This is a genomic window from Halomonas sp. CH40 (genome assembly GCA_041875495.1).
GTDB lineage: Bacteria > Pseudomonadota > Gammaproteobacteria > Pseudomonadales > Halomonadaceae > Vreelandella.
In genome coordinates, this window is the sequence record CP112982.1 from 3,053,490 (window position 1) to 3,168,832 (window position 115,343).

The 115,343-nt window shown below is 56.3% G+C and carries 80 protein-coding genes and 1 tRNA gene (2 of these 81 cut by a window edge); 20 read left to right on the forward strand and 61 right to left on the reverse strand.

Features of this window, described 5'->3' with window-relative positions; genetic code table 11:
- The 3 genes from OR573_13995 to trxB all read right to left on the reverse strand — a co-directional run.
- Nucleotides 1-1,905, reverse strand: the 5' portion of a protein-coding gene (locus OR573_13995) for an ATP-binding protein (GenBank protein ID XGA79587.1). The gene continues 885 nt to the left of window position 1, outside the view; the window shows 1,905 of its 2,790 coding nt (coding positions 1-1,905); the start codon lies at nucleotides 1,903-1,905; the stop codon falls past the left edge of the window.
- Nucleotides 1,902-2,696, reverse strand: a complete 795-nt coding sequence (locus tag OR573_14000) for a DNA-binding response regulator (protein ID XGA79588.1) — start codon at nucleotides 2,694-2,696, stop codon at nucleotides 1,902-1,904. The genes OR573_13995 and OR573_14000 overlap by 4 nt, the downstream gene beginning before the upstream one ends.
- A 301-nt stretch (nucleotides 2,697-2,997) precedes the next feature.
- Entirely contained in the window at nucleotides 2,998-3,948 is a 951-nt protein-coding gene (gene trxB, locus OR573_14005; GenBank protein XGA79589.1) for a thioredoxin-disulfide reductase, read from the reverse strand.
- Between the two features lie 322 nt (nucleotides 3,949-4,270).
- On the opposite strand from trxB, the gene acnA reads away from it, so the two are divergent.
- Nucleotides 4,271-7,006, forward strand: a complete 2,736-nt coding sequence (acnA, locus tag OR573_14010) for an aconitate hydratase AcnA (protein ID XGA79590.1) — start codon at nucleotides 4,271-4,273, stop codon at nucleotides 7,004-7,006.
- Nucleotides 7,007-7,078: 72 nt separating this feature from the next.
- On the opposite strand, the gene OR573_14015 is transcribed toward acnA, so the two are convergent.
- The 6 genes from OR573_14015 to OR573_14040 form a co-directional block, all read right to left on the reverse strand.
- Complete coding sequence (locus OR573_14015) at nucleotides 7,079-8,758, reverse strand: NAD-dependent malic enzyme (GenBank protein XGA79591.1); 1,680 nt, start codon at nucleotides 8,756-8,758, stop codon at nucleotides 7,079-7,081.
- A gap of 317 nt (nucleotides 8,759-9,075) precedes the next feature.
- Nucleotides 9,076-18,603 carry a retention module-containing protein gene (locus OR573_14020; protein XGA79592.1) on the reverse strand — a complete coding sequence of 3,176 codons (9,528 nt, stop codon included), beginning with the start codon at nucleotides 18,601-18,603 and terminating at the stop codon, nucleotides 9,076-9,078.
- Between the two features lie 278 nt (nucleotides 18,604-18,881).
- Nucleotides 18,882-19,532: a response regulator transcription factor gene (locus tag OR573_14025; GenBank protein ID XGA79593.1), complete on the reverse strand. Its 651-nt coding sequence runs from the start codon at nucleotides 19,530-19,532 to the stop codon at nucleotides 18,882-18,884.
- Nucleotides 19,532-21,001, reverse strand: a complete 1,470-nt coding sequence (locus tag OR573_14030) for an HlyD family type I secretion periplasmic adaptor subunit (protein ID XGA79594.1) — start codon at nucleotides 20,999-21,001, stop codon at nucleotides 19,532-19,534. The genes OR573_14025 and OR573_14030 overlap by 1 nt, the downstream gene beginning before the upstream one ends.
- Nucleotides 21,001-23,148, reverse strand: coding sequence for a type I secretion system permease/ATPase (locus tag OR573_14035; protein ID XGA79595.1), 2,148 nt, complete (start codon nucleotides 23,146-23,148; stop codon nucleotides 21,001-21,003). The genes OR573_14030 and OR573_14035 overlap by 1 nt, the downstream gene beginning before the upstream one ends.
- Before the next feature lie 124 nt (nucleotides 23,149-23,272).
- The gene (locus OR573_14040) at nucleotides 23,273-25,414 is read right to left on the reverse strand and encodes a TolC family outer membrane protein (GenBank protein ID XGA79596.1); all 2,142 of its coding nucleotides are present in this window, start codon (nucleotides 25,412-25,414) and stop codon (nucleotides 23,273-23,275) included.
- A 518-nt stretch (nucleotides 25,415-25,932) separates the two neighbouring features.
- Between OR573_14040 and OR573_14045 the strand changes: the two genes are divergently transcribed.
- Nucleotides 25,933-26,646, forward strand: coding sequence for a transglutaminase-like cysteine peptidase (locus tag OR573_14045; protein XGA79597.1), 714 nt, complete (start codon nucleotides 25,933-25,935; stop codon nucleotides 26,644-26,646).
- A 103-nt stretch (nucleotides 26,647-26,749) separates the two neighbouring features.
- A complete protein-coding gene (locus OR573_14050) occupies nucleotides 26,750-28,645 on the forward strand; it encodes an EAL domain-containing protein (GenBank protein ID XGA79598.1) in 1,896 nt (631 codons plus the stop codon).
- Between the two features lie 67 nt (nucleotides 28,646-28,712).
- Here OR573_14050 and OR573_14055 read toward each other — a convergent pair whose 3' ends face one another.
- From OR573_14055 to OR573_14155, 21 genes are all read right to left on the reverse strand, one after another.
- Nucleotides 28,713-29,036, reverse strand: coding sequence for a tryptophan synthase subunit beta like protein (locus OR573_14055; protein XGA79599.1), 324 nt, complete (start codon nucleotides 29,034-29,036; stop codon nucleotides 28,713-28,715).
- A gap of 131 nt (nucleotides 29,037-29,167) precedes the next feature.
- A complete protein-coding gene (locus tag OR573_14060) occupies nucleotides 29,168-48,178 on the reverse strand; it encodes a DUF5801 domain-containing protein (GenBank protein ID XGA79600.1) in 19,011 nt (6,336 codons plus the stop codon).
- Nucleotides 48,179-48,485: 307 nt separating this feature from the next.
- Complete coding sequence (locus OR573_14065; GenBank protein XGA79601.1) at nucleotides 48,486-49,121, reverse strand: response regulator transcription factor; 636 nt, start codon at nucleotides 49,119-49,121, stop codon at nucleotides 48,486-48,488.
- Nucleotides 49,121-50,590: an HlyD family type I secretion periplasmic adaptor subunit gene (locus tag OR573_14070; GenBank protein XGA79602.1), complete on the reverse strand. Its 1,470-nt coding sequence runs from the start codon at nucleotides 50,588-50,590 to the stop codon at nucleotides 49,121-49,123. The genes OR573_14065 and OR573_14070 overlap by 1 nt, the downstream gene beginning before the upstream one ends.
- Entirely contained in the window at nucleotides 50,590-52,737 is a 2,148-nt protein-coding gene (locus OR573_14075; protein ID XGA79603.1) for a type I secretion system permease/ATPase, read from the reverse strand. The genes OR573_14070 and OR573_14075 overlap by 1 nt, the downstream gene beginning before the upstream one ends.
- Nucleotides 52,738-52,864: 127 nt before the next feature.
- Complete coding sequence (locus OR573_14080) at nucleotides 52,865-55,090, reverse strand: TolC family outer membrane protein (protein ID XGA79604.1); 2,226 nt, start codon at nucleotides 55,088-55,090, stop codon at nucleotides 52,865-52,867.
- A gap of 689 nt (nucleotides 55,091-55,779) precedes the next feature.
- On the reverse strand, nucleotides 55,780-57,009 hold the full coding sequence (locus OR573_14085; protein XGA79605.1) for a YeeE/YedE family protein: 1,230 nt from the start codon (nucleotides 57,007-57,009) through the stop codon (nucleotides 55,780-55,782).
- Nucleotides 57,010-57,151: 142 nt separating this feature from the next.
- The gene (locus OR573_14090) at nucleotides 57,152-58,174 is read right to left on the reverse strand and encodes a tryptophan--tRNA ligase (protein ID XGA79606.1); all 1,023 of its coding nucleotides are present in this window, start codon (nucleotides 58,172-58,174) and stop codon (nucleotides 57,152-57,154) included.
- A gap of 110 nt (nucleotides 58,175-58,284) precedes the next feature.
- The gene (locus OR573_14095) at nucleotides 58,285-58,788 is read right to left on the reverse strand and encodes a hypothetical protein (protein ID XGA79607.1); all 504 of its coding nucleotides are present in this window, start codon (nucleotides 58,786-58,788) and stop codon (nucleotides 58,285-58,287) included.
- Nucleotides 58,788-59,345: a prepilin-type N-terminal cleavage/methylation domain-containing protein gene (locus OR573_14100; protein ID XGA79608.1), complete on the reverse strand. Its 558-nt coding sequence runs from the start codon at nucleotides 59,343-59,345 to the stop codon at nucleotides 58,788-58,790. The genes OR573_14095 and OR573_14100 overlap by 1 nt, the downstream gene beginning before the upstream one ends.
- A gap of 2 nt (nucleotides 59,346-59,347) precedes the next feature.
- Entirely contained in the window at nucleotides 59,348-59,761 is a 414-nt protein-coding gene (pilV, locus tag OR573_14105) for a type IV pilus modification protein PilV (protein XGA79609.1), read from the reverse strand.
- A gap of 36 nt (nucleotides 59,762-59,797) precedes the next feature.
- Nucleotides 59,798-60,175, reverse strand: coding sequence for a prepilin-type N-terminal cleavage/methylation domain-containing protein (locus tag OR573_14110; protein ID XGA81757.1), 378 nt, complete (start codon nucleotides 60,173-60,175; stop codon nucleotides 59,798-59,800).
- A 105-nt stretch (nucleotides 60,176-60,280) separates the two neighbouring features.
- Nucleotides 60,281-61,294, reverse strand: a complete 1,014-nt coding sequence (ispH, locus tag OR573_14115; protein XGA79610.1) for a 4-hydroxy-3-methylbut-2-enyl diphosphate reductase — start codon at nucleotides 61,292-61,294, stop codon at nucleotides 60,281-60,283.
- 41 nt (nucleotides 61,295-61,335) lie between these two features.
- Nucleotides 61,336-61,782 carry an FKBP-type peptidyl-prolyl cis-trans isomerase gene (gene fkpB, locus OR573_14120; GenBank protein XGA79611.1) on the reverse strand — a complete coding sequence of 149 codons (447 nt, stop codon included), beginning with the start codon at nucleotides 61,780-61,782 and terminating at the stop codon, nucleotides 61,336-61,338.
- 35 nt (nucleotides 61,783-61,817) lie between these two features.
- The gene (gene lspA, locus OR573_14125; protein XGA79612.1) at nucleotides 61,818-62,345 is read right to left on the reverse strand and encodes a signal peptidase II; all 528 of its coding nucleotides are present in this window, start codon (nucleotides 62,343-62,345) and stop codon (nucleotides 61,818-61,820) included.
- On the reverse strand, nucleotides 62,338-65,169 hold the full coding sequence (ileS, locus tag OR573_14130; GenBank protein ID XGA79613.1) for an isoleucine--tRNA ligase: 2,832 nt from the start codon (nucleotides 65,167-65,169) through the stop codon (nucleotides 62,338-62,340). Before ileS ends, lspA begins: the two co-directional genes overlap by 8 nt.
- A gap of 7 nt (nucleotides 65,170-65,176) precedes the next feature.
- A complete protein-coding gene (ribF, locus tag OR573_14135) occupies nucleotides 65,177-66,244 on the reverse strand; it encodes a bifunctional riboflavin kinase/FAD synthetase (GenBank protein XGA79614.1) in 1,068 nt (355 codons plus the stop codon).
- Between the two features lie 87 nt (nucleotides 66,245-66,331).
- A complete protein-coding gene (murJ, locus tag OR573_14140; GenBank protein XGA79615.1) occupies nucleotides 66,332-67,909 on the reverse strand; it encodes a murein biosynthesis integral membrane protein MurJ in 1,578 nt (525 codons plus the stop codon).
- A gap of 131 nt (nucleotides 67,910-68,040) precedes the next feature.
- The gene (gene rpsT, locus OR573_14145) at nucleotides 68,041-68,307 is read right to left on the reverse strand and encodes a 30S ribosomal protein S20 (GenBank protein XGA79616.1); all 267 of its coding nucleotides are present in this window, start codon (nucleotides 68,305-68,307) and stop codon (nucleotides 68,041-68,043) included.
- Between the two features lie 373 nt (nucleotides 68,308-68,680).
- On the reverse strand, nucleotides 68,681-69,352 hold the full coding sequence (locus tag OR573_14150) for a glutathione S-transferase (GenBank protein XGA79617.1): 672 nt from the start codon (nucleotides 69,350-69,352) through the stop codon (nucleotides 68,681-68,683).
- Nucleotides 69,353-69,490: 138 nt separating this feature from the next.
- Complete coding sequence (locus OR573_14155) at nucleotides 69,491-69,721, reverse strand: DUF2835 domain-containing protein (protein XGA79618.1); 231 nt, start codon at nucleotides 69,719-69,721, stop codon at nucleotides 69,491-69,493.
- Nucleotides 69,722-69,760: 39 nt separating this feature from the next.
- On the opposite strand from OR573_14155, the gene OR573_14160 reads away from it, so the two are divergent.
- Nucleotides 69,761-70,735: a putative metalloprotease CJM1_0395 family protein gene (locus OR573_14160; protein ID XGA81758.1), complete on the forward strand. Its 975-nt coding sequence runs from the start codon at nucleotides 69,761-69,763 to the stop codon at nucleotides 70,733-70,735.
- Between the two features lie 8 nt (nucleotides 70,736-70,743).
- On the opposite strand, the gene OR573_14165 is transcribed toward OR573_14160, so the two are convergent.
- From OR573_14165 to OR573_14190, 6 genes are all read right to left on the reverse strand, one after another.
- Nucleotides 70,744-71,529 (reverse strand): PAS domain S-box protein, encoded by a 786-nt coding sequence (locus OR573_14165; protein ID XGA79619.1) that lies wholly within the window; start codon nucleotides 71,527-71,529, stop codon nucleotides 70,744-70,746.
- 116 nt (nucleotides 71,530-71,645) lie between these two features.
- On the reverse strand, nucleotides 71,646-73,589 hold the full coding sequence (locus tag OR573_14170; GenBank protein XGA79620.1) for a nitrate- and nitrite sensing domain-containing protein: 1,944 nt from the start codon (nucleotides 73,587-73,589) through the stop codon (nucleotides 71,646-71,648).
- A gap of 244 nt (nucleotides 73,590-73,833) precedes the next feature.
- Nucleotides 73,834-75,828: an alkaline phosphatase D family protein gene (locus tag OR573_14175; protein ID XGA79621.1), complete on the reverse strand. Its 1,995-nt coding sequence runs from the start codon at nucleotides 75,826-75,828 to the stop codon at nucleotides 73,834-73,836.
- Nucleotides 75,829-75,836: 8 nt separating this feature from the next.
- A complete protein-coding gene (locus tag OR573_14180; GenBank protein ID XGA79622.1) occupies nucleotides 75,837-77,204 on the reverse strand; it encodes a HAMP domain-containing sensor histidine kinase in 1,368 nt (455 codons plus the stop codon).
- Nucleotides 77,201-77,875: a response regulator transcription factor gene (locus tag OR573_14185; protein XGA79623.1), complete on the reverse strand. Its 675-nt coding sequence runs from the start codon at nucleotides 77,873-77,875 to the stop codon at nucleotides 77,201-77,203. The genes OR573_14180 and OR573_14185 overlap by 4 nt, the downstream gene beginning before the upstream one ends.
- A gap of 24 nt (nucleotides 77,876-77,899) precedes the next feature.
- A complete protein-coding gene (locus OR573_14190; protein XGA79624.1) occupies nucleotides 77,900-78,250 on the reverse strand; it encodes a hypothetical protein in 351 nt (116 codons plus the stop codon).
- A gap of 147 nt (nucleotides 78,251-78,397) precedes the next feature.
- Between OR573_14190 and OR573_14195 the strand changes: the two genes are divergently transcribed.
- Together OR573_14195 and OR573_14200 are read left to right on the forward strand one after the other, a co-directional pair.
- Complete coding sequence (locus OR573_14195; GenBank protein XGA79625.1) at nucleotides 78,398-78,871, forward strand: PepSY domain-containing protein; 474 nt, start codon at nucleotides 78,398-78,400, stop codon at nucleotides 78,869-78,871.
- Nucleotides 78,872-78,960: 89 nt separating this feature from the next.
- A complete protein-coding gene (locus tag OR573_14200; GenBank protein ID XGA79626.1) occupies nucleotides 78,961-80,013 on the forward strand; it encodes a DUF1853 family protein in 1,053 nt (350 codons plus the stop codon).
- Nucleotides 80,014-80,037: 24 nt separating this feature from the next.
- On the opposite strand, the gene proB is transcribed toward OR573_14200, so the two are convergent.
- The 4 genes from proB to rplU all read right to left on the reverse strand — a co-directional run bounded on the left by proB (nucleotide 80,038) and on the right by rplU (nucleotide 83,175).
- Nucleotides 80,038-81,171 carry a glutamate 5-kinase gene (gene proB / locus OR573_14205; GenBank protein XGA79627.1) on the reverse strand — a complete coding sequence of 378 codons (1,134 nt, stop codon included), beginning with the start codon at nucleotides 81,169-81,171 and terminating at the stop codon, nucleotides 80,038-80,040.
- Nucleotides 81,172-81,217: 46 nt separating this feature from the next.
- Nucleotides 81,218-82,405: a GTPase ObgE gene (gene obgE / locus OR573_14210; GenBank protein ID XGA79628.1), complete on the reverse strand. Its 1,188-nt coding sequence runs from the start codon at nucleotides 82,403-82,405 to the stop codon at nucleotides 81,218-81,220.
- A 157-nt stretch (nucleotides 82,406-82,562) separates the two neighbouring features.
- A complete protein-coding gene (rpmA, locus tag OR573_14215; protein XGA79629.1) occupies nucleotides 82,563-82,820 on the reverse strand; it encodes a 50S ribosomal protein L27 in 258 nt (85 codons plus the stop codon).
- A 43-nt stretch (nucleotides 82,821-82,863) separates the two neighbouring features.
- The gene (gene rplU, locus OR573_14220; GenBank protein ID XGA79630.1) at nucleotides 82,864-83,175 is read right to left on the reverse strand and encodes a 50S ribosomal protein L21; all 312 of its coding nucleotides are present in this window, start codon (nucleotides 83,173-83,175) and stop codon (nucleotides 82,864-82,866) included.
- Nucleotides 83,176-83,465: 290 nt separating this feature from the next.
- Here rplU and ispB point away from each other — a divergent pair, with 290 nt between their 5' ends.
- Nucleotides 83,466-84,470: an octaprenyl diphosphate synthase gene (gene ispB / locus OR573_14225; protein ID XGA79631.1), complete on the forward strand. Its 1,005-nt coding sequence runs from the start codon at nucleotides 83,466-83,468 to the stop codon at nucleotides 84,468-84,470.
- A 125-nt stretch (nucleotides 84,471-84,595) separates the two neighbouring features.
- Nucleotides 84,596-84,672, forward strand: a tRNA-Pro gene (locus tag OR573_14230).
- A gap of 84 nt (nucleotides 84,673-84,756) precedes the next feature.
- On the opposite strand, the gene OR573_14235 is transcribed toward OR573_14230, so the two are convergent.
- Together OR573_14235 and OR573_14240 are read right to left on the reverse strand one after the other, a co-directional pair.
- Entirely contained in the window at nucleotides 84,757-85,134 is a 378-nt protein-coding gene (locus OR573_14235) for a hypothetical protein (protein ID XGA79632.1), read from the reverse strand.
- Nucleotides 85,135-85,159: 25 nt separating this feature from the next.
- Nucleotides 85,160-85,618: a hypothetical protein gene (locus tag OR573_14240; protein XGA79633.1), complete on the reverse strand. Its 459-nt coding sequence runs from the start codon at nucleotides 85,616-85,618 to the stop codon at nucleotides 85,160-85,162.
- Between the two features lie 242 nt (nucleotides 85,619-85,860).
- Here OR573_14240 and OR573_14245 point away from each other — a divergent pair, with 242 nt between their 5' ends.
- Entirely contained in the window at nucleotides 85,861-86,610 is a 750-nt protein-coding gene (locus OR573_14245) for a hypothetical protein (GenBank protein ID XGA79634.1), read from the forward strand.
- A 98-nt stretch (nucleotides 86,611-86,708) separates the two neighbouring features.
- Nucleotides 86,709-87,287 carry an antibiotic biosynthesis monooxygenase gene (locus OR573_14250; protein ID XGA79635.1) on the forward strand — a complete coding sequence of 193 codons (579 nt, stop codon included), beginning with the start codon at nucleotides 86,709-86,711 and terminating at the stop codon, nucleotides 87,285-87,287.
- Nucleotides 87,288-87,320: 33 nt separating this feature from the next.
- On the opposite strand, the gene OR573_14255 is transcribed toward OR573_14250, so the two are convergent.
- Together OR573_14255 and OR573_14260 are read right to left on the reverse strand one after the other, a co-directional pair.
- Nucleotides 87,321-87,782 (reverse strand): nucleoside deaminase, encoded by a 462-nt coding sequence (locus OR573_14255; protein ID XGA79636.1) that lies wholly within the window; start codon nucleotides 87,780-87,782, stop codon nucleotides 87,321-87,323.
- 201 nt (nucleotides 87,783-87,983) lie between these two features.
- On the reverse strand, nucleotides 87,984-88,982 hold the full coding sequence (locus OR573_14260) for an Rpn family recombination-promoting nuclease/putative transposase (protein ID XGA79637.1): 999 nt from the start codon (nucleotides 88,980-88,982) through the stop codon (nucleotides 87,984-87,986).
- A 250-nt stretch (nucleotides 88,983-89,232) separates the two neighbouring features.
- Between OR573_14260 and OR573_14265 the strand changes: the two genes are divergently transcribed.
- The 4 genes from OR573_14265 to OR573_14280 all read left to right on the forward strand — a co-directional run bounded on the left by OR573_14265 (nucleotide 89,233) and on the right by OR573_14280 (nucleotide 94,994).
- Nucleotides 89,233-89,574, forward strand: coding sequence for a hypothetical protein (locus tag OR573_14265; protein ID XGA79638.1), 342 nt, complete (start codon nucleotides 89,233-89,235; stop codon nucleotides 89,572-89,574).
- Nucleotides 89,575-89,734: 160 nt separating this feature from the next.
- Nucleotides 89,735-93,256, forward strand: a complete 3,522-nt coding sequence (gene hsdR / locus OR573_14270; GenBank protein ID XGA79639.1) for a type I restriction-modification system endonuclease — start codon at nucleotides 89,735-89,737, stop codon at nucleotides 93,254-93,256.
- Nucleotides 93,257-93,321: 65 nt separating this feature from the next.
- Nucleotides 93,322-94,506, forward strand: a complete 1,185-nt coding sequence (locus OR573_14275) for an AAA family ATPase (protein ID XGA79640.1) — start codon at nucleotides 93,322-93,324, stop codon at nucleotides 94,504-94,506.
- A gap of 5 nt (nucleotides 94,507-94,511) precedes the next feature.
- Complete coding sequence (locus OR573_14280) at nucleotides 94,512-94,994, forward strand: hypothetical protein (protein ID XGA79641.1); 483 nt, start codon at nucleotides 94,512-94,514, stop codon at nucleotides 94,992-94,994.
- A 219-nt stretch (nucleotides 94,995-95,213) separates the two neighbouring features.
- Here OR573_14280 and OR573_14285 read toward each other — a convergent pair whose 3' ends face one another.
- On the reverse strand, nucleotides 95,214-96,257 hold the full coding sequence (locus OR573_14285) for an IS110 family transposase (protein ID XGA79642.1): 1,044 nt from the start codon (nucleotides 96,255-96,257) through the stop codon (nucleotides 95,214-95,216).
- Nucleotides 96,258-96,692: 435 nt separating this feature from the next.
- Here OR573_14285 and OR573_14290 point away from each other — a divergent pair, with 435 nt between their 5' ends.
- Both OR573_14290 and OR573_14295 read left to right on the forward strand, forming a co-directional pair.
- Nucleotides 96,693-98,321 carry an N-6 DNA methylase gene (locus OR573_14290; protein XGA79643.1) on the forward strand — a complete coding sequence of 543 codons (1,629 nt, stop codon included), beginning with the start codon at nucleotides 96,693-96,695 and terminating at the stop codon, nucleotides 98,319-98,321.
- Nucleotides 98,321-99,829, forward strand: coding sequence for a restriction endonuclease subunit S (locus OR573_14295; GenBank protein ID XGA79644.1), 1,509 nt, complete (start codon nucleotides 98,321-98,323; stop codon nucleotides 99,827-99,829). The genes OR573_14290 and OR573_14295 overlap by 1 nt, the downstream gene beginning before the upstream one ends.
- A gap of 94 nt (nucleotides 99,830-99,923) precedes the next feature.
- Here the strand turns inward: OR573_14295 and OR573_14300 are convergent, their stop codons facing one another.
- The 15 genes from OR573_14300 to OR573_14370 all read right to left on the reverse strand — a co-directional run bounded on the left by OR573_14300 (nucleotide 99,924) and on the right by OR573_14370 (nucleotide 109,734).
- Complete coding sequence (locus OR573_14300; protein ID XGA79645.1) at nucleotides 99,924-100,220, reverse strand: hypothetical protein; 297 nt, start codon at nucleotides 100,218-100,220, stop codon at nucleotides 99,924-99,926.
- A gap of 417 nt (nucleotides 100,221-100,637) precedes the next feature.
- Nucleotides 100,638-101,072: a hypothetical protein gene (locus OR573_14305; protein XGA79646.1), complete on the reverse strand. Its 435-nt coding sequence runs from the start codon at nucleotides 101,070-101,072 to the stop codon at nucleotides 100,638-100,640.
- Between the two features lie 10 nt (nucleotides 101,073-101,082).
- The gene (locus OR573_14310; GenBank protein XGA79647.1) at nucleotides 101,083-102,474 is read right to left on the reverse strand and encodes a hypothetical protein; all 1,392 of its coding nucleotides are present in this window, start codon (nucleotides 102,472-102,474) and stop codon (nucleotides 101,083-101,085) included.
- Nucleotides 102,475-102,489: 15 nt separating this feature from the next.
- Nucleotides 102,490-102,843 carry a hypothetical protein gene (locus OR573_14315; protein ID XGA79648.1) on the reverse strand — a complete coding sequence of 118 codons (354 nt, stop codon included), beginning with the start codon at nucleotides 102,841-102,843 and terminating at the stop codon, nucleotides 102,490-102,492.
- Between the two features lie 278 nt (nucleotides 102,844-103,121).
- Nucleotides 103,122-103,769 (reverse strand): pentapeptide repeat-containing protein, encoded by a 648-nt coding sequence (locus tag OR573_14320; protein XGA79649.1) that lies wholly within the window; start codon nucleotides 103,767-103,769, stop codon nucleotides 103,122-103,124.
- A 201-nt stretch (nucleotides 103,770-103,970) separates the two neighbouring features.
- On the reverse strand, nucleotides 103,971-104,264 hold the full coding sequence (locus tag OR573_14325; protein ID XGA79650.1) for a HigA family addiction module antitoxin: 294 nt from the start codon (nucleotides 104,262-104,264) through the stop codon (nucleotides 103,971-103,973).
- A 726-nt stretch (nucleotides 104,265-104,990) separates the two neighbouring features.
- Nucleotides 104,991-105,290 (reverse strand): CcdB family protein, encoded by a 300-nt coding sequence (locus tag OR573_14330; protein ID XGA79651.1) that lies wholly within the window; start codon nucleotides 105,288-105,290, stop codon nucleotides 104,991-104,993.
- On the reverse strand, nucleotides 105,290-105,535 hold the full coding sequence (locus OR573_14335) for a type II toxin-antitoxin system CcdA family antitoxin (GenBank protein XGA79652.1): 246 nt from the start codon (nucleotides 105,533-105,535) through the stop codon (nucleotides 105,290-105,292). The genes OR573_14330 and OR573_14335 overlap by 1 nt, the downstream gene beginning before the upstream one ends.
- 531 nt (nucleotides 105,536-106,066) lie before the next feature.
- Nucleotides 106,067-106,276, reverse strand: coding sequence for a BrnA antitoxin family protein (locus tag OR573_14340; protein ID XGA79653.1), 210 nt, complete (start codon nucleotides 106,274-106,276; stop codon nucleotides 106,067-106,069).
- Entirely contained in the window at nucleotides 106,269-106,520 is a 252-nt protein-coding gene (locus OR573_14345) for a BrnT family toxin (GenBank protein XGA79654.1), read from the reverse strand. Before OR573_14345 ends, OR573_14340 begins: the two co-directional genes overlap by 8 nt.
- Nucleotides 106,521-106,566: 46 nt before the next feature.
- Complete coding sequence (locus OR573_14350; protein ID XGA81759.1) at nucleotides 106,567-106,854, reverse strand: HigA family addiction module antitoxin; 288 nt, start codon at nucleotides 106,852-106,854, stop codon at nucleotides 106,567-106,569.
- Between the two features lie 10 nt (nucleotides 106,855-106,864).
- Entirely contained in the window at nucleotides 106,865-107,143 is a 279-nt protein-coding gene (locus OR573_14355; GenBank protein ID XGA79655.1) for a type II toxin-antitoxin system RelE/ParE family toxin, read from the reverse strand.
- Nucleotides 107,144-107,497: 354 nt separating this feature from the next.
- Nucleotides 107,498-107,680: a HigA family addiction module antitoxin gene (locus OR573_14360; GenBank protein ID XGA79656.1), complete on the reverse strand. Its 183-nt coding sequence runs from the start codon at nucleotides 107,678-107,680 to the stop codon at nucleotides 107,498-107,500.
- A gap of 86 nt (nucleotides 107,681-107,766) precedes the next feature.
- On the reverse strand, nucleotides 107,767-108,153 hold the full coding sequence (locus OR573_14365) for a GNAT family N-acetyltransferase (GenBank protein XGA81760.1): 387 nt from the start codon (nucleotides 108,151-108,153) through the stop codon (nucleotides 107,767-107,769).
- A gap of 129 nt (nucleotides 108,154-108,282) precedes the next feature.
- Nucleotides 108,283-109,734: an NAD-dependent succinate-semialdehyde dehydrogenase gene (locus tag OR573_14370; protein XGA79657.1), complete on the reverse strand. Its 1,452-nt coding sequence runs from the start codon at nucleotides 109,732-109,734 to the stop codon at nucleotides 108,283-108,285.
- Nucleotides 109,735-109,971: 237 nt separating this feature from the next.
- Between OR573_14370 and OR573_14375 the strand changes: the two genes are divergently transcribed.
- The 4 genes from OR573_14375 (at nucleotide 109,972) to OR573_14390 (ending at nucleotide 114,735) form a co-directional block, all read left to right on the forward strand.
- On the forward strand, nucleotides 109,972-111,405 hold the full coding sequence (locus tag OR573_14375; protein XGA79658.1) for a PLP-dependent aminotransferase family protein: 1,434 nt from the start codon (nucleotides 109,972-109,974) through the stop codon (nucleotides 111,403-111,405).
- A 384-nt stretch (nucleotides 111,406-111,789) separates the two neighbouring features.
- A complete protein-coding gene (gene dctP / locus OR573_14380) occupies nucleotides 111,790-112,809 on the forward strand; it encodes a TRAP transporter substrate-binding protein DctP (GenBank protein ID XGA79659.1) in 1,020 nt (339 codons plus the stop codon).
- Entirely contained in the window at nucleotides 112,802-113,344 is a 543-nt protein-coding gene (locus OR573_14385; protein XGA79660.1) for a TRAP transporter small permease subunit, read from the forward strand. Before dctP ends, OR573_14385 begins: the two co-directional genes overlap by 8 nt.
- Before the next feature lie 71 nt (nucleotides 113,345-113,415).
- Nucleotides 113,416-114,735: a TRAP transporter large permease subunit gene (locus OR573_14390; protein ID XGA79661.1), complete on the forward strand. Its 1,320-nt coding sequence runs from the start codon at nucleotides 113,416-113,418 to the stop codon at nucleotides 114,733-114,735.
- Between the two features lie 120 nt (nucleotides 114,736-114,855).
- On the opposite strand, the gene OR573_14395 is transcribed toward OR573_14390, so the two are convergent.
- Nucleotides 114,856-115,343, reverse strand: partial view of an electron transfer flavoprotein-ubiquinone oxidoreductase gene (locus OR573_14395; protein XGA81761.1) — the 3' portion only. 1,153 nt of this gene lie beyond the right edge of the window; 488 of the gene's 1,641 nt are visible here — the last part of the coding sequence; the start codon falls outside the window, past its right edge — the gene reads right to left on this strand; the stop codon is at nucleotides 114,856-114,858.

The following is a 115,343-nucleotide window of genomic DNA, read 5'->3' on the forward strand; positions in this document are numbered from 1 at the left end:
ACCATTATCCACCAGAACCAAAGACAGTCTTGCCGATTGCTGTTTTTCTTCAGGTTGCCCACTTACGGAAAGGTGAACGTTACCTCGCTGCGTATACTTCAGCGCATTTTCAATCAGATTGATGAGCACTTCGTGTAAAAAGGTCTCATCGCATACGATAACCGGTGGTACAGAGTTACTGACTTCCATGGTAAAGGTATTGTCATTGAGCTTTGCCAGTATTCGGGACTCATGATCTATACCCGCAAGGAATGAATACAGGTAGACATCCGTGGCCCTTTCCTTGTCATCCGTGACACCGCGAGCATAATCAATCAAGCGATCAATCAGCCTGTGCATGTGGCTGGCGCTTTTATAGATCACCTGGCTCATTTCCCCGGCCTTGCCTGATTCTGCGCTAAGCAACTGCGCATATCCAAGAATCGAGGTCAGCGGTGATTTCAGATCATGTGTCACACGGCCCAGAAAGCGGGTTTTGGCCTCATTGGCCCTGTGCGCTTCATTCATGGCTTGATGCAGCTCATAGGTGCGCTCATTAACGGCACGTTCTAGTTTCTCTCTCTGCTCTTTTTCCTGGTACCTTAACTTGGCTGCCAGTGCCTGAGCACGGTCACGGCGTTGAAAGGTGTAAATCAACATGATGGCCAGAACGACCACAAACTTGGTCAATAATACCCAGGGTGGGGTTGGCGCCGCATAGGTGGAGTTAATCAGGTAATCCAGGGTTGTGAAAACAAAAATAACCCACCAGAAAAACAGCAAGGAGAGTAAATGTTTTTGCCATGTTCGTTTGACACTTAACGCCTTGAAAAAAATCACCAGCCAGATAACTGAACACATCAGGCTAAACGCAATGCCGGTATACTGAAAATAATAACTTTCGACAACATGTGGAAGAAAAGAAAGAAATAACACACTCCCCCAGAGCCACTCCAGGGTTGTCATCACTTTATCCTTTTTCCAGACCCCCAGCAGCAAGACAGAAACAGTAATAAATATCACATCATTAAGCATCCAGGCAACATACCCTTTATGCTCAAAATGAACTGAAGCATATGGCAAACCCACATCCAGATAATCTGAAAACTGAGGCGCAATATGACTTAAAAAATCATATGTTTTTAACAAAACATAAAAGCTGAAAAAACCAGCCTTCTCTGCATCCAGAAACAGCGTCACCACCATCCATAGCCCAAGCACAAAAGAACGTAGATCCAGCTGTATTATCATGATGAGAAAAAGTGTCAACACTGAAGAGAAAAGCACTATATGATAATAGTGACCACTCGTTTCCTGAGCTATAAAGCGTTCAGGCTTCCAACTATGCATGGTAAAAATTGAGCGATTAGTTCCCTCAACCCTTAACAGCAGGAGGGTTTTTTCACCACCTTTCAGTTCAAGTGGTATGGTAGTTCTATAGCTTTCAAAGCTACGGTTTGACAATGGAACATTCAAACCTGTTTCAGTCTTCTCATTGATAGTCAGTGTTTCAGGATCAAGTTGCCACACCGTTACGTTTTGCAGGTACCACGGAGATATCTCTAACCAGCGGATTAAATGCTCATTTTGGGAGTTTTTCACTGGCAGCTTGAACCAGCGAGTGGTTGATTTACGCGGCCCCAGAAGAATATCTGTCACCTGAGTGGCAGGCCGCCAATCAGCGGTATGTAGGACTTTCTGTAAATCTTCTGCGCTTTCTTCCGGTAGACTCGCCGCCTGCATCAGCAAAAACAGATCTGATTTTTCATCAAAGTAAGAAAGATCAACATAATCGTATTCTTTACCTTGGGCATGACCACTCCGTGCATACAACAGCAACACAAAGATGCTCACCAATAAAGCTACATATATTGGCAGGTAATTTTTATGGCGGACAGCATGCTCAGAAGGGCAAGCAATCATCATTCACCATTGGACAACAGTTGCCTGGTTCTGAATTTTGAAGGTGGCATACCAAAGCGCTCCTTAAAAGCAGTCGAGAAATTAGCATTGCTGCTGAAACCGACTTTTTCGGCCACATCGCTAATGGTCAGGCGAGTATTGAAAAGCAGTTTTCGGGCCTCGACCATACGCTCCTCACGCAGATACTCGTATACGGTGATGCCCGCACATTTCTTAAATGCTAAGTTCAACCGCTTTGAATTAGTGCCTACCAGTTTAGCCAACTCTTTCAGGCTAGGAGGGTTCTCAAGAGAACGCACCAGATAAACCCGCGCACTGTTGAACAAAATACTGTCTACATGATTACTTGGCTTATCCGCATATTCCGCAGCATCAAAACCGGCCTCTTCAGCCAGCTTTTCATCGTTACGCACTTCCTGCCTTAAATGCACAGTGATACGTAATTTGACTTCATCAAAGTTATAAGGCTTACCAATAAAGTCTACACCACCCGCTAGAAAACCTTGGATACGCTGCTCAGTTTCTGAGTATGCCGACAGGAAAATGACCGGTATCGACGAGGTTTCAGGGTCATCCGCAAGAATTCTGCAGGCTGAGTAGCCATTACACTGAGGCATATCCAGATCCATCAGTATCAGATCCGGGATCAATAAACGCGCCTTGTGGACACCGTCTAACCCGTCGATCGCATGGTAGATGCGGCTACCGCGTTGCTGCAGGTAAGAGGAGATCAGCATTCGATCTGCTTCCGCGTCATCAATGACGAGGATTTTTTTATCGTGCAAGGCGTCCATACCCGAAGCTCCATAGAAGGAGAAAACAATTTTCAAGATAGTATATTTACTGTTTCTTTACAAAAAAGCCATATCATTATCTGGTAGGAGTATAAATATTACCCTACAGCAAAGCTATTTCCCTTGTAACAAAACCACAACCTCACCACTGAAACATTTATTATTAACACAGTTAAAATAAATAAACTCCTTTCACTTTAAGCACTTAATCGTTTTATATTTATGAATTGCTGTAAAAACACGATGGATTACATCACCCAGCGGGCTTGCGTAACCAGCCGCCGGATGATGTATAGCAATGTTAGCTCAGGCCATCCAGATAGCGCTCAGCATCCAAGGCTGCCATGCAGCCAGTGCCTGCCGAGGTAATCGCCTGACGGTAGACATGATCCATGACGTCACCACTGGCAAACACACCCGGTACGCTGGTCGCCGTGGCATTACCGTCAAGGCCGGAATTGACCTTGATATAACCGCCATTCATGACCAACTGGCCTTCAAAAATACCGGTATTCGGGCTATGACCAATAGCAACGAACAGGCCCGGCGCATGGATTTCCTTGGTTGAGCCATCCTGAGTGGATTTAACCCGTACTCCAGTGACACCGGTGTTATCACCTAACACCTCGTCCACTTCATAAAACCACTCTACGACCATATTGCCTGATGCTACCTTCTCGAACAGCTTGTCCTGCAGGATTTTTTCGGCACGCAGGCTATCACGGCGGTGAACCAGAGTGACCTTGGAAGCAATATTGGAAAGGTACAAGGCTTCTTCTACTGCTGTATTCCCCCCACCGACAACGACAACTTCCTGATTGCGGTAGAAAAAGCCATCGCAGGTTGCGCACGCAGAAACCCCTTGCCCCATGAATTTCTGCTCCGACTCAAGGCCCAGATAACGGGCGCTGGCGCCTGTGGCGATAATCAGCGCATCACAGGTATATACACCATTGTCGCCCTTGAGCGTAAACGGCTTTTCACCTAGTGTGACCTCATGAATATGGTCAAACAATACCTCGGTATTAAAACGCTCGGCGTGCTGTTTCATACGTTCCATCAGCTCAGGCCCCTGCACACCTTCAGCATCCCCCGGCCAGTTATCAACATCTGTGGTCGTCGTCAGCTGACCACCTGCCTGAATCCCGGTGATCAACAGTGGCTTGAGGTTAGCACGCGCCGCATAAACGGCGGCCGTGTATCCTGCTGGGCCGGAGCCAAGAATAATCAAGCGTTCATGACGCGTTTGCATACAGTTACCTTTTAGTTTCAACAGTTATCTTGCTAGGAACGAGATGGGCAGTCTGCCTGAGACATAACTGATCGCCAACGATTGTGAGGCAAAATCCACATGAAATAACCAGGCGTCTCTTGAAAGCGCTGGATGACATCCTCACAACCCACTTGTATCTATGCTATTAATGTAAGGACAAGATGCCTTGATAACGAAATGCCACCCGCAGCACATTCATTACATTCTATTATAAAACCCTGTTGAGGTACCGACGAAAGGCACAGATCACCGCACTGCAAAACAGTCCAGAGCCGAATCATTGAATGAAAAGGAGCGCATAATGAGCAAGATTCCCGAGACGCTACAATCGCTTGACGTAGATTCCCATACGTATCATTACCATAGCCTTCCACTCGCCGCCGATGCGCTTGGCAATATCGACCGCTTGCCTAAAACACTCAAGATTCTACTCGAAAACCAACTACGCAACGCGGACGATGAAAGCGTTTCCTCGGAAGATATGCAGGCCCTGGTAGACTGGCAGCAGGAAGGTAAATCAAGCCGAGAAATCGGTTATCGCCCGGCCCGTGTGTTGATGCAGGATTTTACCGGCGTGCCTGGCGTGGTCGATCTAGCCTCCATGCGTGCAGCGGTTGAGAAACTGGGTGAAGATCCTGCCTGTATCAACCCGTTATCGCCGGTTGATCTGGTCATTGACCACTCGGTCATGGTCGACAAGTTTGGTAACCCTGCCGCCTTTCAGGACAACGTGGATATCGAGATGCAGCGCAACCGGGAGCGTTACGAATTCCTGCGCTGGGGACAGAAAGCTTTCGATAACTTCAGTGTTGTGCCACCGGGCACAGGCATCTGTCATCAGGTCAACCTGGAATACCTGGGGAAAACCGTCTGGACCAAAGAAGTAAACGGCGCCACTCTGGCCTACCCTGACACCCTCGTCGGCACTGACTCCCACACAACCATGATCAACGGTTTGGGCGTTCTGGGCTGGGGTGTTGGCGGTATTGAAGCCGAAGCGGCCATGCTCGGCCAGCCGGTATCGATGCTGATTCCCGAAGTCATTGGCTTCAAACTGACCGGTAAGCTACGTGAAGGTATCACCGCCACTGATCTGGTGCTGACAGTCACCGAGATGCTGCGTAAAAAAGGCGTGGTGGGCAAGTTTGTTGAGTTCTACGGTGACGGCCTCAAGGATCTGCCGCTGGCCGACCGCGCAACCATCGCCAATATGGCACCGGAATATGGCGCTACCTGCGGCTTTTTCCCGGTGGATGACGAAACACTCAACTATCTGCGTCTGACCGGCCGTGAAGATGCCCAGGTGGCACTGGTGGAAGCCTATAGCAAGGCTCAGGGGTTATGGCGCGAACCCGGTGACGAGCCCATTTTCACCGACACCCTGCATCTGGACATGACCGAGGTTGAAGCCAGCCTGGCTGGACCAAAACGCCCGCAGGACAGGGTCGAACTGAAAAACATGCCGGCCGCCTTTGCCAAGGTGATGGAAGATGATGGCAAAGCAGAAGAGACTCAGCCTGCGGGCAAACTGGCGTCCGAAGGCGGCCAGACAGCCGTCGGAGTTAACCGCAGCTATGAACACTCAGACAGCCAGGCCGTTTCCTTCCAGGGTCAGGATTTCAAACTTGACCCAGGCGCTGTGGTGATCGCTGCCATCACTTCTTGTACCAATACTTCCAACCCCAGCGTGATGATGGCGGCGGGCCTTTTGGCGCGCAAGGCGCTCGAGAAGGGCCTAGTCACCCAGCCCTGGGTAAAAACTTCATTGGCGCCTGGCTCCAAGGTCGTTACCGACTACCTGGAAGCCGCCAACCTCAGCGATGACCTGAATGCCCTTGGCTTTAACCTGGTCGGTTATGGTTGCACAACCTGCATCGGTAACTCCGGGCCACTGCCTGAGGAAATTGAAAAAGCGGTCTCCGATGGCGACCTGACCGTTGCCTCAGTGCTATCAGGTAACCGTAACTTTGAAGGCCGGGTTCACCCGCTGGTCAAAACCAACTGGCTGGCATCACCGCCCCTGGTCGTCGCCTACGCTCTGGCGGGTAACGTTCAGTGTGACCTGACCCAAGACCCCCTCGGCACGGATAAGCAAGGCAATCCGGTTTACCTGAAGGATATCTGGCCGAGCCAGGCCGAAATTGCCACCGCCGTCGAGAAGGTCAATACCGCTATGTTCCGCAAGGAATACGGCGCCGTCTTTGAAGGCGACGACACCTGGAAAGCCATCAAGGTATCGGAAAGCAAAGTTTACCAGTGGCCCGCCTCCACCTATATTCAGCATCCGCCTTTCTTTGAGGGTATGGGCCGCGAACCAGATGCCATTGAGGATGTTAAGGACGCTCGTGTGTTGGCCATGCTGGGTGACTCTGTTACCACAGACCATATTTCCCCGGCAGGGGCCATCAAGCCGGATAGCCCGGCAGGACGCTACCTGCAGGAACACGGCGTTGAACCGGTGGATTTCAACTCCTATGGTTCACGGCGCGGTAACCACGAAGTCATGATGCGCGGCACCTTTGCCAACGTACGAATCAAGAATGAAATGCTCGATGGCGTTGTGGGTGGCGAAACCCGCCATGTGCCCAGCGGTGAACAGATGGCCATTTATGATGCTGCCATGAAGTATCAGGAAGCCGGCACACCGCTGGTGGTCATTGCTGGTAAGGAGTACGGCACCGGTTCCTCGCGCGACTGGGCCGCCAAAGGCACACGCTTGCTCGGCGTGCGCGCGGTTATCGCTGAATCCTTTGAACGCATTCACCGTTCCAACCTGATCGGCATGGGCGTGGTGCCGCTGCAGTTCCCTGAGGGTGAAAGCCGGGAAACGCTAGGTTTGACCGGGGATGAGGAAGTTTCCATCGCAGGCCTGAGTGACCTCAGCCCGGGCGGCAGCGTTAAGGTAATCATTAAAAACGCCGAAGGCGAGCGTAGCGTTGACGCCAAGTGTCGTATTGATACCCTGAATGAGCTGGCGTACTACCGCCATGGTGGTATCCTTCATTACGTGCTGCGCAAGATGATTGGCGCAGCCTGATAGGGAAACCTACCAATGCTCGCCTCGCCCCCACCTAGGTGGGGGCTTTTTTTTGAATAACTACCCAACAAATCAGTAAGCACGACGCCGATAGGCACGATATTTGGGCAGCCAACAGCTGCGCTCAATCGCCTCACGCAGCTCGGTACCACCGGTTTTCAACGCAACGCCATTCTGCTGGGCCTGAGCGGCCACTTCAAACGCTATTGATTTGCTGATGTCACTGATCCGTGACAGCGGCGGCAGCAAGGCACCTTTACCGTCTTTCACCAGCGGGGCTTCACGGGCCAGGGCACGGGAAGCACTCATCAGCATATCATCAGTGATGCGACTGGCTTTGGCGGCCACCACTCCCAGACCAATCCCCGGGAAAATATAGGCATTGTTACACTGGGCAATCGGGTAACTGCGGCCATTGTGAACCACAGGCGCAAAGGGGCTGCCTGTCGCTACCAGCGCCTGACCGTCGGTCCAGCGGATGATATCTTCCGGCACCGCTTCGGCCTGCGAGGTCGGATTGGATAACGGCATGATCACCGGATTTTCACAGTGGGCATGCATGGTGCGCACTACCTGTTCAGTAAAGATCCCCTGCTGACCACACACGCCAACCAACACAGTGGGCTTTACCCGCGCTGCGGTTTCTTCAAGCCCCTGCCCGGTCCATTCCGCTACCAGAGCAGCATCATGTGCCAGACGACGCTGGAAATCGCGCTGCCATTCCTGATCGTTGGTCATCAGACCTTCGCGATCAATCATGAAGATACGCCCGCGGGCTTCGGATTCACTCAAGCCTTCCGCCATCATTGAGACCACCACCTGCTCGGCAATCCCACAGCCTGCTGAGCCACCGCCTACAAAAACCACCCGCTGCTTCGCAATGGTTTCCTGGCGCGCCTGACAGGCTGCCATCAGGGTGCCAACGACAACAGAGGCCGTTCCTTGAACATCGTCATTAAAGCAGCAAAGCTCGTCTCTGTAACGCTCCAGCAGAGGGACGGCATTTGCCTGGGCAAAATCCTCAAACTGCAGCAGCACGTTCGGCCAACGGCGTTTTACCGCACTAATAAACTCTGCCATAAAGGCATCGTATTCTTCCTGGCTGACCCGTGGATGACGCCACCCCATGTACATGGGGTTCTCCAGCAACGACTGATTATTGGTGCCTACATCCAGCATGATTGGCAACGTATAGGCTGGGCTGATGCCCCCACAGGCGGTATACAGTGCCAGCTTGCCAATAGGAATCCCCATCCCCCCAATGCCCTGATCCCCCAGGCCAAGAATCCGCTCGCCGTCTGTCACTACTATGACCTTGACGTTATCCTTGGTGGCGCTACGCAGAATATCATCCATGTGCTCGCGGTCTGGATAGCTGATAAACAACCCGCGATGATTACGATAGATATTCGAGAACTCCTGACACGCCTTACCCACCGTTGGGGTATAAATAATCGGCAGCATTTCCTCCAGATGCTCGGACACCAGCCGGAAGTACAGGGTTTCGTTATCATCCTGTATCGCGCGAAGATGAATATGCCGCTCCAGATCACTGTTGCACTGCTGGTACTGACGATAAGCACGAGCCAACTGCTCATCAATCGTCTCGACTTTCTGCGGCAACAGACCAATCAGGTTGAACGACAGGCGTTCCTCCCGACTGAAAGCGCTGCCTTTGTTAAGCAAGGGCATTTCCAGCAAGGACGGGCCAGCATAAGGAATATACAGGGGGCGTTTGTTAGACGTCGTCATAGGCTTTCTCGCTATCTTCACATGGCAAGCTTGTTTTTTTAGCTCTGTCGTTATGGCTTTAATGACACAGTATGAAAACCACAAAAGTTTGTGCAATGCAGTAAAATCCGTCACTTACTGCGATTTAAAGCTAATGTAACATGCTTAGGTGACAAAAGTAGGGTAAGTGACCACGTTAGCAAGATACACAGTGACACAACCGAGTTTTGAACCAAGCTGACTCGTTGAGCTGGAGGGAAGTGGCCTGTTGGCGCCAATAGCAAGTTCCCGCCTGACACAGCCAGGCGGTAAGGGCAAAAATGATCAGTGGTACAGCGCTATTGATCGATAGAATTATTAGAGGTGTCTAAATCTTCATGTGCATTGGCAGCATAAGCTGGTGTAGCCAGCGAACTTTCGGGCTCCTTGGTCGGCTGTTGGCTTGCTGTTTCATCCGCGTCTTCAGTGAACAATGTTTCCTCATCGTCGCTTAATAGTTCATTAGCCCCCAAGGTATTTGTATCAGAAGGCTCTGCTGGTTCCTCCGCGCTATTTTCAGTAGCTAGACTTTCTTCTACTTCTAACGGTTCCTCACTAAGGGCAAGCAAAGGCTCGTCATCAGAAAGCATGTTGACAGACAGGTTTTCCGGATTGAGGCTGGGGCTAATACCTTCTTCAAAAACAAGGTTAGCCCCAATGCCTAACGTGCCCGTCAGGCTATCTTCATCACCATCTTCAGCCGTTGCATTCAGTTCTATCGATCGAGCCAACAAGGTGAGATTATCCGTTAGGCTTTCTTCACTGGTTTGAGTCACGCTACGATATTGCTCAAGCGTCACCTCTCCGAGATTATTCACGCTCACCTCAAAGACCAGGGAACTGTCGCCCTCTGTACGGCCTTCCACCCGGCCATCGACCAAACTCAATAGCACTGACTGACCACTCGCGGCATCCGTCAGGTTAGCCTCAGCACCAATCGACAATGCATAGCTGATACCACCTTCACCATCAGCGCCAAATTGAGTGACAAAAGCACCCGAAAAGTCTGCGCTTCCCGCTGCCGATAAGCTGGCTTCTGCGGACGGCAGGTCACGGCTATCGATGGTAATCAAGGGGCCATCATCACGTACTTTGAGAAACTGCCCCAGATTAATACCTTGTGTCGTGCTATCGCCATCACTGTCTATTGCTGTTGCGTTAAGCTTGATTGAGCCTGGTAAAACCAATTCGTCATTCGATCCTCCTCCAATGGGATGCCTAAGGGCCAGATACTGCGTAAGAGTGATATTTGCTGCACTGTCTACCTCAACGGCAAAGACAAGCTCATTACTATCTACAGTACGCCCTTCTATATTGCCATCTTGGTTAACGAGCTTGACGGTTTCTCCGCTAAGGGTAGATATAAGCGTTGTCGCACCATCGCCTTCAATTTCCAGGCTATAGTCAGTGCTCCCTTCACCATCAGCACCGTAGTCCACGCTAAAGATACTCGCAAAACTCTGAGATTCAGGTTTCTCTAAGTACCTTTCATCAACCTTGATAGTGGGGTCGTTGTCCACGTTAAAATTCAGATCAGTATCAATAACCGGCACATCATCAACTACCTTCAGCGTGGCGCTCAGGTCGGTACTGAGCGTCTCGGTGACGGTATCGCCGTCGCTGTCGGTCACGGTGACATCAGCACTGATACCGACCAGCCCGGTGGGCAGGCTGAGGGTATCGGCGCCTGGCGCCGGGTGATCCAGGGGAGCAGACTGAACCACGGTGATATCGCCGCTGGCGGGGTCGATATTAATCCGTAGCACGTCGCTACCGTCTGCCCTGCCGATGATCTCGCCGTTCTCCAGGCTGAAGAGCACTGGCTCACCGCCGCTGGCGATGGAGGCGGTATCGACATTGCCGTCCAGGGTCAGGCGATAGCCGTTGATGGCGGTACTGCCTGCACCATCGGCGCCATAGGCGGCGGTGACGGCCGACTCAAAGGGAGACGCAGCATTGTCACTGGCCTGCGAGGTACCGTTGACGGTTTCGCTGTCCAGGGTTGTCAGCTCGACCGCGTCCAGATCCACCGCCGCCAGTGTTGCGCTTGGCACATCATCAACTACCTTCAGCGTGGCGCTTAGGTCGGTACTGAGCGTTTCGGTGGCGGTATCGCCGTCACTGTCGGTCACGGTGACATCAGCACTGATACCGACCAGCCCGGTGGGCAGGCTGAGGGTATCGGCGCCTGGCGCCGGGTGATCCAGGGGAGCAGACTGAACCACGGTGATATCGCCGCTGGCGGGGTCGATATTAATCCGTAGCACGTCGCTACCGTCTGCCCTGCCGATGATCTCGCCATTCTCCAGGCTGAAGAGCACTGGCTCACCGCCGCTGGCGATGGAGGCGGTATCGACATTGCCGTCCAGGGTCAGGCGATAGCCGTTGATGGCGGTACTGCCTGCACCATCGGCGCCATAGGCGGCGGTGACGGCCGACTCAAAGGAAGATGCAGCCGTATCACTGGCCTGCGAGGTACCGTTGACGGTTTCGCTGTCCAGGGTTGTCAGCTCGACCGCGTCCAGATCCACTGACGCCAGTGTTGCGCTTGGCACATCATCAACTACCTTCAGCGTGGCGCTCAGGTCGGTACTGAGCGTCTCGGTGACGGTATCGCCGTCGCTGTCGGTCACGGTGACATCAGCGCTGATACCGACCAGCCCGGCGGGCAGGCTGAGCGTATCGGCGCCTGGCGCCGGGTGATCCAGCGGTGCAGACTGAATCACGGTGATATCGCCGCTGGCGGGGTCGATGTTAATCCGTAGCACGTCGCTACCGTCTGCCCTGCCGATGATCTCGCCATTCTCCAGGCTGAAGAGCACTGGCTCACCGCCGCTGGCGATGGAGGCGGTATCGACATTGCCGTCCAGGGTCAGGCGATAGCCGTTGATGGCGGTACTGCCTGCACCATCGGCGCCATAGGCGGCGGTGACGGCCGACTCAAAGGAAGATGCAGCCGTATCACTGGCCTGCGAGGTACCGTTGACGGTTTCGCTGTCCAGGGTTGTCAGCTCGACCGCGTCCAGATCCACTGACGCCAGTGTTGCGCTTGGCACATCATCAACTACCTTCAGCGTGGCGCTCAGGTCGGTACTGAGCGTCTCGGTGACGGTATCGCCGTCGCTGTCGGTCACGGTGACATCAGCACTGATACCGACCAGCCCGGTGGGCAGGCTGAGGGTATCGGCGCCTGGCGCCGGGTGATCCAGGGGAGCAGACTGAACCACGGTGATATCGCCGCTGGCGGGGTCGATATTAATCCGTAGCACGTCGCTACCGTCTGCCCTGCCGATGATCTCGCCGTTCTCCAGGCTGAAGAGCACTGGCTCACCGCCGCTGGCGATGGAGGCGGTATCGACATTGCCGTCCAGGGTCAGGCGATAGCCGTTGATGGCGGTACTGCCTGCACCATCGGCGCCATAGGCGGCGGTGACGGCCGACTCAAAGGGAGACGCAGCATTGTCACTGGCCTGCGAGGTACCGTTGACGGTTTCGCTGTCCAGGGTTGTCAGCTCGACCGCGTCCAGATCCACCGCCGCCAGTGTTGCGCTTGGCACATCATCAACTACCTTCAGCGTGGCGCTTAGGTCGGTACTGAGCGTTTCGGTGGCGGTATCGCCGTCACTGTCGGTCACGGTGACATCAGCACTGATACCGACCAGCCCGGTGGGCAGGCTGAGGGTATCGGCGCCTGGCGCCGGGTGATCCAGGGGAGCAGACTGAACCACGGTGATATCGCCGCTGGCGGGGTCGATATTAATCCGTAGCACGTCGCTACCGTCTGCCCTGCCGATGATCTCGCCATTCTCCAGGCTGAAGAGCACTGGCTCACCGCCGCTGGCGATGGAGGCGGTATCGACATTGCCGTCCAGGGTCAGGCGATAGCCGTTGATGGCGGTACTGCCTGCACCATCGGCGCCATAGGCGGCGGTGACGGCCGACTCAAAGGGAGACGCAGCATTGTCACTGGCCTGCGAGGTACCGTTGACGGTTTCGCTGTCCAGGGTTGTCAGCTCGACCGCGTCCAGATCCACCGCCGCCAGTGTTGCGCTTGGCACATCATCAACTACCTTCAGCGTGGCGCTTAGGTCGGTACTGAGCGTTTCGGTGGCGGTATCGCCGTCACTGTCGGTCACGGTGACATCAGCACTGATACCGACCAGCCCGGTGGGCAGGCTGAGGGTATCGGCGCCTGGCGCCGGGTGATCCAGGGGAGCAGACTGAACCACGGTGATATCGCCGCTGGCGGGGTCGATATTAATCCGTAGCACGTCGCTACCGTCTGCCCTGCCGATGATCTCGCCATTCTCCAGGCTGAAGAGCACTGGCTCACCGCCGCTGGCGATGGAGGCGGTATCGACATTGCCGTCCAGGGTCAGGCGATAGCCGTTGATGGCGGTACTGCCTGCACCATCGGCGCCATAGGCGGCGGTGACGGCCGACTCAAAGGGAGACGCAGCATTGTCACTGACCTGCGAAGTACCGTTGACGGTTTCGCTGTCCAGGGTTGTCAGCTCGACCGCGTCCAGATCCACCGCCACCAGTGTGGTGCTTGGCACATCATCAACCACTTGCAGCGTGGCGCTCAGGTCGGTACTGAGCGTTTCGGTGGCGGTATCGCCGTCGCTGTCGGTCACGGTGACATCAGCACTGATACCGACCAGCCTGGTGGGCAGGCTGAGGGTATCGGCGCCTGGCGCCGGGTGATCCAGGGGAGCAGACTGAACTACGGTGATATCGCCGCTGGCGGGGTCGATATTAATCCGTAGCACGTCGCTACCGTCTGCCCTGCCGATGATCTCGCCATTCTCCAGGCTGAAGAGCACTGGCTCACCGCCGCTGGCGATGGAGGCGGTATCGACATTGCCGTCCAGGGTCAGGCGATAGCCGTTGATGGCGGTACTGCCTGCACCATCGGCGCCATAGGCGGCGGTGACGGCCGACTCAAAGGGAGACGCAGCATTGTCACTGGCCTGCGAGGTACCGTTGACGGTTTCGCTGTCCAGGGTTGTCAGAGAAAACTCTAGCTCTACGTCTGACACAATCACCGCTGGAATATCGTCATTGAAGGCAATCACCCCACCCAGATCAATACTCTCACTGGCACTGACAACATAACCATTGCCATATTCAGCTGTCACTGCACCACTGAGATTGATAACACTACTTTCAAGTAGCAACTGATCAACATCAACACCATTTGTATTTTCGGTAACATGATCAATTGCCCTACTTTGAGTTAGCTTTACTATCGCATTACCGCCTTCATCCTCACTTAAGCCAACTCGAAACACTTCATTATTATTAGCTGTGGCTATGATGTCGCCATTATTGGCATCCACTGCCAGACTTATGCTACTGCCTCCACTAGTCAAACTTGTGTTGGCATTCTCTACCAATTCTAGAGAGTAGCTCCATGAAGCGATGGCCTGTACGCCATCTTCTCCATAATTTGTCTCTCTATAGCTGAAAATATCGTCCAGGCGAACACTGTCCTGATCGACAAGCTCAGCATCACTGGTAATTAACGACAGGTCGCTCGTCGTTGTTATGACTTCAATAATCGGATTTTCATCCACAATCGTAGCGTTGCCGGTGTCGGTGATGCCTTCTGGCAATACGGTGCCATTTTCAGTCTCACCAGTGAGAGTGGCGGTCAGGGTAAAATCTTCCGGCCCTTCAAACACATCGTCATCGATGGTTGGCACGCTGATCACGATGCCGTCGGTGGTACCCGCGGGTACGTCCAGGCTGAAGGTGCCGTTACCGTTGTCGGTCACCGCGACCTCCACACCACCAATACTAGCGGTAGGTATGCCTAAGTCTTCAGCATCGGCCTCGCCATCCAGCTCAAAGGTCAGGGTGGTGGCGTTATCCACCGGGTTGCTCAGACTGACATCAAACGTGGCAGTGTCACCTTCATTGATGGTGCCGGCATCCGCGACGCTGAGTACTGGAGTATCGTTATCCGGCTCTTCTTCGGGGTCATCCGGCGTGCCGCTGCCGTCATCCACGATGGTGGCGTTGCCGGTGTCGGTGATGCCTTCTGGCAATACGGTGCCACTTTCAGTCTCGCCAGTGAGAGTGGCGGTCAGGGTGAAGTCTTCCGGCCCTTCAAACACATCGTCATCGATGGTTGGCACGCTGATCACGATGCCATCGGTGGTACCCGCTGGCACGTCCAGGCTGAAGGTGCCGTTACCGTTATCGGTGACCGTAACCTCCGTGCCGTCAATACTGGCCGTGGGGGTGCCAATATCGTCGCTGTCAATCTCGCCGTCCAGTTCAAAGGTCAGGGTGGTGGCGTTGTCCACCGGGTTGCTCAGGCTGACATCAAACGTGGCAGTGTCACCTTCATTAATGGTGCCGGCATCCGCGACGCTGAGTACTGGAGTATCGTTATCCGGATCTTCCTCGGGGTCATCTGGCGTGCCGCTGCCGTCATCCACAATGGTGGCATTGCCGGTGTCGGTGATGCCTTCTGGCAATACGGTGCCACTTTCAGTCTCGCCAGTGAGAGTGGCGGTCAGGGTGAAGTCTTCCGGCCCTTCAAACACATCGTCATCGATGGTTGGCACGCTGATCACAATGCCGTCGGTGGTACCCGCGGGCACGTCCAGGCTGAAGGTGCCGTTACCGTTATCAGTGACCGTGACGTCCGTGCCGCCAATACTGGCGGTGGGGGTGCCAATATCGTCGCTGTCAATCTCGCCGTCCAGCTCAAAGGTCAGGGTGGTGGCGTTATCCACCGGGTTGCTCAGGCTGACATCAAACGTGGCAGTGTCACCTTCATTAATGGTGCCCGCATCGGCGACGCTGAGTACTGGAGTATCGTTATCCGGCTCTTCTTCGGGGTCATCCGGCGTGCCGCTGCCGTCATCCACAATCGTGGCGTTGCCGGTGTCGGTGATGCCTTCTGGCAAGGTGTTACCCGCTGTCGTCTCGCCAGTGAGAGTGGCGGTCAGGGTGAAGTCTTCCGGCCCTTCAAACACATCGTCATCGATGGTTGGCACGCTGATCACGATGCCATCGGTGGTACCCGCTGGCACGTCCAGGCTGAAGGTGCCGTTACCGTTATCGGTGACCGTAACCTCCGTGCCGTCAATACTGGCCGTGGGGGTGCCAATATCGTCGCTGTCAATCTCGCCGTCCAGTTCAAAGGTCAGGGTGGTGGCGTTGTCCACCGGGTTGCTCAGGCTGACATCAAACGTGGCAGTGTCACCTTCATTAATGGTGCCGGCATCCGCGACGCTGAGTACTGGAGTATCGTTATCCGGATCTTCCTCGGGGTCATCCGGCGTGCCGCTGCCGTCATCCACAATCGTGGCGTTGCCGGTGTCGGTGATGCCTTCTGGCAAGGTGTTACCCGCTGTCGTCTCGCCAGTGAGAGTGGCGGTCAGGGTGAAGTCTTCCGGCCCTTCAAACACATCGTCATCGATGGTTGGCACGTTGATCACGATGCCATCGGTGGTACCCGCTGGCACGTCCAGGCTGAAGGTGCCGTTACCGTTATCGGTGACCGTAACCTCCGTGCCGTCAATACTGGCCGTGGGGGTGCCAATATCGTCGCTGTCAATCTCGCCGTCCAGTTCAAAGGTCAGGGTGGTGGCGTTGTCCACCGGGTTGCTCAGGCTGACATCAAACGTGGCAGTGTCACCTTCATTAATGGTGCCGGCATCCGCGACGCTAAGTACTGGAGTATCGTTATCCGGCTCTTCTTCGGGGTCATCCGGCGTGCCGCTGCCGTCATCCACGATGGTGGCGTTGCCGGTGTCGGTGATACCTTCTGGCAATACGGTGCCACTTTCAGTCTCACCAGTGAGAGTGGCCGTTAGGGTGAAGTCTTCCGGCCCTTCAAACACATCGTCATCGATGGTTGGCACGTTGATCACGATGCCATCGGTGGTACCCGCTGGCACGTCCAGGCTGAAGGTGCCGTTACCGTTATCGGTGACCGTAACCTCCGTGCCGTCAATACTGGCCGTGGGGGTGCCAATATCGTCGCTGTCAATCTCGCCGTCCAGCTCAAAGGTCAGGGTGGTGGCGTTGTCCACCGGGTTGCTCAGGCTGACATCGAAAGTGGCGGTGTCACCTTCATTAATGGAGCCCGCATCGGCGACGCTGAGTACTGGAATATCGTTATCCGGATCTTCCTCGGGGTCATCTGGCGTGCCGCTGCCGTCATCCACAATGGTGGCATTGCCGGTGTCGGTGATGCCTTCTGGCAATACGGTGCCACTTTCAGTCTCGCCAGTGAGAGTGGCGGTCAGGGTGAAGTCTTCCGGCCCTTCAAACACATCGTCATCGATGGTTGGCACGTTGATCACGATGCCGTCGGTGGTACCCGCTGGCACGTCCAGGCTGAAGGTGCCGTTACCGTTATCGGTGACCGTAACCTCCGTGCCGTCAATACTGGCCGTGGGGGTGCCAATATCGTCGCTGTCAATCTCGCCGTCCAGCTCAAAGGTCAGGGTGGTGGCGTTGTCCACCGGGTTGCTCAGGCTGACATCGAAAGTGGCGGTGTCACCTTCATTAATGGAGCCCGCATCGGCGACGCTGAGTACTGGAATATCGTTATCCGGATCTTCCTCGGGGTCATCTGGCGTGCCGCTGCCGTCATCCACAATGGTGGCATTGCCGGTGTCGGTGATGCCTTCTGGCAATACGGTGCCACTTTCAGTCTCGCCAGTGAGAGTGGCGGTCAGGGTGAAGTCTTCCGGCCCTTCAAACACATCGTCATCGATGGTTGGCACGTTGATCACGATGCCGTCGGTGGTACCCGCTGGCACGTCCAGGCTGAAGGTGCCGTTACCGTTATCGGTGACCGTAACCTCCGTGCCGTCAATACTGGCCGTGGGGGTGCCAATATCGTCGCTGTCAATCTCGCCGTCCAGCTCAAAGGTCAGGGTGGTGGCGTTGTCCACCGGGTTGCTCAGGCTGACATCGAAAGTGGCGGTGTCACCTTCATTAATGGAGCCCGCATCGGCGACGCTGAGGGTTGGCTCGTCTGGCCCCACAACGACGGGTGACTCTGCATCTATTACGCCATCATCACGGTCAGTGGCGCTATTTCCTTCTGGATCAGCAACTGTGGCAATAACACTCACTGTGTTGTCGTTATTATTCAGGTCTGTCACAGTCACTATCAGACCGTCATCCAGCATCTCTTGGGTGACAGGACCGTCAAACAAAATATTGTCTTTACCATCAACAACGAATAAAGCGTCGCCGACTTTGACATCACCGCCCAAATTAACCGTTGCTTTGATACCGTCAACAATTTCATCTTCGTTGTAGGCATTGTTACCTGGAGGCTCTAATACAACATCAATCAGTTTGACAATTTTATCTGGCGTCAAAAAGGCTGAAAACTCAGGTGTTGTCAGCTCATTATCTCTACCTGTATCAAATGCATATTCCACACCCTCAACAGTCTCGGTGATGCGTACAAGCCTGACAAAGGAGACTCCACCTTTACCACCACCATTAACCTCAGGAGTTCCTTCAAGCAGACGTTCAACATCGGCTTCAAGATTATTCTCCAATAAAGCTAACACTCCATTCAGATGGTAAGTGTCTAGTGCACTCTCATCTTCGCTGGGCGGCTTTTCTTCATCTGTTTCACTATTAATCGTTACAACTTCACTAGCACCGAAAACAGCGGGAGGAAGTCCGTCATTAAAATCAACCTCGACCACACTCATCGGTGCAGTAATCAGGACATCACCTTCTTGTAACTTGTCGCCTACGCTGAGTTCGCGCAGGTTCCCGTTTTCATCACGCGTAAAAACTCGACCCACAATGTTAACTATAGTAACTGAAGCCATGATGAAGCCCTTTATTTATGACATTAATAGAACCACTATTTACAAATAGTAACCTAAAATGCCTCAATAAATATTGGACCGTAGTACAGCCAAGGAGGTCTAATAAAGATTAGCACCCGATAGTTTTCAAGTGCTTATAGAAAAATGACGGATTTATTGATTGTTAACATATTGGCGTGCGCGTCGGCATGGCTTTATGCACCAAGAAAAGAAACTTTATGTAACAATAGGAGGTGTTAGAGGGTTAGGAAGCGAGCATGGCCGTTACGTACCAGGCTCTAACGTGTGGTTGAAAGCGTTTCAGGAAGATCGGCCGATCTACCTACAAGCTTAAGGATAAGCTGCATTCGATCCGTAATCGCCAGCTTATGAAAGATTGAAGTCAGGTGCGCCTTGACCGTGCGCTCGGTAATATTGAGGGTGCGTGCCACCTGTTTGTTGCTCGCTCCCTGTACCACCGCCAGCGCCACCTCGCGTTCGCGTTCGGTGAGCTTGTCCAGCAGGGCATGCCGGAGGCGCTGCTCGCCGTTGAGCGCTTGCCAGGTGTGCCCCATCACCTGGGCCATCAGGTCGGCGGGTACCCAGATCCCGGCATTCGTCACCACGGTGGCAATCTGTTGCAGCGTGGCCACCGGGCTGAGCGCATGGGCATAGCCCCGCGCCCCGGCTTGCAGGGCCTGCAGGGCATCGGCCTGCTGGGGGGCGTTGGCCAGCACGACCACGGCGCTCTCAGTGGAAAGACGGGTCACTGTCTCCAGCAAGGGCGCTGATAGGGGTTGCTGTTCGCCTTCGCAGACGACCCAGACGATATCCGGCGGTGGTGTCAGGCGGGCTGCTTCGGGGGCGATCGCGGCAACCTCGGCCTGTGGAAACGCTGCCTGCCAGCGGGGCTGTAAACGCGCGGCGGGGGTGATAAAGAGGTGGTTCATCAGCGTTCTCCCAATGAGTTGTTCCAGGCCCGTAACACCGGCTTGAGCAGAAATTCCATCACCGTGCGCTTGCCGGTCATGATGTCGACCTGGGCGGTCATGCCGGGGATGACGTCTATTTCGTCGGTGTCGACCTGGCCTTCCTGGGTGCGCACCCGCACCTGGTAAAAGGTGTTGCCTTCTTCGTCGGTAATGGTGTCGGCGCTGATGTGCTCAAGTTCGGCGTCCAGCCCGCCGTAGACGGCGTAGTCGTAGGCGGTCAGCTTGACGGTGGCCGGCTGGCCGGGGCGCAAAAAGGCGATGTCCTGGGGAGCAATCCGCGCTTCGACCAGCAGTTGTTCGTCGCTGGGGACGATATCGACCACTTCCTGGCCGGGCTGAACCACCCCGCCGCGGGTGTTGATATACAGCTGCTGGACGACGCCGTTGACCGGGGAGCGGATTTCTGACAGTTGGACGCGGTCTTCCAGGCCGGTACTGGCTTCTTCAAGCGATTGGATATCCCCAATGGTGTTGGCCAGGTCATCCCGCCATTCGCTGCGCCGTTCGGCGCCGAGTTCACGCAGTTGGGATTGACTTTCTTCCACCGCGGCCTGCAAGCGGTCAATCGCGGCATTCGCTTGGTCGCGCTCGCCGCGGTTACGCGAGACTTCCCGCTCCAGGCGCAGCACTTCCACCTCGGAGACGGCGCCGGATTGCAGCAGCGGCCGGGTGAGCTGGAGTTCCTGGCTGGCCATGTTGAGCTCGCGGGAGGCGGTATCGCGGCGCAGCCGGGCTTCCAGCAGCTCGGCCTCACGCTGGCGGATGCGATCACGCAGCACGGTTTCCTGTTCGCGCAGTTCTTCCCGGTGGCTGTCGTAGGCTTCGCGCTCCTGGGCCACCACGGAGGGGGCGTCGCGAAGCAGGTCTTCATCAGGGGCAAAGGGGGTATCGGTGACCAGGGCGCGCAGCCGTTCGGCGCGGGCGCGCAGGGCCTGCACCTGGGACTGGTTTTCGCGGAAGTCCGAGACAAAGCGGGTTGGGTCGATTTCCATCAGCACTTGCCCGGTCTCGACCAACTGGCCTTCGCGTACCTTGATGGCCTGCACCACGCCGCCGTCAAAGGATTGCACCTGTTGCAGCTGCTGGGCGGGGATCACCCGGCCCTGGCCGCGGGTGACTTCGTCGATCTCGGCAAAGTACGACCAGGTGATCAGGGCGACCACCGCGAGCACTACCGTGTACAGAAACAGCCGGGCGCGCAGCGGGTTCTGCTGCATCCGCGCCCAGTCGGCGTCGCTGGCCCAGTCGCGGTTGAGGTGAGCCGAGGTCACCCGCTTGGAGAACAGCCGGTCCATAAAGGGGCGGAAAACCTTGCCGCCTTTGGCAGTAAAGCGGCCGAGGTTATCAAAGCTCTTTTCTTCGGCGGTTGGCTGCTTCCGAGTCGCTTGTGTCTCGTTTGACGTAGAGGGTAACGTTTGCTTGGCCATTAGCTGGCCCTCCCGATTTGCCCTTTGCGCAGCGCTTCCACCACCTGTTCGCGGGGGCCGTCGGCCATCACCTTGCCGCCGTCCATAACGATAATCCGGTCGACCAGGGAAAGCAGTGAGGTGCGGTGAGTCACCACGATCAGGGTTTTGTCGGCGGCGTAGCGGGTCAGCTGTTTCTTGAGCCGGTCTTCGCTGGCGTGATCCATGGCGCTGGAGGGCTCATCGAGCAGCAGCACCTGGGGCGCATGCACCACGGCACGGGCGATCGCAATCGCCTGGCGTTGGCCGCCAGAGAGCAGACTGCCGCCTTCCCCCACGGGTAAATCCACGCCTTGCGGGTGGGAACGCACCAGATCGGCCAGGCCGCTGAAGTTAATGGCGTCGAGCAGTTTGTCGTCATCCACGCCGTCGATACCGCCGCCGGCCACAATGTTGTCGCGCAGGGTGCCGTAGAACAGGGTAATGTCCTGGGGCACATAGCCGATATGGCGGCGCAGTTGCAGGGGGTCGTACTGGCGAATGTCCACGTCGTCGAGCAGCACGGCACCGCTGGTCGGCTGGTAAAACCCCAGCAGCAGCTTGTTGAGGGTGGATTTGCCGGAGCCAATCCGCCCGATCAGGGCGACTTTTTCGCCCGGTTTAAGGCGGAAGCTGACCTCGCGCAGGGCATCGCGTTCTTCATCCGGGTAGCGCAGTGAGACGCTGTCGAAGCGAAGGTCGCCCTGCACCACGGGACGGTCAATGTAGCGTTTGCTGTCGGTGCGTTCCTGGGGTTTGTCCATCACGCCGTTGAGCGCTTCCAGGGCGGTGGCCGACTGGTGGTATTGGGCCATCAGGCCGGCGGCCTGGCTGATCGGCGCCATGGCCCGGGAGGACAGCAGGTAGGCGGCAATCAGGCCGCCCTGGGTCAGGTCGCCTTCAATGATCAGGTAGACGCCGGTGATAATGATCACCACCGAGACGGTGTGCTGGGCCCAGAGCGCCACACTGGTCACCGAGGTGCTGACCAGGCGCAGCTGGGCGGCGGTACGGGACAGAAAGGCCGAGGCCCGTTCCCAGCTGCCCTGCAGGCGGCTTTCGCCGCGCAGGGCCTTAACGGTTTCCAGATTGCCCACCGCTTCCACCAGAGTGGAATTACGCTGGGCGCTGATCCGCCAGGTGGTCTCGGAGAGTTCGTGCAGCTTGCTTTGGGCGGCCATGGCGTACAGCAGGACAAACACCGCGCCCACCACAATCGGGATCACCAGGGGCACGCCGATCAGGGCAATGATGGTCATGAACAGCAGCACAAAGGGCAGGTCCACCAGGGCAACGATGGTCGCCGAGCCGATAAAGGCCCTGACCGCTTCAAACGACTGCAGGGTGGAGGTAAAGGAGCCGGTAGAGGCCGGCTTGGCTTCCATGCGCATGCCCAGTACCCGCTGCATGATCGACGAGGTCAGCTTGACGTCCGCCCGGCTGGCGGCGAGATCGACAAAGAAGTTGCGCATCAGGCGCAGGGCCAGATCAAAGCACAGCACGATCAGAATGCCCGCCGCCAGCACCCAGAGCGTCTCGGTAGCCGCGTTGGGCACCACCCGATCGTAGACGTTCATCACAAACAACGGCATGGCCACGGCAAACAGGTTGATCAGCACCGAGCCCAGAATCACATCCCGATAGAGCTTGCGGTTTTCGCGGATCACGCCCCAGAACCAGTGGCGCTCGCGGGACTGTTTGACTTCCGGCCCGCGGGCGTCAAAGCGGAACTTGGGGCGCACATAGATGGCCTGGCCGCTGTAGGCCTCTGCCAGGCCGTGCAGGCTGATATCGGTGGTGGCGTCGCTAAGTTCCGGAAAGCTGACCGTCGCCTGCCCGCTACTCAGGTCCACCGCTTGCAGCAAGCAGGCACGGCCTGATTCCAGCAGCAGGATGACCGGGAACAGCGCCGGGTTCAGCTCGCCCAGCGGGCTTTTGATAATCCGCGCGGTCAGGTCAGCGCGGGCAGCGGCACGACCCACAACGCCCGGGGTCAGCTTGCCCTCTTCCAGCGGCAACCCCGCCCGCAGGGCTTCCCGGGTGGTCTCGTGATGGTGCTGGTGGGCAATACTCAGCAGGCATTCCAGCAGTTCATCCGCCTCCGCCAAGGTCGCTGGCTCGTCTGGCATTGAGTGGCTTTCGTTAGGCACACAGACCTCAACATAATTCGACTTAAAGTAAGCTACAGAAATATTGCCACACACCAAGAATTTGGTGCATGGCAATAAACTATAAGTGAGGTGTATTGATTACTTACCTGCTGACAGGAAAGGTCTCAGTGTAACCCAAGGCATCCAGCTCACGTTTCAGCTCCGCAATACTGTTATTGGTACCTGCCTGAACACGGTATAAACCACCACCTTCGAGGACGCGAACAGGACCACCAAGATTATTCTGCAAACGTTTTTGCAATTCAGTGGCGGATGCCTGCTTGCTTAAAGCAGCCACCTGCAGATAAACACTCGCAGCAGGCTGTGAACTGTCACTCACATGAGTATTTCTTGGAGCGGAAGTGGGCGATGCAGCGACAGCCTGACCGCCCTGTAAAGCAGTTACTTCTTGAATGGTTTCCAGGGTTATTTCAACACGCCTGTTTAAACGACGTCCCTCAACGGTTTCATTAGTAGCGGTAGGTTTACGAGAACCAAATCCTTCAGTTTGGATCAGCGCACGGCTAACCCCTTCACTAGACAGGAAGTTTGCTACGCTTGCAGCACGGCGGCGTGAAAGTGGTTCGTTAATCGCATCATTACCTGTTATATCCGCATGACCAGCAATATATATACGAGCTAGATCGGACCGTTCACGGATACTGTCAGCCAAGCGCATCAACTCCTTACGAGCCTCTGCGCTGAGTTTAGCGCTGTTTATCTCAAACAATGTATCGGCGGATAAAATAATATCAGGCGCTCTTGTCGGTGCTCCTCGCTCACCAATCAAGTCACTTAAGGAAAGACTTGCAGGTGATTCAGTAGGGCATACTGACTCAGGATCAATCTTGACGCCTTGACTGTTCAATTCAGCGAGGCTTGGGATATCAGTATTGGCCACTTCGAGCGTTTGTAACAACTGCCCCATGGATGCCAGGGTTCTTACATTGGCAATCACCACATCGTACTTAGCATTGACATAAGCACGGCTCGCTTCAAAGTATTCATTTTCACTATCAAGTACATCCAACAATGTACGCATGCCGATATCAAACTGCTGCTGATAGGCGCCACGGACACGCTCAATGGACTGACGATGCTGTTCGATATATTCCATCTGCTCGCGCAGGCGCTGAGTATCGTTGTAGGCAATCTGGGTCGTTTGGCGCACGTTGCGGCAGATCAGCTCGCGGTCATACACCGCCTCGCCGACCCGCTCACTGGCTGCGCGGAAAGAAGCCAGATCAGAGCCACCGCGGAACAAATTAACGCTGGCAACCAACTCAACACTTTGCTCATCGCGACGACCTGAAAGGCCCGTATCACTGCTGTTATTTGTTCCGGCACGGCCAACCAGATCGACCCGTGGTTGGAACCCAGAACGAGTACCGTCACGTTGGGCTCGAACAGATTGAATATTCTGAATAGCGGCATGAAACTCAGGGTTACCTTCAAATGCCATGTTAACGGCTTCAACAACCGATGCAGGCAGATCGCGGTCAAGTTCAGGAAACGGCGCAAGGCTTTGTGCGGGCAAGGTTCCGACTATACGTTTGTAACGCGCAGAAACATCATGAAGGTTTGAGGCTTCTGTCAACAGATTGGATTCCGCCAGTGACAGTCTGCCGGAGATCTGTTCAAGATCTACGCCACGCCCAGTCCCCGAAGCGGCTCTTTCTTCCATTTTGTTGTAAATTTGCTGATGCTCTGCATAGTTTGCACGAGCAAGACTCACAAGCTCACGATAGCGCTGGACATCAGCGTAGGCTCTGGCCGCTTCAAGAGATACCTGCTCGCTGGCATTGAGCAACTCGTAATAACGCACTAGCCGAGCACTGTTCAGGCGCTCAACCTCGTTAGCGGTCGCAAAACCATCAAATACCATCTGGTTAAGCTCAATCTGTGCGAAGTCCGTATCAAAACTGCCGCGGCCATCGTCTTCAAGGCTTTCACGACCAACACCCGCTGTCGCATCGATTGATGGCAAATAGTTACCGCGCGCTTCATCAGTATCATACCCTGCCGCTGCAAACGCCTGGAAGGCTGCTTTGACTTCAGGGTTTTGCATAATCGTCTGTTGTATCACTGACGGAAGAGTGGTGGGTAAAGGGGATGCCACATCAGCCGAAGACGACTGCGCAAAAACCTCTGCTACCGATAGAGGCATCAATGCGGCTCCGAATGAACACAGTAAAATTCTGCGCATCGATGCCTTACCTGCCGTAAATTTTGAGCTTGCCTTCATTATTAATCCCTTGTATGTCAGCCGTCCGAACCACTGCAGCAAAGCCTTCACGTAAAATTCAATAACATGTTGATTTATAACATATTAATTGATTTTATTAGATTTTTCGTTTCAAGACACAACGAGCTATCAAGCCGCATCAAGCGCCCAGTGAAAACACCTTAAGCTACTTAAAGCATTTTTAAATAAATCATATGAAATATTTAGAAAACAAAATACACACTGTTACTTTTTCAATGTAGCCAACTTTTTCCCTGCGTGCAAAAAAATACTCAAAAAATCTTTATTTAACATTATTTTACCAAAAAGATAACTATGCCCCTTTAGCGCACTTCCGCACACAAACCTTCTGTCGCCAGTAAGGCCCTGTGTATCTCAAAATTAGGCGCACTTTCTCCCCGTGTCTGACGCTTTCAAAATTGTTATGAGGTTGGGCATCGAGACTCGCTCGAACTAAGGAAGTCGTTGGCTTTCATTATCTGCTAAACTAAATGTAAATTATTATTTCGGTGAAATTTATGGCGCAACGGGCTCCTGTTCGCCCTCCACAGCCCTTTTCTATTTCCCGGCGCCAATTTCTGACGGCGATCGGCGTAGTAGTGGCCGCTGGTGCACTAAGCTACTTCCCTTCTTCAGCGAATGCCTTCAATCCTCAACGTCTGCGCAACAGCATGAACCGCCTTTATGGCGCTCGTGGTTTACAAACGCTGGAAGAATGGTTTGCCCTGCTTGACCGTTTGCGGGGAGCCAACGTGGCCACGCAGCTGCGCGATGTGAATGGCTTTTTCAACCGCCGCGTCTTGTGGCGTGATGATATCCAGATATGGGGGCAGGAAGATTACTGGGCCACTCCCCTGGAAACCATGGGCAAGGGTGAGGGGGACTGCGAAGATTACTCGATTGCCAAGTACATCACCCTTAAAGAACTGGGCGTGCCCGGCGACAAATTGCGCATGATCTATGTACGTGCGCGGATTGGTCGTTCACAGATCACCCAGGCGCACATGGTGCTCGGGTTTTATCAGACGCCCGCCTCGGAGCCGCTAGTGCTTGATAATCTGGTTGCCTCCATTCAGCCCGCTTCGCGACGTGATGACCTTGACCCTGTGTTCAGTTTTAACAGCAGTGGCCTATGGGCCGGTAACAGCAATAGCTCGCGCGCTGACCCCATGGCGCGTCTATCCCGTTGGCGTAGTGTAGTCTCACGCATGCAGGAGCAGGGCTTTGTATAAAACAGCTTTCGGACGGAGCCTTACATCTCCATCACGTTCAGACAGTACACCATCTATCCGCCACCAACGTTTATAGGCCAGATGTCATGAAGAGGATGTGCCCATGTCGTTAATCAAACAACTCTGGCTCACTGTGATTGCCATACTTCTACTGGCGTTTATAGGCAGCCTGACGATCAGCATTACCAGCAGCCGTCACTACATCGAACAGGAAGTGCAAATCAAGAACGCGGACAACGCCAACGCACTGGCACTTTCAATGACCCAGCTGGAAAAGGACGACGTCAGCATGGAACTGCTGGTAGCCGCACAGTTTGATACCGGCCACTACCGCCGGATTGAATTGCGCTCACCCCAAGGGGAAATCCTCCATCTGCGTGAGGCCGAAGAACATATCGACGATGTACCCCAGTGGTTTATCAATCTGGCCAGCTTTGAGGTTTCGCCCGGCCAAGCCGTGGTGCAGGATGGCTGGAGCCAGTACGGCACCCTGACGCTGGAAAGCCAGCACAGCTTTGCTTACCGTACCCTATGGCGCAGCAGCCTGGAAATGACCGGCTGGTTCGCGCTGGCCGGTGTGGTCAGCTTCTTGTTGGCCTGGTGGATTGTTCGTACCATCCGCAAACCGCTGGTCGACGTCATTCAGCAGGCTAAAAGTATCAGCGCCCGGCGCTTTACCACCACGGAAGAGCCCTACACTCTGGAACTTCGCGAGGTAGTCCGCGCGATGAATACCCTCTCTGGCGCGGTGCATGAGATGCTCAGCGAGGAAACCAGCAAGCTGGATGTTCTGCGCCGCCGCTTGCAGGAAGACCCCACCACCAAGGCGTTGACCCGAGAATCCTTACTTGAACGCCTTAAGCGTAACCTGGAAAGCAACTCCCATCGTGCCAGTGGCGCTTTGGCTCTGGTACGCGTTGAGCAGCTTGCAGAGCTTAACGAAACACTCGGGCGGCGCGGTGCGGATTCGCTGCTAACCTCTCTCGTTCAACATCTGCGTGAGGTAGGCGAACACTACGGTGATGCCGATGTTGGGCGCCTGAATGGCAGTGATTTCATGTTGATCATTCCGTCAGCGACTGATCTGGAAAGTGTCGCTCAGGCGCTGAGTACTCACCTAAACAGCCTGAAAGCGAGCATTAACGACGATATTGTGCTGGCCTCTGTGCTGGTGGACTACCAGGAAGGCGATACGCTATCGCAGCGCCTTGCTGCCTTGGATAGCACTCTGGCTGCCGCTGAAGCCAGAACAGACTGCCTGACCATGATCAACCAGGGTGAACAGCGTCATGCTCTCTGCACTACTCAAGAAGAATGGCGTGAAGCCATTGATCAAGCGATGGCAAAAGGTGTTCAGCTAGCCTCTTACCCAGTGCGTGACCGTAAAGGGGGCCTGATTCATTATGAGGCACCTTCACGCTTATATATGCAGGGCAGTTGGCGCAATGCAGGTGTCTTTATGCCTTGGGTACATCGCTTGCAGCGCGATGATGCTCTGGATATGGCCGTCCTTGAAGCCGCGCTGACGCATATCAGCAAGCATCACCAGCCCGTGGGCATCAATGTATCAGCGCGTTCCCTACGCGATGTTCACTTCATCAAACACCTCACCCAACGGTTACGCCAGGCAGGGAGGGCCACTCAGTGGTTGTGGATGGAACTACCTGAGCACGTGGCCATTCATGACCTGGCCAGTTTCCGCCTGCTATGTCGTGAGCTTCAGCCGCTGGGGGTCAAGGTCGGCCTGGAACATGTGGGCAGCGAGTTCAACAAGCTCGCCGACCTGCACGATCTAGGCCTGAGCTTCCTCAAATTTGATGCTTCCTTGGTTAGCGGCATAGAAAACTCGACCGACCAGCAAACTATCTTGCGCGGCATGGCCACCCTCGCCCACTCGCTTGGCATTCTGGCAATTGCTGAAGGTGTGAAACATGAATCTGAAGCCGAAGCGCTGTTTGACCTCGGCCTGGACGGCATTACCGGCCCAGGGGTGAAGTAAGCCGTAACACCTGTTATGAAACCGTCCTGACGCCCGCCTTCTTGGCGGGCGTTGATATTAAGTATGCCTAGATCACATCACCGTCATCATCATCCATCAGGCCAACATCGTTCACCCGCTTACGCAATGTCTGGCGATCCAGCAGCTTTTCCTGAGCTTTTTCCGGCAGATCAGTAAAACGCAAAATCCCCTTGTCCATCAGCAAGGTAATCACGTCTTCGAGTACCCGCACAAATTCCATATCAGATTCACGCAGCCTTGCCGCTTCGTCCTCAGCCGCAAAAAATGCCACCAGCTCCGCCGAGCCGGGCGTCAGGTACTCCTTGCAGTCAGGCGATGGCTCCTTGCACACCTGAACAATGCTGCCCTCTTTATTACGTTTTACGTACATCCCAAGGCTCCTTGACACATTTATTCATTATCTTAAAGGCTTTGATGGCACAACGCTGCCTGTTCTTTGGGTGAAGAACAAAAACCCCGCCGGGCAAGCCAAGCGGGGCGGGGTTAGCTTATAACGTCAGTTTAATCGATATCCAACTGACCTTTATCTATCAGCTTGGTGATCAAGTCCTGAGTATCTCCAGCAGTGACACCAAAATCATTGAACGACTTGCCTTCAAGCGTCACTTTCTGGTCAGCGCCTACGCCATCACTACCATTCAACTGTCCAGTTGAACTGATATGCAATACCAAGTCGCTTCCGTCCTGTTCGGCAAAGATATGGCTGTCAATATTGCCTTGATCCTCTCCATCAAGAAGTTCAGCGAGATCCAGTCGGTCAGCATCAGCATCCGTGCCAAACTCTCCTTGCTGGAAGTCCTTAACGATATCGTTGGCCGGGTTGGCGTCGGTACCTTCATCTCCCAAATTCCAGATAAAGGTATCTGCTCCCGCACCGCCAAAGAGGATGTCGTCTCCTGCACCGCCAGTTATATCATCGTCACTAGCACCACCGACCAGAATGTCATTACCTTCCCATCCACCTAAGGTGTTATTACCACCTTCTGAGCGGTTGGAGTCAACTAGATCTTCCAGATTATTACGAACATAATCTTTGATTTGTGATTCGCTCGGAGTATCACCGTTATTGACTGCCCAGGTGAGATATTCAATCAGACCAAGATACCCAAGGCCATCATGATCACCAGCATTAAAGACCTCATTATTGCCATTCGTCCATTCCAGATGATCACTGTTGACCGTATCCCCAAAGAGAATATCGTCGCCATCACCGCCGATCAGAGTGTCATCACCCAAAGCGGCAAGCTCTTCACTTCGAGAGCCACCTTCTAGCGCCGCAGCCAGATCAGTTGCCGTGTTAACGATATTGACTTCACCGACAGGTCCAGAAACGATGAGGTTTCCGAAGGACTCAGTACCTGTGCCATCGCTATCAGTGTTATCAAAGAACCTTAGGTAGTCTTCCGTTACTCCGGCGCCAACCCCAATAGCATTTACTCCACTCAGTGCTGACAGTGATGTAAAGCTATTAACAGAAGCATCAAATACATCATAATTAGTTGAGCTGCCAGGCCCTTGGACTGAACCAGACGAATCGAAGTAATAAGTTGGATCACCGTCCGTCAAGAAATAAGACACGTTCTTGAAGCCAGAAGCGTTAGGTTCGTCATTCTGTTGATTAAACCACTCAGACGCTTCCTTAAAGCCTGCCATATAGTTGGTACCGCCATTTGCATCAAGCCCATCAATTGCATCAATAAGATTCTGTACATTGTCAGCGTTGAGATTGTTGATTATGATCTCATTCTCTGTATCTACAACTCTGGCAAAGGGCACCAACTGCACATTGATATTTCCGTCATGATCTTTCAATTGGTTAGCCAAGTTCTCCAATGCTTGTTTGGCAAGAGCAATACGGCTTAAATTATCTGTACCCGACGCATTATCCATACTACCCGAAGTATCTACAATAATAGAGATATTGTAATTCTGCCCCGGCTCAATAATCGTGACCTTGCCACCCAGGTCGCCAATGATAACGTCGTTACCTGCATCCCCAGTCAACTGGTTATTCGAGTTATTACCCACCAACAAGGCCGAAGGCTCTGGTGTATCCACATCCAGACTTCCAGACGCTGTATCACCATCGTCGTCAACACCTACCAAATCCAACTCGACGCCATTAGCAACAGCAAAGTCAATGCCGCCGTAGCTGTAGTTATCCAAGTTAAAGGTACCGGTTCCTGACGCACCCTCCACCTCAACCGCTTGGAAAGGCGTTGCCGAATCAATCTCAAACGTCCACCCATCTTGCATACCGTCAATACTGATTTCACCTGATGAATTCGCATTGACGGATAATCCATTCGTACCAGGAGTGACAACATCACCACTACTATTCGAAACGATGATATTGGCACTAGTCAATCCTACCAGGTTACCGGCTCCAATTAGATTACCCTCTCCACCGTCCGAGAAAGCAGTAACGTCTTTATAGGCTCGTATAGTCAGATTGGCAGTATTGCTGCCCCCGGTTGAAGTACTGACCTGCTGTGAGAACTGGGTCGCCGAGACATTACGAATCCAAGCGGCATCGTCGACATTCAATGTTAACTCATCTACAAAATTGAAACGTGCCAACTCACCTTGCTTGAAGCTTTGTGCATCGGATATACCCAAGCCCCGGCTTGAACTGGTGTTCAAAGTATCGCCATTTTCCGTTGAAATCAGCGTACCTTCTGACGCACCTACATTCGTTGAATCCAGAGCGTACAAGGGTTCATTGCCTCCACTGAAGCCAACCAAATTAAACCCAAATGTATCTTGAGTGTAGATATCACCCACATTAGAAACGGAATAGGTGTCATTAGCCGGATCCAAGGTGATTTTGAAGCCAACCTTACCGCTGCTATTTTCAGCGACCAGCACATCAGAGCGACCGTCACTTGTCGAATCTTCAAGACGATAGGTTAACTTCTCTCCATTGAGGTAAAGCTGGTTATTGCTTTTATCAGTAACATTAGATCCATCTGTAACGGTAAAAGCCACGGCACCAACACCATCAGCCCCTGCCACTGCTGAAAAGTTGATATGGCCGGTAAAACCATTCTCAAGACGAGCTGCATCGGGGGTGAAATCGAGGGGGGTGTCATCAATGACTTCCAGGTTCACCATCCCGGTCGCCCCGCGTCCGTCCACATCAGTGGCTACCACGTTGATGGATCCCAGATTGAGCTCAGTCGCCAGATCGTCACCGAACTCATGCGGCACCGTATCCGACAGCACCATCTCGACGGTGACCGTGCCTGCTGACGCGTCGACATTCGTCAGATTCAGTGTCACAGCCACTGTACCGTCAACACTACCGGTAATCTGAGTATCGCTGGCGCGGGACCAGGTGATCTCCTCGTCTGCATTCACCGTATCGCTATCACTTACCAGGGTATTCAGATTGGTGCCAAACACGATGCTGGTGAAGGCATCCGAACCAGCTGTGAAAGCCAGGTTCTGACTGCTGGTCAACGCACTCGCCTCGGGCGATGAGCCCTGCGGCAAATTGGCCTCACTCACCGAGAGTTCAACCGAATCAATATCCTGTGGCGCATCGCCCGCTGTAACAGTAACCGTATGACTGTCGCTACGCTCGTCACCGTCAGCATCCGTGACTGTGGCATCAAAGGTGAAACTTGGATCTCCACCACTGTTGTCCACTGCGTTAGGAGCGAAGGACCAGCTCACATCACCGTTGGCTGCTACGTCAAACGTCAGAGCACCCAGATCTTCACCGTCTACCGTCACCGTGGCACTCTGGCTCGCTGCAGTGCCATCCAGGGTGAAGTTCAAGGTATCGTTCAGTGAGCCTTCTGATAAGGTGATTGCCAACGTGGCATCCTGATCCGCGCCTTCGGTGATCGTGATATCACCACTAATTGGGTTGCTGGCATCTTCCGCCACGCTATTTGGTTGATCGCCAATTTCTACCGCCGGCACGTCGTCTAAGAACTTGAATTTACTACCAACAGAGGTAAGAGAACTTATTCTGTCACCATCGCCATCTTCAACGGTGATTCGGAAGTCAATTGCATTGCTGTCAATTGTCACCGACTCGTCATTATCGCTATCTTTTTCATGCCAAATCGCGCGCAACTGCTCAAGTTTTACTTTACCTGTCGCTGAATTTATTGTGATCTTAAAGTAATCGTTATTATCAGCACTACCCGTTATTTCAGTAACACCATCGTTATCGTTTGTAGTTCTGTTAAGTAAAATCTCACTTCCTTTACCATCGGGACTATTGCTATCTAAAGCATGTAGCCCTGAGGGTGAATTAGCAGAATCTATGCGTAAATCATATGTAATACTACCCGCCCCATCAGCACCAAAAGTCTCAGATCCAATAGTTAAAGATTTAGAGAAGTCGGCGGTACTTGCATGCTCAGAGTCTCCAATATTAGATTCATCAACTATAAGATCATTAAGATCAGTATTAGCATCAATACTAGGACCCTCGTCATTGATGGCAAAGGTCGCTGCCCCGCCCAGATCAATCGCCCCCTCGACGGTATCGCCGTCACCGTCGGTGCCGGTGAAGGCCAGTGTCAGCACGTTATCTGTCAGGCTCAGCGTTTCCTGGGCGTCCTCGTGCCAGACCGCTTGCGCCTGGGTGAATACCAGCGCATCACCGTCCAGCTCAAGGGTGAAGTAGACACCACCGTCAGCGGTGTAGCCTTCGATCGCGCCGTTAGTGTTCGTGCGCAGCAGGATGGCATCGCCTGCCTCAGTGCTGTCAGCGTCCAGCGCAGACAGTCCTGAATTAACATCTTCTGTACTCAGGCTCAGACTCAGCGTCAGGCTGTCATCCTGCTTGTCATCGGCCCCGTAGTTGATCAGCCCCGCCGTGTTGATCGCCGCGCGCACGTCAACGTTATCGCTGACCGTGTCGTTCTCCACCAGCCCCGCTTCATCCACGCTGAAGGCCAGCTCAAAGTCACCCAGGGCATCACCGTCCAGCGTCGGCACGTCGTCATTGATGGCGAAGGTCGCTGCCCCACCCAGATCAATCGCCCCCTCGACGGTATCGCCGTCACCGTCGGTGCCGGTGAAGGCCAGGGTCAGCACGTCATCCGCCAGGCTCAGCGTTTCCTGGGCGTCCTCGTGCCAGATCGCTTGCGCCTGGGTGAATACCAGCGCATCACCGTCCAGCTCAAGGGTGAAGTAGACACCTCCCTCAGCGGTGTAGCCTTCGATCGCGCCGTCAGTGTTCGTGCGCAGCAGGATGGCATCGCCTGCCTCAGTGCTGTCAGCGTCCAGCGCAAACAGCCCTGAGGCCGCGCCGTCCTCGCTCAGGTTCAGGCGCAGCGTCAGGCTGTCATCCTGCTTCTCATCGGCCCCGTAGTTGATCAGCCCCGCCGTGTTGATCGCTGCGCGCACGTCAACGCTATCGCTGACCGTGTCGTTCTCCACCAGCCCCGCTTCATCCACGCTGAAGGCCAGCTCAACGCCCTCCAGGGCAGCATCGTCCAGCGTCGGACCGTCGTCATTGATGGCGAAGGTCGCTGCCCCACCCAGATCAATCGCCCCCTCGACGGTATCGCCGTCACCGTCAGTGCCGGTGAAGGCCAGGGTCAGCACGTCATCTGCCAGGCTCAGCGTTTCCTGGGCGTCCTCGTGCCAGATCGCTTGCGCCTGGGTGAATACCAGCGCGTCACCGTCCAGCTCAAGGGTGAAGTAGACACCTCCGTCAGCGGTGTAGCCTTCGATCGCGCCGTCAGTGTTCGTGCGCAGCAGGATGGCATCGCCTGCCTCAGTGCTGTCAGCATCCAGCGCAGACAGTCCTGAATTAACATCTTCTGTACTCAGGCTCAGACTCAGCGTCAGGCTGTCATCCTGCTTCTCATCGGCGCCGTAGTTGATCAGCCCCGCCGTGTTGATCGCCGCGCGCACGTCAACGCTATCGCTGACCGTGTCGTTCTCCACCAGCCCCGCTTCATCCACGCTGAAGGCCAGCTCAACGCCCTCCAGGGCATCACCGTCCAGCGTCGGCACGTCGTCATTGATGGCAAAGGTCGCTGCCCCACCCAGATCAATCGCCCCCTCGACGGTATCGCCGTCACCGTCAGTGCCGGTGAAGGCCAGGGTCAGCACGTCATCTGCCAGGCTCAGCGTTTCCTGGGCGTCCTCGTGCCAGATCGCTTGCGCCTGGGTGAATACCAGCGCATCACCGTCCAGCTCAAGGGTGAAGTAGACACCACCGTCAGCGGTGTAGCCTTCGATCGCACCGTCAGTGTTCGTGCGCAGCAGGATGGCATCGCCTGCCTCAGTGCTGTCAGCGTCCAGCGCAAACAGCCCTGAGGCCGCGCCGTCCTCGCTCAGGTTCAGGCGCAGCGTCAGGCTGTCATCCTGCTTCTCATCGGCCCCGTAGTTGATCAGCCCCGCCGTGTTGATCGCTGCGCGCACGTCAACGCTATCGCTGACCGTGTCGTTCTCCACCAGCCCCGCTTCATCCACGCTGAAGGCCAGCTCAACGCCCTCCAGGGCAGCATCGTCCAGCGTCGGACCGTCGTCATTGATGGCGAAGGTCGCGGCGGCGCCCAGATCAATCGCCCCCTCGACGGTATCGCCGTCACCGTCGGTGCCGGTGAAGGCCAGGGTCAGCACGTCATCTGCCAGGCTCAGCGTTTCCTGGGCGTCCTCGTGCCAGATCGCTTGCGCCTGGGTGAATACCAGCGCATCACCGTCCAGCTCAAGGGTGAAGTAGACACCACCGTCAGCGGTGTAGCCTTCGATCGCGCCGTCAGTGTTCGTGCGCAGCAGGATGGCGTCGCCTGCCTCAGTGCTGTCAGCGTCCAGCGCAAACAGCCCTGAGGCCGCGCCGTCCTCGCTCAGGTTCAGGCGCAGCGTCAGGCTGTCATCCTGCTTCTCATCGGCCCCGTAGTTGATCAGCCCCGCCTTGTTGATCGCTGCGCGCACGTCCGCCCGGTCACTCACACTACCATTGGTAGTCAGCCCTGCTTCATCAACACTGAAGCTCAGGCTGAAGGCGTCTAGGGCATCCTGAGCCAGGGACGGGGTGTCATCCACCACCGTGATCACACCGCTCAGGTCGGCGCTCAGACTATCGGTAACGGTGTCGCCATCGCTGTCGGTCACCGCTACATCGGCACTGACGCCCACCAGACCCGCAGGCAGGTTGAGGCTGTCTGCGCCCTGGTCCGGATGATCCAGTGGGGCTGACTGGGTTACGGTCACGGTACCGCTGGCCGCGTCAACCTCAATGCGCAGTACGTCCGTACTGCCACCATCAATCGTGCCGGTAATGACCCCGCTGTCAGCGTCAAGGTCGAAGGCCACCGGGGTGCCGCCGCTGGTGATACCGCTGGTGTCAATACTGTCGTTCAGCGTCAGGGCATAGCCGTCAATCACGGTGCTGCCAGCACCGTCGGCGCCATACGCAGCGGTTACCGCGCCTTCAAAGAGGCTCGCTACGCTACCAGTGGCCACGGATGTGCCATCGCTACGCGTATCAGTATCGTCAGTACTCAACTCGAGACTGCTCAGGTCGATCGTGCCAACGCTGGCGCTCGGCACATCATCATTGAAAGCAACAACACTACCTAGATCAATGTCTCCACTTTCACTTGTGGTGTAACCGTTGTCGTACTCAACAGTGACTGTGCCTGTGAGATTTACCAACCCACTTTCAAGCAGCAACTGTTCAACATCAGCGCCACTTTCATTTTCTGTAACGTGATCAATCGCACTGCTTTGAGTCAGCTGGACTATATCGTTCCCTTCACTATCTTCGCTCAGGCTGATGCGGAACACTTCGTCATCACCCGCGATACCGACGATATCTCCGTTACTTGCATCCACGTCCAAGCTAATAGTGTTGCCACCACTAGTAAGATTTGTAGTGGCATTTTCTACCAAGCTCAGAGAATAGCTCCAAGAAGAGGTGCTCTCTACTCCATCATCTTCGTAATTCGTTTCGTCGTAACTGAAGATATTACCTAGCCGAACACTATCGCTATCGACGAGCTCCGCATCGCTAGTCGTTAGTGACAATCCCTCAACTGACGTAGTCACTTCAACAATTGGGTTTTCATCGACCAGGGTGGCATTGCCGGTGTCAGTGATGCCGCCTGGCAGGGTATTACCCGCAGCAGTCTCGCCGCTGAGAGTCGCAGTCAGGGTGAGATCTTCCCGCCCTTCAAACACATCGTCATCGCTGGTCGGTATGCTGATCGCGATGCCGTCGGTGGTACCGGCGGGCACGTCGAAACTGAAGGTGCCGTCACCGTTGTCGGTGACCGTGACACCCGTACCGCCAATGCTGGCCGTGGGCGTCTCCACGTCGTCGCCATCGATATCGCCGCCCAGCTCAAAGGTCAGCGTGGTAGCGTTATCCACCGGGTTGCTCAGGCTGACATCAAAGGTGGCGGTGTCGCCTTCATTGATGGTGCCCGCATCCGCGACCGTCAGGGCCGGGGTGTCGTCGTCCGGCTCTTCATTGGGGTCATCCGGGGTGCCGGTGCCGTCATCGACCAGGGTGGCATTGCCGGTGTCGGTCAGGTCGGCCGGGAGGGCGCTACCTGCCGCAGTCTCGCCGCTGAGAGTCGCAGTCAGGGTGAGAGCTTCCGGCCCTTCAAACACATCGTCATCGCTGGTCGGTACGCTGATCGCGATGCCGTCGGTGGTACCGGCGGGCACGTCGAAACTGAAGGTGCCGTCACCGTTGTCGGTGACCGTGACACCCGTACCGCCAATGCTGGCCGTGGGCGTCTCCACGTCGTCGCCATCGATATCGCCGCCCAGCTCAAAGGTCAGCGTGGTAGCGTTATCCACCGGGTTGCTCAGGCTGACATCAAAGGTGGCGGTGTCGCCTTCATTGATGGTGCCCGCATCCGCGACCGTCAGGGCCGGGGTGTCGTCGTCCGGCTCTTCATTGGGGTCATCCGGGGTGCCGGTGCCGTCATCGACCAGGGTGGCATTGCCGGTGTCGGTCAGGTCGGCCGGGAGGGCGCTACCTGCCGCAGTCTCGCCGCTGAGAGTCGCAGTCAGGGTGAGAGCTTCCGGCCCTTCAAACACATCGTCATCGCTGGTCGGTACGCTGATCGCGATGCCGTCGGTGGTACCGGCGGGCACGTCGAAACTGAAGGTGCCGTCACCGTTGTCGGTGACCGTGACACCCGTACCGCCAATGCTGGCCGTGGGCGTCTCCACGTCGTCGCCATCGATATCGCCGCCCAGCTCAAAGGTCAGCGTGGTAGCGTTATCCACCGGGTTGCTCAGGCTGACATCAAAGGTGGCGGTGTCGCCTTCATTGATGGTGCCCGCATCCGCGACCGTCAGGGCCGGGGTGTCGTCGTCCGGCTCTTCATTGGGGTCATCCGGGGTGCCGGTGCCGTCATCGACCAGGGTGGCATTGCCGGTGTCGGTCAGGTCGGCCGGGAGGGCGCTACCTGCCGCAGTCTCGCCGCTGAGAGTCGCAGTCAGGGTGAGAGCTTCCGGCCCTTCAAACACATCGTCATCGCTGGTCGGTACGCTGATCGCGATGCCGTCGGTGGTACCGGCGGGCACGTCGAAACTGAAGGTGCCGCCACCGTTGTCAGTGACCGCGACACCCGTACCGCCAATGCTGGCAGTGGGCGTTTCCACGTCGTCGCCATCGATATCGCCGCCCAACTCAAAGGTCAGGGTAGTGGCGTTGTCCACCGGGTTGCTCAGGCTGACATCAAAGGTGGCGGTATCGCCTTCATTGATGGTGCCTGCATCGGCGACCGTCAGGGCCGGGGTATCGTCGTCCGGCTCTTCATTGGGGTCATCCGGGGTGCCGGTGCCGTCATCCACCAGGGTGGCATCCCCACTATCAGTGATGCCGTCTGGCAGGACATTACCGGCAGCAGTCTCACCACTCAAGGTGGCAGTCAGAGTGAGAGCTTCCGGCCCTTCAAACACATCGTCATCGCTGGTCGGTACGCTGATCGCGATGCCGTCGGTGGTACCGGCGGGCACGTCGAAACTGAAGGTGCCGTCAGCGTTGTCGGTGACCGTGACACCCGTACCGCCAATGCTGGCCGTGGGCGTCTCCACGTCGTCGCCATCGATATCGCCGCCCAGCTCAAAGGTCAGCGTGGTAGCGTTATCCACCGGGTTGCTCAGGCTGACATCAAAGGTGGCGGTATCGCCTTCATTGATGGTGCCCGCATCCGCGACCGTCAGGGCCGGGGTGTCGTCGTCCGGCTCTTCATTGGGGTCATCCGGGGTGCCGGTGCCGTCATCGACCAGGGTGGCATTGCCGGTGTCGGTCAGGTCGGCCGGGAGGGCGCTACCTGCCGCAGTCTCGCCGCTGAGAGTCGCAGTCAGGGTGAGAGCTTCCGGCCCTTCAAACACATCGTCATCGCTGGTCGGTACGCTGATCGCGATGCCGTCGGTGGTACCGGCGGGCACGTCGAAACTGAAGGTGCCGTCACCGTTGTCGGTGACCGTGACACCCGTACCGCCAATGCTGGCCGTGGGCGTCTCCACGTCGTCGCCATCGATATCGCCGCCCAGCTCAAAGGTCAGCGTGGTAGCGTTATCCACCGGGTTGCTCAGGCTGACATCAAAGGTGGCGGTGTCGCCTTCATTGATGGTGCCCGCATCCGCGACCGTCAGGGCCGGGGTGTCGTCGTCCGGCTCTTCATTGGGGTCATCCGGGGTGCCGGTGCCGTCATCGACCAGGGTGGCATTGCCGGTGTCGGTCAGGTCGGCCGGGAGGGCGCTACCTGCCGCAGTCTCGCCGCTGAGAGTCGCAGTCAGGGTGAGAGCTTCCGGCCCTTCAAACACATCGTCATCGCTGGTCGGTACGCTGATCGCGATGCCGTCGGTGGTACCGGCGGGCACGTCGAAACTGAAGGTGCCGTCACCGTTGTCGGTGACCGTGACACCCGTACCGCCAATGCTGGCCGTGGGCGTCTCCACGTCGTCGCCATCGATATCGCCGCCCAGCTCAAAGGTCAGCGTGGTAGCGTTATCCACCGGGTTGCTCAGGCTGACATCAAAGGTGGCGGTATCGCCTTCATTGATGGTGCCCGCATCCGCGACCGTCAGGGCCGGGGTGTCGTCGTCCGGCTCTTCATTGGGGTCATCCGGGGTGCCGGTGCCGTCATCGACCAGGGTGGCATTGCCGGTGTCGGTCAGGTCGGCCGGGAGGGCGCTACCTGCCGCAGTCTCGCCGCTGAGAGTCGCAGTCAGGGTGAGAGCTTCCGGCCCTTCAAACACATCGTCATCGCTGGTCGGTACGCTGATCGCGATGCCGTCGGTGGTACCGGCGGGCACGTCGAAACTGAAGGTGCCGTCACCGTTGTCGGTGACCGTGACACCCGTACCGCCAATGCTGGCCGTGGGCGTCTCCACGTCGTCGCCATCGATATCGCCGCCCAGCTCAAAGGTCAGCGTGGTAGCGTTATCCACCGGGTTGCTCAGGCTGACATCAAAGGTGGCGGTGTCGCCTTCATTGATGGTGCCCGCATCCGCGACCGTCAGGGCCGGGGTGTCGTCGTCCGGCTCTTCATTGGGGTCATCCGGGGTGCCGGTGCCGTCATCGACCAGGGTGGCATTGCCGGTGTCGGTCAGGTCGGCCGGGAGGGCGCTACCTGCCGCAGTCTCGCCGCTGAGAGTCGCAGTCAGGGTGAGAGCTTCCGGCCCTTCAAACACATCGTCATCGCTGGTCGGTACGCTGATCGCGATGCCGTCGGTGGTACCGGCGGGCACGTCGAAACTGAAGGTGCCGTCACCGTTGTCGGTGACCGTGACACCCGTACCGCCAATGCTGGCCGTGGGCGTCTCCACGTCGTCGCCATCGATATCGCCGCCCAGCTCAAAGGTCAGCGTGGTAGCGTTATCCACCGGGTTGCTCAGGCTGACATCAAAGGTGGCGGTGTCGCCTTCATTGATGGTGCCCGCATCCGCGACCGTCAGGGCCGGGGTGTCGTCGTCCGGCTCTTCATTGGGGTCATCCGGGGTGCCGGTGCCGTCATCGACCAGGGTGGCATTGCCGGTGTCGGTCAGGTCGGCCGGGAGGGCGCTACCTGCCGCAGTCTCGCCGCTGAGAGTCGCAGTCAGGGTGAGAGCTTCCGGCCCTTCAAACACATCGTCATCGCTGGTCGGTACGCTGATCGCGATGCCGTCGGTGGTACCGGCGGGCACGTCGAAACTGAAGGTGCCGTCACCGTTGTCGGTGACCGTGACACCCGTACCGCCAATGCTGGCCGTGGGCGTCTCCACGTCGTCGCCATCGATATCGCCGCCCAGCTCAAAGGTCAGGGTGGTGGCGTTATCCACCGGGTTGCTCAGGCTGACATCAAAGGTGGCGGTGTCGCCTTCATTGATGGTGCCCGCATCCGCGACCGTCAGGGCCGGGGTGTCGTCGTCCGGCTCTTCATTGGGGTCATCCGGGGTGCCGGTGCCGTCATCGACCAGGGTGGCATTGCCGGTGTCGGTCAGGTCGGCCGGGAGGGCGCTACCTGCCGCAGTCTCGCCGCTGAGAGTCGCAGTCAGGGTGAGAGCTTCCGGCCCTTCAAACACATCGTCATCGCTGGTCGGTACGCTGATCGCGATGCCGTCGGTGGTACCGGCGGGCACGTCGAAACTGAAGGTGCCGCCACCGTTGTCAGTGACCGCGACACCCGTACCGCCAATGCTGGCAGTGGGCGTTTCCACGTCGTCGCCATCGATATCGCCGCCCAACTCAAAGGTCAGGGTAGTGGCGTTGTCCACCGGGTTGCTCAGGCTGACATCAAAGGTGGCGGTATCGCCTTCATTGATGGTGCCTGCATCGGCGACCGTCAGGGCCGGGGTATCGTCGTCCGGCTCTTCATTGGGGTCATCCGGGGTGCCGGTGCCGTCATCCACCAGGGTGGCATCCCCACTATCAGTGATGCCGTCTGGCAGGACATTACCGGCAGCAGTCTCACCACTCAAGGTGGCAGTCAGAGTGAGAGCTTCCGGCCCTTCAAACACATCGTCATCGCTGGTCGGTACGCTGATCGCGATGCCGTCGGTGGTACCGGCGGGCACGTCGAAACTGAAGGTGCCGTCAGCGTTGTCGGTGACCGTGACACCCGTACCGCCAATGCTGGCCGTGGGCGTCTCCACGTCGTCGCCATCGATATCGCCGCCCAGCTCAAAGGTCAGCGTGGTAGCGTTATCCACCGGGTTGCTCAGGCTGACATCAAAGGTGGCGGTATCGCCTTCATTGATGGTGCCCGCATCCGCGACCGTCAGGGCCGGGGTGTCGTCGTCCGGCTCTTCATTGGGGTCATCCGGGGTGCCGGTGCCGTCATCGACCAGGGTGGCATTGCCGGTGTCGGTCAGGTCGGCCGGGAGGGCGCTACCTGCCGCAGTCTCGCCGCTGAGAGTCGCAGTCAGGGTGAGAGCTTCCGGCCCTTCAAACACATCGTCATCGCTGGTCGGTACGCTGATCGCGATGCCGTCGGTGGTACCGGCGGGCACGTCGAAACTGAAGGTGCCGTCACCGTTGTCGGTGACCGTGACACCCGTACCGCCAATGCTGGCCGTGGGCGTCTCCACGTCGTCGCCATCGATATCGCCGCCCAGCTCAAAGGTCAGCGTGGTAGCGTTATCCACCGGGTTGCTCAGGCTGACATCAAAGGTGGCGGTGTCGCCTTCATTGATGGTGCCCGCATCCGCGACCGTCAGGGCCGGGGTGTCGTCGTCCGGCTCTTCATTGGGGTCATCCGGGGTGCCGGTGCCGTCATCGACCAGGGTGGCATTGCCGGTGTCGGTCAGGTCGGCCGGGAGGGCGCTACCTGCCGCAGTCTCGCCGCTGAGAGTCGCAGTCAGGGTGAGAGCTTCCGGCCCTTCAAACACATCGTCATCGCTGGTCGGTACGCTGATCGCGATGCCGTCGGTGGTACCGGCGGGCACGTCGAAACTGAAGGTGCCGTCACCGTTGTCGGTGACCGTGACACCCGTACCGCCAATGCTGGCCGTGGGCGTCTCCACGTCGTCGCCATCGATATCGCCGCCCAGCTCAAAGGTCAGCGTGGTAGCGTTATCCACCGGGTTGCTCAGGCTGACATCAAAGGTGGCGGTGTCGCCTTCATTGATGGTGCCCGCATCCGCGACCGTCAGGGCCGGGGTGTCGTCGTCCGGCTCTTCATTGGGGTCATCCGGGGTGCCGGTGCCGTCATCGACCAGGGTGGCATTGCCGGTGTCGGTCAGGTCGGCCGGGAGGGCGCTACCTGCCGCAGTCTCGCCGCTGAGAGTCGCAGTCAGGGTGAGAGCTTCCGGCCCTTCAAACACATCGTCATCGCTGGTCGGTACGCTGATCGCGATGCCGTCGGTGGTACCGGCGGGCACGTCGAAACTGAAGGTGCCGTCACCGTTGTCGGTGACCGTGACACCCGTACCGCCAATGCTGGCCGTGGGCGTCTCCACGTCGTCGCCATCGATATCGCCGCCCAGCTCAAAGGTCAGCGTGGTAGCGTTATCCACCGGGTTGCTCAGGCTGACATCAAAGGTGGCGGTGTCGCCTTCATTGATGGTGCCCGCATCCGCGACCGTCAGGGCCGGGGTGTCGTCGTCCGGCTCTTCATTGGGGTCATCCGGGGTGCCGGTGCCGTCATCGACCAGGGTGGCATTGCCGGTGTCGGTCAGGTCGGCCGGGAGGGCGCTACCTGCCGCAGTCTCGCCGCTGAGAGTCGCAGTCAGGGTGAGAGCTTCCGGCCCTTCAAACACATCGTCATCGCTGGTCGGTACGCTGATCGCGATGCCGTCGGTGGTACCGGCGGGCACGTCGAAACTGAAGGTGCCGTCACCGTTGTCGGTGACCGTGACACCCGTACCGCCAATGCTGGCCGTGGGCGTCTCCACGTCGTCGCCATCGATATCGCCGCCCAGCTCAAAGGTCAGCGTGGTAGCGTTATCCACCGGGTTGCTCAGGCTGACATCAAAGGTGGCGGTGTCGCCTTCATTGATGGTGCCCGCATCCGCGACCGTCAGGGCCGGGGTGTCGTCGTCCGGCTCTTCATTGGGGTCATCCGGGGTGCCGGTGCCGTCATCGACCAGGGTGGCATTGCCGGTGTCGGTCAGGTCGGCCGGGAGGGCGCTACCTGCCGCAGTCTCGCCGCTGAGAGTCGCAGTCAGGGTGAGAGCTTCCGGCCCTTCAAACACATCGTCATCGCTGGTCGGTACGCTGATCGCGATGCCGTCGGTGGTACCGGCGGGCACGTCGAAACTGAAGGTGCCGTCACCGTTGTCGGTGACCGTGACACCCGTACCGCCAATGCTGGCCGTGGGCGTCTCCACGTCGTCGCCATCGATATCGCCGCCCAGCTCAAAGGTCAGGGTGGTGGCGTTATCCACCGGGTTGCTCAGGCTGACATCAAAGGTGGCGGTATCGCCTTCATTGATGGTGCCCGCATCCGCGACCGTCAGGGCCGGGGTGTCGTCGTCCGGCTCTTCATTGGGGTCATCCGGGGTGCCGGTGCCGTCATCGACCAGGGTGGCATTGCCGGTGTCGGTCAGGTCGGCCGGGAGGGCGCTACCTGCCGCAGTCTCGCCGCTGAGAGTCGCAGTCAGGGTGAGAGCTTCCGGCCCTTCAAACACATCGTCGTCGCTGGTCGGTACGCTGATCGCGATGCCGTCGGTGGTACCGGCAGGCACGTCGAAACTGAAGGTGCCGTCGCCGTTGTCAGTAACCGCGACACCCGCACCGCCAATGCTGGCGGTGGGCGTCTCCACGTCGTCGCCATCGATATCGCCGCCCAGCTCAAAGGTCAGCGTGGTAGCGTTATCCACCGGGTTGCTCAGGCTGACATCAAAGGTGGCGGTGTCGCCTTCATTGATGGTGCCCGCATCCGCGACCGTCAGGGCCGGGGTGTCGTCGTCCGGCTCTTCATTGGGGTCATCCGGGGTGCCGGTGCCGTCATCGACCAGGGTGGCATTGCCGGTGTCGGTCAGGTCGGCCGGGAGGGCGCTACCTGCCGCAGTCTCGCCGCTGAGAGTCGCAGTCAGGGTGAGAGCTTCCGGCCCTTCAAACACATCGTCATCGCTGGTCGGTACGCTGATCGCGATGCCGTCGGTGGTACCGGCGGGCACGTCGAAACTGAAGGTGCCGTCACCGTTGTCGGTGACCGTGACACCCGTACCGCCAATGCTGGCCGTGGGCGTCTCCACGTCGTCGCCATCGATATCGCCGCCCAGCTCAAAGGTCAGCGTGGTAGCGTTATCCACCGGGTTGCTCAGGCTGACATCAAAGGTGGCGGTGTCGCCTTCATTGATGGTGCCCGCATCCGCGACCGTCAGGGCCGGGGTGTCGTCGTCCGGCTCTTCATTGGGGTCATCCGGGGTGCCGGTGCCGTCATCGACCAGGGTGGCATTGCCGGTGTCGGTCAGGTCGGCCGGGAGGGCGCTACCTGCCGCAGTCTCGCCGCTGAGAGTCGCAGTCAGGGTGAGAGCTTCCGGCCCTTCAAACACATCGTCATCGCTGGTCGGTACGCTGATCGCGATGCCGTCGGTGGTACCGGCGGGCACGTCGAAACTGAAGGTGCCGTCACCGTTGTCGGTGACCGTGACACCCGTACCGCCAATGCTGGCCGTGGGCGTCTCCACGTCGTCGCCATCGATATCGCCGCCCAGCTCAAAGGTCAGCGTGGTAGCGTTATCCACCGGGTTGCTCAGGCTGACATCAAAGGTGGCGGTGTCGCCTTCATTGATGGTGCCCGCATCCGCGACCGTCAGGGCCGGGGTGTCGTCGTCCGGCTCTTCATTGGGGTCATCCGGGGTGCCGGTGCCGTCATCGACCAGGGTGGCATTGCCGGTGTCGGTCAGGTCGGCCGGGAGGGCGCTACCTGCCGCAGTCTCGCCGCTGAGAGTCGCAGTCAGGGTGAGAGCTTCCGGCCCTTCAAACACATCGTCATCGCTGGTCGGTACGCTGATCGCGATGCCGTCGGTGGTACCGGCGGGCACGTCGAAACTGAAGGTGCCGTCACCGTTGTCGGTGACCGTGACACCCGTACCGCCAATGCTGGCCGTGGGCGTCTCCACGTCGTCGCCATCGATATCGCCGCCCAGCTCAAAGGTCAGCGTGGTAGCGTTATCCACCGGGTTGCTCAGGCTGACATCAAAGGTGGCGGTGTCGCCTTCATTGATGGTGCCCGCATCCGCGACCGTCAGGGCCGGGGTGTCGTCGTCCGGCTCTTCATTGGGGTCATCCGGGGTGCCGGTGCCGTCATCGACCAGGGTGGCATTGCCGGTGTCGGTCAGGTCGGCCGGGAGGGCGCTACCTGCCGCAGTCTCGCCGCTGAGAGTCGCAGTCAGGGTGAGAGCTTCCGGCCCTTCAAACACATCGTCATCGCTGGTCGGTACGCTGATCGCGATGCCGTCGGTGGTACCGGCGGGCACGTCGAAACTGAAGGTGCCGTCACCGTTGTCGGTGACCGTGACACCCGTACCGCCAATGCTGGCCGTGGGCGTCTCCACGTCGTCGCCATCGATATCGCCGCCCAGCTCAAAGGTCAGGGTGGTGGCGTTATCCACCGGGTTGCTCAGGCTGACATCAAAGGTGGCGGTGTCGCCTTCATTGATGGTGCCCGCATCCGCGACCGTCAGGGCCGGGGTGTCGTCGTCCGGCTCTTCATTGGGGTCATCCGGGGTGCCGGTGCCGTCATCGACCAGGGTGGCATTGCCGGTGTCGGTCAGGTCGGCCGGGAGGGCGCTACCTGCCGCAGTCTCGCCGCTGAGAGTCGCAGTCAGGGTGAGAGCTTCCGGCCCTTCAAACACATCGTCATCGCTGGTCGGTACGCTGATCGCGATGCCGTCGGTGATACCGGCGGGTACGTCGAAACTGAAGGTGCCGTCACCGTTGTCAGTGACCGCGACACCCGTACCACCAATGCTGGCAGTGGGAATCCCCACGTCGTCGCCGTCGATATCGCCGCCCAGCTCAAAGGTCAGGGTGGTGGCGTTATCCACCGGGTTGCTCAGGCTGACATCAAAGGTGGCGGTGTCGCCTTCATTGATGGTGCCCGGGTCTGCCACCGTCAGAGTTAATGCCGGAGTAGCGTCGATATCAACATCACGCGTTGCGGTGGCGGTCTGGCTATTACCAGCCTCATCGGTAGCTGTAACGCTGGCTTGAATGCTGTTATCTGCTAGAAGGTCAGCGGTAGCCACTGTAGTGCTGTAAATCAGGTTGCCATCGCCATCTTCCAGCACATCAGTCGTCGTGGTAGTTCCGTTGACGCTTAGGGTGACAGTGTCACCCACAACGACATCACCACTGACCGTACCGCTGATGGTGGTGAACTCTTGATCAGCTTCTTCAGTGTTGATTATGTCGTCACCAGCAATGGTGTCGATGGTCACAGTAGCAATAGCTTCCAGATCAACGGCGTAATCACGGTTAGTATCAGCAGCAAACTCATTGCCATTTTCATCGGTGCCGGTGACTTCACCTTCAACATTACTGTTCTCGGCCAGCACACTGCCCGGCACGTCGATGGCGTAGGTCAGGTCTTCACCCACCGTACCTGTGTACGTGTCTTCACCTACGGTAAGAGTGACGGTATCGCCTTCACTGGCGTCGCCGCGGACGCTACCGGTAATGGTAACGCTGCCTTCGGCTTCTTCACCGTTGATCACACCGTCATCGGTGATGGTGTCGATGATAATGGTTGCCGTGGCTTCCAGATCAACGGTGTAATCAGTACTTGTCTCAGCAGAGTAGTCGATATCGTTTTCGTCTGTACCGGTCACTTCTGCATCAACACTGTCATTCTCAGCCAGCAGTCTCCCCGGTACATCAATGGCGTAAGTCAGATCTTCCGTGACGGTGCCGTTAAAGGTGTCATCACCCACCGTCAGTGTAATGGTATCGCCTTCGCGGGCATCACCACCGACTGAACCCGTAATAGTGATGTTGTTGCCTTCTTCAGCATCAACACTATTGATCACGCCAATCTCATCAATCGAGATGGTAGGCTCAGGCGCAGGCTCAGGCAGCGGCGCGGGTTCAGCCTCTTCTTCCGGCTCAGTGGTATCACCTGTATCTTCAGAAGACTCTTCTGGCTCTTCTTCTACGTCGGCGGCTGCGATTCTTGAAAATTCAGCCGTTGTCGGGCCACCATCTATGCCGACATCAAAATCATATTGGAGACCTTCAACCGGCTCAACGATGCGTGCCAGCTGAACAAAGTCAGAGCCGCCACCGCCACCACCGGCGGCGCCACCACCGGCTGCAGTGGCTTCAAGCAGCTCAAGAATATCGCCTTCTTCATCTTCCAGGGCGGCGAGAATCGCTTCCAGCTCATCATCCTGAGTGGCGGATTCGCCTTCATCCGCGGCGCTTTCTGCGTCAACATCACCGTTCATGGCAACTTCTTCACCCCCTCCAATGGAGGTGGGTGGAAGGCCATCGTTAAAGTCCAGTTGAACCTCGCCATTGGGCGAGGTGACCAAGGTTTCGCCTTCCTGCAGGGTATCCCCGACGCTTAGCTCTCGAAGGTTTCCATCTTCATCACGGGCAAAGGCCTGACCGGTAATGGCAACAACAGTAGCAATACTCATGGGATACCCCTTTTTTGACTTGGCCTGAATGCTTTGCGCGTTCTAAAACAGACGCAAAGTTTCAAAATGTTAATTTTTATCTATTAACAAGTGTATCCTGGCAAATCAAAAAAAGTATTGGACCGAGGTACAGTTAAAAAATGTTAATTTAGAGCTTTCTGTACTTGCTTGAGAGATGTACCGCTACAGAGGATATGAGACAGGAAAAGGTAAGACGATAGAACAAAGCTGCTAGCGAATATCACCGAAGTGGATACTCGCTAGCAGCCTGAAAACATAGCTAAAATATTGATTTTATTTGTAGTTTTTAAACTCTTTCTTTAGCTGATACCTTCTCCGTCAATTTCAACATTAGCTGCATCCGATCCGTAATCTCAAGCTTATGAAAGATTGAAGTCAGGTGCGCCTTGACCGTGCGCTCGGTAATATTGAGGGTGCGTGCCACCTGTTTGTTACTCGCCCCTTGTACCACCGCCAGCGCAACCTCGCGTTCGCGTTCGGTGAGCTTGTCCAGCAGGGCAAGCCGGAGTTGCTGTTCGCCGTTGAGCGCTTGCCAGGTGTGCCCCATCACCTGGGCCATCAGGTCGGCCGGCACCCAGATACCGGCATTCGTCACCACGGTGGCGATCTGTTGCAGGGTGGCCACCGGGCTGAGCGCGTGGGCATAGCCTCGCGCCCCGGCTTGCAGGGCCTGCAGGGCATCGGCCTGCTGGGGGGCGTTGGCCAGCACGACCACGGCGCTCTCAGCGGAAAGACGTGTCACCGTCTCCAGCAAGGGCGCTGACAGGCGTTGCTGTTCGCTTTCGCAGACGACCCATACGATATCCGGCAGTGTTGTCAGGCGGGCTGCTTCAGGGGCGATCGCGACGACCTCAGCCTGTGGAAACGCTGCCTGCCAGCGGGGCTGTAAACGCGCGGCAGGGGTGATAAAGAGGTGGTTCATCAGCGTTCTCCCAATGAGTTATTCCAGGCCCGTAGCACCGGCTTGAGCAGAAACTCCATCACCGTGCGCTTGCCGGTCATGATGTCGACCTGGGCGGTCATACCGGGGATGACGTCTATTTCGTCGGTGTCGACCTGGCCTTCCTGGGTGCGCACCCGCACCTGGTAAAAGGTGTTGCCTTCTTCGTCGGTAATGGTGTCGGCGCTGATGTGCTCAAGTTCGGCGTCCAGCCCGCCGTAGACGGCGTAGTCGTAGGCGGTCAGCTTGACGGTGGCCGGCTGGCCGGGGCGCAAAAAGGCGATGTCCTGGGGAGCAATCCGCGCTTCGACCAGCAGTTGTTCGTCGCTGGGGACGATATCGACCACTTCCTGGCCGGGCTGAACCACCCCGCCGCGGGTGTTGATATACAGCTGCTGGACGACGCCGTTGACCGGGGAGCGGATTTCTGACAGTTGGACGCGGTCTTCCAGGCCGGTACTGGCTTCTTCAAGCGATTGGATATCCCCAATGGTGTTGGCCAGGTCATCCCGCCATTCGCTGCGCCGTTCGGCGCCGAGTTCACGCAGTTGGGATTGACTTTCTTCCACCGCGGCCTGCAAGCGGTCAATCGCGGCATTCGCTTGGTCGCGCTCGCCGCGGTTACGCGAGACTTCCCGCTCCAGGCGCAGCACTTCCACCTCGGAGACGGCGCCGGATTGCAGCAGCGGCCGGGTGAGCTGGAGTTCCTGGCTGGCCATGTTGAGCTCGCGGGAGGCGGTATCGCGGCGCAGCCGGGCTTCCAGCAGCTCGGCCTCACGCTGGCGGATGCGATCACGCAGCACGGTTTCCTGTTCGCGCAGTTCTTCCCGGTGGCTGTCGTAGGCTTCGCGCTCCTGGGCCACCACGGAGGGGGCGTCGCGAAGCAGGTCTTCATCAGGGGCAAAGGGGGTATCGGTGACCAGGGCGCGCAGCCGTTCGGCGCGGGCGCGCAGGGCCTGCACCTGGGACTGGTTTTCGCGGAAGTCCGAGACAAAGCGGGTTGGGTCGATTTCCATCAGCACTTGCCCGGTCTCGACCAACTGGCCTTCGCGTACCTTGATGGCCTGCACCACGCCGCCGTCAAAGGATTGCACCTGTTGCAGCTGCTGGGCGGGGATCACCCGGCCCTGGCCGCGGGTGACTTCGTCGATCTCGGCAAAGTACGACCAGGTGATCAGGGCGACCACCGCGAGCACTACCGTGTACAGAAACAGCCGGGCGCGCAGCGGGTTCTGCTGCATCCGCGCCCAGTCGGCGTCGCTGGCCCAGTCGCGGTTGAGGTGAGCCGAGGTCACCCGCTTGGAGAACAGCCGGTCCATAAAGGGGCGGAAAACCTTGCCGCCTTTGGCAGTAAAGCGGCCGAGGTTATCAAAGCTCTTTTCTTCGGCGGTTGGCTGCTTCCGAGTCGCTTGTGTCTCGTTTGACGTAGAGGGTAACGTTTGCTTGGCCATTAGCTGGCCCTCCCGATTTGCCCTTTGCGCAGCGCTTCCACCACCTGTTCGCGGGGGCCGTCGGCCATCACCTTGCCGCCGTCCATAACGATAATCCGGTCGACCAGGGAAAGCAGTGAGGTGCGGTGAGTCACCACGATCAGGGTTTTGTCGGCGGCGTAGCGGGTCAGCTGTTTCTTGAGCCGGTCTTCGCTGGCGTGATCCATGGCGCTGGAGGGCTCATCGAGCAGCAGCACCTGGGGCGCATGCACCACGGCACGGGCGATCGCAATCGCCTGGCGTTGGCCGCCAGAGAGCAGACTGCCGCCTTCCCCCACGGGTAAATCCACGCCTTGCGGGTGGGAACGCACCAGATCGGCCAGGCCGCTGAAGTTAATGGCGTCGAGCAGTTTGTCGTCATCCACGCCGTCGATACCGCCGCCGGCCACAATGTTGTCGCGCAGGGTGCCGTAGAACAGGGTAATGTCCTGGGGCACATAGCCGATATGGCGGCGCAGTTGCAGGGGGTCGTACTGGCGAATGTCCACGTCGTCGAGCAGCACGGCACCGCTGGTCGGCTGGTAAAACCCCAGCAGCAGCTTGTTGAGGGTGGATTTGCCGGAGCCAATCCGCCCGATCAGGGCGACTTTTTCGCCCGGTTTAAGGCGGAAGCTGACCTCGCGCAGGGCATCGCGTTCTTCATCCGGGTAGCGCAGTGAGACGCTGTCGAAGCGAAGGTCGCCCTGCACCACGGGACGGTCAATGTAGCGTTTGCTGTCGGTGCGTTCCTGGGGTTTGTCCATCACGCCGTTGAGCGCTTCCAGGGCGGTGGCCGACTGGTGGTATTGGGCCATCAGGCCGGCGGCCTGGCTGATCGGCGCCATGGCCCGGGAGGACAGCAGGTAGGCGGCAATCAGGCCGCCCTGGGTCAGGTCGCCTTCAATGATCAGGTAGACGCCGGTGATAATGATCACCACCGAGACGGTGTGCTGGGCCCAGAGCGCCACACTGGTCACCGAGGTGCTGACCAGGCGCAGCTGGGCGGCGGTACGGGACAGAAAGGCCGAGGCCCGTTCCCAGCTGCCCTGCAGGCGGCTTTCGCCGCGCAGGGCCTTAACGGTTTCCAGATTGCCCACCGCTTCCACCAGAGTGGAATTACGCTGGGCGCTGATCCGCCAGGTGGTCTCGGAGAGTTCGTGCAGCTTGCTTTGGGCGGCCATGGCGTACAGCAGGACAAACACCGCGCCCACCACAATCGGGATCACCAGGGGCACGCCGATCAGGGCAATGATGGTCATGAACAGCAGCACAAAGGGCAGGTCCACCAGGGCAACGATGGTCGCCGAGCCGATAAAGGCCCTGACCGCTTCAAACGACTGCAGGGTGGAGGTAAAGGAGCCGGTAGAGGCCGGCTTGGCTTCCATGCGCATGCCCAGTACCCGCTGCATGATCGACGAGGTCAGCTTGACGTCCGCCCGGCTGGCGGCGAGATCGACAAAGAAGTTGCGCATCAGGCGCAGGGCCAGATCAAAGCACAGCACGATCAGAATGCCCGCCGCCAGCACCCAGAGCGTCTCGGTAGCCGCGTTGGGCACCACCCGATCGTAGACGTTCATCACAAACAACGGCATGGCCACGGCAAACAGGTTGATCAGCACCGAGCCCAGAATCACATCCCGATAGAGCTTGCGGTTTTCGCGGATCACGCCCCAGAACCAGTGGCGCTCGCGGGACTGTTTGACTTCCGGCCCGCGGGCGTCAAAGCGGAACTTGGGGCGCACATAGATGGCCTGGCCGCTGTAGGCCTCTGCCAGGCCGTGCAGGCTGATATCGGTGGTGGCGTCGCTAAGTTCCGGAAAGCTGACCGTCGCCTGCCCGCTACTCAGGTCCACCGCTTGCAGCAAGCAGGCACGGCCTGATTCCAGCAGCAGGATGACCGGGAACAGCGCCGGGTTCAGCTCGCCCAGCGGGCTTTTGATAATCCGCGCGGTCAGGTCAGCGCGGGCAGCGGCACGACCCACAACGCCCGGGGTCAGCTTGCCCTCTTCCAGCGGCAACCCCGCCCGCAGGGCTTCCCGGGTGGTCTCGTGATGGTGCTGGTGGGCAATACTCAGCAGGCATTCCAGCAGTTCATCCGCCTCCGCCAAGGTCGCTGGCTCGTCTGGCATTGAGTGGCTTTCGTTAGGCACACAGACCTCTATCTAGGGTAGGATCAGCATTTAGCAGCACGCTCACTCTGACCACTCCGCTTCCTGTTCAGGATGCAGAGTGGCCGGCTTCATTAAACGCGATTAATTAGCTGCTGACAGGGAAGGCATCGTGGTAGCCCAATGAATCGAGCTGACGGCGCAGCTCCATGGCACTGCCATTGGTACCCACCTGAACACGGAAGAAACCACCCCCATTGACCACGCGAACCGGCCCATCAAGACGCTGTTGAAGAGAGCTCTGCAGCTCACGTGCAGATTCCTCGTTGCTCAATGCCATAACCTGCAGATAGAAATTGGCGGTTGACTGATTAGCGGTTTGGCGCATGGCTTGCGCGGGTTGCTGACGCGACGAAGTTGACCCGGCGTAGCTCGCATTCAAGCTGCCCTGCTGTTGCTCAGCAGATAAGGTCGGCACAGGTTGGGCGCTCCGAGTATCGGTTACCATATAATCGCCGAGTTCACTCAAGGTTTCCAGGGTCACCTCAACGCGACGATTTTGGCGTCGCCCTTGCGCTGTGTCGTTGCTTGCTACCGGCTGGCGGGAACCGAACCCTTCGGTTTGTATCAGGCTGCCGTTTACCCCTTGCTGGATAAGGAAGTTGGCGACACTCTCAGCACGCCGACGTGACAAAGGCTCATTAATCGCGTCATTCCCTGTTGTATCCGCATGTCCAGCGATATAGATGCGCCCAAGATCTTCGCGACCACGAATCTGATCGACCAGCTGCATCAGCTCCGAACGCGCTTCTGCACTAAGCACCGCACTGTCAATAGCAAACAATGCATCTGCCGACAGAATAGCATCCGGTGCACGGGTAGGCTGTGCTGTCACATCACCTACCAGGTCGGCTAACGTAAAGCCTTCCGGGCCATCAACCGGGCACACGGTTTCCGGGTCGATATTGACACCCTGACTGTTAAGATCAGACAGGCTCGGGATATCACCGTTAGCCACTTCCAGGGTTTGCAACAGCTGCCCCATCGAGGCCAGTGTACGCGCATCCGCAATCAGCACGTCATATTCAGCGTTAACGTAAGCGCGGCTGGCTTCGAAGTATTCGTTTTCACTGTCAAGCACGTCCAACAAGGTACGCTCGCCAATATCAAATTGCTGCTGATAGGCACCGCGCACGCGGTCAATTGACTGACGGTGCTGGTTAAGATATTCCATCTGCTCGCGCAGACGCTGGGTATCGTTGTAGGCAATCTGGGTAGTCTGGCGAATGTTATGACAGATCAGCTCACGTTCATTAACTGCAAGATCAATACGCTCACTGGCTGCGCGGAAAGAAGCCAGGTCAGAGCCCCCACGAAACAGGTTAACGCTGGCCACCAGCTCAATGCTTTGCTCATCACGACGCCCCTGCAGGCCTGCATCGCTGTTATTGTTGGTGCCAGTACGCCCAACAATATCCATACGCGGCTGAAAGCCAGAGCGAGTCACATCCTGCTGAGCACGGGCTGCGTCAATATTCTCAATGGCCGCATGAAATTCCGGGTTACCTTCAAAGGCTAGATTGACCGCGTCAGTGACCGAAGGTGGCAAAAACCCAGCCATTTCAGGCGCCTGTTCAAGGTTTTCAGCAGGTAAATCACCCACTATGCGCTTATAGCGGGCTGACACATCGTGAAGGTTGGAAGCCTCTGTCATCAGATTGGATTCGGCCAATGCCAGTCGGCCAGATATCTGTTCAAGATCCACGCCCCGTCCTGCCCCTGAGAGAGCACGCTCTTCAATCTGATTATAAACCCGCAGATGCTCGGCATAGTTATCCTGCGCCAAGCGCACCAGTTCCCTGTGACGTTTGACATCTGCGTAGGCACGGGCAGCTTCAAGGGCGACCTGCTCACTGGCATCCAACAGTTCGTAGTAACGTACTAGACGTGCCTTGTTGAGACGCTCAACTTCATTGGCCGTTGCAAAACCATCAAATACCATCTGATTGAGTTCAAGCTGCACAAAATCGCTATCAAAGCTGCCTCGACCATCCCCTTCCACACTTTCACGCCCGATACCTGCTGTGGCATCAAGCGTGGGCAAAAAACCTCCGCGCGCTTCATCGGTATCAAAGCCTGCAGCACTAAACGCTTGGAAGGCAGCCTTCACTTCGGGGTTCTGAGTAATAGTTTGCTGGACCACAGAGCGTAGATCGGCGGAACCTGCTGCCGACATACCACTGGGCAACGACTGAGCCACGGCCTGTGTCAACGGCAACAGTGCCAAGCCCCCTCCTACAAAAGCCGCTGTAGAAAGCAGTGTCGCTTTGCGAACCGCTGACTTGCCTAGTGTGTACATTGGTTTCATATCCATTTTTGATCCCTTATGTGTCACTCAGTCGGGCTATTTCAGCAGGACTGTTGATGAAGACGTTGTGGTGAGCGCACGCAGTGCCTGGAGAAACATTTTTTAATTATTTTCTTCCGGCACCAAGCTTTTGGACGATTTATAGCCAGCCGCTTCAGACATTGCCTCTACGTCCATCAAGAGCAAAATGACCCAGTCGCGCGGCGCAAAATTTTTTGCATGGAACAGATAAATTTTATTTAAGTGCTGCCAGAGTATTTCAATGCTATAAGCAATATAACGTAACCCGATTTAACATTCCAATCCACGCAAAAAATTTTCGCCTAAAAAAATCTGATAAATTCTCACGCAATTAGGGTTACATTCTGCCTTATTCCTAAGCACGCTTTAGAACAACCACATCATCCACCATAGCACCTGCTATCAGGAGACAACTTCCACTCAGCGCTACTGATACGAATATTTTTTTACTTTCTAGCGTAGGGTCTGTTGATGTTTCATCACGGCCGCGATGAAACATCAACAGACCCTACGCTTCCGCCAATCATTTCAATGACCCACAAGCCATCGGCTACATAAGTATTATGTTTATAAATTAAATCTTAATAACCTAAGACCCCTTCAGTTCAATTGAATGTATCCATGCGAATTGCTTAAAAAAAACCCCGATCACTGATCGGGGTTTTCAATATGGGCTAGCACCCTTTGGCGGTTGGAGCAGGTTGCCGCTCACCCGGGAAGAACAGTGGCCGTAACCGAACGCCTGCCATGTTGCCGGCAAAAGCGGCAATCAGCCATATCCAGCCATGCAGGCTCCCGGATGCAATACCACTGAAGTAGGCGCCAATGTTACAGCCAAATGCCAGGCGGGCTCCGTAGCCCAACATGATGCCGCCAATCACTGCGGCTGCAACTGAACGTAAAGGTATCCTGAAGTTAGGCGCAAAGCGCCCAGCCAGGCTCGCCGCCATCAAGGCACCCAGCATGATGCCCACGTTCATGACGGTAGTGATATCGCCCCAGATGCTGGAATTCAATGCGGCTGCATTCCATGAAGATTGCCAGTAACCCCACTGGGTGACATCACCGCCAACCAGCTGATACGCCTTGGCTCCCCACAGCGCAAAAGCCGATGTAATACCCCAGGGGCGGCCTGCCAGTGCCAGAGTGGCAAAATTCAACAGCGCCAATGCCACTGCCCCAAACAACAGCGGCCAGGGGCCACTCAACCAGCGTTCAGCCCCTTGCTTGTTGACGACGCTGGTACGCTCAAGCTGTCCATGACGACGTTTCTCCATTACCACCGTAAAGACAGCAATGGCGGTGAAAAGCGCAAGGCTAATGGCGATACCTCCCCAGGCGCCAGCAAGTTTGACCAGCGAGACAGGTGCAAAGGCCGGCAAGCTTTGCCACCAGGCAAAATGTGCTGAACCAATCACTGAACCGACAATAAAGAACACCAGCGTGATCAGCATGCGGGCATTGCCGCCACCGGCAGTAAACAGGGTGCCTGACGCACAGCCACCGCCTAGCTGCATTCCCACGCCGAAGATAAAGGCCCCCACAATCACTGAAAGCCCAATCGGGGCGACAAAGCCATAAACAGAGGTACCAAACAGCGAACCAGCATCCAGCGCCGGGAAAAACAGCACAACCGCAAGGGCCAGCATCACCATCTGGGCGCGTAAACCGCGCCCTTTGCGTTCAGTAATAAATACTCGCCAAGCGGCAGTAAAACCAAAGGCCGCGTGGTAAAGCACCATACCCAGCAGGCCACCTACCAGCATCAACAGGCCGTTACTGGCATCAAACACCATACCCACCAATAGGGAGCCAAGAATAATCAGGGCGCCAGCCGCCAAGGCCAGGCGTGAAGGTGGCGAAGCCGTCAGGGATGAAGAAACAGGGGAGGAAGCGGTCGACATGGTAATCACCTTGAGCAACTCGAAGTAAAAGCGCCGGCTGAAAAACCGGCGTTAAGTAGACGAATTGATTCAGGTTACCGTGGAGGTTAAATAGCGTAAAATTACTTATTCAAAGATTAATAGACAAAAAAAGAATATCAGCTTAGATAAAGCGCCCAAGACCGGCGGCACTGCGCAATTTATCCATGGTGATGGCAGCTTCTTCACGGGCGCGCTCGGCGCCTTTCTGCAGTACCGCCTCAATATGCGCTGGGTCTTCCATCAGCGCATTGTAGCGCTCACGGGGTGCTTCCAGATGGGCATTAAGATATTCAAACAGCTGATTTTTGGCATCTCCCCAACCAATACCCTGGGCATATTGCTCGCGCATGGCAGCCACGTCTGACGCTGAGGCAAAGGCCGCATAGATCTGAAACAGCGTGCAGGTCTCCGGGTCTTTTGGCTCGCCAGGTTCCAGCGAATTGGTCTTGATCTTGCGCACCAGCTTCAGCAGTTTTTTCTCACTGACAAACAGCGGAATAGTATTGTTATAGCTTTTCGACATCTTGCGGCCATCCAGGCCCCCCAACACTTCCACTTTTTCATCCACCACTGCTTCCGGCAGAGTGAAGTACTGGCCTTTGTAGAGATGGTTAAAGCGCCCGGCGATATCCCGCGCCATCTCAATATGCTGAATCTGATCACGCCCCACCGGCACCTTGTTGGCATTGAACATCAGAATATCCGCCGCCATCAGCACCGGATAGCCAAACAGCCCCATGGTAATGCCTTTATCCGGGTCCTGGTTACCCGCTTCTTCGTTTTCAGCTACCGCCGCTTTATAGGCATGGGCGCGGTTCATCAGCCCCTTGGCGCACACGCAGGACAGCATCCAGGTCAACTCGGGGATCTCGATGATATCCGATTGACGGTAGAAGATGGCGTTATCGGTATCGAGCCCCAGTGCCAGCCAGGTGGCCGCGATTTCCAGCCGCGATTGCTGTACGCGTTTAGGATCCTGGCACTTGATCAGGGCGTGATAATCAGCCAGAAAATAGAACGACTGGACGTCAGGGTCCTGGCTGGCTTCGATTGCCGGTTTGATCGCTCCGACATAGTTGCCCAGGTGCGGCGTACCTGTGGTGGTAATACCGGTAAGAACGCGAGTTTTGCTGGTTGGATGCATGCGGTTAAGGCTCTTGGTCAAATGCGCCAATGATAACGCGACGCCTGCGCCAAGGCGACCATCGCCAACCGTCAATCCATGCCTGAATATTCAGCGCTAGTTGCAACAGGCTATAACGCATGCCAGCGTAGCGTCGCGGCTGCGTCAATCTCATCATACAGACGGGTCATCACCAGAGTCCGGCTGGCAATTGCGCGCGCCCTGGCCTGATCAACCAACTGTGCACGCAGCAAGACGGTGGCCGTGACGCTGTGCTCAACCGCCACGCCATCGATAACAACGTCAAACTTATCTCCATCGTTCAGACAATGGCCGGCAATGCTGTCAACACATTGACGACACTCAAGCTGTACGGCTGGATGTACATCGCTGAAAGCGTTAAAAACGCCCCAACCGTGTTGGCTTACGCAGGTGGCAAGCGCTGAATTCGCCGGATTTTCCAGTAGCATGACGGCCGCACCTTCGCTGGCCATCTGCACCAGCGCCGCCGCACGGTAGCTGGCCGCCTGCTTATTTTCCAGCAAGCTGGCATGCATGGCTGAAATACCTATTAGGGCGGTACTGGCCAGCAGCATCATAACAATCACCAGGGCTACGCCGCGCTGCGCCTGCATCACTTACCTCCTGTGAGCACTGTCCTCGCATCATGCTGAGCCAGTGCAGCAACCCTGCTCTGCACGTTGAAGACAATGGTTTCATAGCCCTGGGAGTTATCAGCGCCAAGCTGCAGAGTCAGCTGATAGCGGCCCTTGCCTTTCGCCTCTACGGCAAACGCACTGTCATCATAAAAGCCACTGATCAACGGCTGGCTGGTTTTCCATCCCCCAGGCTCCCTGCATTCGCTGAGGGTCAGTGAATAACCGCCTGAGGCGACCGGATTGAGGTAATAACGTTTATCCAGATCGGACGTGTCACAGCTGGATAGCGCATCCTTGGGCACCGCCAGCCTGATGGCATGGCTTTCGTGAGTGGCCGTATGGGCATTGCGGATATCGCGGATCAGCGTTTCCGTCACAAAAATCAGGGTTTCCTGACGACGGCTTAAGGCATCTACCTGCTGAAAAGTGGTCAGTGCTGACAAGTAAAGCTGCCCTGCCCCGAGGATGATAAGCACCGCGATGGCCAGAGCGACCATCAGCTCCACCAAGGTAACCCCCGCCTGACGGTTCATGATCAGGCATCGCTCAGGTCGGGCAAGTGGAAGGTATAGGAATAAGCAGGGTTACCATCGTTCAGGGTAACCTCAACTTCAAAGATACAGCCGGAACCTTTGAGATGGCCGCTTAGCGCCGCAAGTGGTGTCTGGCTATCGGCAAACCAGGCGGCTTGCCAGTCACTTTTGACACTGGCGGTAAGCCCGCTGCAGTTGCCATCCGCGGAATTTGCCAAGGCGGCCCAAAGACGCTCCTGGGCATCAATAGCCGCCAGGGTAGCAACACTGCGCTGATAGCTTTGGGTGGCATTTTTCAGCGCATTCAGCTGGAGTGCAGCCATCCCCAACAGCCCAAAGGCCAAAACTACCAGCGCTACCAAGACTTCTATCAGCCCAAAACCCGTTTGTCTGCTCGCTGCGATTCGATATGCCATTGTGCCTCCCTGCACATGCGCGATGTCGTCCCATGATTACCAGCATTCTTGCGGTGCACGCTCTCCGAGGGCATTGAGGGTGATGGCGCCGTCACAACCATCTTCACGTTCTGTGGTTGCGGTTAGCGTAAATCCACCATCATCGCCATCGTCCGTCGTCAGCTCGATATCATAATTGTCATCTGGAGATGCATCCGCAATGTTCTCACAATCAGTATAGGCATAGTTTCGCGAATAGCAGCGTTCCATTTCTGAGGCGGCCTGTAGCAGCCCTGCGTGGGCATCGCTGCGCAGGGAACGCTCCACATAGGCGGTATAGCGCGGGTAGCCGATGGCTGCCAGTATTCCGATGACAGCCACTACAATCAGCATTTCGATCAGTGTAAAGCCGTGCTGAAAGCGTCCAGCACGCAGATGTAAAACGTAGGGAGAGTAAGATGACACGGGGCGCTCCATAAGCTGCGTGGGTATACAGGCAGTATGTCGCAAGCCCCGGATGATTGCATTAGAGAGAAAGCGCTAGCTGCTGGCAATAACCCTTTCGCGCAGTTCGCTGGGCATTGAAAACGTGATCGTTTCCTCACGCCCCGCCAGCTCCTGTGGCGCTGTCGCACCCAGTGACTGCAGCCGCTCAATCACACCTTTTACCAGTACTTCAGGGGCACTGGCGCCGGCGGTGATGCCGATACGGCTGACGCCTTTCAGCCAGCTTTCGTCAATCTGTTCAGCGTCATCCACCAGATAAGCGGCCGTGCCCATACGCTCAGACAGCTCACGCAAGCGGTTGGAGTTGGAACTGTTGGCACTGCCGACGACCAGCACCAGATCGCTATCTGCGGCCAATTCACGTACCGCATCCTGACGGTTCTGGGTGGCGTAGCAGATATCGTCCTTGCGCGGCCCCTGAATTTCGGGGAACTTGTCGCGCAGGGCATCAATGACCCGAGCGGTATCATCCATGGAGAGCGTGGTCTGGGTAACAAACGCCAGGGTTGTCGGGTCATTGACTGTCAGGCGAGCCACATCCTCTTCGTCTTCGACCAGATAGATGCGCCCCCCTTTCGAGTCATCGTAGCGACCCATGGTGCCTTCCACTTCAGGGTGGCCCTCATGGCCAATCAGAATACATTCCTGACCGCGCTTGGCGTAGCGCAGCACTTCCATATGCACCTTGGTGACCAGCGGGCAGGTGGCATCAAACACCTTGAGACCGCGGCGCTCGGCATCCTGCTGCACCGCCCGGGAAACGCCATGGGCCGAGAAGATCACGATGACGTCATCCGGCACTTCATCGAGTTCCTCAACAAATACTGCCCCACGTTCACGCAGGGTATCGACCACATAGCGATTATGTACCACTTCATGACGTACATAGATCGGTGCGCCAAACACATCCAGCGCACGGTTGACGATATCAATTGCCCGGTCGACGCCCGCGCAGAACCCGCGCGGGTTGGCCAGCTTGATCTGCACCGGTTGAGTTGGCTCGGAAAGCTCTGTTGCACCTTGTGATGAAAGCTCTGGTGACTGCATAAAAGCGCCTTGATGCCTCACGCATCGGTTAGTAAATAAAACTAGTGTTTGGTGACCGGCGTTACATTCAGCACTTCAACTTCAAACGTCAGCGTACGCCCTGCCAGCGGGTGGTTGAAATCCACCTCGACCCGCTCGTCATCAATGGTTTTGACCACACCGGGCAATTCAGTTCCCGCTTTGTCGGCAAACGACATCACCATGCCAATCTCGGGTTCCTGGTCACCAAAGTCTTCACGTTTGAGGGTCTGGATATTTTGCGGATTATGCTGGCCAAAGGCATGCTCAGGCGTAATGGTGTAGCGCCCGCCCTGGCCAACCCCCAGCCCCTTGATCGGGTTCTCAAAGCCCGGCGGCAGGTTGCCATCACCAAACTGGAAGGTGGCCGGGGCTTTTTCACGGGTTGAATCCACTACCGTGCCATCTTCAAGCGTCAAGGTGAAGTGCAGGGTAATTTCCATACCATCATCAATCAGATAATCGCTCATCGGTAATCTGTGCCCTTGAAAAGTAGAAGCAGGCATCAAGCCTTGCGTTGTTTGCGCCGACGGTCGGCAAAGAGTGATTCCCAGATCATACCCGCAGCGCCCAGGGTAATACCGATATCCGCTATGTTAAACGCTGGGTAATACCAGCCCGCCACGTGGAACGACAGAAAATCCACCACATAGCCGTGTACCAGCCGATCATAAAGGTTACCCAAAGCGCCGCCAATAATCAGCGGCAGGGCAATCGCCAGCAGCTTTTCATCCGTCTTCAACCGCGACAGCCAGACCGTCAGGGCAATACTTGCCCCGATGGCCACCGCTGCAAAGAACCAGCGCTGCCAACCCGGGTGCCCGGCCAGAAAGCTGAACGCCGCGCCGGTATTGTGCAACAGCGTCAGGTTAAAGAACGGCAGCACCTCTACCGGCTGGGCATAATTCAGCCAGTGGCTGGCGGCATACTTGGTCGCCAGGTCAAGCACTATCACCACCAGCGCCAGCCACAGCCAGCGCAGCGGTTGATGCATGGGTGCCAGCGGCGCTTGCGAGCCCGCCTGATCAGGCATAGCGGCGCGTCTCGCCCGGGCCTTCCGGCAGGTTACTGATACAGCGCCCGCACAGATCCGGATGATCTGCGTGGGTGCCAACATCTTCACGGTGGTGCCAGCAGCGCTCACACTTGGTGTGTTCGCTGGCCGCTACCGCCACCTTGAGGTTAGCAAGCTCAGTGACTTCGGCGTTGTCTCCTTCAGCAAGCGGCGCCAGATGTACCTCGCTGGTCAGCATTACAAAACGCAATTCATCGCCCAGTTTGGTCAGCGTCTGCTGCAGGCTGTCATCTACATACAGGGTAACATCCGCGGCCAGGCTGCCCTTGATCACCTTGGCATTACGTACATCTTCCAGGCACTTGTTGACCGCATGCTTGACTTCCAGCACCTGCTCCCAGAAATCACGCCCCAGCTCCGCCTGATCATCCAGGGTGCCAAGCCCCTGATAATATTCTTCCAGCAGAACGCTATCGCCCCGCTCACCCGGGATATGGGTGTAGATTTCTTCAGCGGTGAACGACAGGATCGGCGCTACCCAACGGGAAAGCGCTTCCACTACATGGTAAAGCGCAGTTTGCGCACTGCGCCGGGCCAGCGAATCTGCCTGGGTGGTGTACTGGCGATCCTTGATCACATCCAGATAGAAACCGCCCAGTTCCCGGGCGCAGAACCCATGAACCTGCTGGTAGACATCCAGGAAACGGTATTCTTCATAGGCTTTTTCAATCCGCCCCTGCAGCTGGGCAGCACGGTCGACCACCCATTGATCCAGCGCAAGCATATCGCCAAAGGCCACCTGATCACGTGCCGGATCAAAGCCGTTGAGGTTGGAAAGCAGGAAACGCGCCGTGTTGCGAATACGCCGATATACATCTGCGGTGCGCTTGAGGATTTCATCAGAAACCGCCATTTCGCCGGAGTAATCCGTTGAGGCCACCCATAAACGCAGAATGTCAGCCCCCAGCTTGTCCATCACTTCCTGGGGCGCTACCACATTGCCCACGGATTTTGACATCTTGCGACCCTGTGCATCGACGGTAAACCCATGAGTCAGCAGGCCACGGTAAGGCGGGTGGCCGTCAATCGCACAGCCGGTCAGCAGTGACGAATGGAACCAGCCACGATGCTGGTCGGAGCCTTCCAGATACAGATCAGCCTGCGGGCCGCTGGCATGCCCATGCGGGTGAGAGCCGCGCAGCACGTGGCGGTGGGTGGTACCGGAGTCAAACCACACATCCAGGGTATCGGTAACCTTATCGTACTCGGCGGCTTCTGCCCCCAACAGTTCAGCGGGGTCAAGCTTGAACCATGCCTCAATGCCTTCCTGCTCGACGCGCTTGGCGGCTTCTTCCATCAGTTCAAGCGTTTTGGGATGCAACTCGCCAGTCTGTTTGTGAAGGAAGAACGGAATCGGCACGCCCCAGTTACGCTGGCGGGAGATACACCAATCCGGGCGATTGGCAATCATGCTGTGCAAGCGCGCCTGGCCCCAGGCAGGCGTGAAGACGGTGTCTTCGATCCCCTTGAGCGCCTTGTCACGCAGGGTCTGGCCGTCTTTGCCCTGAATATCCATGCCCACAAACCACTGCGCTGTGGCCCGGTAGATAACCGGCGTCTTATGGCGCCAGCAGTGCATATAGCTGTGCTGATAGCGCTTGTGATTCATCAGCGCGCCCACCTCGCGCAGCTTATCGACAATCTGCGGGTTGGCCTTCCAGATCATCTGGCCACCAAAGAAGGGCAGATCATCAACATACACACCGTTGCCCTGCACCGGGTTGAGCATGTCATCAAAGCTCATGCCGTGCTCACGGCAGGTGTTGAAGTCATCAACCCCGTAGGACGGCGAAGAGTGAACAATACCGGTACTGCCCACCTCGGATTCCACATAGTCGGCCAGATACACCGGCGAGAGGCGCTCATAGAAAGGATGGCGGAAGTTGATCAGGTCAAGCTGCTGACCCTGAGTCGTGGCGATCACCTCGCCGCTTAGCTCATAGCGTTCCAGGCAACTTTCCACCAGCTCTTCTGCCAGTAGCAGCAGCTTGTCACCCACATCGACCAGCGCATAGGTAAACTCAGGATGAACGTTAAGCGCCTGGTTGGCCGGAATCGTCCAGGGTGTGGTGGTCCAGATCACGATGGAGGTCGGCTTGGGCAAGGCATTAAGGCCGAACGCCGCCGCCAGCTTGTCGGCGTCTTCCACCGGGAAAGCCACATCAATGGCGTCTGATGTCTTGTCGGCATATTCCACTTCAGCCTCGGCCAGCGCCGAGCCGCAGTCAAAGCACCAGTTAACCGGCTTTAGCCCCTTGAACACGTAGCCCGCATCGACCATATCGGCCAGAGCACGCATCTCACCCGCTTCGTTGGCGTAGTCCATCGAGCGGTAGGGGTGTTCCCAATCGCCGATAATACCCAGGCGGACAAAGTCCGTCAGCTGGGTTTCAATCTGGGAAGTGGCATAGTCACGGCACAGCTCGCGAGCTTTATCCGCTCCCAGATGTTTGCCGTGGGTAGTTTCTACCTTATGCTCAATCGGCAGGCCATGGCAGTCCCAGCCCGGCACGTAAGGGGCATCAAAACCGGCCAGGTTCTTGGACTTAACAATAATATCCTTGAGAATCTTGTTGACGGCGTGACCGATATGAATGCTGCCATTGGCGTAGGGAGGGCCATCGTGCAGAACAAACTGCGGCCTGCCCGCGCGGGCGTCGCGCAGGCGCTGATACAGGTTCATGTCCTGCCATTTGGAAACCCGGCCAGGCTCTTGCTTGGGCAGCATGCCGCGCATCGGAAAATCTGTTTCAGGCAGGTTCAGCGTGTGCTTATAATCCATAGTCCGGTCAGCCGTCGTTAGCGTCAGCGGAATCGTCCGCCGACCTTATGTCAGAGAAGGTCGTTGCCGCTGCAGGAATATCAGCGGCAGAAATATCAGATAAAGGGGCCGGCGCTGAGGCAAGCGGCAAGGCGTGGTTAGCGCCCTGATAGTTGGCCAGATAGCGCCGCGCGCGCGCCTGATCCGCGTAAATCTGCGCTTTCAGGGCATCAAAGTCATCAAAGCGGGTTTCACCACGCAGCCGGGCGCAAGGGTAAACCGTGCAGCGCTGGCCGTAGATATTACGGTCAAAATCAAACAGGTGTACTTCCAGGGTTGGGCGCTGCGCGCCGACGGTGGGGCGATAACCAATATTGGCCACACTCGGGTAGCAGCGGCCATCTTCAAGCTCTGCTACCGTTGCAAATACCCCGCGCAGGGTCAGCGGTTGCGGAAGCAGCGGCAGGTTAGCGGTGGGCACGCCAATCGTGCGCCCCAGCTGCTGATCGCGTACCACACGCCCACCCAGTGAATAAGGGCGACCCAGCAGACGCGCCGATGCGTGGAAGTTCCCACTGGCCAGCAGGGTGCGCACTCGGGTACTGGAAACCCGCTCATCATCCACTGTGAAGGTGCGGGTATGTTCGACGCCAAACCCCTGCTCGCGGCCTACCGCTTCCAAGAGGTTAAAGTCACCGCGCCGGTCGCAGCCAAAGCGGAAATCATCCCCCACCACCAGATGACGAACGTCCAGGCCCTTGATCAGCACCTGATCAATAAATTCACGCCCGGTGAGGCTGCGTAGCGCATCATTGAACGGCAGACACAGCACCTGCTCAGCGCCATGGGCCATCAAAAGGCGGACTTTTTCACGCAGGCGGGTCAGGCGTGGCGGCGCCTGCTCACCGGCGAAGAACTCACGCGGCTGAGGCTCGAACACCACCACCGTCAGCGGCACATCATGGCTGGCCGCGTGTTCGCGGCACTGCTGCAAAATGGCCTGATGCCCACGGTGCACACCATCAAAATTACCGATGGTTGCCACGCAACCCCGGTGTGCATCGGTCAGATTGTGCAGCCCTCGAATAACGCGCATGGCACCTCAACTGTGTGAAACCTGTAACATCAGGCGATTATAACCAACCTGCCCGCGTCAATGTATGCCTGGCCCTGTATTGTAACCTTAACTGTGCATTTTAAGTTGTTTAAGGCGCAGACCAAAGGCCGCCAGCCAGGCAAAGTAGACACCGGCGCCCAGCCCTACCAGCACGCTCACCCAGCCAACCCGCTGGAAAAGCGAAAACTCAAGCCAGGCCTGCCATTCCGGCGCCAGCCAGTAAAGGCCAATGCTCATCACCGCACTGCCCCCCACCAGCTGGAGCGCAAAACGCGGCCAGCCTGGCTGAAACACCAGAATGCCTTGCTTACGCAATAGATAGCCCAGCATGCCTGCATTCATAAAGGCCGACAAAGCCGTCGCCAGCGCCAGCCCGGCATGGGCCAGCGGCCAGATCAGAATCAGGTTGAAGACCATATTCGCCAGCATGGCGATGATACCGATCTTGACCGGCGTCTTGGTGTCCTGGCGGGCGAAGAAGCCCGGCGCCAACACCTTGATCAGCATGAAGGCCAAGAGGCCAAACGCATAGGCGCGCAGGCTCATCGCGGCCATCTGGATATCGTGATCGGTCATGGCGCCATAATGGAACAGGGTAATCAACAGCGGCTTGGCCAGCACCGCCAGCGCCAGCGCCGCAGGCAGGCCCAGCAACAGCACCATGCGTATTGCCCAATCCAGCATGGCTGAAAAATGCTCCCGGGACTGGCTGGCATGGCGCTTGGAAAGCGCCGGCAGAATCACTGTGCCAATCGCAACGCCAAACACCCCTAGCGGCAGCTCGACCAGACGGTCTGAATAATACAGCCAAGAAACGCTACCCGCTGCCAGAAATGAAGCCAGAACGGTATCCAGTAAGAGGTTGATTTGCGATACCGAGACTCCAAACAGCGCCGGTGCCATCAGCTTCAGAATGCGCCGCACTCCTTCATGGGCAAAATTCGGCCAGGGTTTGGGCAAAAGCCCCAGGCGAAAAAGAAACGGCACCTGAAAAGCCAGCTGGGCGGCACCAGCAATCAGCACCCCCCAAGCCAGCGCCATGGCCGGGGTATCCATCAGAGGCACCAGCAAAAGCGCGGCGCCAATCAGCGAGAGGTTAAGCAGCACGGGCGTAAAGGCCGGTACTGCAAAACGGTTCCAGGTATTCAGCACGCTGCCTGAAAACGCTGTTAATGAGATCAACAACAGGTACGGAAAGGTCAACTGCAGCATGTCCGCCGTCAGCGCCAGCTTTTCCGGGTCACGCCCGAAACCGGGCGCAAACACCCATACCAGCCAGGGAGCTGCGAGCATGGCCAATGCGGTAATCAGTGCCAGCACGGCGGCCAGACTACCGGCGACCGCGTTGAGCAACTCGCGGATCTCTTCCCGGGTGCGCGTCGTGGAATACTCCGAGAGCACCGGAACAAAGGCCTGGTTGAAGGCTCCCTCCGCAAATAGACGGCGCAAAAAATTGGGGATCTTGAACGCCACAAAAAAGGCGTCTGCACCGGTGCCTGCCCCTAAAAGGGCGGCGATCACCACATCCCGCGCCAACCCCATGACGCGGGAAAGCATCGTCATTGCACTGACAATCAGCCCCGACCCCATCAGCCCACGACGGGCGGGCGGCTGATCGGTGCGATCAGGCGTTGGTGTACTCATGGCAGCCTCTCTGCGTCTCATCCATTAAGACGGGCGTTAACCCAATCGTGTTGACGTCGTTATGGCAGGCAACACAGCTGACAGACACAAAAAAACCGGCCTTGGCCGGTTTTTTTAAGGCGCTTGCCGGCTTACGCCGCCAGAGCCTTGATACGCTTGTTCAAGCGGCTCTTCAGGCGAGCAGCCTTCTTCTTGGAGAGCACGTCCTTGTCAGCAATACGGTCGATAACCGGCTGCATGGCATGGAAAGCTTCCATTGACTTGGCGTGGTCACCAGTGCTGATTGCCTTGATCACGCGCTTGATATAAGTGCGGACCATGCTGCGCTGGCTGGATTTCAGGACGCGACGCTTCTCGGCCTGGCGGGCGCGCTTGCGAGCTTGCTTGCTGTTCGCCACAGGGTATCTCCTTGGAGAAAAAAGGTTGCCGTTAATGGCAACGGATTAACTGTATATTCATCGCTTGGCACCTGGCTGTTAATCAGACAGTGCCTGCTGCGACGTTTCCGACACTCAGTTACCGCTCAGTAAATAATGCGGTAACCGCTTAATTGGATTGGCATTTTGCCTTACCAAAATGTGCAACTGGCAGTGTTGAAAACTGCCCGTTCACGGGCCTTGTCTGAGAGGATGGCATAGTCTATCACCTGTCAGCCGGGCTTGCCAGCGGTTAGGCGTGTGCCGTGTCGCCGTCAAAGGCAACCCCTATCGGGGCGGCCAAGCAGGCTCCACCGGGTGAACCTGCCTTGCATGGTACAAACGCTCCGCACGGCTATATGCCTGGCAGCGTCAATGATCCGGCGCGCTCGACAACACGCTGCCAGGCCGAGTCAGCTTCAATACGTGCCACATAGCGGCTGATCGCTGGATAATCGCGCAATGAATCAGACAGGGCCAACGCCTGTAGTGGAAAGCTCATCTGCACATCTGCGCCACTCGGCCAGGTGCTGGAGAACTGGCCGCGTGGCTCCAGATGAGCCTCAATCATGGAGAGGTGCTCTGCCAGCTGAGGCGCCAGAAAACGCTCATTGACCGTGGCATTGATGCCCTTGGCGATTGGCTTGATCAGAAAGGGCGATTGTTTGGGCAACTGGCTGAACACCAGACGCATCACCAGCAGCGGCATCAAGGAGCCTTCTGCGTAGTGTCGCCAGTAACGTTCATTGACCCAGGCCGCGCTATTATCCGACGACGGCTCCGTTTGCCCTTGGCCGTAACGCATCAGCAGGTAATCCACGATGGCGCCTGATTCGGCAATGGTAATATCGCCGTCAGTCACCACCGGCGACTTACCCAGCGGGTGGATCTCTTTCAGTGCCTTGGGTGCCAGTTGAGTGTCGTTATCGCGAGCATAGGTAACGATTTCATAGTCAAGCGCAAGGATCTCCAGAAGCCAGAGAACCCGGTGTGAGCGGGACTTTTCCAGATGATGGACACGAATCATGGCGACTCCACGGTCAAAGAATGTGCTGACAAACGTCAGCAACAGGTAAAACAAGCATACCTATTTTGTTGTGCTAAACCCTACCGGCACCCATCTGGCCACACCAGAGACAAACGTCTACACATCCGCCTTCGGCCACTAACGCCGCGCAGCTAAAGGTTTAATACTGACAAACTTCCCCTCATCGGAAAAGTGCAGCCGAAAAGCGCCGTGTACGCCATCTCGACTGACGACACGGCGAATGGCTTCCGCCGGAAAAATCACCCAGCGGCCATCCAGGCTGCGAGTGCGCACATTACCAATCCGCCCTTCATAGTGGGCCAAACATTCGTCATAAGAAAGATGCAGTACGATATCAATAGAAGGCATTGACGTTGTGATGTTCCTGTCTTGCAGTCTGAGGACGAGTTGCCGATACTAGTCTATAATGTTACTTCATCGTTTACTTTCTCGGTACCGCTTATGTCCATCTCAGCTGTCAGTAGCGCATTACCGTCAACCTACTGGTCGGTCACTGCCTCTGCGACGAGCCGCGTAGGCAGCGCCGAGCGAGCCGCAGGCGCGACGCTTTCCCAGGCAGACCAGCGCCCGATTGCCGAAACAGGCAATGACTACGCGCGGGTAGCTTTATCTACCGCCAACCCGGCGGAAAGCACCGCCAACAGCCGCAGGTCTACCGAACGCGCCAGTGATGACGCTGCGCCGATCAACTCGCCGGAAGGATCAGAACAGAACCGATCCGCACGGTCAGGTGACGAAACTCAGGAAAACCGGGAAAGCGACGAGAACCCTTTTGGTAACGCCCCCACACGCTCGGACGGCACGCCGCTGAACGAACAGGAAATCCGCCAGGTTGAGCAGCTCAAACGCACCGACCAGGAAGTCCGCCAGCACGAGCGCGCCCATGAAGTTGCCGGAGGCCCCTATACCGGCAGCGCCAGCTACGATTATCAATCCGGCCCGGATGGCAACCGCTATGCGGTTGGCGGTGAAGTGCCGATTGATTACGGCCCGGTGAAGGGTGACCCCCAGGCCACCGTTGAGAAAATGCAGACCGTGATTGCCGCCGCCCTGGCACCGGCAGAGCCTTCGTCCAAGGACCTGCAAGTCGCTGCCCAGGCGCGCCAGTATCTGCTGGAAGCCAAACTTGAGGCCTCAAGGCTGCAAAGTGAAATGAACAATGCCCGCGCGACGGGCACAGAAAGCAGCAGCGCTGCTGATGCTGAGAATGCACAAGCCGACACAGCCAGCAGCGCCGCTGCTGGCAACACGGGCAACGGTATTGACCCCAGCGCCATGCCTGCCCGAGGCAACCTGGCCGCTGATACAGATGGCTCGGCGGTTGACCCCAGCAGCAGCGCTGACAATTCCCGCGCCGCTTGACGGCTTCTTCAAAGGTCGTGAAACACTGCCACAAAGCGGCGTACCTGGCCCTCATCATCATGCACCGCGGTGATGGCCTGCCAATAACGGGCAATCTCGCCGCTCTTGTTGCGATTCCACACTTCACCCTGCCAGTGGCCCTTCTCACGCAGTGAACGCCACATCTGCTGATAGAAGTCGTCATCGTGGCGGCCAGACTTGAGCAGGCGTGGCGTTTGTCCTACCGCTTCGGCGCTTGAATAGCCGGTAATCTCTACAAATGCCTGGTTCACCCGTTCAATGACCACATCCGCATCGGTAATCAAGGTAGCCTGACCGGTTTCAAACGCGGCCGCCATCAAGCGCAGCTCATTCTCCTGGCGGCGCCAGTGAGTAATATCCTCCTTGACGGCAACATAGTTGAGAATCTCACCGTCTGAATGCTTGACCGGTGTGATGGTCTGCTTCTCCCAGTACAGCTCGCCGTTCTTGCGTCGATTGAGAATTTCACCTTTCCAGACATCGCCAGCTTTCAGCGTTGCCCACATGGTGTCGTAGACCGCATTCGGCGTCATGCCAGACTGAATCAAGGCGGGCGTCTTACCCAGGAGCTCCTCACGGTCATAGCCGGTGATTTCCAGAAAACGCTGGTTAACAAACTCGATGCAACCATTCGCATCAGTAATGGCTGTCGCCACCGGGCTCTGCTCAACGGCCACGTAGAACTGCTCAAAACGCAGCCCGGAAAGCGTATCGACCGTTGAGGTTTTTTTATCAGGGTGGCCGCTGTTGGCAGAGTGAAGAGTATGGGTCATGGCCGGTGGCCTCCTACCTACGCTGATCGTCAATATCCAGGCAGCCTCCGGCACAAATGCCATAAGATACCCGGGCGCCCTTGATAAAAAGCGCCCGAATATCATGACGGCTGTGGCTAGGAAGACGCAAGCCGCGGCGTGGTGCCAACTTCGTGAACCTGATATTTACCGATCATTTGTGCCATTTCTTCTGCCTGTTCATCCAACGAGCGGCTGGCAGCCGCCACTTCCTCTACCAGGGCGGCGTTCTGCTGGGTGACTTCTTCCAGTTGGGTCATGGCACGGTTGATTTCCTCAATCCCTGATGACTGTTCTGTGGTCGCCGAGGCCATTTCATCGACCAGATTGGCGACTTTCTGCACCCGCTCGGAAATGGTCTTGAGCGTTTCGCTGGTAGACGTCACCAGCGCTTCCCCTTCACTGATCCGCGCAACATTGTTATCAATCAAGTGGCGAATCTGGTCGGCTTCCTCAGAGCTACGGCTAGCAAGCTTACGCACTTCATCAGCAACGACTGCAAAACCACGCCCATGCTCACCGGCGCGGGCCGCCTCAACCGAGGCATTCAATGCCAACAGGTTGGTCTGGAAGGTGATGTTGTCAATCGCGGCAATAATGGTAGTGACCTGATCATTGGCACCATGAATCTGATGCATGGCGTCCTGAGCGCGGGTGGCCACCGACGACGCTTCCTGTGCTTCACGAGCAACGTCCTTGGTCATACTCTGGGCCTGATGGGCATTATCAGCGCTCTGGCGAACAGTCGCAGTGATTTCTTCCATACTTGAGGCCGTCTGCACCAGAGAGGCCGACTGCTCCTCGGTACGCTGGGCCAGATCCTGGTTGCCCTGGGCAATTTCACCGCTGGCCACTTCCACAGATTGAGCATTGCGTTTGAATTCGGCAATCAGGGTTTCGATTTCCTCAGAGGCGTGGTTAAAGGCCGTGTAAAGCTTTGAAAGCTCATCGCTGCCCGGCACTGCCAGGCGCTGAGTCAGGTCATTGCCACGTGTCTCGATATTCTCCAGGGCGCGTTTCAAAGGCCGCGTAATGCCACGTACGATCAACACCGCTGCCAGCACAGCGGCCAGCGCCGTCACCAGCGCGACGACCAGATAGCTCCATAGCGCCGTGCGAGCCTCGCCACGCAGGGTAGCGGTACTCTCGATCACCTTATCAGCCAACTGGTCTTCCAGCGCCTTGAGGCGGCCAATCTTGACGGTCTGCCATTCAAACCACTGCTCTGGGGAGACGTTGTAGCCGCCACGCTCATAGCGCTCAATTGCCAGCTCGCGACGCTCGATCAGGCGCTCAATTTCCGGGCCACTCAACGCCTGATCCAACTGTTCAAGATCTTCAGGGCTGGCAAAAGTACGCAGACTGGTCAGAAATGCCTGTTCCCGGCCTAACAGAGACAGAAAGTTGCGCAGCATATCCGTCGACATACCATCCGCCGCAAAGGCATTGGACAACATGGCCCGCTCAATACCCGCCAGATCCTTGGCCTCCAGCAGGCTATAATAAGCGGTCAGCTGGCGGCTGATTTCGCCCTCACTGGTCAACCGCGACAGCGCACCTACCAGCCGCATCAACTGACCGTTAATTGAGGTGTAGTGGCTAATCGCCTCGCCGCTGGGAATATCCAGGCGATCCACCCTGGCGCGCACCTGGCGGGTTGCGTTCCACTGACGGTTAAGCTGTTCAAACTGGGTAAGGGCCGCAGCACTCAATACGCCTTCTTCAAGCGCGTCGCGTTGATTAAAGAACGCCTCGGCAGCAGCGTCGACTTCAGGGCGCTGCCCGTTCAGACGTTGCCCGAACGACTGCCCTTCACTGCCGATAAAGCCAGCGGTCATCCCCCTTTCCAACTGCACCTGATGCACCCAGTCGCCAGCCCGCTGAGCCAGTTCGGTCATCGCATAGAGACGATCAAGCTCGCGCACCAAGCTCTGGCGTTCCAGCACGCCGTTAACCGCAAACCAGGCCAGCGCCAATAAAGGCAATGCCAACACCAGGGCGAATTTGGCGCGCATCGGAATTCGATTCAAAAACTGTGTCATGGCTTAGCCCCGGGTATAAAAATGTATTAACGTCACACGCAGCATCGCCAACAATAGCAGCGATTTTTAAGACCGCATCACCGCTAGTCCAATTGTTAAACAATGATAAGCAATGCGAAGAAAGACAAGTCTAGAGGCTTTCTACTGCGACGTCTTGCCCCAAGTCATAAGATTTATGATTCCCACGCAGGAGAATGGGAAGGGGGAAGAAAGTGTCGAAGGAAAAGTGAGCACCAAGGCCTGTTTAACACCTCAATGCCTTGGGCGGTGGAAAGACCACATCCATGCCCCGAACGTCCAGTTGGCGGATATCTAGCGGCCGGCCTTCTTCATCCAGAGTCACCAACCCAATACCGCTGCCGTTCCATAGCCGTTCACCTGCTTTTGCCTGCTCAGGGTCGCGGGGGTAGACGCTGAACTTACGGCGCTTGGTCAGCCAATTAAGCGGCGACAAGGGGGCGTATAGCCAGCGGTTAAGGCGGTCAAAGGTATTTAATAGCGTCTCTGGAAAGGTGTTCTTGATCCCGCTTGAGGTAATCTGCCAAAGGTGGGGCGTTTCTTCACGATGGCTGACCAGAATGTCGTAGGCAAAGGAGTAGTGCACATCACCGGAAAGAATAACGAAATTACCCGGAGTTTTTGAATGCCGCCAGATCTGCAGCAACACGCTGGCCGCACCGCGATGGGCCATCCAGTTTTCGGCATCGACTACCAAGGGTTTGCCCAGCCAGGTGAAGATCTTCTGGATGCCCTCGATCAATTTGACGCCAAACATCGGCGCGGGGGACACAATGATCGCGCCTGGGGCATCAATCAGTGCCTGCTGCATTTCCATCAGCGCTTCCCAGTCCATCAGCCCAGAGGGCCGCTTGGGGTTACTTTCACTGCGCCAGCGGCGGGTACGGGTATCCAGCACAATCAAGGGCGGGCTGCCCGGCAGTTGGTATTCCCAGCCCTGAAAGCGCAGCAGTTGCTCGATAAACTCATCATGCTGTTCAGCCACCAGCGGCCTGGGTGCGGGTGAGGAAGTGCGCAACAGCGCCTGAGTGCTATCAATCAGCCCTTGCAGTTTTTCCGGAGCATTCCCCCAGCCCTGGCACAGCAGATAGGCAAACAGCGCATTACCGATAATCCGCTTGGAAAACGGATGGCCATAGGCCGTCATTTCCCAATCAGCGGTCAGGTTCCAGTCATCAGTGACGTCATGATCATCAAAAATCATCAGGCTGGGAATATGCGCCATCACCCGGGCACACTGCGGCAAACCATCCACAAAAGCATCAATAATGCCTTTCTCCTGCTGATAAAGCTGCGCCTTGTCGGCTTCCAGTTCGGGCGCTGTCACCTCGACCAGCCGCCAGGGCGTGGGTGACCAGGTCAGAAAATACATGGCCAGCATTTCTGCCAGCGTCATCAAGTGATTGTGGGCGTTGGCCGAGGTGAATATCGGTTTTTTGACGCCACCAAAAAAACGCTCACGCAAGGCGGCATTGCTGGTCGCATCGGGCAACAACGCCTCACGCTGGTAGTAGCTGTTGGCTGACTGATACAGCGCCTGGCTGTCGCCCACGGTCGCCCCTTCCAGCACTTCATCTACCAGCCCCAGGCGCGCAATCAGGGCATGAATTGCCCGCAGCAGCGGGCCAGCCACGTCATCGACATATACCTGATCACCGGTCATCAACAGCCAGGCCGGGCGCTGCTCGCTATCCATCAGGCGGCTCTCCAACCAGCTATCAGCGCGCACCAGGCCATCCGGGCCATCATGATGAGGCTTGCGACAAGAGCCATGCAGCAGCCGCCGATGATCAGAGGCAATCACCAGATTCGGGCAATCCCTGCCTGCATAGCACAGCCAGGGCGCCCATTGACCGATACCGGCAACCTCGCCATCCGCGTTTTCCACCAAGACGTCATAATCAATCAGCGTATCGGTCGGCAGCGGCGACCCCAGCTCCAGGTCAATCAAGTACAGGCAAGCGTGGCGCCCTAGCCACACACATTGCTGGGCATCTTCAAGCGCGTGACATTGCGCAGGCTGCCCGATAGGCTGCAGTTTGAGCTGAAGTTTCACTTCCCGAGAGGCCACTAACCACATCACCCAGCGGCCTGACGTTATTCTGCGCAGCAAGGGCCCCACCAAAATATCTGGCAGGGTTTGTGTCGACGGAGTTTGTGTCGATAGGGTTGGTGTAGAAAGGGTTGGTGCAGATAAAGGTGTCTGTTCTGATTCAGGCATGGAAACCCTCAAGGCTGTGCTACGACAGGCAACATCACGGTGACCTGCAACCCTCCCTGTACTGCCCGTGATAGCGTCAATTCTCCCTGATAGAGTGCCACCAGATCTGCCACGATGGAAAGCCCTAAACCGCTCTGCGAGCGCTGCTCATCAAGGCGGCTGCCGCGCTCAAAGGCTGCCTGGCATTGCTCATCCGTCATGCCGGGGCCATCATCGCTGATCTGCAGGGTCAGCCACTTCCCTTGGCAGGCAGCTTCCATTATGACCGCATGGCTTGCCCAGCGCAGCGCATTATCCAGAAGATTGCCAACCAGCTCCTGGGCATCCTGCTCATCAAGGTAGACAGAGCGTTCCCCATGCCACTGGGAGCACAGTGTGAGCCCGCGCCGCTGGGCCAGCCTGCCAAGGCCTGAAAGCATGGGTGCCAGGGTGGTTGATAGCTTCAAGGGGGCTATGCGGGCACCTTCCCCTGCCGCTGATGCTCTTGCCAGGTGATGGCGAACGGCATTATCAATACGCGCAAGCTCTGCCTCCCAGCGCGGCCGCTGGGCCTCTGGCAGTTGGGCGAGCTGCAAACGCATCACACTCAACGGGGTTTTAAGGGCGTGGGCAAGATTGCCTGCTGTATGCCGCCCTCGCTCAATCAGGCGTTGATCCCTGGCCAGCAAGGCATTCATTGCGCTGGCCAGGGCATTCAGCTCATCCGGAAAGTCGTTGGGCAGCTGCTCGGCGCGTCCGTCATGAATGGCTTGCAGATGAGCGCGCAAGCGGCGCAGTGGTGACAGCCCCCAGCGTACCTGCAGCGCCAGCACAGCCAGTAAAACGCCCCCCAATGCGGCCAGTCCAGCCCATAACCATTGGCTGAATGAGTGAATATCAGCGTTCAGTTCAGCATCACTGGCGGCGATACTGACATGCAGGACAGACGGCAGCGACGCTAGCTGGATATCGCGCTCAACCACCCGCAAGGTTTGTTCGCGCGGGCCGCTCAGGGTGTTTGCGACTTTTTCTACGCTATGCACTGGCAGGCGCTGATCCCATAATGAACGTGAGGTCAGAGTACGCTCGCCACCATCACTGATCTGCCAGTACCAGCCTGAAAACACCTGCTCAAAGCGCGGATCGCCCAGCGAGCGATCCATCATCAACTTACCCGTCTGCGGATCAACCTCCACCCCGGCCAAAAGAACGTTAAGCACTGCCGTCAGGCGGTTATCAAACCCCTGCGTGGCAGCTTCACGATAATGCTGGGACAGGAAAATGCCCGCTGCAGGGAGCGCCAGGCCCACGATCAACAAGGCAGCAAGCAGCAAACGGCTGGCAATCGAACGCCGCCTCCAGCGACGACGATAGTGAGTCAGGCTAGGTCGCGTCATGGCGTATCAAGTGGCTCCGCCAGGAGCCGATAGCCTTGACCACGCAGGGTGGCAATCCGCCAGGCCCCCAGTTTGCGGCGTAGACGGCTGACCTGGACGTCTATCACGTTGGAATCCGGCTCATGATCGCGATCATACACATGCTCGGAAAGCTCAGTACGGCTAACCACGCGGGGCGCCGCCTGCATCAGATAGCGCAGCAAGCGGGTTTCCTGAGCGGTTAGCGACACCGGCCGACTGGCCAGAGCAACGTGCTGAGTATGGGTGTCGAGGGTCAACTCACCCACGCTCAGCAGCGGATGGGCATGGCCGTGGCTACGCCTTACCAGCGCATGCAGGCGGAACAGCACTTCAGCGGCTTCAAAAGGCTTGGTGACATAATCATCGGCGCCGGCGGAAAATCCTGCCGCCTTGTCCGCCCAGCGCTCGCGGGCGGTCAGGATCAACACAGGCAGGTTGATTCCATCGTCTCGCCAGGCACTCAGCCAGCGCACGCCATCACCATCGGGCAAGCCCAAATCAAGAATGATCGCATCATAGGTTTCGGTACGCACCAGGAAATCCGCTTCCTGGCCAGTGGCGGCAGATTCCGCCAGCCAATCGCCCTGACGCAGAACATCCATCAGCGCCTCCGCCAAAGCCAAGTCATCTTCTACCAGCAGGCATTTCAAATAACATCCTCCTGAGGGGGCACATTACGGCCTGCGCATGGCATCAATGTGCACCCCCTCGATTTCCATCAACTGACCTGTGTGGCCATCAAACTCGAACTCAACAATCTGGCCCCGCTCACCGAGCAGTTTGATTTCATACTCTACTTCACCGTCATCCCGTTCGACTTCCACTTCCAGCACGTCGCCGATATAGTGCGCTTCCAGCCAGTCCAGAATATTTTCCAGAGGCACCACTTCACCTCGCTGGACATCATCATGCAACGAATGCCAGTGCTGGTCTGCCCCCGGGGAGGCAGAAAAAAGCAGGCACCCCAAGGCAAGCAGCCCGCCCTTAAGGGCACGACGATAAAGGTAGTGATTAAGTCTCATCATTTACTCAGCATGCCAAAAGGAACATGAACCATCGATGAACCCAGGCGTCAGTTCCAGGCAAGCCAAGCAGTGCTATAACGGTGATCACGGTCACGCTGACGTTCCTTTCAATCCACATGCGTGACGTTTGATCCACCCAAGGAGAATATGATGACCTCTATCAAGAAAGCTCTGCTGATCCCCGCCGCGGCCCTGCTGTTTATCGGCACTGCCCAGGCGAACGACACAATGGATATCAACCGCATCGACCAAATTCTTGAACAGACTTCCGCTTACGGGTTTACCCATCTTGAGGAAATCGAAATCAAACGCCAGGGGCATGCTGAAGTAGAAGGCTGGCTGGATGATGAATGGAACGCCGAGGTTCGTTTTGATCTGGAAAACGGCGACACCCTGAGTGAAAAACGCGAACGCCTGATCACCGGTGCCTGGGGCATGAGTGACGAGGAGGTGCGTTCAGCCTTTGAGCTCGCCCGTTCAGAAGGCATGACAACCTTTGAAGAAATCGCGATTGACGAAAGCGGTATGATCGACATTGAAGGCCGCGATGCCAATGGGCGCGAGATTGAAATCAGGCTACGCCAGGGTGCTGCCCAAATCAGCCATATCGAACGTGACTGACAACCTGAATTAGTGGCAGGATAACCTCAACCATACATCGGCGTTAGCCAGCGGCTACGCCGATGATGGTGCTACAGGAGGCAAGCCTTTTGAGACACTTTTTCCTGCCACAGGATGACACAGGCGGACACATTCATTCTTCCACACTGGAAGGCGTATCATCAGGCTGGCGCACTAGCGTCATGCGCGATATGGCCTGGCTGCTGAACGCGCCGGATCTGGTGGCGCTTGGGGATATTCCCGGGCGCCCTAGCCTTGCAACCCTGGGATTGCAGTCACCGGCTGATATTGATGCCTGGCTGCATTGTCAGCAGGATGCCCTGCATCATCTGCCACTGCGTGAACTGCGCCACGCGCGGATGGGCCATTACCACGAACGGCTGTGGCATTATCTGCTCGACCACGCTCCTGGCACGCGGCTGCTGGCCCGCAATGTACGCATCTTTGCCCAGCGCAATACACGCGGCGAGCTGGACATGCTCTACCGCACCTGCCAGAACCCCACGCCCATTCATCTTGAAGTGGCCATCAAGTTTTATCTGGGGTTACCCGATGGGCCGGGGGCCGCCGATAGCCAGAGCCGCTGGATTGGCCCTGGCGGATTCGACAGCCTCGATATCAAGCGCTACCACATGCAGCACCGCCAGTTGCCGCTTTCCAACACGGCAGACGCCCGGCGAGCCTTACGCCACTGGCTCACCCCACGTGACAGCCTGGCAAATAACGGCCCCGAACCTGTGGCAATAGCGCATCAGATGGCCATGCCAGGCATTCTTTATTACCCTTGGCACCGTCATTTACCGCCACCCCAGGGTGCCACGCCTGAGCATCGTCGCGGCCTGTGGTGCCATGCCCATGACTGGCCAGCGCTGGCCGCAAGCCTTGCGCCGGACACTCTGGCCACCTGGCTGACCAAACCTCACTGGCTGGCGCCACCGCCGCTGGAGCAATGGCACTCCCTGGCAGAGATTGTAGAGCAGACGCACCTATACGCAGACGCAGACGCAGCCCCAGAGCCAAGAGGCCCAAAACGCTGGCCGCAGCAGCTGATGTGCTATACCCCTGCCGACGACCAGACAACACGTATTTTTATTGTGCCCAATCAGTGGCCAACGCATATCCCGCTCCCAGCGCCGCCTTAGCCAACCAGCCTCAAGCCGGTTGGATCAGACAACCACCAGATTATCGCGGTGAATCAGCTCGTGGGCCTCGACATAGCCCAGAATGGCTTCGATCTGATGGCTGGGTTTACCCGCCAGCCGACGCGCTTCGTCCGCGCCATAATTGACTAGCCCTTTGGCCACCCGAGTGCCCTGTTCATCCACGCAGAGCACCATATCGCCGCGCTTGAAGCTGCCTTGCACCTCACGCACACCGACCGCCAGCAGGCTGGAGCCTTTATCCCGCAATACCTTGACCGCACCGGCATCCAGCACCAGCGAACCGCGCACCTGCAGCTGACCCGCCAGCCAGCGCTTGCGCGCGGCCATCGGCGCCTGTTCAGGGCGCAGCAGCGTGCCCAGGGCTTCACCGGCCATCAGGCGGGTCAAGACATTCGGCTGGCGGCCGCTGGCAATCACGGTGACAGCACCGGAGCGCGCGGCCAGCTGGGCGGCGCGTACCTTGGTGCTCATGCCGCCTCGCCCTAGCGCACCGCCGGTGCCTGCCACCGCCACCAGGTGCGGATCATCGGCCCGGCCTTCGGCAATCAGCTGAGCGTCTGCATGGTGGCGAGGGTCAGCATCAAACAGGCCTTCCTGGTCGGTCAGCAGGAACAGCGCTTCGGCTTCGAGCAGATTGGCGACCAGCGCCCCCAACGTATCGTTGTCGCCAAAGCGGATCTCGTCGGTCACCACGGTGTCATTTTCATTGATCACCGGCACCACACGCATTTCCACCAGGGTACGCAAGGCCGAGAGCGCATTCAGGTAGCGCTTGCGGTTGGAAAGGTCGTCATGGGTCAGCAGGACTTGGGCGGTCAGAATACCGTGGCGGGCAAAATGCTGCTCATAGCACTGGGTCAGGCCGTTCTGCCCCACCGCAGCGGCAGCCTGCAACTCATGCACCGCACTTGGCCGCGCCTGCCAGCCAAGGCGTACCATGCCCGCCGCCACGGCCCCTGACGAGACCAGTACCACTTCAACACCGCGCTGATGCAGCTCGGCAATCTGGTCAACCCAGCCACCGATGCCATCGGTATCCAGGCCACGCCCGTCGTTGGTCAACAGGGCGCTACCAATCTTGACCACGACGCGGCGCGCGCGACTCAGACTCTCCCGCCCCAGCTCATGCTCGCTCACAGTCTTTCTCCCATACCGTCACTTCCCTCACTATGATGCAAGGTGTTCAGGGTGCGTATTCCACATCAACATCATAGTCATCATCATCGAAGTCATCGTCATCCGCGTCACGGGGTTTGCGTTTGCGACCCAGCCGCGCTTCAGTACGTGCCACCGACTCCTCTTCCATACGCCGACGCATTTCCTGCTCACGGGCATGGGCTTCCTCGTCTTCGTGCTCCAGACGCTGCTGCTCGGTCAGCCAACGGTGCGCCGCCTGCACCAGGGCATCGGTACCCTCGCCGCTGATGGCACAGATACGAAACACCGGGCCTTCCCAGTTCAGCGCCTGGATAATGGACTGGGCGCGCGCTTCACGCTCATCTTCCGGCAGAAGGTCAAACTTGTTCAACACCAGCCAGCGCGGGCGCTCAGCCAGGGCGGGCGAGAACTGACCCAGCTCGCGGACAATCGCCTGAGCTGCTTCGATGGGATCTGATTCATCAAAGGGTGCCACATCCACCACGTGCAGCAGCAAACGGGTACGGGTCAGGTGCTTCAAAAAGCGCAGCCCCAGGCCAGCGCCATCGGAAGCGCCTTCAATCAACCCCGGCACATCCGCCATCACAAAGTGCTCATGCATCCCAAGCTTAACCACGCCAAGGTTCGGCACCAGGGTGGTAAACGGGTAGTTGGCCACCTTGGGCTTGGCCGCCGACACCGCACGAATCAGCGTCGATTTACCCGCATTGGGCATGCCCAGCAGGCCAACATCCGCCATCACCTTCATTTCCAGGCGCAGGTTGCGGCGATCCCCTTCGGTGCCCGGCGTTGTGCGCCTGGGCGCCCGGTTGGTGGAGGATTTGAAGTGGATGTTACCCAAGCCACGGCGGCCCCCTTCAGCCACCAGCACCACCTGGCCAATATCGGTCACGTCGGCAATCACTTCCAGGGTATCTTCATCAATCACTGTAGTGCCGACCGGCACCTTGACATGCAGATCTTCCCCTGCTTTGCCGCTCATCTGGCGACCCATACCGCCCTGGCCGTTTTCAGCCTTGTAGAAACGCTGAAAGCGAAAATCAATCAGGGTGTTCAGCGCATCATCACCAATCAGGTAGACGCTGCCGCCGTGGCCACCGTCACCACCGTCAGGGCCGCCCTTGGGTACGTATTTTTCGCGGCGAAAGCTTAAACAGCCGTTACCGCCTTTGCCGGCCTCAACAATGATTGAAGCTTCATCGACAAATTGCATGGAATATTCTCCTGGCCGCTTTCGCCGCCGGTTGCCTCCAGATGTCTGCCCTGCGCATCCGCTAAAAGCGGGCTTCAAACGTCAATGACGTTAGCAGACAAAAAAGCCCCGCCGTAGCGGGGCTTTTCCTGTTCAACGTCTTGCCTGGCAAAAATGCTTAGGCAGAAACAACGCTGACGAACTTGCGGCTTTTCGGGCCTTTGGTCTCGAACTTCACAACGCCTTCGTCAAGTGCGAACAGCGTGTGGTCACGACCCAGGCCGACACCCGCGCCCGCATGGAACTTGGTGCCGCGCTGACGAACAATGATGTTACCCGGAGCGACGGCCTGACCGCCGAAAAGCTTCACACCCAAACGTTTGGATTCGGAATCGCGGCCGTTACGCGTGGAGCCCGCTGCCTTCTTATGTGCCATGGTAAAAACCTCCTACAAAGGAAATAACCTGGAAAATGACTGCTTACGCAGAAATTCCGGTAATTTTGACTTCAGTGAACCACTGACGGTGGCCCTGACGCTTCATGCTGTGCTTACGACGACGGAACTTGATGATGTTGATTTTCTTGGCACGGCCATGATCAACGATCTCAGCGGATACCTTAGCGCCTTCAACCAGCGGAGCGCCAACGGTAACGTCGTCACCGTCTGCTACCAGCAGAACTTCGTCAAACTCGATGGTTTCGCCGGTCGGAATTTCCAGCTTCTCGAGCTTCAGTGTCTGACCTTCCTGAACGCGGTACTGCTTACCACCGCTTTTAATGACTGCGTACATGTTTCTCTCCGAGACGGCTTATAGATGCCGCGGCCCATTGCCACGGCGCTCATCGGCGTGGCTCTTGATCGACCTGCTGCGAGTAGCGCCCCTTTCGGCAGCCATCTGACAGGGAGCATGATGAGCGGGCCGCGAATTATAGCGACTTTACCCGCGTACTACAACTATCCTGGCCGTTGTCAATGCCTGGCTTTTTTGACACGGCTTGACGGCCAACAGAGCTGACCATAGCATGACATCAACTCTATTTGGCGCTGTCGCCACTTTCACCTGCCGCGATGAATGAATCAATGACTGCGAACGCTTCTCCAACCTCGCCTGCCAGCTCCTCTCCTGCCCCGCTGCACGCCGTGGTGGCGGATGATTTCGTCGCGGTTAACCGCACCATTGTTGAACAGCTCAGCTCCAAAGTGCCACTAGTAGCGACAATCAGCGAATATATTATTGAAAGCGGCGGCAAGCGCCTTCGCCCGCTGATGGTACTGCTCGCAGCGCGCTCGCTTGATTATCAGGGAGACAAGCATATCCTGCTCGCCACCCTGATCGAGTTCATGCACACCTCCACCCTGCTGCACGACGACGTGGTCGATGAGTCGCACCTGCGGCGCGGCAAGAAAACTGCTAACGACGCCTGGGGCAACGCCCCCTGCGTACTGGTCGGTGACTTTCTGTATTCCCGCTCCTTCCAGATGATGGTCGATGTAGGCTCCATGCGCATCATGGCCATCCTGTCTGCCGCTACCTGCACCATTGCCGAAGGCGAGGTGCAGCAGCTGACCAATATCGGCAATCCGAGCATTTCTGAAGCCGATTACTTTGAAACCATTCAGGGCAAGACGGCCATGCTGTTCGAAGCCGCCTCACACAGTGGCGCCGTGCTTGCCAACGCTACCCCCGAACAGGAAGAAGCCCTGAAGCTGTATGGCCGCTATCTGGGGCTGGCCTTTCAACTGGTGGATGATCTGCTGGACTACCAGGGCAACGCGGATGCCATGGGCAAGAACGTGGGCGACGACCTGGCCGAAGGCAAGCCAACGCTGCCACTGATCAACGCCATGGAACGCGGCACCCCCGAACAGGCCAAGCTGATTCGTCAGGTGATTCGCAAAGGCGGGCTGGAGCAGCTGGATGAAGTGCTTGAGATTGTCCACACCACCGGCGCCCTGGACTACACCCGCGCCCGCGCTGATGAAATGGCCGACAGGGCACTGGCACAGCTGGACGCCCTGCCCCCCAGCCCCTTCCGCGATACCATGGCGCACCTTGCCCGCCTCGCCGTAGACCGCGACACCTGATCAAGAATTGATCAAGAGCAACAACAGCTGGCGTTTAATCAACAGTTTTCAGCCAACAGGGCTTGAAAAAAGCCACGCCGCCCCGTATTATCTGCCTCCGTTGAACGGCACATACCGCAACGCATCGGAATATAGCTCAGCTTGGTAGAGCGCTGCCTTCGGGAGGCAGAGGTCGTAGGTTCGAATCCTGCTATTCCGACCAAAAATTCTAGTAAAAACGGCCACTTAGCTCATCGAGCAAGTGGCCGTTTTTGGTTAAAGATGAAACGTCAACAGGCCCTAACAATCAGTCTGCTTGGCCAGCATGGTTGTTCAAAAGAACGGCTATCAGATCCGCATAAGCCTGTTCAGACTTCTCTGCCTGCCTGTTCGCCCCATCAATAGCCCGGTCAACGTCATTGTTCGCTTTTACCAGTTCCCTCTGGATTGTCTTTTCAATATGAAGATGCCCCGAGTAATCGCCTTCCGGCAAGGCCTTGATTGCCTCTCTCACTTCGTGACGAAGCCGCTCTGCCAATTCGCGGGCCTGTTCTTCCTCAAGGCGTTTCTTCCGAGCCTTATGTACCGCTGATGCGAGCTTCTGGGCGGCTGTCAGAATGTCACCGGAATGTGCCATCGCCTGAGGCAAGCTGATAACGGCGTTGCTGGATACATTGGTACGCATATATTTCCCCGTTTGCTTACAGCGCTTAGTTTGACGGAGTAATAATGCTCAGCAATTCCTTGTAAGCGCCCTGTGATTTTTCCGTTTCCTCATCAGCGCTTTCCACTGCCTTGTCGAGTTTTTTCAATGCTTTCAGTACGTCCTTCTGGACATCTTCAAAGCTGCGCATCTCTGTTGTCACCCGTTTTTCCAGGCGGGCCTCAAAGGCATCATTGGCCTCTTTTTGAAGCGCCCTTGCGGCCTGCTCGGCTTCATCTTTTTCAACAAGATTTTTCTCACGCTTTTTTGCTGCCAAGGCCAGGGTTTTGGCCGCTTCCAGGATATCGTCCACCCGTGGGGTGATCTCTTCCAGTGACAATACGGGATACCCGTGATCGTCTACGGACGCCGAGTGACTGCCCGTGTCATCGACTGTGGTTTCAGAGTCAATGTAACGCTCTACGCTGGCATCAGGGCCTGCGCCATGTTCGTGCCGATCATTCATCAGATGCTGCTCTCCCGTGTACATAAAGAATTCCTCCGGACGTGACTGGTGTTGCCCACCACATCGTAATCCGGCAATCAAACAGGTTGCTCAAGAGACACTCTGTCCCACGGCTATAGGCCGACGTAGGATATATAAACGACTGACGTGTTAATATAGCCGTTTCGAAAATTGGCGCGTTTGCGTTGGCATGAAGTCGTCGTACCGAAGGCGGTGCCTTCATTGAGCCGAGGAGAATATTCATGGCAGCCTATACGGATATTTCCTTCGTCACGGTGCGACGCCGATTTGATTTTCGTAGTATCGAAATCGGACGCTGGGTCACACCGGCTGAGCGCGATCGTGCCGCCGGTCATTTCCTGCACGCACTGGAAGATTTAATGGCGGTACTCCAGGGCCCGGAACACCTGGTGTCCCTGCGTGGCACCCTGGGGTTGCAATATGGCATCGGAGGCCAGCTGGGTGTGGCCGCGCATTATTTACCTGCCAGCCGACAGCTGGCGCTGGCCAAAAATGCCGGTGCCGGAAGCCTGGCTCACGAATGGTACCACGCGTTTGATCACTACATAGGGGCGAAAGCCTTTCTTCATACCGCCCCTCTTCAGTTCGCCTCCAGTGCCTGGCTGGAAGGGGCGCTGCAAAAGCCTCATACGCTGAACCAGCGGCTGGCTGATGGCCTTAAAGCGATCTTTCTCACCGATGATGGCACTGGACCCAGTCAGCTTTTTGAGGCGTCACAGAAAGCAGATAACCAGTTAAAAGTGCTGTATTACGCCAGGCCTGAGGAAATGTGTGCCCGGGCATTCGAAGCCTTTGTGGAAGATTGCCAGCCCAGCAACCGTTTCCTGGTGAACGGCACTATCCAGTCCGATGAAGCTCATGCGGGCTTATACCCTCAGGGACGGCAGCGCCAGCAAATTAATCAGGCCTTCGAGAGGTATTTCTCAGCACTTGGTCAAGCGCTCTACCGGGAGCAGGAAAAATCTGGGTGAAGCTTTCTGTTATAATGATGTGAACGTTATGGGCTTACCCGCCCACCCTATACGGTCAGCCTACCCGGCAATGACCGTCGTGTTTTAGGAGATATACCATGTCTGCCTCACCTGTCACGTTAATGGTGGCTCGCCGCGTGGCGAATGGCCGCTATCAAGACTTTAATCGCTGGTTAAACGAAGGCCGTGAGCTGGCGGCTGACTTTTCCGGTTACCTGGGGTCAGGCGTTTTGGCACCGCCAAAAGATGACGACGAATATCAGATTATCTTCCGCTTCAGCAGCACTGGCACCCTTGCTGCCTGGGAGCATTCTGCCTCGCGTCACGCCTGGCTGATGCGCGGTAAAGGCCTGTACGATGCACCCTATGAGCAGCGCGCAACAGGGCTAGATGCCTGGTTCCAGACCACACCCGGCGCAGTACCCCCACGCTGGAAGCAGGCCATTGCCATCTGGCTGGCATTTTTCCCGGTTTCGCTACTGTTTCAATCGCTGTTCGGGGGCCTGCTCGCGGAATGGTCATTAGTGCCCCGCGTTGCAGTGAGTACGCTAATGCTGACGCCCGTTATGGTGTTTGTGTTTATTCCTCTCTCCATGCGCTTACTGTCACCCTGGCTGCAAGGAAAGTGGTCGTTGACAGACCTTTTGGCGCGGTGGCGTCATAGCCATAAAGCCTGAGCCTTTACACATAGAATGTGTCAGCGCTGGTGCCTACGCCCCGGCGCTGCGCGACTGGTTAAAGGGGCCTCGAGGGTCCAGGTTATCAGGAGTGACCTGCACCAGCTGAACACGGCGTTGATGGGCAGCGCGGCACAACTCTGCGTACTGAAACGCTGGAAGCTCATCGAACTCCGCCTGCTCGGCGACGGAGAGCCCATAATAAACCTGCGTAATGCCGCTCCAGTAAATGGCACCCAGACACATGGGGCAAGGCTCGCAGTTGGTGTAGAGCACACACCCCGCTAAGCGCCTGGTACCCAAGTGCTTGGCAGCAGCCTGAAGCGCGCGAATCTCGGCATGACCGGCCACGTCTTTAGTAGCCTTTACATCGTTGACGCCTGTTCCGACCAAATGACCATCCTGCACTACCAGAGCGGCGAAAGGCGCCTGCCCCTGTTTAGCGTTGTCGAGGGCAAGCTCGATGCACTGCGCTACCCACTCCTGATGTGTCATGGCTCTCTCCTTCCGGATCGATTTGCTCAATAGACATGTATCTCAGCGGACAGATAATTAGGGTCTTTTGACGTTTCCTTATGGCCGCAAAAGAGGCCCTTTTGGTTCAGAGCAAGGCGTGAGGAGCGTGGTTGGGTGGTTCCCAGTTAGCGACGAACCTTGCCCAGTAACAGAGGCGCTTCAAGCGCCCTAGCATCGTGATTAACGGGTAAACATGGCATCCAGATGGTTGGCAAACAGCACTTCACGCATCCACTGCTGCAGTTGCTCGTGGCCAGCTTGCATAAGCTGGGCTTCTACCCAGTCGGGCACATCGCCAAATTTCAAGCCAAGCTGGGTGCGCAGCACATCGCGTGCTTCAGTCAAACGTCCTTCCTGTCGCCCTTTCTTAATACCTAGCTGCTCACCTTCCAAACGTTCTTTCTTAACCAGGTTCTCTAAATTCTCCGCCAACATGTCTTTGTCCTCCATCAGGCTGTCAAGCTGTGCCAGGTTCACCTCGGTGCCTAGCCAGGCCAGGTGCCGTTTAAGCCAGCGGGTGATGATCTTGTCAATACGCTGTTTATCCGGGTCGGCCTGTAAAATCGCTACCACCCTATCCACGGCGGCTTGTAGCGTTTCCCAACTTTCGCCGGCGTTTTCTACGCCGAACACGCCACTGAGCGGTGTCTGGCGCAACCCGAGCTCTTCGTCAGTATAACGCCCTTCGTCGATCAGGTAATAGCGCAGATGCGGTTGGTACGCTTGCAGAAAACTTGGCGGTTCCGGCTGCACCATGGCGTAGATATCCAGTGGGGCTGTCCAGGGTTTCGAGCCGTTATAAAGCACCACTGGAAATACCGGCGGCAAGCCTTGGCTGGGGGTGATTCTTTTCTGCTTGAGCAGTTCGCTGTAGAAGCAGGCCACGTAGTGCATCAGCCGAATCGGCATGGTGCGGTCAACCGATGACTGAAACTCCAGCAAGATATACAAAAACACCCGCTGCGTAACGCCTAGCCAGGTGATCTCTACCGACCACACCACATCTTCGATTTTTTCCTCGAACAAAGGCATGATGTAGTGGCCGTTTTGTTTCTCGAGGGTGGTGAAATCCATTAACCCGGCAATCTCTGGCGGGGCGAAGCCTTCCATCAATTGCTGAACAAACTCTGGGTGGCTGAAGAGTTCCTTGTAGCCGGTATCGTGGTGGTGGCTTGGCATAGCGAGTCCCTGCTTGGTAATCCATGTCAGCCTAGCATAGCGCTGAACGACAATTTAAGCGGCAAAACAGCTGCAGAGCTCATGACAAAACCTAAACAAAACCTAGACATTCCGTACAAGAATGTATTGACTGTACAAGTGACGTCCACCAGCAGCAGGAACCTGAATCCCTGCTTTCTGATGGGACGACTGGCTGAAACACGGTCAATCCATTGAACGTTCAGACGGGAGATACTTGATGAGCATATCCATGATGGCACGAAGCGCGTTTGCCGCGGCTGTTGTAATGGGCACAATGACCACGGCGGCCATGGCCGCGTCCAGCGAAGAGGAAGTGCGCTCGGCGCTGGTCGGCAATACCTTCAAGGGAGGCATGGGCGGTGGCATCTATAACAGCTACTTCGCCGAGGACGGCACCTATGAGGATGCCTCCGGTGGGGGTAACTATGAGATCACCGAAGACGGTGTCTGCTACCCTGACACCGATTACGGCTGCTACGCGGCCGAGATCAATGGTAACCAGCTGGAATGGTTCAAGGACGGTGAAAGCGTTGGTACAGGCGTCATCGAAGAGGGCAATACCTTAAGATAATCGCACAAGGCATGCGCCTCGTGGCGTGTCATGCGAGGCCATGCCAGTTTGCACCCAGGCTATTCATTTCACCTTATCCGGATAAAAGCTTAAGCTAGCCACATGCACTGGAGGTTGCGCCTTCAGTAATGGACAAGTGCGACAGCAAAGGGAGCCGTGTGTGCCAGCCAGCAACCCGACATCACAGAACTTCGCGTTTCTCAACGAGCATGACGCTCTGTTTGTAGAGCTGGCTGAATCCGCCGAGCGCGCCTTTGCCAGCGACCCCAACACCACCCTGATCAAGCTGCGCCAGCTGGGCGAGGCGCTCTCCCAGCATCTGGCCGCCCTTTCCGGTATCGCCTTTGATGACCAGACCACCCAGGCTGAGCTCCTTTACCGCCTGAACCGTGAGTTGCGCCTGGAACCGCAGATCAAGGAGCTGTTCCACATCCTGCGGGTTGAAGGTAACAAGGCCACCCACCAGTTTCGCACCCAGCATAAAGAGGCCATGAGTGGCCTCAGGGTGGCCCGCGATCTGGCCATCTGGTTTCACCGTTCCTTTGGCAAAGCGGGTGCTCAATTCAAGCCCGGCCCTTTCATTCCACCCGCTGACCCCAGCGCCCAGCTGCGCCAGCTGCAAAGCGATATCGAAAAGCTCCGCCACGACCTGCAGCAGGCCAACAGCGAGCTGGACAGCAGCCAGCAACTCAGCCAGCTGATCGAGAAGGAAAAAGCCGAATACGAAGCCCTGGCGCTGGCCATGGATGAAGAATCCCGCGCCCTGGCCGAGCAGGCTCGCCAGCACGAACAGGCCTTGAGCCAGCAGCAAACCGCGTACGAGCAGAAAATCAGCGCCCTGCAACACAAGCTGGCCCAACAGGACGCACAGAGTGCCGACCAGCAGCGCCAGCAGGTGGCCAGAAAGACTCAGGCGGCCAGCCATAGCCTGGTGATGAGCGAAGAAGTCACCCGCATCCTGATTGACCAACAGCTGCAGGATGCCGGCTGGGAAGCCGACAGCCAGGAGATCACCTACCAGAAAGGGGCCCGCCCGGAAAAAGGCACCTACCGGGCGATTGCCGAATGGCCCACTAATCACAACGGCGAGAAGGGCTGGGCTGATTACGTGCTATTTGCCGGGTTAACCCCCATTGCCGTGGTGGAAGCCAAAAAAGAAAACACCAACGTGGCGGGCAAGATCCGTCAGGCCGAACGCTACAGCAAAGGCCTCAAGGTCACGCCGCCGCTGGTCGCCGCCTGGGAACTGGTTGGCCGCACTATCGCCTGGCCTGCCGCGGACGAGAGCCACTATCATGTGCCCTTTGTGTATTCCTGCAACGGCCGCCCCTATGTGCCGCAGCTGGCGGAGACCTCCGGCACCTGGTTCCGCGATGTTCGCGACCCCAGCCACTTAAGCCGCGCCCTGCCCCGGTTTCATACTCCGGATGGCCTGCTGGACATGCTCCAGCGCGACAGGGAAGACGCTGAACAACGCCTGCAGGCCGAACCCTTTGGCTACCTGAAATTGCGTGACTACCAGCAGAAGGCCATTGCCGCCACCGAACATGCCCTTTCCCACGGCCAGCGCACCGCACTTTTGGCCATGGCCACCGGCACCGGCAAGACCCGCACCATCATCGGCCTGATGTACCGCTTCCTGAAAGCCGAACGCTTCCAGCGCATCCTGTTTCTGGTCGACCGCACCGCACTCGGCCAGCAGGCCCTCGATGCCTTTAATGAAGCGCCACTGGAGCAGAACCACACCCTCAGCAAGATCTACAACGTCGCGGAGCTGGGTGATATGGCCGCCGAGGCGGAAACCCGCATTCAGGTGGCCACCGTGCAGGCCATGGTCAAGCGCATCTTCATGAGCGACGCACCGCCGCCGATTGACCAGTTCGACTGCATTATCATCGACGAGGCCCACCGCGGTTACACCCTCGACCAGGAAATGACCGAAGGCGAACTGGCCACCCGGGATACCCAGCAGTACCTGTCCAGCTACCGCCGGGTGCTGGATTACTTCGATGCGGTCAAGATTGCCCTCACCGCCACCCCGGCCAGGCACACTAGCGAAATTTTCGGCAAGCCGGTCTACACCTACTCCTACCGTGAAGCGGTGGCCGACGACTGGCTGATCGACCACGAACCGCCCATCCGCTATGAAACCCTGCTGACCCAGAACGGCATCACCTTCGAAAAAGGCAAGCCGGTGGACACGCTCAACACTCGCACCGGCGAAATCGACACCACCGAGCTGGAAGACGAGCTCAACTTTGAGGTGGACGCCTTCAACCGCCGGGTGATCAACGAAAACTTCAACCGGGTGATCTGCGAACAGCTGGTGCAAGAGCTCGACCCCTTCGGCGACGAAAAGACCCTGATCTTCTGCGCCACCGACCTGCATGCGGATAGGGTGAAACGCCTGCTGGATAGCGCCTTCAAAGCGCTCTACAACGGCAGCTACCACGAGGCGGCGGTGGCCAAGATTACCGGCCAGAGCGAAAAGGTCGGGCAGCTTATCCGCCGCTACAAGAACGAGCGCTACCCCAATATCGCCATCACCGTCGACCTGCTCACCACCGGCATTGATGTACCGCGCATCAGCCATCTGGTGTTTATGCGCCGGATTCGTTCGCGCATCCTGTACGAACAGATGATTGGCCGCGCCACCCGCCGCTGCGATGAGATCGGCAAGACGGTGTTCCGCATCTACGACCCGGTGGATATCTACGCCGCCCTGCAGGATGTGAACACCATGAAGCCGCTGGTCAAAGACCCGCATATCACCCTGGAGCAGCTGGTAGACGAACTCACCGATGATGACCAGCTGGAACAGGCGCTGACCAGCCCCGGCGAACACCCGGAGGAAAGCCAGGCCGATGTGGTGCTCAACCAGCTCAGCCAGAAGGTCATGCGGGTACTGCGCAAGGCCGACAAAAAAGCCGAAAACAGCCCACCGCTGAAGCACAAACTCGATGAGTTGGAACGCAGCTGGGGCGTGGAACCCAAGGCCCTGCACAGCCACCTGCATCAGCTAGGCCCGCGTCAGGCGTCCGCCTTCATCAAGCAGCACAGTGGCCTGTTGCACCAGCTGGCCGAGGTCAAATCCCTGGTGGGCAGCGAACACCTGCCGATTATCTCCGAGCACGACGACGAAATCCGTGAACGCAGCCAGAGCTATGGCCAACATGCCAAACCGGAAGACTACCTGGACGAATTCAACCGCTTTATCAAGGAACAGCTCAACCAGTCGGCGGCGCTGGCAGTGGTGGTCAACAAGCCCCGCGACCTCACCCGGGAACAGCTGCGCGAAATCAAGCTGCTGCTGGATAACCACGGCTATTCCGAAGCCCGCCTGCAAAGCGCGGTGCGCAACCAGACCAACCAGGATATCGCCGCCAGCATCATCGGCTACATCCGCCGTGCCGCCCTGGGCGAGGCGCTGATTCCCTTTGAACAGCGCGTCACCCACGCCATGGACCGCATTCTCACCCAGCACAACTGGACCCCGAACCAGCGCAAATGGCTGGAACGCCTGGCCAAGCAACTCGTCCACGAAGTGATTATCGATCGGGAGTTCGTCAACCAGCGCTTTGCCGATGACGGCGGCGCCAAACAGATGGACAAGATACTCGGCGAGCAGCTGGATAGCGTGCTGGAGGAATTGAACGAGGCCATGTGGCCTAATGCTGGCTAACCAACGCTTGAAGGAATAGTCATGAAGGCGCACAATCAACAAAATTCCGTTGATTTGGCATTTATATGATAAAAAATCTAAGCTTCAGCAATTTTTACAGCTTTGCCGATGAGACGATGATTGATTTTGGTCTAGGCAAGAAGCCCACGCCTTCAGGGTATGACATCAGCGTAGATGGCGAACGCTTCAACAAGGCCATCGCCATCGTAGGCGCGAATGGTTCGGGCAAAACCCAGTTTTTGAAGCCACTGGCTTTTCTGAGCTGGTTTGTCGACCAATCCTTCCTCGGCGGCGACCCTGAGGGGGATATCCCCTTCGCAGCACATCTTCTCCATACCGATTCCCCAAGCCATTTTGAACTTGAGTTTATATTGGATGGCGTCGACTACCGCTACCAATTGGAACTGACGCCTCAAGCGGTCATTTCCGAGGCGCTCTATAAAAAAACAAGCGCCCAATACAGCTATTTGTTCAAGCGTGAAAAAACCCAGCAAGGGTACCGCTTTAAACATAAGGGCTTCCCATTCCCTAAGGCGCAGGCTGAAAAACTGCGGGGGAATGCGTCACTGATCAGCGCGGCGCACAGCTACGATATCGCTGAAGCAAAACCTTTTGTTGAGTTCTTTGAACATATAAAGAGCAATGTGGTGAGCACAGGACGCCAGCATTTTCAGCATGGCGATATTCTGGGTGCAGCTGAAAAGTATCAGAAGGCACCTGACTTGCTCCAACGGATGTCAGGCGCCATGTGTGAGTTCGATCTTGGGCTCAGCAGTGTTGAAATAAGAAAGCTGACAGCACGCGATAAAACCGGACGGGAAGAGCCTGTGTTTGTTCCTTTTGGGTTGCATGCCACCGACAATGGCCAAACGTTTGAGCTGCCCTTCTTTGAGGAGTCCAGCGGTACCCAGTCGGCGTTCGTTTTGCTGGAGCCTATTTTGCATACCTTGCAACATGGCGGCGTCGCGGTAATCGATGAAATCGACAACGACCTGCATCCACACCTGATCCCGCATTTACTGGAATGGTTTGAGTTTGACCATACCAACCCGCATCAAGCGCAGCTGATCTTCACCTGCCACACCCCTGAGGTACTGAACCTGCTGCAGAAACATCAGGTGTACCTGATCGAAAAGCGTAACCAGCAAAGTGAAGCTTGGCGCCTGGATGATATGGCAGGCCTTCGAGCCGATGATAACCTTTACGCCAAATATATGGCGGGAGCGCTCGGCGCCACGCCGGAGCTGTGACGCCTATGGCCAGAAAACATCCCCAACGCAAACAAAAACGCCAAGTCATCAAAACCGCCCTTTTGATTGTTGGTGAAGGCGACGACGATCAGGCCTTTATCAAACATATGCGTCAGCAGCTTCTGCAAAGGCATAGCGGCATCAAAGCGACGATTGAAAAGCAGTCGGGTGGGTCACCAGGGAATATCATCGAGAACGCAAGACGAAAATACCAAAGCCAAGACTTTGATCAGCGCTTTATCGTGCTGGATGCCGATATACCACCTTCACAGCAGGAGCGGGATAAAGCGCGCAAAAATGGTTACAGCCTTATTTTCTGGGCACCGATTTGCCTTGAAGGTGCGTTACTAGACGTTCTTGGAGAAGGCGTGAACGCCCATGAAACCGCTCAGCAGCTAAAAGACCGTGTATGGACTCCTCCTCTATTGCAAGCACTTTGTTTGGTCGCGACTAAGGTACGACTGCCTACGTGTATTCGGTCTCTCTAATGATGCCGTTTTTTAGCATCAGACCCTAATGGGCTATCCGCGCACTGGTTCTCAATCGTTTACACGAGCTCGTGGCTCCATGTCCTTTAGGGGTTTCCCCGTGCCGGTTCGACCTGTTCGCCATCAATCAAAATGCCATGCAATCGCGGTGTGGAAGATCTCCAACAAAATTTTCGATACCGACTATTTCGAAGACGTGTCTATCTTCAACTAACTCACTTAAACGCCGACACTCGCCGCAGCAAGATTTTCGTCATAAGCTGTTTCATTACGTACCAGCGCCCAGGCAATCCGAGCCGTTTTATTGGCCAGGGCTACCGTTGCGACATTAATATGTTTTCGAGACGTCAGACCTTTAAGCCAATGACTCAGGCCGTCGTCCCTGCGATCTACCTGTCGCAACACGGCGCGTGCTCCGTGGACGAGCAGTTTGCGTAGATAGCTGTCACCGCGTTTGCTGATGCCTAAAAGACGGTCTCGTCCGCCCGTGCTGTGTTGTCGAGGTGTCAATCCTAGAGAGGCGGCAAAATCACGCCCTTTCTTGAATGCCTGGCCGTCTCCCAGCGCACCGGATAGCGCACTGGCCGTGAGTGGCCCAACCCCTCGCAATGTCATTAAACGCCGTGCGACGGGATCTTGTTTCACGCTTTCAACAATGCTCTCGTCGAGTGCTGTGATGCGGTCATCCAAGTGCCGAAGGTCGTCAGCCAAACCGTTAAGCAAAATGCGAAAGCTATCAGTTAGGCCGTTCTCTGCATCTTCCAGCCATCGAGGTAATGCTCGGCGCAGTTGCTGAATGCCAACAGGCGCGATAATCCCATATTCACCTACCAGTCCCCGAATCTGGTTGGCTTTAGCGGTGCGTTGCCCTACCAACTCTTCACGGATGCGATGTGCTGCCTGAACATCTTGCTGGGCAACAGTCTTGGGAGCAACAAAGCGCATATTGGGGCGGCTCATCGCTTCGCAGATGGCCTCTGCATCCACCCGATCATTCTTATTGCTTTTCACATACGGTTTGACGAACTGAGCGGCAATCAACCGGACGTTGTAACCCCGTTTCTGAAGCTCCCGTGCCCAATGATGAGATGAAGCACAAGCTTCCATGCCAATCGTTGCACCGGTGGGTACACGCTTGACGATGGCGTCCAACCACTTGCTCCGAGCATATTTACCACGCCACTGAACCTGGTCATGACGATCTACGCCGTGGACATGAAAAACCGACTTTGCAATATCAACACCGACGCGGATAATGTTCATCTGGGCTTCTCCTCATCTTCATGATGATTGATGGTTTCACCTACCATTTTCATTTTGGCACGTAGATGCCGGTTAGGTGAGGAGGAGTCCATCCCATTGTTTACACCCTCAATTAAACGGCACTCACACTCACCCGGACGCCTACACCGCACTGTTTCCCAAAGAAGTTCTCGAAAAAACACCCAATGCATCAGTGGTCGCTGTTAAGAGGGCACTGGTTCAGGACAATCCATGAAGCGAACATGGGCTATGTTGATGCCATCGACATAGCCCTCAACCTATGTCGATTTTTTGGGCTTTTTTCGACATAGGTTGGCCGGCATGTATAGAAAACCGGCTTTTCTATACATGCCGCCCACAACGTGCAAAGATTTTGCCACTTTTTATACATGTAGCGCTGTTCCTTGAACGCGCTTAAAAAAACACCGGAACCCCATGACCCACAACGATATCGTCCAGAAACTCTGGAACCTGTGCGACGTGCTGCGCGATGACGGCATCAACTACTCGGATTACGTCACTGAGCTGGTGATGCTGCTGTTTATCAAGATGGTGCATGAGAACACCGAAGCCGGCACCCTGAAAAAGCACCCGCTGCCGGCGGGTTGCCGCTGGAGCGACCTGAACGGTAAATCCGGCATTAATCTGCTGGATGACTACAAACGCATCCTGCTCAGCCTTTCCAGTGGCCGCGACGGCACGGGGCGCCTGATTCACAGCGACCCGCTGATCAGCGCCATCTACGCCGATGCCCAGACCCGGCTGCGCGAGCCGCGCCATCTGGAGCAGATGATCAAAACGCTGGATCAGATCGACTGGTTCAGCGCCCAGCAGGATGGCCTGGGGGATCTCTACGAAGGCCTGCTGGAAAAGAACGCCAACGAAACCAAATCCGGCGCGGGGCAGTATTTCACCCCCCGCGCCCTGATCAACACCATGGTCAACTGCCTGAAGCCCCAGCCCGGCGAGCGCATTCAGGACCCCTCAGCGGGTACGGCGGGCTTTCTGATTGCCGCCCACGAGTACATCAAGGCCCACACCGATGACCTCTACGACCTGACCGGCGAACAGAAGACCTTTCAGGCCACCCGCGCCTATGTGGGTATCGAGCTGGTGCCCGGCACCCGCCGCCTGGCGCTGATGAACTGCCTGCTGCACGGCATGGAAGGCGACGACGAAGGCGTGGTGCACCTGGGCAACGCCCTGGGCCAGGCCGGTGCCGGGCTGGAAAAGGCCGATATGATTCTCGCCAACCCGCCCTTTGGCACCAGCAAGGGCGGCGATGCCAGCATCACCCGCGACGACCTGACCTATAAAACCAGCAACAAGCAGCTGGCCTTTCTGCAGCATATCTACCGCAACCTGAAACCCGGTGGCCGCGCCGCCGTGGTGCTGCCGGATAACGTGCTGTTTGAAGCCGGTGTGGGCACCGAGGTACGCCGCGACCTGATGGACAAATGCAACCTGCACACCATCCTGCGCCTGCCCACCGGCATTTTTTACGCCCAGGGCGTGAAAACCAATGTGCTCTTTTTCACCAAGGGCAGCGCGGCAGACAAGTATCAGGAAGAGCGCTGCACGGAAAACGTCTGGGTGTATGACCTGCGCACCAATATGCCCAGCTTTGGCAAACGCACGCCCTTCGGTGAGACGCACCTGAAGCCGTTTGAGGCGGTGTACGGAAGCGACCCCAACGGCCAGAGCGCAAGGCAGGAAGGCGAGTACAGCTTTCATTCGGACAAGATCGAGCTGCCGGAAGCCACCAAAGCCACGGATGAAAACCAGGGCGTGGACGAACGCATGCTTCACAGCCGCTGGCGCTGTTTCAGCCGGGCGTGGATTGCTGAGCACAAGGACGACTCGCTGGATATCAGCTGGCTAAAAGACAGCGACAGCGTGGACGCCGCCAACCTGCCCGCGCCGGAGGTGCTGGCGGGTGAGGCCATGGGTGAACTGGTGCAGGCGTTGGGGGAGCTTGATGCGTTGATGCGCGAGCTTGGCGCTGAGGAAGAGGCTGATGGGGCTAGGGTGCTTTTGCGGGAAGTGATGGGTGGGGAAGAGTAATGACAGAGCACAATCTCCCCGATAGATGGATACAAGCCAAAATTTCAGATATTTCGATCAAAGGCCTCCAACGGAAACCAACAGCGGATGAAAGCTTCGTCTATGTGGACATAGGCAGTATCGACAGACGCCTAAAAAAGATTTCAGAGCCTCAAATGATTTCTGGGGGCAGTGCGCCCAGCAGGGCAAGAAAGGTTATCGAAAACGGTGATGTTCTGGTTTCTTTAACTAGGCCAAACCTCAATGCTGTAGCCTTAGTCGATCAGAAATATCATGCACAAATCGCATCAACTGGTTTTGAAGTCATAAAGCCTGTGCTGGTTGATAGTCGCTATGTTTTCGCACTCGTTCGCTCAAAAGAGTTCGTAGACCAGATCAGTGGTACCGTTCAAGGTGCGCTCTACCCTGCGGCGAAGTCATCGGATGTTCAGAGCTTTAGCTTTTCGCTACCTCCCCTCGCCGAACAAAAAGCCATCGCCGATAAACTCGATACACTGCTGGCTCAGGTGGAAACCACCCAAGCCCGCCTTGAACGCATCCCGCAGATTCTCAAACGCTTTCGCCAGTCTGTGCTGGCAGCGGCGGTAAGTGGGAAGTTGACGGAAGAGTGGCGTAAGGAACAGTTCTTTGAACGCGTTTCCGTAAAAGACATCAAACAATGCCATTGTGACTATGTTCTGACTAAAACAAATAAATATTCGGAGCCTACACGCTTCTCAGAAAGCAGCATCGCATACCAAATTCCTGAATCATGGGAGTGGTTTCGAGCAGAAGAGCTTTGCGACCTCATCACCAAAGGCACTACCCCCAGAAAAACAGATATGTCAGGAAGTGATCAAGTTCCTTTCATCAAAGTATATAATCTAACATTTGACGGAAAATTAGATTTTTCTATAGAACCAACCTTCATTTCAAAAGTAATTCATGAAACAGCTCTCAAGCGGTCAAAGGTATATCCTGGCGATGTTTTAATGAACATTGTTGGTCCGCCCTTAGGGAAAGTATCAATCGTTCCCGATGACTTTCCTGAGTGGAATTTGAACCAAGCAATAAGTATTTTTAGGCCTGTTTGCGGCGTTACACCAAGCTACCTTGCCATTTGCTTGAGGGATTATGCATTGCTGGAGCAAACAAAAAACAAAGCAAAGGCAACAGCTGGACAATTTAATTTAACTTTGGAAATATGCCGGGATTACGCTATACCCGTTCCTCCACTCAAAGAACAAACCGAAATCGTCCGAAGGGTGGACGAACTCTTCGCCCACGCTGACCGGATCGAGCAGCAGGTGAATAACGCCTTGGCACGCGTTAATAACCTCACCCAGTCGATACTGGCCAAGGCCTTTCGCGGCGAACTGACCGAGCAATGGCGCAGGGACAACCCCGAGCTGATTAGCGGCGAGAACTCAGCCGAGGCGTTGCTGGAACGGATACAGGCCGAACGGGCGGCGGTGGCAGGGAAAAAGAAGGCGCGTAAGGTGGAGAAGAAGGTGGTGGATGGTGATTAGCGTGCTTAGCGGCTAGTAGCAGATTTTTTAGTCAGTTCTGAGATAACGCAAAGGTTGTTCGGTACCACGAAGCGGTATCCGAACTAACCGATTGTTATACGGCCACAAGACCAGCCCATAGGTGCATGGAGGCATGCCGCTGTGTCTCTGACTGGCCGGCGCGTACAAACACCTCATGCATAACACCTTCCGCTACACCCAATGCCCAAGCCGCGCGCTCGGCATCAAGCTGATCGTAAGCGGAAGTATCCGCTAGATCCTCAACGCGTACCCCAGGAAGCTCAAGAGTCTGGTGCGAACTCTGGAAGTGCATTAGCTTGTTGCGCAACTCACGCAACACTTTGAATTCGCTCCAGATATGATCACCATGCTCCGATCCAGCGTGAGGCAAGAGTGGAATCCACTCCGTAACCTTCCTCGCCAAAGACTTCCTCTTGTTGAGATCTTGTGCAACGCGACTGCCGGAATCTCCTAGCTTTCCTTCGCTAACGAGGACTCTGAAAAAGCAATTCAGAAACGACTCGACCAGTGTGACGCAGAGGAAAATGACTGTCGCGGCGTCTTGGCGAGCAAGAGAAGGGTCATCCTCTTGCTCAGCATGAGCCACTGCACGACGTACCGCAAACGAGTAGTTCCACACCATCTTGTTAGGTGACAAGAGTACCTTTTCCACTATGAGATTCCCATGGTCATGTAACGCTGAGCACAGCGGCGACCTTGGAATGGCGACGAATGAGCCATGGAAAAGGCGTCCGGCGGCCATCGGCCGCGTACTGCTGCGATTTGTTATAGATTCTCAACGCCTACCCTACGGTCGATAATGAAGTTGAGGGTTCGTTTTCAGATCGTTCTCCGCATTGTCGGCCAGCCCCTCAATCAGGGATTTTCGAAAATCAGCCACGAAGTCATTAGCGATATCATCGACCACAGCTTGATATGTGGCCGCAGTAACCTGCTTACCGTTGGCGTCAAAACCAGCAACGTACACAGTCGATTGATCTGTCCAATATTTAATCTCAACAGTCTCTCCAGAGGGCATCGTTACTGACTTAAAAACAACTTGATTGATACTCAAAATTATCTCCTTACATATATCTATAACGATTGCAGCAGGGGCGCGACGTAAGGAGCGTCCCTTGCCTGCACTGGTTAAATCATTTTCGACGTCGACTCTTCCGCCTCGCGTTCTTCTGCTTTTTTCTTGTCTTTTTCCGCTTATTCTCTTTTTGGTGTTTTGCACCATGATCGGTGCTTTATTTTTCTACAGGGTATTGATAATGCCTTCTTCTTTCCTCTTTAACATTGCCTTCTTTGAAGAGCCCAAGCTTTTCACGCATATCCTGAGCTTCTGCATAGTCATCTTCAGACCAACTAGCAGTATCAATGTAGATCATATCTTCACTGCCCCCATTGGAACCGAGAGGATCGGTAGCAACTCCTACAATGATCCTTCTTTCAGGTTTTAGGAGCTTTGCAGACTGACAGTAAGCGAGTAATAATCCGGCTCTAAATTCTCGATATTTTTGGTAGGACTCAAAATTTTCTGACACAGGTACTACCAACCAAACGTACATAGTCTCAGGGTTGGTGGGTGACAGTAGGAGACGAACGCCCCTCTGGCCTGCTTTTATTGACTTTAGCTTTTCATATATTGCTTCCGCAAGTACTCTACGGCCGACCCTTGATTCGGAAGCAAATTCCCGAATGCCTAGCGTGACTGAGTCAAAGTCCTCAGCGTTGCTAAAGTGCCAAGTTTTGTCTCGAGCGTGGTTTCCAAAGTGTTCAACAAATCGATCAATAAAATAGGAAGAAGCATCGAGCTCCTTGCCTTTTCTGTATTGCGGTAAAGATCTTATGTTTTCGTAGATGCCCTCTTGCACAACAATAAGGTCGACATCGTCAGTATAGAATCCAGGATCACGATCCTTATTTGACTCAGACAGGTAATATCCAAGAAGATCTTCCTCACCAGCTGACATCCCTAGACATCCAGATGAAATCAATCTCTCTTTATCAGAGAGATAAGTGGTGAAATCGTGGACGGTATCAAGCTCTCGCATTAAGGTATCGAGAGCCACATCGTCAAGCACGTGGACAAAGCCTTTCTCAGGATTGACCGACCCTATTTGGAAGGGGGTTTTCTCCATTTGCTTTCCGACTATTCCGGGGTTCAGCAGCAGTGAGCCAGAGCCCGAGGTATGTTTTCGGAACCTCTCTGTAGCGTTTCTTGCGACCAATACTCGATGAATTATTATTTTGCTATTTGGAGGAAATGCGATAGGAAATGGATGAGTACATTTACGATCTAGGAATATTCGATCAGGGCGCTCGCGAATAAACTTTTCGGCGCCGAAAACTTGTGGAGCTGATTTTAATACCGCTTTTCTTACCCATCGCCCCCAATCTACATCCAAGTCTCCAGTATCTTTAAACGAAATATCCTTGTCGGAAAAGATAATCACGTGCTCTCTAAATACTACCAGAAGGTCACATAGCTCTTTTCCATCGCCACTCTCAGTTTTCTTTCCTTCATCTGTATATAGATTCGCAAAACACCAAGGACTAAGAAATGTGTTTCTACCTAGCAAAGCAAGGTATCGCTCTGATGCGGTCACTCCCTGTGCTTTTACCTCATCGTTGCTCATGACCATCCTTCAGATTTAACAGTGATTGGACTGCGCGTACTGATATTGGATGAACACCGTTGCGCGTTTAACAGTATTATCCGACGCACCAAATTTCTTCCAACCCATTGATTTTAAATGCGCATAAACATATCCCCGCCACATATCCAGAACTCGCGCGCATGCGTAATTTGCCCGATTCAATAACGCTGGGAAGCTCACCAAGCTGAAGGGGGCTGGATCGTCGTTATCAGTCTGTGCAGGATTGATCGCGACACTGGCTGGCAATGTCGCCACCTGGGCGACTAGGCTGCCAACGTAGTGATAAGCCAGCCTGGATATACCGGGCTGGCGGAGTGATGTTTGTGTGATTGTCGCGTCTTGCGTCATTAGGTGCTCTTCCTTGGCTTCTTTGAATTCACATTATCAGCTAATGCAGCATGTTTCTATAGGTTACGTTTAGTAATCTGTGATACTGGGGATAGTACTTTTGTCGCTATCGTCAAAGGCGTTGAGCTGGGCTTGCTGGCCGATAACCCCTACTCGCCTGCGGCGAGTTGGTGGCTCCGGCAGAAAAGGGCAAAAATAAAAGGGGTCAGATCCAAATTAAATAAGATCAAAGTGTAAGGATGACGAAAGCCGATCATTTAATTTGGATCTGCCCCCTTTTATTCACGAACTCCACAAGACTCAATTGAATTCTGGATAAATGCATTGTTGCTATATTTTTCTCTCCACTTTTTCTCTTGATCCTTGGTTAACCCCCGCTCTATACCGGATATGTGGCCTGGAAGTTCAGTGTTATTGCAGACAATTGCCAGTGAAATTTGCGCGCTTACAATATTCTTTGCGCCTCTCAGGTCTACCCCATTAAAATACGCACCACTCAAATTGGCACCTGCCATATCGACGTCATCGAACGTAGTGGCGGTGAATTCTGCATTTGACAAGTTGGCCCCTATAAGCTCGACGCTTCTTAAACTTGAGTCGTGAAAATCTGCTTCTCTGAAGTCCGCATTAGACAGGTCGACGTTGTAAATTGTCAGACTTGTGAGATCCATTCCAATTAGGTCTTGCTGTGCATTTATCAAGTCCTCTAGGGCCATACCAGCAGCAGTGGAACTGCGAAAATGCGCAAGTGCTAGGACTTCATGAGCTTGATATACCACCAGACGCTTGGCTATTTCTCTCTGCTCGTTCCGCTCAGGAATATCAATAGCCCAAGAAATCACAGCTATCAATATCCCAAACTTTGCCAATGAATCCAAAGTTCTTATCAGCCAGTGCTTTTCGAGCCATATGGCTAGTTTGCGCATGTTTTCACCTTCCGCGCTTAACGCCGCAACTCACCGGCGGCAAAAAGCAGAGCGAGGAACGAGTGGCGCTTTTTGCCGTCCGAGTGCATTTGCCTTGTTATACCTGTTTATGAGGCTGGACTTTCCGGAATGACGGGTTGAGGCTCTCGGGAATGCCAGGGCTGGGGGGGTTGCGTAGGTGCGTCGGTCAACGGCTGCTGGTTAAGCTGCATCAAAATCCAGAGGGTGAATTTCATCAAGATTAACCGTATTTCGGGCTAACCAAAGGTCGTACATATCCTGCATCGCCAACCAGCTCTCAGGTGTGCGCCCGAGCACCTTGGATAGCCGCAAAGACATTTCCGGGCTGATACCACTATCCCCTTTTAGAAGCCGAGACAGCGTAGAGGGCGAAACCTTCAGGTTAGACGCAAGCTGACGGGAACTGATGTCAAAAGGCTTCAGGTAAACTTCCCGAATGAATTCGCCAGGATGCGGCGGTTTGTGCATAGTCATTAGTGATAATTCTGATAGTTAAGATGCCTGATGTGCTGCAGGTTAAGTAGAAACGTTTGCGCTTTTTGTGGCAGGCATTTATGGCGGAATGCTTTGATCTGAGTTTACATTAGCATATTGCGCACCACGCAACAAAATAGCTGAATGCCGAGGTACAGGGTCAAGTGGGTGGCTTGCTGCGCGAAGCCACCCTACGTTTGTGGCCCACCGTCCCGTCATTCCCGCATGCTTTTAGCGGGAATCCATTGTGACCTACCTTAGGGTTGGGTGGCTTCGGCTGAAAAGGTCAAGGTGGATTCCCGATTACCCCATTCGGGAATGACGGTGAGGGGGGTGCTTACGGGTATGGCGGCAACCCCGCTCGCCTGCGGCGAGTGGGTGGCTTGCTGCGCGAAGCCACCCTACGTTTGTGGCCCACCGTCCCGTCATTCCCGCATGCTTTTAGCGGGAATCCATTGTGGCTTTTGGGTTGGGTGGCTTCGGCAGAAAAGGTCATTTAATCCAGAAGCCTTCGCGGTGCATCTCTTTTTGCTGGAGTCGTTATGGCCTTGATGCTGATACGCTCAGTCACGAGGCTTTTCGCACAAGCTGCTGCGTATGGTTGTGCGGCCGAGCGCTAATTTTTGTTCTGACCATTATGAAGTGCGATTCGTATGTTTTTCCTTGTGTGCTTTACGCCTAGCTCACCGGTAGATTGGGCGTTTGGGCAATAAGACTTATCTTGCGTCAAAAGCCTAAAAACAGCATATCCAACGCCGCGGAGATGTCATCTTGGTGGTCTGCAAGATTACCAACGCAGGAGCGTAATTCGCCCGCGGGCACAGCAGCCATGAATTGAGTGGCCATTACTAGCGCCTGACCCTCGATGCTAAATACAGGATTCAGCCGCTGGGCAGGAGATGGTGCGGAGGATTTGGGTAACAGTGGCACAACAACACGGGTGTTCAAGCCACTGAGGATATCTGACTGAATATCCAGCAGATAACCAGACCCGCCCTCATTTTCGAAGATGTCGAAACGAGCCATCAGAACTGACGGTGCCGTACGAGGGGCAAGCCGTTAGCGTCAACGTATGCGTTAGAGCTTGCCAGGGCGCTCGCATTTTCTGTCAGCCATTTCTCTTGCTTGTGCAGCTTCACAGCCTCCCAGATCCCCTTCTCTGCAGAGCGAGAGATATTGACGCCCAGCGCTTTTGCCTCTTTGAGAAGCGCGCTATCTATCGATAGATTCGTCGGCCTACGGGCAGTTTTGGTAGCTTCAGTAGCATGCATGGTTCAATCCTCGTACGGAACGTTAATCTAACTATATGCGCATAGTTTTTGCGCATCAAGACTGTGTCAAGGCAGCTTTGTTCCTACGTATCTTGGTGCAAAGGCCTTATCGTTGCCTGCCGCCGAGTTACCCCGCTCGCCTGCGGCAAGTTGCTGGCTTGCTTCGCGAAGCCACCCTACGTTTGTGGCCCACTACCCCGTCATTCCCGCATGCTTTTAGCGGGAATCCATTTTGACCTTAGGGTTGGGTGGCTTCGGCTGAAAAGGTCAAGGTGGATTCCCGATTACCCCATTCGGGAATGACGGTGCTGGGGGAGGTTCGGGAATGGCGGTGCTGTGGGGAGGTTCAGGAATGCAGATGCTGGGGGGAAAGTTCAGGAATGACGGGGTGGGGCTCGGAAATATCCGCTACGTGTACCATCCCTATTCCAACTCTGCTTGATATAACGCTTGGCTCTACGGCAAGCCAGCATGGAGACCGTTTTTTGTCCAGAGCGTTGAACAGTTCGACATAAGCTGCTTGCTAACTGTTCACTGCCACTCGATTTTCAGATCCTTGTGTGATTGAGCGCAATCACGCAGGTATAGGTTTATAAGGCTTTGATACGGAAGTCTCTTTTCCTCAGCAAGATCCTTAAAGTAGGCAACGGTGTCTTCATCCAACCGGATCGTAACTTGCTTCTTGAGCTTCTTGGCATATGGATTCTTGACGGATTCGGAAAAGTCGTAGTGATCACGCATGTCTGTACCCTTCATAAGTATTTTGTTCTCGCTTATTGGCCTTACGGGCGGAGATAATTCGAATAATCTCACCGTCCCTAACGCAGTGACACACCACCAGTAAGCGAGAATGAATGCTTGTACCGAGGAGAATGAACCGATTCTCCTCTTCAGAATGATCTGGGTCAGCTATAAGACGGGTAACAAAAGGGGTCAGATCCAAATTAAATAGGATCAAAGTGTAATGATGACGAAAGCCGTTCATTTAATTTGGATCTGACCCCCTTTTACTTTTATTAGTTATGCGTTCTTCAAGCGGCGACCAGCTTCTTGACCTTGAGCTCTTTACGATGCTGCTCGGCATGCCAGAGCTCATACTGAGACTGCTGATTCAGCCAACTCTCTGCCGACGTATCGAATGCAATTGACAGACGAACAGCCATTTCGGGGCTAATTCCAGCCTTGCCGTTCAACACAGCACTCAGCGTTTTTCGACTGACTCCCAACGCTTCGGCAGTCGCAGTAACAGAGAGCCCCATAGGCTCCAGACAAAGCTCACGCAACACTTCACCAGGATGAGGGGGATTGTGCATTAACATCGGCAATACCTCAGTGATAATCTTCATAGTTGACTATCTCGGCGTCTCCGTCCTCGAACCGGAAGGTCACGCGCCAGTTACCACTGACCGTTACCGACCATATTCCAGCGCGACTCCCTGAGAGTTCGTGCAGCCGCAGACCTGGTAAGTCCATATCTTGTACGTCTGTTGCTGCATTCAGCCTACCGAGAATCAATCGAAGCCTGTTCGCATGAGTGGCCTGTATCCCTGCGGTGCTGCCCGAGTTGAAAAACCTGGACAAGCCCTTGTGCTTGAAGCTTCGAATCATGATGTAATCGTAACCTGTTACGTATCGGGTTTCAATAATGCATGGCGCTGCGCTCAGTCGCGAGGCTTTTCCACATTAGCGGCAGCATCTGGTTGTGCGGCTAAACGCTGGCTTTTGTTGTAAACAAACTCTGGATCAAGATCTCTACCCCTGCATCCCACTCTATGGTATCGAATGAAACGCGAACTCGGTTGAATGCCTTGCACTCCTTGAGGCGCTAAAAAATGCCAAAGTCCGGGTATGGCTGCATATCCAGTACACCTCTCTCTCCGTTATCAAAGTCAATTGAAAGAAGATAATCCCCGGTTGGAGTGACATTTTTCACAGATGGATACATATTTTCACCCTTGATACTTATGCTGCATCGAAGTTTAGGGGGTGAATTTCATCAAGATTGACAGTATTACGGGCTAACCAAAGGTCGTACATATCCTGCATCGCCAACCAGCTCTCAGGAGTGCGCCCGAGCACCTTGGATAGCCGCAGAGACATTTCCGGGCTGACACCACTATCCCCTTTTAGAAGACGAGGCAGCATAGAATAAAAGGGGTCAGATCCAAATTAAATAGGATCAAAGTGTAAGGATAGCGAAAGCCGATCATTTAATTTGGATCTGACCCCTTTTATCCCAACCATTTGTACATGACCAAAGCATCAAGATACCCTTTGGACGGATGACAAAATGCCTTGGGTAACCGGCCCACGGTAGCGAAGCCAAGCTTGTTCCAAAGCCTTACCGCACCTTCATTGCTAGATGCGACGAAATTGAACTGCATGGCCTTATACCCAAGTTTTCCAGCGATTTCTTGTGAGTGCTCACACATTGATGTGGCCAAGCCTCGCCCGCTGGCGGCGGATGAAACCATATAGCCACAATTGCAGACGTGGTCACCCGGACCCGCCTGATTGGTTTTTATGTAATACGTACCCAGGATCTGCCCTTCTTCTTCAACGACGTAGGTCTTTCTCGGGCTATCTATCCAAATCTTTTGTGCCTGCTCCTTGCTGATGTCTAAATAAAAGGGGTCAGATCCAAATTAAATGATCGGCTTTCGTCATCCTTACCCCTTAGGGATTCTATTTAATTTGGATCTGACCCCTTTTATTCTTTTATTCCCGCTACCATCAGGCCGTGTGGTTTACAGCCCGCCGACGCAGACGTATTTCAGCTCGGTGAATTCTTCCAGGCCGTGGTGGGAGCCTTCGCGGCCGAGGCCGGATTCTTTCACACCGCCAAAGGGCGCAAGCTCTGTGGAGATAATGCCTTCGTTGACCCCGACCATACCGTATTCCAGGGCTTCCATGGTGTGCCAGATGCGCCGGTAATCGCTGGCGTAGAAATAGGCGGCCAGACCAAAGGGCGTGTCGTTGGCCATGGCGATGGCGTCTTCATCCTTGGTGAAGCGGAACACCGGCGCCAGCGGGCCAAAGGTTTCTTCCGTGGCGACCAGCATATCCGGGGTAACATCCGCCAGCACCGTGGGGGCAAAGAAGCGCTCGCCGGCCGCATGGGGCTTGCCGCCGCAGATCAGGCGGGCGCCTTGGTTCACGGCATCATCCACATGGCGCTGCACCTTATCAATCGCCGCCTGGTTGATCAGCGGGCCAATGGTGGTGCCGTCTTCCAGGCCATTGCCTACCTGCAGCGCTTCTACCCGTTCTGCCAGCTTGGCAACAAAACGGTCGTAGATGCCGTCCTGAACCAGAAAGCGGTTGGTGCAGACACAGGTTTGCCCGGCGTTGCGGTATTTCGATGCCAGGGCACCGCTGACTGCCGCATCAATATCGGCATCATCAAAGACAATAAAGGGCGCATTGCCGCCGAGTTCCATGGCGGTTTTCTTGACGGTGCTTGCGCACTGGGCCATCAGGTGCTTGCCCACAGGGGTCGAACCGGTGAAGGACACCTTGCGCACCCGCGCATCGCTGGTCAGCACATCCCCCACGGCCGCCGGCGTTTTGGCGGTCACTACATTGATGGTACCCGCGGGCAGGCCTGCTTCCAGCGCCAGGTAGGCCGCGGCCAGGGCCGTCAGCGGCGTGGCTTCGGCGGGCTTGATCACTACCGTGCATCCCGCCGCCAGGGCGGGGGCGCATTTGCGGGTGATCATGGCCAGCGGGAAGTTCCACGGGGTGATGGCGGCGACCACACCGACCGGCTCACGCAGCACCAGTAGGCGCTTGTCGGCGGCGTGGGTGGGCAGGGTTTCACCGGCCATGCGCTTGGCTTCTTCGGCAAAAAACTCGATAAAGGAGGCGCCGTAAGTTACCTCGCCGCGTGATTCCACCAGCGGCTTGCCCTGCTCCAGGGTCATCAGGCGGGCCAGGTCGTCGGCATGCTCCATGATCAGCGTGAACCAGCGGTGCAGCAGCGCATGGCGCTGTTTGGCAGGCGTCTTGCGCCAGGCGTTGCCCGCTTCATACGCCGCCGCGACCGCATCGCGGGCATCGTCTGCGCCCATGTCCGCCACCTGGGCGATGATCTCACCGGTAGCCGGGTTGTCGACGTCAAAGGTGGTGCCGGTGTGGCGCCATTCGCTGCCTACCAGACCGGGCACATCGGCTTGCAGCCACTGATCAATAAAGCCCATGAATATCTCCTGTTATCTGTTTATTTTTAATAACTTGTGTAATAGCAGCCATCAGTGCGGGTCAGGAATGCGACCCTGATGGACAGCCTTGTGTGGCATAGACGCTAGCACCTTCGGCGGCAAAGGCGAATGCACCACTTTGCCGTTCAACCAGACCACTTTAGGGATTTGGCGACAAGCAGATTACAATGACTGCCGAGCGGTGCATTCCACACTGTGAAACGAAGGCGCACGTATATGGCTCCCACGCCTTTAAAGGCCAGCATTCAGCGGCTCACCGAGCATTACCGGCAGCAGTCGCCGCACCTGAGCAAGCAGGTGCGCATAGAGCAGACCCTGCGCCACGCGGCGACCCAGCTATGGCCAGCGGGAACGCGCCTGCCGCCCCACCGCCAGCTTGCCGAGGCTTTCGGGGTTGCCCGGCATACTCTGGCAAGGGCGGTGGCCAGCCTGATCAACGACGGCTTGCTGGCCACCGCCCATGGTCGCGGCACCTGGACCCGTCAGCCCGCTGAGCCCGTTCAGCTGCCGCCGATCAATACCCAGCTTTCCCGGCGCGCCAAGCGGGTGCTGGCAGGGCCAGGGGCGAGTCTCGTCCAGACCGGCTCCTTTATGCCGGGGGTGCCGGATATCGCCCAGTTCCCGATGCGTAAATGGCGCGAGCTGTACGCCAGCGTGACGGTGCCCCAGAACACCTTGCTGCTGACCTACTCCACCGGCGGCTACGGCCCGCTGAAGCGGGCGATTCGCGATTTTCTGCTGCGCTGGCGCCAGCTTGACTGCGATACCGATCAGATCATCATCACCGACGGCGCCCATAACGGCTTGCAGCTGTGCGCCATGGCGCTGACCGACCCAGGCGACCGGGTGGCGATTGAATCCCCCAGCTATTGGGGCGCGCGCAAGATTTTCAGCGCCTTTGACCTGGAGCTGGACATGCTGCCCTGGTGGCCAGGCCAGGGCCACAGCCTGCCGGAACACCCCCTGCCAACACAACTTGCCTACCTGATGGGCGGGCACCATTACCCGCTCAGCGTGCCCACGCAGCTGGACGAGAAACGCAGGCTTTGCCAAGCGCTCAACCCGGCCTATGTGATTGAGGATGACTACGAGTTCGGCGAGGAAACCCATAACAACCTGCTGTACACCGCGCGCTCAGAGCGCCATATCCTGGTGGGGTCTTTTTCCAAAATCATGTTTCCCGGGCTGCGCCTGGGGTATCTGGTGGTGCCCAAGCATCTCGCCCCTTCCATCAACCGCCTGCGCAGCGAGCTGTTCCGCGAAGGCCGCATGCTCGATCAGGCGGTACTGGCACGCTTTATGTTTGATGGCCATCTGGATCATTGGTGTCAGCGCATCCACCGGGAATACCTAGGCCGCCAGCAGGTGGTACACGATATTCTGGGCAGCCTGCCCCAGGTGAAGCATATCTCTCCCCCCAGCCATGCCATCAGCCTGTGCGTGGAGTTCGAGGATGGCGTTAATGATGTTGCCCTGGTGGATGCGCTGATGAAGGAACAGCTGGTAATGCGCCCGCTGAGCATTGCCTGCACGCCTGCCGATCAACGTTCCGGGTTGATCATGGGCGTGGGCATGCTCTCGGGAGAAACCCTGCTGCATGAAGTGAAACGCCTGAAAAGCACGCTTTTAAAATTACTTAAAAATATATAGATATTATATTAAAGAATAAATATAGTTAACCTTAATTCACTTATTGCCGACATAATGCTTTTTATCCAGGTTTTCATACCGCATCTTTCCAGCAACTGAATAACGTTATCCACTGCTTTTTTCCCGGCTTTGCTTGCCTTGGCCCAATACGCCAACTGCCTGTTTTAACGTTAAATAAACTACCTTAGGGAACGACTAAACCTAACTGGCAGGCTAACTTACTGTTTAGCAAGCTAACTTATATAGTGTTGACATTAGACGATTTTATAGAAATTCTTATGGAATGATCACTTTCTGTGTGATTAACTCAATAGGCAGCTTGATGGCTTGGCTAACTAGCCGTCTTCTAACTATAACGTCCAACTGCATCATCAAAGAGGTCCTATGAAACTCTCAACATTCGTCAAAAGTGCTCTGGCAACATCCATCGCCGCCTCCGTCGTGGCTAGCCAGTTCGCCTATTCAGATACCGTGCGCCTGCGCATGCACACCTTCTATGGCACTGAAGTTGATCAGATGGCCGAAGACCTGCAGGAGCGCGTTGAGGAAGCCAGTGATGGCTCCATCCGCATTCAGTTCTTCCATGGTGGTGAGCTGGTGGATAGCGACCAGTTTGTTGATTCTGTGGCGCGCGGCACGCTTGATCTGGCCCATGGGGTAGGCAGCTACTGGCCCGGCACGGTTGAAATCGGCACCATTGAAGGCGGCCTGCCAGGTGCCTGGGTTGATGTTGAAGAAGCCCGCGATATCTTCGCTAATCAGGGCCTCGAAGAGCTGGTGTCTGAAGCCTATGCCGAGCAGGGTGTTGAAGTGATCGGCCGCGGCTTTGGCAGTGATTACGGCCTCTTGACTCGCGAGCCGGTCGAGAGCCTGGAAGACCTCAAGGACATGCGCATCCGCGCCACCAGCTCCATTGCTACCGTGCTGGACAAGTTTGATATCCCGACCACCTTCCTGCCCGGTGAGGAACTCTACGTTGGCCTTTCAACCGGCGTAATTGATGGCGCTGTCTACGGTGGCCCGGTCGAATACGAACAGCTCAAGCTGCAGGAAGTTGCTGAGCACTACACCGATATCAACCTGCTCAACCCAGGCTGGACCGAAATCGCCTTCGTTAATCCACGTACATGGGAAAGCATGAGTGAAGAGCAGCAGCAGATTCTGACCGAGGCCATTGACCAGTACCTGCTGGATGTACATAACTGGCTGGAAGAAGGCAACCAGAGGATTATCGATGAAGGAACGCTGTTCGAGTTTGCCACCCTGCCGGAAGAAGATTCCCGCCGCCTGGCCGAAGCCGCCCTGCCGATCTGGGAAGAGGAAGCCGAGCGCTCTGAGCGTAATGCCAAAGCGATTGAAATCCTGATCAACAACGCCAAAGAGCAAGGACGGCTGAGTGAGTAAGGTCACCCGCTATCTACGTTTTCAGGATGGCCTTTCCGACTGGGTCGGAAGAGTTATCTCATGGCTGACGTTAGGTATCATCGGTGTCCTGCTATATGAGGTCGTCGCCCGCTATATATTCAATGCCCCCACGGTGTGGGGGTACGAGCTGGCCACCATGTTCTTCGGTGCGCTCAGTGTACTGGCGGGAAGCTATACCTTGCGTCATCAAAGCCATGTTCGCAGCGACGTCATCTATCGCCTGCTGCCACCCCGAGGGCAGGCGTTCTGTGATGTCATCGTGTTTGCCCTGGGGATAATGGTACTGGCAGTGGTATTCGACATGGCCGTGGATTTTGCCTATCGCGCCTGGGAAATCGGCGAATACTCCAACCGTAGCAGTTGGCGTCCGCCCCTGTGGCCGATCAAGGCGACCATCCCGCTAGCCGTGGGTCTGTTGATCCTGCAGTGCCTGGCTGAATTTGTGCGTGCCGTGCTCAAGCTGTTTAACGTGCCCTTCGAAGATCCGCGCAAGGATCCGGAAGAAAGCACCTGACGCTGTCACGCCACCCTCAACCACCATCTTCCGGCATGCTGGCTTAGGCGTGTCGCGTAAAGGGTTTTCTTATGGCTAGCCTAGATCCCCTCGTAATCACCGGCATCATGTTCTTTTCCATGATTGTGCTGATGGCCATGGGCGCGCCGCTGGCGTGGGCCCTGATGATTTCAGGCATGAGCAGTGCCTATATGATGTTTGGCCCTGGCGGCCTGGATCTGCTGCTCTCCTCGGCCTACAGCGCCATGGATAACTTCCTGCTGGTGTCGCTCCCTCTGTTCATCTTCATGGGTCTGGTGCTTGAACGCTCGGGCATCACCGATGATCTGTTTGAAATGATCCACCGCCTGATGGGCAGCATCCCCGGCGGGCTGGGTGTGGGTACCGTACTGATCTGTGCGCTGATTGCGGCCATGGCCGGGGTATCCGGTGCGGCTACCGTCAGCCTCGGCATCATAGCGCTACCTGCCATGCTCAAGCGGGGTTACCACAAGCGGTTGGTAACGGGCACCATCATGGCAGGTGGCGCTCTGGGCTTTCTGATTCCGCCCAGCGTGCTGATGATTGTCTATGCCTTTCTGGCCCGTGAATCCGTCGGCAAGCTGTTTGCTGCGGGCCTGATGCCCGGCCTGATGCTGGCCGGTATCTATATGATCTACATCCTGATTCGCTGCCGCCTGAACCCGGCGTTAGGGCCAGCGGCCCCGAAAGAGGAACGTTTTACCACCCAGGAAAAGCTCGCCTCACTGCGGCATATTATTGCCCCTGGCCTGCTGGTGGTTACCGTGCTGGGCTGTATTATCGGCGGGGTCACCTCACCGTCTGAAGCCTCAGCGGTAGGCGCTGGTGGCGCCATGTTGATTGCAGCCCTGCGCGGCAGGCTTAACTGGAACCTGCTGCGCTATGTGATGCTTAGCACCACCAAGATCACCGGTATGCTGCTGTGGATTGCCATAGCGGCGGTCTTCTTCAGCCGCATCTATATGGGCCTTGGGGCCGGTATGGTGATTGAGGATATGATTCAGGCTTTCTCGCTCTCACCCTATGTGGTGATCATCTTCATGCTGGTCAGCTTTTTCGCCCTCGGCATGTTCCTGGATGACTTTGCAATCCTGTTCATTACCGTACCGCTGTATATTCCCATCGTCCGTGACCTTGGCTTTGATACCACCTGGTTTGCCGTGCTGTTCATCATCAGCATGCAGTCGGCCTACCTCACACCGCCCTTCGGGTATAACCTCTTCTATATGCGCTCGGTGGCGCCCAAATCAATCACCATTGTGGATATCTACCGCTCGGCATTGCCCTATGTGGCGCTGCAGATTTTTGGGCTGGCATTGATTGTCATCTTCCCGGAAATCGCCCTGTGGCTGCCCGGCCTGCTGTTCTGAAGAAGAGCATTGTTTGATCTGGTATCAAAAAAGCCCCTCATTGAGGGGCTTTTTGCTGCCTGTTCGGCCGGCATTTTTGCTACTACCTATTGGAACCGTTCTTACATATTGGGCCCGTTCTTACATATTAGGATAGTTGGGCCCGCCGCCGCCTTCCGGGGCCACCCAGGTAATGTTCTGGGCCGGGTCCTTGATATCACAGGTTTTGCAGTGCACGCAGTTCTGGAAGTTGATCTGGAAACGCGGGTTGCCAGCGTCGTCTTCCACCACTTCGTAGACCCCTGCCGGGCAGTAGCGCTGGGCGGGCTCGGCGTAGGTGGGCAGGTTATCGCGAATCGGCAGTTCCGGGTCGCTTAACTGCAGGTGGCAGGGTTGGTCTTCCTCGTGGTTGGTGTTGGACAGAAACACCGAGGTCGACTTGTCAAATGACAGCTTGCCGTCCGGCTTGGGATAGTCGATTTTCTCGAACTCCGCCGCTGGCTTCAGCGCACCGTGGTCGGTGGTGGTGTCGTGCAGGTTGGGCAGCTTGTTGCCCAGCAGCTGGTTGGCAAAGTTATAGGCACCTCCTGCCACCGTGCCGTATTTGTGAATGGCCGGGCCAAAGCTGG

Bases quoted from the DNA above. Each gene is read 5' to 3' on its own strand.
- OR573_14000 (XGA79588.1), bottom strand. From the start codon at position 2,696: ATGGACGCCTTGCACGATAAAAAAATCCTCGTCATTGATGACGCGGAA.
- trxB (XGA79589.1), bottom strand. From the start codon at position 3,948: ATGCAAACGCGTCATGAACGCTTGATTATTCTTGGCTCCGGCCCAGCA.
- acnA (XGA79590.1), top strand. From the start codon at position 4,271: ATGAGCAAGATTCCCGAGACGCTACAATCGCTTGACGTAGATTCCCAT.
- OR573_14015 (XGA79591.1), bottom strand. From the start codon at position 8,758: ATGACGACGTCTAACAAACGCCCCCTGTATATTCCTTATGCTGGCCCG.
- OR573_14020 (XGA79592.1), bottom strand. From the start codon at position 18,603: ATGGCTTCAGTTACTATAGTTAACATTGTGGGTCGAGTTTTTACGCGT.
- OR573_14025 (XGA79593.1), bottom strand. From the start codon at position 19,532: ATGAACCACCTCTTTATCACCCCCGCCGCGCGTTTACAGCCCCGCTGG.
- OR573_14030 (XGA79594.1), bottom strand. From the start codon at position 21,001: ATGGCCAAGCAAACGTTACCCTCTACGTCAAACGAGACACAAGCGACT.
- OR573_14035 (XGA79595.1), bottom strand. From the start codon at position 23,148: ATGCCAGACGAGCCAGCGACCTTGGCGGAGGCGGATGAACTGCTGGAA.
- OR573_14040 (XGA79596.1), bottom strand. From the start codon at position 25,414: ATGAAGGCAAGCTCAAAATTTACGGCAGGTAAGGCATCGATGCGCAGA.
- OR573_14045 (XGA79597.1), top strand. From the start codon at position 25,933: ATGGCGCAACGGGCTCCTGTTCGCCCTCCACAGCCCTTTTCTATTTCC.
- OR573_14050 (XGA79598.1), top strand. From the start codon at position 26,750: ATGTCGTTAATCAAACAACTCTGGCTCACTGTGATTGCCATACTTCTA.
- OR573_14055 (XGA79599.1), bottom strand. From the start codon at position 29,036: ATGTACGTAAAACGTAATAAAGAGGGCAGCATTGTTCAGGTGTGCAAG.
- OR573_14060 (XGA79600.1), bottom strand. From the start codon at position 48,178: ATGAGTATTGCTACTGTTGTTGCCATTACCGGTCAGGCCTTTGCCCGT.
- OR573_14065 (XGA79601.1), bottom strand. From the start codon at position 49,121: ATGAACCACCTCTTTATCACCCCTGCCGCGCGTTTACAGCCCCGCTGG.
- OR573_14070 (XGA79602.1), bottom strand. From the start codon at position 50,590: ATGGCCAAGCAAACGTTACCCTCTACGTCAAACGAGACACAAGCGACT.
- OR573_14075 (XGA79603.1), bottom strand. From the start codon at position 52,737: ATGCCAGACGAGCCAGCGACCTTGGCGGAGGCGGATGAACTGCTGGAA.
- OR573_14080 (XGA79604.1), bottom strand. From the start codon at position 55,090: ATGGATATGAAACCAATGTACACACTAGGCAAGTCAGCGGTTCGCAAA.
- OR573_14085 (XGA79605.1), bottom strand. From the start codon at position 57,009: ATGTCGACCGCTTCCTCCCCTGTTTCTTCATCCCTGACGGCTTCGCCA.
- OR573_14090 (XGA79606.1), bottom strand. From the start codon at position 58,174: ATGCATCCAACCAGCAAAACTCGCGTTCTTACCGGTATTACCACCACA.
- OR573_14095 (XGA79607.1), bottom strand. From the start codon at position 58,788: ATGCAGGCGCAGCGCGGCGTAGCCCTGGTGATTGTTATGATGCTGCTG.
- OR573_14100 (XGA79608.1), bottom strand. From the start codon at position 59,345: ATGAACCGTCAGGCGGGGGTTACCTTGGTGGAGCTGATGGTCGCTCTG.
- pilV (XGA79609.1), bottom strand. From the start codon at position 59,761: ATGGCATATCGAATCGCAGCGAGCAGACAAACGGGTTTTGGGCTGATA.
- ispH (XGA79610.1), bottom strand. From the start codon at position 61,294: ATGCAGTCACCAGAGCTTTCATCACAAGGTGCAACAGAGCTTTCCGAG.
- fkpB (XGA79611.1), bottom strand. From the start codon at position 61,782: ATGAGCGATTATCTGATTGATGATGGTATGGAAATTACCCTGCACTTC.
- lspA (XGA79612.1), bottom strand. From the start codon at position 62,345: ATGCCTGATCAGGCGGGCTCGCAAGCGCCGCTGGCACCCATGCATCAA.
- ileS (XGA79613.1), bottom strand. From the start codon at position 65,169: ATGGATTATAAGCACACGCTGAACCTGCCTGAAACAGATTTTCCGATG.
- ribF (XGA79614.1), bottom strand. From the start codon at position 66,244: ATGCGCGTTATTCGAGGGCTGCACAATCTGACCGATGCACACCGGGGT.
- murJ (XGA79615.1), bottom strand. From the start codon at position 67,909: ATGAGTACACCAACGCCTGATCGCACCGATCAGCCGCCCGCCCGTCGT.
- OR573_14150 (XGA79617.1), bottom strand. From the start codon at position 69,352: ATGATTCGTGTCCATCATCTGGAAAAGTCCCGCTCACACCGGGTTCTC.
- OR573_14155 (XGA79618.1), bottom strand. From the start codon at position 69,721: ATGCCTTCTATTGATATCGTACTGCATCTTTCTTATGACGAATGTTTG.
- OR573_14165 (XGA79619.1), bottom strand. From the start codon at position 71,529: ATGACCCATACTCTTCACTCTGCCAACAGCGGCCACCCTGATAAAAAA.
- OR573_14170 (XGA79620.1), bottom strand. From the start codon at position 73,589: ATGACACAGTTTTTGAATCGAATTCCGATGCGCGCCAAATTCGCCCTG.
- OR573_14175 (XGA79621.1), bottom strand. From the start codon at position 75,828: ATGCCTGAATCAGAACAGACACCTTTATCTGCACCAACCCTTTCTACA.
- OR573_14180 (XGA79622.1), bottom strand. From the start codon at position 77,204: ATGACGCGACCTAGCCTGACTCACTATCGTCGTCGCTGGAGGCGGCGT.
- OR573_14190 (XGA79624.1), bottom strand. From the start codon at position 78,250: ATGATGAGACTTAATCACTACCTTTATCGTCGTGCCCTTAAGGGCGGG.
- OR573_14195 (XGA79625.1), top strand. From the start codon at position 78,398: ATGATGACCTCTATCAAGAAAGCTCTGCTGATCCCCGCCGCGGCCCTG.
- obgE (XGA79628.1), bottom strand. From the start codon at position 82,405: ATGCAATTTGTCGATGAAGCTTCAATCATTGTTGAGGCCGGCAAAGGC.
- rpmA (XGA79629.1), bottom strand. From the start codon at position 82,820: ATGGCACATAAGAAGGCAGCGGGCTCCACGCGTAACGGCCGCGATTCC.
- rplU (XGA79630.1), bottom strand. From the start codon at position 83,175: ATGTACGCAGTCATTAAAAGCGGTGGTAAGCAGTACCGCGTTCAGGAA.
- ispB (XGA79631.1), top strand. From the start codon at position 83,466: ATGACTGCGAACGCTTCTCCAACCTCGCCTGCCAGCTCCTCTCCTGCC.
- OR573_14235 (XGA79632.1), bottom strand. From the start codon at position 85,134: ATGCGTACCAATGTATCCAGCAACGCCGTTATCAGCTTGCCTCAGGCG.
- OR573_14240 (XGA79633.1), bottom strand. From the start codon at position 85,618: ATGAATGATCGGCACGAACATGGCGCAGGCCCTGATGCCAGCGTAGAG.
- OR573_14245 (XGA79634.1), top strand. From the start codon at position 85,861: ATGGCAGCCTATACGGATATTTCCTTCGTCACGGTGCGACGCCGATTT.
- OR573_14250 (XGA79635.1), top strand. From the start codon at position 86,709: ATGTCTGCCTCACCTGTCACGTTAATGGTGGCTCGCCGCGTGGCGAAT.
- OR573_14255 (XGA79636.1), bottom strand. From the start codon at position 87,782: ATGACACATCAGGAGTGGGTAGCGCAGTGCATCGAGCTTGCCCTCGAC.
- OR573_14260 (XGA79637.1), bottom strand. From the start codon at position 88,982: ATGCCAAGCCACCACCACGATACCGGCTACAAGGAACTCTTCAGCCAC.
- OR573_14265 (XGA79638.1), top strand. From the start codon at position 89,233: ATGATGGCACGAAGCGCGTTTGCCGCGGCTGTTGTAATGGGCACAATG.
- OR573_14275 (XGA79640.1), top strand. From the start codon at position 93,322: ATGATAAAAAATCTAAGCTTCAGCAATTTTTACAGCTTTGCCGATGAG.
- OR573_14280 (XGA79641.1), top strand. From the start codon at position 94,512: ATGGCCAGAAAACATCCCCAACGCAAACAAAAACGCCAAGTCATCAAA.
- OR573_14285 (XGA79642.1), bottom strand. From the start codon at position 96,257: ATGAACATTATCCGCGTCGGTGTTGATATTGCAAAGTCGGTTTTTCAT.
- OR573_14290 (XGA79643.1), top strand. From the start codon at position 96,693: ATGACCCACAACGATATCGTCCAGAAACTCTGGAACCTGTGCGACGTG.
- OR573_14295 (XGA79644.1), top strand. From the start codon at position 98,321: ATGACAGAGCACAATCTCCCCGATAGATGGATACAAGCCAAAATTTCA.
- OR573_14305 (XGA79646.1), bottom strand. From the start codon at position 101,072: ATGGTGCAAAACACCAAAAAGAGAATAAGCGGAAAAAGACAAGAAAAA.
- OR573_14310 (XGA79647.1), bottom strand. From the start codon at position 102,474: ATGAGCAACGATGAGGTAAAAGCACAGGGAGTGACCGCATCAGAGCGA.
- OR573_14315 (XGA79648.1), bottom strand. From the start codon at position 102,843: ATGACGCAAGACGCGACAATCACACAAACATCACTCCGCCAGCCCGGT.
- OR573_14320 (XGA79649.1), bottom strand. From the start codon at position 103,769: ATGCGCAAACTAGCCATATGGCTCGAAAAGCACTGGCTGATAAGAACT.
- OR573_14325 (XGA79650.1), bottom strand. From the start codon at position 104,264: ATGACTATGCACAAACCGCCGCATCCTGGCGAATTCATTCGGGAAGTT.
- OR573_14330 (XGA79651.1), bottom strand. From the start codon at position 105,290: ATGGCTCGTTTCGACATCTTCGAAAATGAGGGCGGGTCTGGTTATCTG.
- OR573_14335 (XGA79652.1), bottom strand. From the start codon at position 105,535: ATGCATGCTACTGAAGCTACCAAAACTGCCCGTAGGCCGACGAATCTA.
- OR573_14340 (XGA79653.1), bottom strand. From the start codon at position 106,276: ATGCGTGATCACTACGACTTTTCCGAATCCGTCAAGAATCCATATGCC.
- OR573_14345 (XGA79654.1), bottom strand. From the start codon at position 106,520: ATGAACGGCTTTCGTCATCATTACACTTTGATCCTATTTAATTTGGAT.
- OR573_14350 (XGA81759.1), bottom strand. From the start codon at position 106,854: ATGTTAATGCACAATCCCCCTCATCCTGGTGAAGTGTTGCGTGAGCTT.
- OR573_14355 (XGA79655.1), bottom strand. From the start codon at position 107,143: ATGATTCGAAGCTTCAAGCACAAGGGCTTGTCCAGGTTTTTCAACTCG.
- OR573_14360 (XGA79656.1), bottom strand. From the start codon at position 107,680: ATGCTGCCTCGTCTTCTAAAAGGGGATAGTGGTGTCAGCCCGGAAATG.
- OR573_14370 (XGA79657.1), bottom strand. From the start codon at position 109,734: ATGGGCTTTATTGATCAGTGGCTGCAAGCCGATGTGCCCGGTCTGGTA.
- OR573_14375 (XGA79658.1), top strand. From the start codon at position 109,972: ATGGCTCCCACGCCTTTAAAGGCCAGCATTCAGCGGCTCACCGAGCAT.
- dctP (XGA79659.1), top strand. From the start codon at position 111,790: ATGAAACTCTCAACATTCGTCAAAAGTGCTCTGGCAACATCCATCGCC.
- OR573_14390 (XGA79661.1), top strand. From the start codon at position 113,416: ATGGCTAGCCTAGATCCCCTCGTAATCACCGGCATCATGTTCTTTTCC.